The organism is Ottowia sp. oral taxon 894, from assembly GCF_001262075.1.
Lineage (GTDB): Bacteria > Pseudomonadota > Gammaproteobacteria > Burkholderiales > Burkholderiaceae_C > Ottowia > Ottowia massiliensis.
In genome coordinates this window covers 508983-621801 of the sequence record NZ_CP012073.1, presented here as the reverse complement: position 1 = coordinate 621801, position 112819 = coordinate 508983, and the positions used below count along the sequence as shown (strand labels likewise).

Annotated in this window: 104 protein-coding genes (2 of these 104 only partly in view); 62 read left to right on the top strand and 42 right to left on the bottom strand. The window is 64.1% G+C overall.

Annotation, left to right across the window (positions count from 1 at the left end):
• Both guaA and pmbA read right to left on the bottom strand, forming a co-directional pair.
• Positions 1-469: the 5' end (the start) of a glutamine-hydrolyzing GMP synthase gene (guaA, locus tag ADJ79_RS02635; RefSeq protein WP_050714666.1), read on the bottom strand. 1151 nt of this gene lie to the left of the window's left edge; the window shows 469 of its 1620 coding nt (coding positions 1-469); it begins with the start codon at positions 467-469; the stop codon falls past the left edge of the window.
• Between the two features lie 458 nt (positions 470-927).
• Positions 928-2361, bottom strand: a complete 1434-nt coding sequence (gene pmbA / locus ADJ79_RS02630) for a metalloprotease PmbA (RefSeq protein WP_050716355.1) — start codon at positions 2359-2361, stop codon at positions 928-930.
• A gap of 305 nt (positions 2362-2666) precedes the next feature.
• Between pmbA and yjgA the strand changes: the two genes are divergently transcribed.
• The 5 genes from yjgA (at position 2667) to ADJ79_RS02605 (ending at position 7797) form a co-directional block, all read left to right on the top strand.
• Complete coding sequence (gene yjgA / locus ADJ79_RS02625; RefSeq protein WP_050714665.1) at positions 2667-3305, top strand: ribosome biogenesis factor YjgA; 639 nt, start codon at positions 2667-2669, stop codon at positions 3303-3305.
• A complete protein-coding gene (locus tag ADJ79_RS02620) occupies positions 3305-4225 on the top strand; it encodes an NAD kinase (protein ID WP_050714664.1) in 921 nt (306 codons plus the stop codon). The genes yjgA and ADJ79_RS02620 overlap by 1 nt, the downstream gene beginning before the upstream one ends.
• A 3-nt stretch (positions 4226-4228) precedes the next feature.
• The gene (gene recN, locus ADJ79_RS02615) at positions 4229-6013 is read left to right on the top strand and encodes a DNA repair protein RecN (RefSeq protein ID WP_082202838.1); all 1785 of its coding nucleotides are present in this window, start codon (positions 4229-4231) and stop codon (positions 6011-6013) included.
• 101 nt (positions 6014-6114) lie between these two features.
• Positions 6115-6996, top strand: a complete 882-nt coding sequence (rapZ, locus tag ADJ79_RS02610) for an RNase adapter RapZ (RefSeq protein ID WP_050714663.1) — start codon at positions 6115-6117, stop codon at positions 6994-6996.
• 42 nt (positions 6997-7038) lie between these two features.
• Positions 7039-7797: a YggS family pyridoxal phosphate-dependent enzyme gene (locus tag ADJ79_RS02605; protein ID WP_050714662.1), complete on the top strand. Its 759-nt coding sequence runs from the start codon at positions 7039-7041 to the stop codon at positions 7795-7797.
• Between the two features lie 400 nt (positions 7798-8197).
• On the opposite strand, the gene ADJ79_RS02600 is transcribed toward ADJ79_RS02605, so the two are convergent.
• From ADJ79_RS02600 to ADJ79_RS02560, 9 genes are all read right to left on the bottom strand, one after another.
• Complete coding sequence (locus tag ADJ79_RS02600; protein ID WP_050714661.1) at positions 8198-10312, bottom strand: hypothetical protein; 2115 nt, start codon at positions 10310-10312, stop codon at positions 8198-8200.
• Positions 10313-10531: 219 nt separating this feature from the next.
• On the bottom strand, positions 10532-12763 hold the full coding sequence (locus ADJ79_RS02595) for a heavy metal translocating P-type ATPase (RefSeq protein WP_050714660.1): 2232 nt from the start codon (positions 12761-12763) through the stop codon (positions 10532-10534).
• A 334-nt stretch (positions 12764-13097) separates the two neighbouring features.
• Entirely contained in the window at positions 13098-13646 is a 549-nt protein-coding gene (locus ADJ79_RS13880; RefSeq protein ID WP_050714659.1) for a hypothetical protein, read from the bottom strand.
• Complete coding sequence (locus ADJ79_RS15110; RefSeq protein WP_216597145.1) at positions 13627-14112, bottom strand: hypothetical protein; 486 nt, start codon at positions 14110-14112, stop codon at positions 13627-13629. Before ADJ79_RS15110 ends, ADJ79_RS13880 begins: the two co-directional genes overlap by 20 nt.
• Positions 14109-14615: a hypothetical protein gene (locus ADJ79_RS02580; protein WP_156303981.1), complete on the bottom strand. Its 507-nt coding sequence runs from the start codon at positions 14613-14615 to the stop codon at positions 14109-14111. The genes ADJ79_RS15110 and ADJ79_RS02580 overlap by 4 nt, the downstream gene beginning before the upstream one ends.
• A 3-nt stretch (positions 14616-14618) precedes the next feature.
• A complete protein-coding gene (locus ADJ79_RS02575; RefSeq protein WP_050714657.1) occupies positions 14619-15326 on the bottom strand; it encodes a hypothetical protein in 708 nt (235 codons plus the stop codon).
• Complete coding sequence (locus ADJ79_RS02570; protein ID WP_216597144.1) at positions 15295-15678, bottom strand: hypothetical protein; 384 nt, start codon at positions 15676-15678, stop codon at positions 15295-15297. The genes ADJ79_RS02575 and ADJ79_RS02570 overlap by 32 nt, the downstream gene beginning before the upstream one ends.
• A gap of 23 nt (positions 15679-15701) precedes the next feature.
• On the bottom strand, positions 15702-16631 hold the full coding sequence (gene argF, locus ADJ79_RS02565) for an ornithine carbamoyltransferase (protein WP_050714656.1): 930 nt from the start codon (positions 16629-16631) through the stop codon (positions 15702-15704).
• Positions 16628-17836 (bottom strand): aspartate aminotransferase family protein, encoded by a 1209-nt coding sequence (locus ADJ79_RS02560; protein WP_050714655.1) that lies wholly within the window; start codon positions 17834-17836, stop codon positions 16628-16630. The genes argF and ADJ79_RS02560 overlap by 4 nt, the downstream gene beginning before the upstream one ends.
• Before the next feature lie 195 nt (positions 17837-18031).
• On the opposite strand from ADJ79_RS02560, the gene ADJ79_RS02555 reads away from it, so the two are divergent.
• Together ADJ79_RS02555 and ADJ79_RS02550 are read left to right on the top strand one after the other, a co-directional pair.
• On the top strand, positions 18032-18349 hold the full coding sequence (locus tag ADJ79_RS02555) for a DUF3579 domain-containing protein (RefSeq protein WP_050714654.1): 318 nt from the start codon (positions 18032-18034) through the stop codon (positions 18347-18349).
• A 107-nt stretch (positions 18350-18456) separates the two neighbouring features.
• Positions 18457-19128, top strand: coding sequence for a CoA pyrophosphatase (locus ADJ79_RS02550; protein ID WP_050714653.1), 672 nt, complete (start codon positions 18457-18459; stop codon positions 19126-19128).
• A gap of 704 nt (positions 19129-19832) precedes the next feature.
• On the opposite strand, the gene ADJ79_RS02545 is transcribed toward ADJ79_RS02550, so the two are convergent.
• From ADJ79_RS02545 to xth, 3 genes are all read right to left on the bottom strand, one after another.
• Positions 19833-20207 carry a hypothetical protein gene (locus ADJ79_RS02545; RefSeq protein WP_050714652.1) on the bottom strand — a complete coding sequence of 125 codons (375 nt, stop codon included), beginning with the start codon at positions 20205-20207 and terminating at the stop codon, positions 19833-19835.
• 64 nt (positions 20208-20271) lie between these two features.
• Entirely contained in the window at positions 20272-20793 is a 522-nt protein-coding gene (locus ADJ79_RS02540) for a hypothetical protein (RefSeq protein ID WP_050714651.1), read from the bottom strand.
• Positions 20794-20888: 95 nt separating this feature from the next.
• Entirely contained in the window at positions 20889-21671 is a 783-nt protein-coding gene (gene xth / locus ADJ79_RS02535; RefSeq protein ID WP_050716353.1) for an exodeoxyribonuclease III, read from the bottom strand.
• Positions 21672-21906: 235 nt separating this feature from the next.
• Here xth and ADJ79_RS02530 point away from each other — a divergent pair, with 235 nt between their 5' ends.
• The 3 genes from ADJ79_RS02530 to ADJ79_RS02520 all read left to right on the top strand — a co-directional run bounded on the left by ADJ79_RS02530 (position 21907) and on the right by ADJ79_RS02520 (position 25647).
• A complete protein-coding gene (locus ADJ79_RS02530; RefSeq protein WP_050714650.1) occupies positions 21907-22932 on the top strand; it encodes an ABC transporter permease subunit in 1026 nt (341 codons plus the stop codon).
• A gap of 50 nt (positions 22933-22982) precedes the next feature.
• Complete coding sequence (locus ADJ79_RS02525; RefSeq protein WP_050714649.1) at positions 22983-24278, top strand: acetyl-CoA hydrolase/transferase family protein; 1296 nt, start codon at positions 22983-22985, stop codon at positions 24276-24278.
• Positions 24279-24609: 331 nt separating this feature from the next.
• Complete coding sequence (locus tag ADJ79_RS02520; RefSeq protein WP_050714648.1) at positions 24610-25647, top strand: ABC transporter permease; 1038 nt, start codon at positions 24610-24612, stop codon at positions 25645-25647.
• A 346-nt stretch (positions 25648-25993) separates the two neighbouring features.
• Here ADJ79_RS02520 and ADJ79_RS13875 read toward each other — a convergent pair whose 3' ends face one another.
• From ADJ79_RS13875 to ADJ79_RS02510, 3 genes are all read right to left on the bottom strand, one after another.
• On the bottom strand, positions 25994-26260 hold the full coding sequence (locus ADJ79_RS13875; protein ID WP_156303980.1) for a hypothetical protein: 267 nt from the start codon (positions 26258-26260) through the stop codon (positions 25994-25996).
• A 238-nt stretch (positions 26261-26498) separates the two neighbouring features.
• On the bottom strand, positions 26499-27317 hold the full coding sequence (gene pgeF, locus ADJ79_RS02515) for a peptidoglycan editing factor PgeF (RefSeq protein WP_050714647.1): 819 nt from the start codon (positions 27315-27317) through the stop codon (positions 26499-26501).
• 9 nt (positions 27318-27326) lie between these two features.
• Positions 27327-28061, bottom strand: a complete 735-nt coding sequence (locus tag ADJ79_RS02510; protein ID WP_050714646.1) for an OmpA family protein — start codon at positions 28059-28061, stop codon at positions 27327-27329.
• A gap of 311 nt (positions 28062-28372) precedes the next feature.
• On the opposite strand from ADJ79_RS02510, the gene ADJ79_RS02505 reads away from it, so the two are divergent.
• The 6 genes from ADJ79_RS02505 to ADJ79_RS13865 all read left to right on the top strand — a co-directional run bounded on the left by ADJ79_RS02505 (position 28373) and on the right by ADJ79_RS13865 (position 36259).
• Positions 28373-28825, top strand: a complete 453-nt coding sequence (locus ADJ79_RS02505; RefSeq protein WP_050714645.1) for a cytochrome c — start codon at positions 28373-28375, stop codon at positions 28823-28825.
• A gap of 26 nt (positions 28826-28851) precedes the next feature.
• A complete protein-coding gene (locus ADJ79_RS02500) occupies positions 28852-30312 on the top strand; it encodes a cbb3-type cytochrome c oxidase subunit I (protein WP_050714644.1) in 1461 nt (486 codons plus the stop codon).
• Positions 30313-30464: 152 nt separating this feature from the next.
• Complete coding sequence (locus ADJ79_RS02495; RefSeq protein WP_050714643.1) at positions 30465-31274, top strand: CbbQ/NirQ/NorQ/GpvN family protein; 810 nt, start codon at positions 30465-30467, stop codon at positions 31272-31274.
• Positions 31275-31311: 37 nt separating this feature from the next.
• Entirely contained in the window at positions 31312-33321 is a 2010-nt protein-coding gene (locus tag ADJ79_RS02490) for a nitric oxide reductase activation protein NorD (protein WP_050714642.1), read from the top strand.
• 1284 nt (positions 33322-34605) lie between these two features.
• Positions 34606-34797, top strand: a complete 192-nt coding sequence (locus tag ADJ79_RS13870; RefSeq protein WP_050714639.1) for a hypothetical protein — start codon at positions 34606-34608, stop codon at positions 34795-34797.
• A 130-nt stretch (positions 34798-34927) separates the two neighbouring features.
• A complete protein-coding gene (locus ADJ79_RS13865) occupies positions 34928-36259 on the top strand; it encodes a hypothetical protein (protein ID WP_156303979.1) in 1332 nt (443 codons plus the stop codon).
• A gap of 227 nt (positions 36260-36486) precedes the next feature.
• On the opposite strand, the gene ADJ79_RS14930 is transcribed toward ADJ79_RS13865, so the two are convergent.
• Entirely contained in the window at positions 36487-36864 is a 378-nt protein-coding gene (locus tag ADJ79_RS14930; protein ID WP_253273884.1) for a transposase, read from the bottom strand.
• Positions 36861-37235: a transposase gene (locus ADJ79_RS02465; protein ID WP_050714637.1), complete on the bottom strand. Its 375-nt coding sequence runs from the start codon at positions 37233-37235 to the stop codon at positions 36861-36863. Before ADJ79_RS02465 ends, ADJ79_RS14930 begins: the two co-directional genes overlap by 4 nt.
• Before the next feature lie 310 nt (positions 37236-37545).
• On the opposite strand from ADJ79_RS02465, the gene ADJ79_RS02460 reads away from it, so the two are divergent.
• Complete coding sequence (locus ADJ79_RS02460; protein WP_050714636.1) at positions 37546-38949, top strand: hypothetical protein; 1404 nt, start codon at positions 37546-37548, stop codon at positions 38947-38949.
• Positions 38950-38965: 16 nt separating this feature from the next.
• Complete coding sequence (locus ADJ79_RS13860; RefSeq protein WP_156303978.1) at positions 38966-39541, top strand: hypothetical protein; 576 nt, start codon at positions 38966-38968, stop codon at positions 39539-39541.
• Between the two features lie 428 nt (positions 39542-39969).
• Here ADJ79_RS13860 and ADJ79_RS02455 read toward each other — a convergent pair whose 3' ends face one another.
• Together ADJ79_RS02455 and ADJ79_RS02450 are read right to left on the bottom strand one after the other, a co-directional pair.
• Positions 39970-40437: a DUF1854 domain-containing protein gene (locus ADJ79_RS02455; RefSeq protein ID WP_050714635.1), complete on the bottom strand. Its 468-nt coding sequence runs from the start codon at positions 40435-40437 to the stop codon at positions 39970-39972.
• Positions 40434-42746 (bottom strand): ABC transporter ATP-binding protein, encoded by a 2313-nt coding sequence (locus tag ADJ79_RS02450; protein WP_082202836.1) that lies wholly within the window; start codon positions 42744-42746, stop codon positions 40434-40436. Before ADJ79_RS02450 ends, ADJ79_RS02455 begins: the two co-directional genes overlap by 4 nt.
• 103 nt (positions 42747-42849) lie before the next feature.
• Between ADJ79_RS02450 and ADJ79_RS02445 the strand changes: the two genes are divergently transcribed.
• The 3 genes from ADJ79_RS02445 to ADJ79_RS02435 all read left to right on the top strand — a co-directional run bounded on the left by ADJ79_RS02445 (position 42850) and on the right by ADJ79_RS02435 (position 48794).
• Positions 42850-45009, top strand: coding sequence for a hypothetical protein (locus ADJ79_RS02445; RefSeq protein ID WP_050714634.1), 2160 nt, complete (start codon positions 42850-42852; stop codon positions 45007-45009).
• A 256-nt stretch (positions 45010-45265) separates the two neighbouring features.
• Positions 45266-47968: a cyanophycin synthetase gene (cphA, locus tag ADJ79_RS02440; protein ID WP_082202833.1), complete on the top strand. Its 2703-nt coding sequence runs from the start codon at positions 45266-45268 to the stop codon at positions 47966-47968.
• 211 nt (positions 47969-48179) lie between these two features.
• On the top strand, positions 48180-48794 hold the full coding sequence (locus ADJ79_RS02435; protein WP_050714633.1) for a hypothetical protein: 615 nt from the start codon (positions 48180-48182) through the stop codon (positions 48792-48794).
• Positions 48795-49275: 481 nt separating this feature from the next.
• Here ADJ79_RS02435 and mnmC read toward each other — a convergent pair whose 3' ends face one another.
• Entirely contained in the window at positions 49276-51174 is a 1899-nt protein-coding gene (gene mnmC, locus ADJ79_RS02430; RefSeq protein WP_050714632.1) for an FAD-dependent 5-carboxymethylaminomethyl-2-thiouridine(34) oxidoreductase MnmC, read from the bottom strand.
• A gap of 305 nt (positions 51175-51479) precedes the next feature.
• Here mnmC and carA point away from each other — a divergent pair, with 305 nt between their 5' ends.
• The 17 genes from carA (at position 51480) to alaS (ending at position 69904) form a co-directional block, all read left to right on the top strand.
• Positions 51480-52658: a glutamine-hydrolyzing carbamoyl-phosphate synthase small subunit gene (gene carA, locus ADJ79_RS02425; protein WP_050714631.1), complete on the top strand. Its 1179-nt coding sequence runs from the start codon at positions 51480-51482 to the stop codon at positions 52656-52658.
• Between the two features lie 42 nt (positions 52659-52700).
• Positions 52701-53063, top strand: a complete 363-nt coding sequence (locus ADJ79_RS02420) for a hypothetical protein (RefSeq protein WP_050714630.1) — start codon at positions 52701-52703, stop codon at positions 53061-53063.
• Between the two features lie 103 nt (positions 53064-53166).
• The gene (gene carB, locus ADJ79_RS02415; RefSeq protein WP_050714629.1) at positions 53167-56457 is read left to right on the top strand and encodes a carbamoyl-phosphate synthase large subunit; all 3291 of its coding nucleotides are present in this window, start codon (positions 53167-53169) and stop codon (positions 56455-56457) included.
• Positions 56458-56706: 249 nt separating this feature from the next.
• Complete coding sequence (locus ADJ79_RS02410) at positions 56707-57912, top strand: histidinol-phosphate transaminase (RefSeq protein WP_050714628.1); 1206 nt, start codon at positions 56707-56709, stop codon at positions 57910-57912.
• Positions 57913-57953: 41 nt separating this feature from the next.
• Entirely contained in the window at positions 57954-58328 is a 375-nt protein-coding gene (locus ADJ79_RS02405) for a TfoX/Sxy family protein (protein WP_050714627.1), read from the top strand.
• 57 nt (positions 58329-58385) lie between these two features.
• Positions 58386-58982: an imidazoleglycerol-phosphate dehydratase HisB gene (hisB, locus tag ADJ79_RS02400; RefSeq protein WP_050714626.1), complete on the top strand. Its 597-nt coding sequence runs from the start codon at positions 58386-58388 to the stop codon at positions 58980-58982.
• Positions 58983-59293: 311 nt separating this feature from the next.
• Positions 59294-60280, top strand: coding sequence for an N-acetylmuramoyl-L-alanine amidase (locus tag ADJ79_RS02395; RefSeq protein WP_050714625.1), 987 nt, complete (start codon positions 59294-59296; stop codon positions 60278-60280).
• Positions 60281-60286: 6 nt separating this feature from the next.
• Complete coding sequence (locus ADJ79_RS02390) at positions 60287-60763, top strand: hypothetical protein (RefSeq protein WP_156303977.1); 477 nt, start codon at positions 60287-60289, stop codon at positions 60761-60763.
• Between the two features lie 203 nt (positions 60764-60966).
• Positions 60967-61440, top strand: a complete 474-nt coding sequence (locus ADJ79_RS13855; RefSeq protein WP_156303976.1) for a hypothetical protein — start codon at positions 60967-60969, stop codon at positions 61438-61440.
• A gap of 118 nt (positions 61441-61558) precedes the next feature.
• Positions 61559-62290: an imidazole glycerol phosphate synthase subunit HisH gene (locus ADJ79_RS02385; protein ID WP_050714623.1), complete on the top strand. Its 732-nt coding sequence runs from the start codon at positions 61559-61561 to the stop codon at positions 62288-62290.
• A 53-nt stretch (positions 62291-62343) separates the two neighbouring features.
• A complete protein-coding gene (locus ADJ79_RS13850; protein WP_156303975.1) occupies positions 62344-62571 on the top strand; it encodes a hypothetical protein in 228 nt (75 codons plus the stop codon).
• A gap of 294 nt (positions 62572-62865) precedes the next feature.
• Entirely contained in the window at positions 62866-63594 is a 729-nt protein-coding gene (locus ADJ79_RS02380; RefSeq protein WP_050714622.1) for a hypothetical protein, read from the top strand.
• 106 nt (positions 63595-63700) lie between these two features.
• Positions 63701-64477 carry a 1-(5-phosphoribosyl)-5-[(5-phosphoribosylamino)methylideneamino]imidazole-4-carboxamide isomerase gene (gene hisA, locus ADJ79_RS02375; protein WP_050714621.1) on the top strand — a complete coding sequence of 259 codons (777 nt, stop codon included), beginning with the start codon at positions 63701-63703 and terminating at the stop codon, positions 64475-64477.
• Between the two features lie 583 nt (positions 64478-65060).
• Positions 65061-65801: a 7-cyano-7-deazaguanine synthase QueC gene (gene queC, locus ADJ79_RS02370; RefSeq protein WP_050714620.1), complete on the top strand. Its 741-nt coding sequence runs from the start codon at positions 65061-65063 to the stop codon at positions 65799-65801.
• A 324-nt stretch (positions 65802-66125) separates the two neighbouring features.
• Positions 66126-66539, top strand: a complete 414-nt coding sequence (locus tag ADJ79_RS02365; RefSeq protein WP_050714619.1) for a type II toxin-antitoxin system Phd/YefM family antitoxin — start codon at positions 66126-66128, stop codon at positions 66537-66539.
• 9 nt (positions 66540-66548) lie between these two features.
• Positions 66549-66998 (top strand): TA system VapC family ribonuclease toxin, encoded by a 450-nt coding sequence (locus ADJ79_RS02360; protein ID WP_050714618.1) that lies wholly within the window; start codon positions 66549-66551, stop codon positions 66996-66998.
• A 20-nt stretch (positions 66999-67018) separates the two neighbouring features.
• Positions 67019-69904 carry an alanine--tRNA ligase gene (alaS, locus tag ADJ79_RS02355; RefSeq protein ID WP_050714617.1) on the top strand — a complete coding sequence of 962 codons (2886 nt, stop codon included), beginning with the start codon at positions 67019-67021 and terminating at the stop codon, positions 69902-69904.
• Positions 69905-70460: 556 nt separating this feature from the next.
• On the opposite strand, the gene ADJ79_RS15660 is transcribed toward alaS, so the two are convergent.
• The gene (locus ADJ79_RS15660; RefSeq protein WP_082202829.1) at positions 70461-70583 is read right to left on the bottom strand and encodes a transposase; all 123 of its coding nucleotides are present in this window, start codon (positions 70581-70583) and stop codon (positions 70461-70463) included.
• 308 nt (positions 70584-70891) lie between these two features.
• Between ADJ79_RS15660 and ADJ79_RS15105 the strand changes: the two genes are divergently transcribed.
• Together ADJ79_RS15105 and ADJ79_RS15100 are read left to right on the top strand one after the other, a co-directional pair.
• Complete coding sequence (locus ADJ79_RS15105; RefSeq protein WP_216597143.1) at positions 70892-71113, top strand: hypothetical protein; 222 nt, start codon at positions 70892-70894, stop codon at positions 71111-71113.
• A 60-nt stretch (positions 71114-71173) separates the two neighbouring features.
• The gene (locus tag ADJ79_RS15100) at positions 71174-71518 is read left to right on the top strand and encodes a hypothetical protein (protein WP_216597142.1); all 345 of its coding nucleotides are present in this window, start codon (positions 71174-71176) and stop codon (positions 71516-71518) included.
• Positions 71519-71709: 191 nt separating this feature from the next.
• Here the strand turns inward: ADJ79_RS15100 and ADJ79_RS02345 are convergent, their stop codons facing one another.
• The 3 genes from ADJ79_RS02345 to ADJ79_RS02335 form a co-directional block, all read right to left on the bottom strand.
• Positions 71710-72069, bottom strand: coding sequence for a hypothetical protein (locus tag ADJ79_RS02345; RefSeq protein ID WP_172674010.1), 360 nt, complete (start codon positions 72067-72069; stop codon positions 71710-71712).
• 287 nt (positions 72070-72356) lie between these two features.
• A complete protein-coding gene (locus ADJ79_RS02340) occupies positions 72357-72737 on the bottom strand; it encodes an RnfH family protein (protein WP_050714615.1) in 381 nt (126 codons plus the stop codon).
• Positions 72734-73186, bottom strand: a complete 453-nt coding sequence (locus tag ADJ79_RS02335) for a type II toxin-antitoxin system RatA family toxin (protein ID WP_050714614.1) — start codon at positions 73184-73186, stop codon at positions 72734-72736. Before ADJ79_RS02335 ends, ADJ79_RS02340 begins: the two co-directional genes overlap by 4 nt.
• Positions 73187-73318: 132 nt before the next feature.
• Between ADJ79_RS02335 and smpB the strand changes: the two genes are divergently transcribed.
• Positions 73319-73807, top strand: a complete 489-nt coding sequence (gene smpB / locus ADJ79_RS02330) for an SsrA-binding protein SmpB (protein ID WP_050714613.1) — start codon at positions 73319-73321, stop codon at positions 73805-73807.
• 603 nt (positions 73808-74410) lie between these two features.
• Here the strand turns inward: smpB and mutL are convergent.
• Entirely contained in the window at positions 74411-76336 is a 1926-nt protein-coding gene (gene mutL, locus ADJ79_RS02325) for a DNA mismatch repair endonuclease MutL (RefSeq protein WP_156303973.1), read from the bottom strand.
• Between the two features lie 90 nt (positions 76337-76426).
• Here mutL and ADJ79_RS02320 point away from each other — a divergent pair, with 90 nt between their 5' ends.
• Positions 76427-76876: a hypothetical protein gene (locus tag ADJ79_RS02320; RefSeq protein WP_050714611.1), complete on the top strand. Its 450-nt coding sequence runs from the start codon at positions 76427-76429 to the stop codon at positions 76874-76876.
• 153 nt (positions 76877-77029) lie between these two features.
• Here ADJ79_RS02320 and ADJ79_RS02315 read toward each other — a convergent pair whose 3' ends face one another.
• From ADJ79_RS02315 to ADJ79_RS02300, 4 genes are all read right to left on the bottom strand, one after another.
• Entirely contained in the window at positions 77030-77812 is a 783-nt protein-coding gene (locus ADJ79_RS02315) for a ChbG/HpnK family deacetylase (protein WP_050714610.1), read from the bottom strand.
• Positions 77784-78227 carry a GtrA family protein gene (locus ADJ79_RS02310; protein WP_050714609.1) on the bottom strand — a complete coding sequence of 148 codons (444 nt, stop codon included), beginning with the start codon at positions 78225-78227 and terminating at the stop codon, positions 77784-77786. The genes ADJ79_RS02315 and ADJ79_RS02310 overlap by 29 nt, the downstream gene beginning before the upstream one ends.
• The gene (locus tag ADJ79_RS02305; RefSeq protein WP_050714608.1) at positions 78224-79219 is read right to left on the bottom strand and encodes a glycosyltransferase family 2 protein; all 996 of its coding nucleotides are present in this window, start codon (positions 79217-79219) and stop codon (positions 78224-78226) included. Before ADJ79_RS02305 ends, ADJ79_RS02310 begins: the two co-directional genes overlap by 4 nt.
• A 255-nt stretch (positions 79220-79474) precedes the next feature.
• Positions 79475-80983: a glycosyltransferase family 39 protein gene (locus ADJ79_RS02300; protein WP_050714607.1), complete on the bottom strand. Its 1509-nt coding sequence runs from the start codon at positions 80981-80983 to the stop codon at positions 79475-79477.
• A gap of 149 nt (positions 80984-81132) precedes the next feature.
• Here ADJ79_RS02300 and ADJ79_RS13840 point away from each other — a divergent pair, with 149 nt between their 5' ends.
• From ADJ79_RS13840 to rnhB, 12 genes are all read left to right on the top strand, one after another.
• Positions 81133-81348, top strand: coding sequence for a hypothetical protein (locus ADJ79_RS13840; RefSeq protein WP_156303972.1), 216 nt, complete (start codon positions 81133-81135; stop codon positions 81346-81348).
• 354 nt (positions 81349-81702) lie between these two features.
• The gene (locus ADJ79_RS02295) at positions 81703-82350 is read left to right on the top strand and encodes a DedA family protein (RefSeq protein ID WP_050714606.1); all 648 of its coding nucleotides are present in this window, start codon (positions 81703-81705) and stop codon (positions 82348-82350) included.
• A gap of 444 nt (positions 82351-82794) precedes the next feature.
• Positions 82795-83127: a DUF1840 domain-containing protein gene (locus ADJ79_RS02285; RefSeq protein ID WP_050714604.1), complete on the top strand. Its 333-nt coding sequence runs from the start codon at positions 82795-82797 to the stop codon at positions 83125-83127.
• A gap of 308 nt (positions 83128-83435) precedes the next feature.
• Positions 83436-84380 (top strand): MoxR family ATPase, encoded by a 945-nt coding sequence (locus ADJ79_RS02280; protein ID WP_050716352.1) that lies wholly within the window; start codon positions 83436-83438, stop codon positions 84378-84380.
• A 12-nt stretch (positions 84381-84392) separates the two neighbouring features.
• Positions 84393-85364, top strand: a complete 972-nt coding sequence (locus tag ADJ79_RS02275; protein ID WP_082202827.1) for an NYN domain-containing protein — start codon at positions 84393-84395, stop codon at positions 85362-85364.
• The gene (locus ADJ79_RS02270) at positions 85361-85573 is read left to right on the top strand and encodes a hypothetical protein (protein ID WP_050714602.1); all 213 of its coding nucleotides are present in this window, start codon (positions 85361-85363) and stop codon (positions 85571-85573) included. Before ADJ79_RS02275 ends, ADJ79_RS02270 begins: the two co-directional genes overlap by 4 nt.
• A gap of 72 nt (positions 85574-85645) precedes the next feature.
• Positions 85646-86638 (top strand): DUF58 domain-containing protein, encoded by a 993-nt coding sequence (locus ADJ79_RS02265; RefSeq protein WP_050714601.1) that lies wholly within the window; start codon positions 85646-85648, stop codon positions 86636-86638.
• A 211-nt stretch (positions 86639-86849) separates the two neighbouring features.
• Positions 86850-88955, top strand: coding sequence for a DUF3488 and transglutaminase-like domain-containing protein (locus ADJ79_RS02260; RefSeq protein ID WP_050714600.1), 2106 nt, complete (start codon positions 86850-86852; stop codon positions 88953-88955).
• A 37-nt stretch (positions 88956-88992) separates the two neighbouring features.
• Positions 88993-89418 carry a thioesterase family protein gene (locus ADJ79_RS02255; protein WP_050714599.1) on the top strand — a complete coding sequence of 142 codons (426 nt, stop codon included), beginning with the start codon at positions 88993-88995 and terminating at the stop codon, positions 89416-89418.
• A 187-nt stretch (positions 89419-89605) separates the two neighbouring features.
• Positions 89606-89998, top strand: coding sequence for a DUF2059 domain-containing protein (locus tag ADJ79_RS02250; RefSeq protein WP_158241689.1), 393 nt, complete (start codon positions 89606-89608; stop codon positions 89996-89998).
• A 12-nt stretch (positions 89999-90010) separates the two neighbouring features.
• A complete protein-coding gene (lpxB, locus tag ADJ79_RS02245; RefSeq protein ID WP_050714597.1) occupies positions 90011-91255 on the top strand; it encodes a lipid-A-disaccharide synthase in 1245 nt (414 codons plus the stop codon).
• Positions 91227-91883, top strand: a complete 657-nt coding sequence (gene rnhB, locus ADJ79_RS02240; protein ID WP_050714596.1) for a ribonuclease HII — start codon at positions 91227-91229, stop codon at positions 91881-91883. The genes lpxB and rnhB overlap by 29 nt, the downstream gene beginning before the upstream one ends.
• Before the next feature lie 240 nt (positions 91884-92123).
• Here rnhB and ADJ79_RS02235 read toward each other — a convergent pair whose 3' ends face one another.
• Positions 92124-94322 (bottom strand): TonB-dependent siderophore receptor, encoded by a 2199-nt coding sequence (locus tag ADJ79_RS02235; RefSeq protein ID WP_050714595.1) that lies wholly within the window; start codon positions 94320-94322, stop codon positions 92124-92126.
• Positions 94323-94325: 3 nt separating this feature from the next.
• Here ADJ79_RS02235 and ADJ79_RS13835 point away from each other — a divergent pair, with 3 nt between their 5' ends.
• The 4 genes from ADJ79_RS13835 (at position 94326) to ADJ79_RS02220 (ending at position 96840) form a co-directional block, all read left to right on the top strand.
• Complete coding sequence (locus tag ADJ79_RS13835; protein WP_156303971.1) at positions 94326-94574, top strand: hypothetical protein; 249 nt, start codon at positions 94326-94328, stop codon at positions 94572-94574.
• Between the two features lie 462 nt (positions 94575-95036).
• A complete protein-coding gene (locus tag ADJ79_RS02230; RefSeq protein ID WP_216597141.1) occupies positions 95037-95657 on the top strand; it encodes an NAD(P)H-dependent oxidoreductase in 621 nt (206 codons plus the stop codon).
• A gap of 134 nt (positions 95658-95791) precedes the next feature.
• Complete coding sequence (locus ADJ79_RS02225; protein ID WP_050714594.1) at positions 95792-96226, top strand: MBL fold metallo-hydrolase; 435 nt, start codon at positions 95792-95794, stop codon at positions 96224-96226.
• A 212-nt stretch (positions 96227-96438) separates the two neighbouring features.
• Positions 96439-96840, top strand: a complete 402-nt coding sequence (locus ADJ79_RS02220; RefSeq protein WP_050714593.1) for a GNAT family N-acetyltransferase — start codon at positions 96439-96441, stop codon at positions 96838-96840.
• Between the two features lie 92 nt (positions 96841-96932).
• Here ADJ79_RS02220 and ADJ79_RS02215 read toward each other — a convergent pair whose 3' ends face one another.
• The 10 genes from ADJ79_RS02215 to ADJ79_RS02170 form a co-directional block, all read right to left on the bottom strand.
• On the bottom strand, positions 96933-98345 hold the full coding sequence (locus ADJ79_RS02215; RefSeq protein ID WP_050714592.1) for a pitrilysin family protein: 1413 nt from the start codon (positions 98343-98345) through the stop codon (positions 96933-96935).
• Positions 98346-98611: 266 nt separating this feature from the next.
• The gene (locus ADJ79_RS02210; protein ID WP_050714591.1) at positions 98612-99277 is read right to left on the bottom strand and encodes a bifunctional 2-polyprenyl-6-hydroxyphenol methylase/3-demethylubiquinol 3-O-methyltransferase UbiG; all 666 of its coding nucleotides are present in this window, start codon (positions 99275-99277) and stop codon (positions 98612-98614) included.
• Positions 99278-99327: 50 nt separating this feature from the next.
• Positions 99328-100827, bottom strand: a complete 1500-nt coding sequence (locus ADJ79_RS02205) for a pitrilysin family protein (RefSeq protein WP_082202816.1) — start codon at positions 100825-100827, stop codon at positions 99328-99330.
• Positions 100828-101474: 647 nt separating this feature from the next.
• Entirely contained in the window at positions 101475-102773 is a 1299-nt protein-coding gene (locus tag ADJ79_RS02200; protein WP_050716349.1) for a citrate synthase, read from the bottom strand.
• Positions 102774-102810: 37 nt separating this feature from the next.
• On the bottom strand, positions 102811-103080 hold the full coding sequence (locus ADJ79_RS02195; protein ID WP_050714590.1) for a succinate dehydrogenase assembly factor 2: 270 nt from the start codon (positions 103078-103080) through the stop codon (positions 102811-102813).
• A gap of 40 nt (positions 103081-103120) precedes the next feature.
• Positions 103121-103825, bottom strand: a complete 705-nt coding sequence (locus tag ADJ79_RS02190; RefSeq protein WP_050714589.1) for a succinate dehydrogenase iron-sulfur subunit — start codon at positions 103823-103825, stop codon at positions 103121-103123.
• A gap of 52 nt (positions 103826-103877) precedes the next feature.
• Complete coding sequence (gene sdhA / locus ADJ79_RS02185) at positions 103878-105683, bottom strand: succinate dehydrogenase flavoprotein subunit (RefSeq protein ID WP_050714588.1); 1806 nt, start codon at positions 105681-105683, stop codon at positions 103878-103880.
• A gap of 36 nt (positions 105684-105719) precedes the next feature.
• On the bottom strand, positions 105720-106088 hold the full coding sequence (gene sdhD / locus ADJ79_RS02180) for a succinate dehydrogenase, hydrophobic membrane anchor protein (protein ID WP_050714587.1): 369 nt from the start codon (positions 106086-106088) through the stop codon (positions 105720-105722).
• 18 nt (positions 106089-106106) lie between these two features.
• Positions 106107-106538 (bottom strand): succinate dehydrogenase, cytochrome b556 subunit, encoded by a 432-nt coding sequence (sdhC, locus tag ADJ79_RS02175; protein ID WP_050714586.1) that lies wholly within the window; start codon positions 106536-106538, stop codon positions 106107-106109.
• A gap of 165 nt (positions 106539-106703) precedes the next feature.
• Positions 106704-107489, bottom strand: coding sequence for a GntR family transcriptional regulator (locus ADJ79_RS02170; RefSeq protein ID WP_050716348.1), 786 nt, complete (start codon positions 107487-107489; stop codon positions 106704-106706).
• A gap of 125 nt (positions 107490-107614) precedes the next feature.
• Between ADJ79_RS02170 and ADJ79_RS02165 the strand changes: the two genes are divergently transcribed.
• From ADJ79_RS02165 to acnB, 4 genes are all read left to right on the top strand, one after another.
• The gene (locus ADJ79_RS02165) at positions 107615-108601 is read left to right on the top strand and encodes a malate dehydrogenase (protein WP_050714585.1); all 987 of its coding nucleotides are present in this window, start codon (positions 107615-107617) and stop codon (positions 108599-108601) included.
• 345 nt (positions 108602-108946) lie between these two features.
• Entirely contained in the window at positions 108947-109948 is a 1002-nt protein-coding gene (locus ADJ79_RS02160) for a CoA ester lyase (protein WP_050714584.1), read from the top strand.
• Positions 109949-109981: 33 nt separating this feature from the next.
• Positions 109982-110533 (top strand): hypothetical protein, encoded by a 552-nt coding sequence (locus ADJ79_RS02155; RefSeq protein WP_050714583.1) that lies wholly within the window; start codon positions 109982-109984, stop codon positions 110531-110533.
• A 59-nt stretch (positions 110534-110592) separates the two neighbouring features.
• Positions 110593-112819: the 5' portion of a bifunctional aconitate hydratase 2/2-methylisocitrate dehydratase gene (gene acnB / locus ADJ79_RS02150; RefSeq protein ID WP_050714582.1), read on the top strand. 401 nt of this gene lie beyond the right edge of the window; 2227 of the gene's 2628 nt are visible here — the first part of the coding sequence; its start codon is at positions 110593-110595; its stop codon lies off the right edge, out of view.

Here is a 112819-nt window from a genome sequence, read left to right as displayed (position 1 = left end):
TCAGCGCAAAGCCTGGCGGCAGTTCGGCCACTTTGTCGCCGTGGCTCATCCACACCTTGAGCATGCCGTGGCCTTCGGGGCTGGAGAAGTCTTGCAGGCCCTTCAAAAGCGCGGTGTGGCTGTGGGCGCGCACTTCGGCGTAGCCGAATTCGCGCTTGTGCCCGCCTTCCACCTTGCCGCCCAGTTGCTGGGCCATGGTTTGCATGCCGTAGCAAATGCCCAGCACGGGCACGCCCAGCGTGAAGATGGCTTGCGGCGCGTGGTCGGTGCTGTCTTCATAGGCGCTGGCGTGGCTGCCGGAGAGGATGACGCCCTTGAGCTGCCCGTCAGCCGCGTATTGGCGCACCCATTCGTCGCTGACGTCGCAGGGGTGGACTTCGCAATACACGTGCGCCTCGCGCACGCGGCGGGCAATGAGCTGGGTGACCTGAGAGCCGAAATCGAGGATGAGGATTTTGTGATGGGCCATTTTTTGAGAAAACGTGGAGCGCCGCAGCGCGCGGCGCGAAAAAAGGCAGGGGCGAATGGTACGGCTGGGGCGTACGGCTGGGGCGGCGCGCGCTTGCCGCGCGTCAGGCGGTGAAGTTGTGCGGTGAAGTCAGCGGTGAAGCCGGGCGGTGGAGTCAGGCAATGGAGCTGGAAGCTGGCGCGGTGTTTTGTGGGCGCAGGCCGGGTTTGTTTCCGCCGCCGCCAGCCGGGCGGCTTTTCAGCGTCTGTTCAAAGGCGGGCTGCGGGGAAGCGGATTGGAACGGGCAGGGCATGCGCCGCAGGCCTGCGGGCGGGCGGCTTTATTTCGCTCCTTCATTCATAGCATGATGTCCTAGTGCAGACTGCGCAGAGCGGCATTTTTACCTGCCTGAATTTGCTTCTGTTTTTGATGATGCCTGGCGGGTGCGGCGGATGGGTTCCCGGGCTTTGAGCAGCCTTTCAGGAGCCAGCCACCTTCATGCGGGCGATGAGCACGGAGCCGCTGGTTTTGGCGCCGTAGGTGTAGGCGTCGGCGCCGATGGCTTGCAGGTTCAGGAACATCTCGCGCAGGTTGCCGGCGATGGTGACTTCCTGCACGGGGTAGGCGATCTGGCCGTTTTCCACCCAGTAGCCGCTGGCGCCGCGCGAGTAGTCGCCGGTCACGTAGTTCACGCCGCTGCCCATGAGTTCGGTCACGAACAGGCCCGTGCCCAGCTTTTGCAGCATGGCGGGCAAATCGTCTTGCGCGCTGGTCTGGCGCGAGTACAGGCGCAGGTTGTGCGAGCCGCCCGCGTTGCCGGTGGTTTTCATGCCCAGCTTGCGCGCCGAGTAGCTGCCCAGAAAGTAGCCCGCCACGCGGCCGGCCTGCACCACCTGGCGCGGCGTCACGCGCACGCCTTCGCCGTCAAACGGGGCGCTGCCACGGCCGCCGGGAATGAAGGGGTTTTCGGTGATTTCCACGTGTCCGGCGAACACGGGCTGGCCCAGAGAGCCGGCCAGGAAGGTGTTTTTGCGGTAGAGCGCGCCGCCGCTGACGGCTTGCACGAAGTGGCCCAGCAGGCCCGCCGCCAGGGGCGCCTCGAAAAGCACGGGGCATTCGCGCGTGCTGATTTTTCGCGCGCCCACGCGGCTGAGCACGCGCTCGGCGGCGTAGCGGCCCACGGCTTCGGGGCTGGCCAGGCGGGCGGCGTTGCGTTCGGCGCTGAACCAGCCGTCGCGCTGCATGGCATCGCCCTGGCCCGCGATGACGGAGACGGAAAAGCTGTGGCGCGAGCTGGCGTAGCCGCCGCGAAAGCCGTGGCTGTGGGCGCTGAAAAAGTGGCTTTGCTGGGCCGAAACGCCGGCGCCTTCGCTGTTGCTGATGTGCGGGCTGGTTTGCAGCGCGGCCTGCTCGCAGGCCAGCGCCAGGGCCAGGGCCTGTTCCACGGAAGGGTTCCAGGGGTGGAACAGGTCGAGGTCCAGGCTGGCGGCCTGCGGGCCGGCCACGTCGGCTTCGTCGGGCAGGCCGCTGGCCGGGTCTTCGGTGATGTAGCGGGCGATGTCGTAGGCGGCCTGCACGGTTTGCCGCACGGCCTGGGGCGAGAAGTCGCAAGTGCTGGCCGAGCCGCTTTTGTGGCCGATGTACACCGTCACGGCCAGTGATTTGTCAAGGCTGTGTTCCACCGTTTCCAGCTCGCCCTGGCGCGCGCTGACCGACAGGCCCGCGCTTTCGGAAACGTCGGCGGCCACGTCGCTGGCGCCCAGCTTGCGGGCATGGCTCATGGCGGCGTCCGCCAGTTCTTCAAACTGGGCGCGGCTGTGGGTAAAGCCGGGCAGCGTTTGCGCGCTGGCGGCAGGCGCAAAAGAAGAAGCGGCGGAAGCGGTTTTTTCGGGTTTGTTCACGGGTTTGCGCATGGTGCGGCTATCATACTTGCGGTTTCTCATGGTTTCTTTTGGTGAAAGTATTGCCGCAGGCATTTATGCAATGGGTTTTTCCGGGGGCGGGCATCATTAACGGGCATACACGCTTTTCATGCGGAAGGCGGGCGCGCGCCCTGCCGGATTTCAGCCGTTGCGGGGTCTGTTGCAACAGCGCTGGCAAACATGATGTTTCTGGCCGGAGAGTGCATGCAAACAGGCTTTTCGGCATGGGTTTCATTCTGCCCCGGGAGATTATTTTGAATACCCTTTCAAAAATGAATGGAAACTGATTTTTAAAAATGGCGAGAAAACCGAAAAAAGGCTATTTTGTGCGCGGCCAGTTCGTGGCCGAAGGCAGCGAGCTGGACGAGCAATACCGGCGCGCCCTCAAAGGCGGCGACGCGCCCAGCAAAACCGAGCTGAAGGCGCAAAGCGCCCAGTTGCAGGCGCTGGGCGAGGCGCTGCTGACGCTGCGCCCGGCGCTGCGCGAAGCGCTGGCGCTGCCCGCGCGCCTGGAAGAGGCGCTGGCGGAGCTGGCGCGCATCACCGACTTTGAAGGCCGCCGCCGCCAGAGCCAATACGTGGGCAAGCTCATGCGCCAGCTGGATGAAGACGGCATTGCCGCCATTCACGCCGCGCTGGAGCAGCAGCGCCAGGGCGCGGCGCAAGACACGCTGCTGCTGCACGCCGCCGAAGACTGGCGCGAGCGCCTGGCCGCCCCGGATGCCGCCGCCAGCCAGGCCGCGCTGAACGAGTGGATGGCGCGCTTTGCGCAGACCGACGCGCAGCAGCTGCGCGCCCTCATCCGCCAGGCCCGCAAAGACCGCGCGCAGGCCGCCGCCGTGGCCAGCGCGCCCGGCCAGGGCGTGCGGCAGGGCCGCGCCTGGCGCGAGCTTTTCCAGCTCATTCGCGGCATGTTGAACGAAGAACGCGCGTGATGAGCACAGCGCCTGCTTTTGCGCCTTTTCGCTGCGCGGCCCTGGTGGGCAAGCACCATGAATCAATCAGCGGCAGCGCCCTGCACGCCTCGCGCGCGGCGCTGCTGGACGTGCACGCCTTTTTGCAGGAGCTGGGCCTGCACGTGCTGGTGGAAGCCGAATGCGCCCGCGCGCTGTGGCTGGAAGCCGTGGGCTGCGACGTGGCCCGCGTGGACGAGCTGGGCCGCCGCGCCGATGTGGGCGTGGCCGTGGGCGGCGACGGCACCATGCTGGGGCTGGCGCGGCAGATGGCGCCGTTTGGCATGCCGCTCATCGGCATCAACCAGGGGCGGCTGGGCTTTGTGACCGACATCGCGCTGGATCAATACCGCCACCTGCTGCCGCCCATGCTGCTGCAAGGGCGCTACGAAAGCGACGAGCGCGCGCTCATGCACGGCCGCGTGCTGCGCGAAGGCGCTTGCGTGTTCGAGGCGCTGGCCGCCAATGACGTGGTCGTGCACCGGGGCGCGGCCGCCAGCATGGTGGAGCTGGAAGCGCATGCCGATGGCCGCTTCATCGCCCGCTACCGGGCCGACGGGCTGATCGTGGCCACGCCCACGGGTTCCACCGCCTACTCGCTGGCGGCGGGCGGCCCCATCCTGCATCCGCAGCTGCCGGGCTGGGTGCTTGCGCCCATTGCGCCGCAGGCGCTCTCCAACCGGCCCGTGGTGCTGGCCGATCCGGCGGAAATCGTCATCCGCGTGGTCGGTGGCCCGCAAGCCAGCGCCAGTTTTGACACCCAGTCGGTCGCCGCCTTGCAGCATGGCGACAGCATCGTGGTGCGCCGCTCGCCGCACCAGGCCCGTTTTCTCCACCCCGCAGGCTGGAGCTATTTCGACACCCTGCGCCACAAACTCCACTGGAACCAAGGAGCCGTCTGACCTATGGCACTGCGACACCTGAGCCTGCGCGATTTCGTCATCGTCAAGCAGCTGGAGCTGGACTTTTCAGCGGGCTTTACGGCGCTCACCGGCGAAACCGGCGCGGGCAAATCCATCCTGCTCGATGCAGTGCAACTGGCCCTGGGCGCACGCGCCGACGCCCTGGCCGTGCGCGAAGGCGCCAGCCGCTGCGAAGTGGCTGCCGAATTCGACACCCCCGCGCCCCTGGCCGCCTGGCTGCAAGAAGCGGGCTTTGAGCCAGAAGCCACGCTGCTGCTGCGCCGCACCGTGGACGCAGGCGGCAAAAGCCGCGCGTGGATCAACGGCTCGGCCGCCACCGCCGCCCAGCTGCGCGAAGCCGCCGCGTGGCTAGTGGACATCCACGGCCAGCACGCCTGGCAAAGCCTCACCCGGCCCGCTGCCACCCGCGCCCTGCTGGACGCCTACGCGCGGCTGGACACCGCGCCGCTGGCTGCCGCCTGGCACGCCTGGCGCGCCGCCGCCCGCCAGCTGGACGAAGCCCGCGCCGCGCAAGAAACCCTGGCGCAAGAGCGCGAGCGCCTGCAATGGCAAATCGGCGAACTCGAAAAACTCGCCCCCGGCGAAGGCGAATGGGCCGAACTCAACCAGCGCCACGAACGCCTGGCCCACGCCCAGGCCCTCATCGACGCCGCGCAAACCGCCCGCGAAGCCCTGCAAGGCGACAGCGACAGCGGCGGCCGCAACGCCCTGGCCGCGCTGGAGCAGGCGCAAGCGGCCTTGCAGGCGCAAAGCCACATCGAGCCTGACTTCGCCCCCCTGGCCGAGCTGCTGGAAGCGGCCATCGCCCAGGCGGGCGACGTGGCCCACTCGCTCAGCGGCTGGCTGGCCCGCGCCGAAACCGACCCCGAAGCCCTGCGCGAAGTCGATGAGCGCCTGAGCCAATGGCTCTCGCTGGCCCGCCGCTGGCGCCGCCCGCCAGAAGAACTGCCCGCCACCTTGGCCGCCTGGCAGGCCGAACTGGCGCGGCTGGACAGCGCCGCCGACCTGGCCGCCCTGCAAGCGCGCGCCGAAGCCGCCCGCGCCGCCTGGCTGCAAGAAGCCCGCCGCGCCAGCGCCGCGCGCGCCGCCGCCGCCCCCCGGCTGGCCGAAGCCGTCACCCAGGCCATGCAGCGCCTGGGCATGCCCGGCGGGCGCTTCGTCATCGAACTGCCCCCCCTCGCGCCCGAAGAAGCCGCCGCGCACGGGCTGGAAAACGTGGCCTTTCTCGTGGCCGCCCACGCGGGCGTCAGCCCCCGGCCGCTCGAAAAAGTGGCCTCCGGCGGCGAACTCTCGCGCCTGGCGCTGGCCATCGCCGTCACCACCAGCCGCCTGGGCAGCGTGCCCACGCTGGTGTTTGACGAAGTGGACTCCGGCGTGGGCGGCGCCGTGGCCATCACCGTCGGCCAGCTGCTGCGCCAGCTGGGCGCAGACCGGCAAGTGCTGTGCGTCACCCACCTGGCGCAAGTGGCCGCCTGCGCCCACCAGCAGCTGGTCGTCAGCAAGCAAAGCAGCGCCGAAGGCGCCAGCAGCCGCGTGCAAGCCGCCGAAGGCGACGCGCGCGACGCCGAAATCGCCCGCATGCTCGGCGGCGACCCCCAATCAGCCGCCACCCTGGCTCACGCGCGCGAAATGCTGGCCGCCGGGCAGGCCCCGGCCGCTGCGGAGCTTGCAGCGCCTGAAGCGGGCGGCGCGCGGAAAACAGCCCGCGCCCGAAAGGGCAGGGCGGAAGGCGGTGCGGCGGATAGGGTGGCGGATGATGCAGCCTGAATTCGCTCCTTGTTCAATAGCATGATGTCCTAGTGGAAACTGCGCAGATGCCGTTTTCTGATGCCCTGAATTTGCTCCTTTTTTGATACGGAAAGGCTCCCATGTCCGCCGCTTCTGATGCTCCTGCCGCTGCGCTCGATCTGGTGCTCATCACCGGCATGTCCGGCTCCGGCAAATCCGTGGCCCTGCGCGCGCTGGAAGACGCGGGCTACTACTGCGTGGACAACCTGCCGCCCGAGCTGCTTCAGGCTTTTCTGGCCCTGCCCGCCATGCAGGGCACGGGGCGCGTGGCCGTGGCCATTGACGCGCGCAGCCGCACCTCGCTGCCGCAGCTGCCCGCGCTGCTGAAAACGCTGGGCGGGCAGGCGCGCGTCATCTTTCTGGACGCCAATGACGAAACGCTGACGCGGCGCTTTTCCGAAACGCGCCGCCGCCACCCGCTCTCGGCCATCCACCCTGCCGACGCCGACGCCCTGCCCGCCCTGGCGCAAGCCATCACCCGCGAGCGCGAAATGCTGGACGGCCTGCGCAGCCGCGCCCATGTGATTGACACCAGCCACATCCGCCCCGCGCAGCTGGCCTCGGCGGTCAAAAGCGTGATCGCCGCGCCCGCCGCGCACCTCACGCTGGTGTTCGAGTCTTTCGGCTTCAAGCGCGGCGCGCCGCTGGATGCCGACTACCTGTTTGACGTGCGCATGCTGCCCAACCCCTACTACGAACCGGCCCTGCGCCCGCTCACGGGCCGCGACGCGCCCGTGGCCGGTTACCTGGCGCGCCAGCCCGAAGTGGCGCAGATGCAAGAGCACATCGCCAGCTTCTTGCAAACCTGGCTGCCGCGCCTGGCCGCAGACCACCGCAGCTACGTCACCGTGGCCATTGGCTGCACGGGCGGGCAGCACCGCTCCGTCTATCTGGCCGAGCAGCTGGCCCGCCAGTTCGCCCCCCGCTGGAGCACGCTGGCGCGCCACCGCGAGCTGGGCTGAAACCCGGCCCCTTCCCCCCTTCAAAAAACACCCACGAAAGCCATGAACTACACCACCGCCCTGACCGAAGAAGACCTGCGCCGCAACATCGCCGCCATACGCGCCCGCATGGACGCCGCCTGCCAGCGCAGCGGCCGCAGTCCGCAAGACGTGCGCCTGCTGCCCGTGAGCAAAACCGTGCCCGAGGAGCGCCTGCGCCTGGCCTGGGCCGCCGGCGTGCGCGAAATGGGCGAAAACAAAGTGCAGGAGGCCTACGGCAAATGGCAGGCCATGCGCCAGGACATGCCCGGTTTGCGCTGGTGTCTGATTGGCCACCTGCAAACCAACAAGGCCCGGCTGGTGGCCGAATTCGCCAGCGAATTTCACGCGCTCGACAGCCTGCGCGTGGCCCGGGCGCTGGACGCGCGCCTGCAAGCGCTGGGCCGCAGCCTGGACGTGCTGGTGCAAATCAACACTTCCGGCGAAGCCAGCAAATTCGGCCTGGCGCCGCAAGAGGCGCTGGCCTTCATGCGCGAGCTGCCCGCCTTCGCCAGCCTGAACGTGCGCGGCCTGATGACGCTGGCCATGCACACCACCGACGAGCCGCAAGTGCGCCAGTGCTTTGCGCTGCTGCGCGATCTGCGCGACCGCCTGCGGCAAGACGCCCCGCAAGGCGCGGCCCTGGCCGAGCTGTCCATGGGCATGTCGGGCGACTTTGAATGGGCCATTGAAGAAGGCGCGACCACCGTGCGCGTGGGCCAGGCCATCTTCGGCGCGCGCAGCCTGCCTGACTCGCACTACTGGCCCGAAGGCAAGGCGTGAGAAACCCTTCTGTTCGCAGCGTCCGCCCGTGAGCGCGAAAAAAGCGGCTCCGGGCAGCTCCTGCGGCCTTGCCAGTCCTCGCCGGGCGGCCAGCTCCCGGGCGGCCAGCTCCCGGGCGGCCAGCTCCGCCCGGCAGGCTGCTGAAACGCCGTCTCCCGTGGGAGAGCAGGGCGGGCATGACAGCCCGGCGCCAGGCATCCGCCCGCAAGCCATTTCCCCCTTGCTGACCCCTTATTCCGCTCCTTGTTTCATAGCATGAGGTCCTAGTGGAAAGGGCGCGAGCGGCGTTTTAGATCGCCTGAATTTGCTCCTTTTTCTGATGCCTTCCGGCAGCCCTCGCGGCCAGGCCTGGGGCGTGCGCCCGGGGCCGCGCACTCACGGAAAGGCTTTGAACGGGTTTTCAGGAAGCGCTCGCGTCATACGCCCAGCGGCAGCGTGCGCCGCCGCCAGCGGTTTCGTGGCGGGCCATGTCGTAGGTGAATTCGCCCTCGCAGAACTGGCCGCGCGCAAGCGCGTCGCGCAACTCGGGCCAGCGAGCCTGCAAATCGCTGCGCTGCGCCCAGTCGGGCGGGTGGGGGTAGGTGCGCAGCAGGCGGTAGCGAAAGCGCGGCAGCAGGCCGTAAGAGGCGCTGGGGGGCGCGATGTCAAGGTCGATGATGTCCAGTTTGGGTTCGCCCAGGGGCAGGCACCAGGCGTAGTCGCGGTGCTGGGCGGGCTGCATGGCGGGGGTAAGTTCGTACACGTCGGCTTCCACCATCTGGCCGGCCTGCGGGCCGCGCCGGGCGCTGATGCTGCGGCGCTCGCTGTGCAGCACGCCCAGCTCCTTGAGGCGTTGCAGGTAGGGCAGGGTGCGCGTGACGACGCGGCTTTCGGGCGCGCGCTCGGCCTGGGCGTAGAGGGCAACGCTGTAGCGCGCGGGCTGGGCGCTGAGTTCTTCATCCACCGGCCAGTCAGGGTGGCCGGGCAGGTGCAGGCAGCTCTGGGCGTCAGCGCTGGCGGCGGCCGCGCCGTGGATTTTTTCGATGGCCTGGCGCGCCTCGGTCTGGCTGGGCGCGCCGCCGCCGCGCAGGGCGATCCAGGCCAGCAGGAGCTGGCGCTGCGCCTTGCCGTAGAGGATTTCCAGCTCGCGCTGCCAGTATTTCCAGCCGCTTTCGGAGCGGGCGGCGCGCCCGCGCGTTTGCTGGCCGGCCCAGCCGCTGGCTTCGCGCACGAGGACGATTTGCCGGATTTCGGGCCGCAGCGCCCGGCCCAAGGTGTCGGCAAAGGCGCGCTGCACGGCGGGGTGGCTGGCCCAGTAGGGCGTCTGGCTGGCGTTGGGGCCGGTGAGCACGCGCACGGCGTAGTAGCTGCGCTCCAGGTTGCTGTCGGGCGTTTCGCTGTGCCAGCCGGTCAGGCCCAGGTAGTGGCGCCAGCCGAGTTCAAAGCAGTGCGGCTGGCTGTCCCAGCCGCTGCTGGCCCAGCCCTGGCGGCTGAGGCGAAAGCGCGTGGCGGGGTAGAGCGCGCCATTGAGCGGGATGTTGATGCGGGTGCGCTCCAGCACGCCCGCGTCGGCCAGCGCGCGCAGCTGCTGGAGGCGGCGGCCCGGGGCGGCGGCGCTATCAGGCAGGGCCGCGCCGCCGTCGCCAGCGGCGCTGGCCGCGCCGGCTGCGCCGGTCTGGCCGGCTTGCCGGGCCTGGGCCTGGGCTTGCGGGCGGGCGGCTTCGTCAATGAAGTCTTCATGCCAGGCCATGCCGCCTGGGCTGGCGGAGCGGCCATCGGGCCGGGGTTCGTCATCCAGCGCCAGACAGACCGGCCCCAGGCCGGCATCCAGCGACTGCGGCCCGAAGGGCGAGGCCTGGCGGGACTGCTGGGCCAGCGTCTCGCGCACGGCGTTGTCAAAGCTGGGCGCGGTGGGCAGCCAGGCCAGCGCCACCCACCACAGCAGGGCCGTGAGGGCCAGCCAGGCGTTCAGCCACAGCAGCAGGCGCGCGCGCCGGGGCGGCGTGGTGGAGGCGGGAGCGGGCAGGTTGTCTTCGACTTCCACGAAGGAATCGGTGGCCTGCATGAGCGTGCTCTGCCGCGTGAGCCGGGCCATGTGCCGCAGGCCGCGGCGCAGCTTGTCGAAAGCCTTGCCGGTGGGCAGCATGGCGTGCGGCAGCCGCACGATGCCGCCCTCGTATTCCACGCGCAGCCACTGGTAGCCCGCGCGGCGCAGCAAGTTGATGGAGCGGATCCAGGCGTAAGGCACCACCAGCGTCTGACCGGCGTGCTGCACGGTGAGCGCGTTTTCATCCAGGATGACGCGGCCCTTGCGGCAAAAGCGCAGCACCCACAGCAGCCACAGCAGGGCCGCAGCCGCCCCCAGCGCCCATAGCGGCAGGCTCCAGGGCGACACGGCAACAGGCGCCTCGCCTTCCTGCGGCGCTTGCAGCAGCTGCCACAGCTGCCGCCCGGCCAGCGCCAGCGGCAGCGCAGCGGCCAGGAAAGCGCGATGCCAGGGCAGGCGAAAGGGAAAGGCCAGGCGGCGGGAGGACATGGGCGGCGGTTGTCGGGCGTTTTTGGCAGACGGCGATGGCGCGTCAAGCCGGTGAAGCATGCAATTTTCATGCTTGGCGCCGATTCTGCGGCCATTTCCGGCGCCTCAAAGACACGTTGCCAAGCGCCTGAGCGGCTTCAACGCGGGCGGCTCTGGCGGCTCTGGCGGAGGCGGGCATGAAAAAGGCCGCTGCCGGAGGAGGCAGCGGCCTTGCGGCGTTCAGCCAGCGGCCGGGGCTGCTGGCTTTGCGCGTCTGGCGCGGGCTGCGTTTTTGGCTTCCTGGGCGTTTTTGGCCTGGCTGGCCAGTCCGCCGCGCAGGGCGTTGAGCAAGATGGCGATGGTGCTGCCGTTGTGCAGCACGGAGGAGGCCACGGGGGTGAGCCAGCCAGCGGCGGCGGCGGCGAGGATGCTGGTGTTGGCGGCGACGGTGAATTTGAAGTTGCCGTCGATGCGGCGCATGGTGGCGGCGGCCAGCGCCTTGGCGTCGGCCACGCGGCCTACGTCGTCTTCGAGCAGGGCGATGTCGGAGGTCAGGCGCGCCAGGTCGGCGCCGCGCTGCATGGCAATGCCCACATGCGCGCCGGCCAGGGCGGGGGCGTCGTTCATGCCGTCGCCGATGAAGGCGATTTTTGCGCCCTGCGCTTTCATTTGCGAGAGCAGGGTGGCCTTGCCTTCGGGCAGGAGCTGGGCGTGGTATTCGTCAAGCCGCAGGTGGCGGGCGAGTTCGGCGGCGCGGTCTTCGTGGTCGCCGGTGAGCATGACGATGCGCCTGGCGCCCAGCGCGCGCAGGCGCGCGACGGTTTCGGCGGCGTTGTCGCGCACGGTGTCTTTCAGGCCGATGATGCCCAGCAGCTTGCCGCCAAAGCCGATGTAAAGGGGCGTTTTGCCTTCTTGCATGAGGCGGCCGATGTCGTCCAGATAGGCGCTCATGTCGATGCCTTCGTCTTCTTCGACGAAGTGGCGCGAGCCGACGACGATGCGCTTGCCCTGCACCACGCTGGCCACGCCGTGGGCGGCGATGAAGCGCACTTCTTCATGGTCGAAATGGCGGCCGCTTTGGCGGCGGGCGGCTTCCACCACGGCTTGCGCCAGGGGGTGAAAGTAGTGTTCTTCAACGGAGGCGGCCAGGTCGATCAGGTCGGCCGGGCCGAAGTTGGGGTCATACGCGAAGGTGTCGGTCACAGCCAGGCGGCCCGTGGTGAGGGTGCCGGTTTTGTCGAAGACGAAGGTGTCGGCTTCGGCCAGGCGCTCCAGCGCGTCGGCGCCCTTGAAGAGCAGGCCCTGGCGGCCGGCGGCGTACATGGCGGATTTGAAGGCCACGGGCGTGGCGAGCTTGAGGGCGCAGGCGTAGTCGGCCTGGAGCACGGCGGCGGCGCGCCGCCAGTCGCCCGAGAAAAGCCAGGCCGCGCCCGCCAGGCCCAGCACGCCGGGCACGAGCTTGTCGGCCAGGCGGCTGGCGGCCAGTTGCGTGCCGCTTTTGACTTGCAGGGCGTGCTGCACGTAGTTGGCGATGCGCGCGCTGGCGGTGCCTGCGCCCACGCGCTCGGCGTACACGCGCACGCGGCCTTCTTCGACCACGGTGCCGGAGAGCACGGTGTCGCCCCGGCGGCGCACGACGGGCACGCTTTCGCCGGTCATGCTGGCTTCGTTCACGGTGGCTTCGCCGCCGAGCACGGTGCCGTCCACGGGGATGAGGTTGCCGGCGGCGCAGATGACGGTGTCGCCCACTTGCACGTCGGTGGCGCTCACTTGCACTTCGTTGCCTTCGCGCTCGACCCAGACGCTGCCCGCGTCAGGGTGCAACAGGTGCTTGAGCAAATCATCAGAGCGGCGGGCGATGGAGTGCTCCAGGTATTCGCCCAGCGCCAGCATGAACAGGGTGGTGTTGGCGGCGAGCTGATCGCCGCTGGCGGTGGAGATGGCCACGGCCAGGGCTTCGAGCACGTGGGAGTTCAGCCCTTCGGTGAACAGGTCTTTGAGCGCGTCGGCATACAGCGGCAGGGAGACGGCCAGGGTGGCGGGGCGGCCCAGCGACTGGGGCATCTTGCGCGTGGTCAGCAGCAGGGCGGCGCTGGCGAGCACTTCGCCGCCCGCGCCCATCAGGCCCCCGCTTTCGCCGTGGCTGCAATCGGCGGCCAGCGCCGTGCCGCAAGCGCCGGTGGCAGCCAGCGCGGGCAGGCGCAGCAGGGCCTGGGCGATGGCTTCGGGGCCGGTGCGCCCCGGCTCATAGTGCAGGGCGATGGAGCGGGCCGCCGTGTTCAGGCGCACGCGGGTGACGCCCGGTATTTCTTGCGCCATGCGCTGTAGCGCGTGCGGCGCGAGCGCGGGCAGGCCGGGCGTGAGGCGGTAGCGGTAGCGCACGCGGCCGCGCCTCTGGTGCGCGGGCGTGAGCGAGGCGAACAGGCGCGCGGCTTGCGCGGGCAGGTTTCGGGAGGCGGGGCTGGAAGGCATGGCGGGGGCGGGTCGGCAGGGGGTGGGTGAGGGCCGCGCAGGCGGAGTGGCAGAAGGCGGAAGGCGCGGGCCAGCGGCGGCGGTCTTTCAGGCGGGCGAAACGGACACCAAAAAAAGGAGCAAATTCAGGGGCGCCCAAAAGGCCGTTGTCGCTTTATTGGCGGCGAGGTCATGCTATCAATCAAGGAGCGAAAACAGCCTTTGCCTTGCCTTTGCAGGCCTTGCCAGGACCAGCGATGCGCCTGCGTGGAACAGCGGCGCGCGCGGGGGCGGGCTGGAGCCGGGCCGCAGGCAGCGGGCCAGATGCGGCAGGCCGCCTGCGGGGCGGGCAGGATCAGTCTTCGTCGGCAAAGCCGCCATGTTCGGCGGCCACTTCGGCCTTGAGGTCGGCGATTTGCTCCTTGAACTCTTCCACGCTGCCGGCCACGCCGGCATAGAGCTTCATCACCATGCGCAGCAGGCGCGCGCGCTTGTCCGCGTCGCCCAGCACGTAGGCGGCCGCGCCGCCGAGCACGAGGCCGATGATGAATTGCTCCATCTGGCGGTTGCTGAGCCAGCCCAGCCAGCCCGTGCCGTGCGTCTGGGCGGCCGCGCCAGCGGGGAAAGCGCCCGGATAAGCGCCCGGATAAGCGCCGGGGAAAGCACCCGGGGCGTAGCCGGGCGCGCCTTGCGCCCAGGCGGCGTCCCAGGGCTGCTGGCCCCACGGCTGCTGGGGCTGGCCCCAGGGCATCTGGCCTTGCTGGGCGGCCCAGTAAGCGGCCTGTTGGGCGGCTTGCTGTGCAGCGGCTTGCTGCGCGGCGCTCCACTGGTTCCAGTCGCCCTGCTGGGCGTTGTTCTGGAAGGTTTGCTGGGTGTTGTCGCGGTTAGTCTGGTTCTTGGCCATGAGCGGTTTCCTGGTTGGAAGGGTGAGGTGTTTGCAAAAAGTATTCGGCAGCGGCCACGGCGGCAGCGCCTGCGGCGACGCTGAGCAGCGCCTGGGCATATTGCGCGCCGCGCAGGGCGCGCATGGCGGCCACGCCGCTGGCCAGCGCCGCGCCGCCTTGCACGGCCAAGCGCAGCGTGCGGCGGTCCAGCCGGGGCTGGCAGCCTTGGCTTTGCAAGGCGGCGAGCAGGCCGCTGGTGACGAAACCGCGCACGAATTCATCGGCAAGGGTGCGCTGCTCGACGGCGACGGGCGCGCCGCTTGTCTGCGCAGGCGGGGCCTGCCACGGCGCGGGCCATGCGGGTGCAGGCCACGCGGATGCGGGCCATGCCGCTAAGGCAGACGCGGGCCAGGGCGCGCCTGCGGCGGCATCCGCAGCGGGCCAGGGCGTGGCGAAGGCGGGGGCAAACGGGGCGGCGGCCATCATTCAGCAGCAGAGTCCGGGGCGGCAGCCTTTTTGCGCGGCGGGCGGCGGCGGGCGGGCTTGGCGGCGCGCGCCGGTTCGCTGGCGGCTTCAGGCGCGCTGGCTTCGGCGGCGCTCGTTGCGGGCTTGGCGGCGCGCTTGCCAGCCGCCCTGGGTTTGCGGGCGCTGGGCTGCGCCGCCTTGTCCGCTTTGGCGGGCTGGCGGGCCTGGTCTTCGGGCGCGGGCAGGGCGGGTATGGCAGCGGGCTGGGCCGGGTCGGCCTGGCCGGCCTGCTCCTGGCCGTGCTTGCCGCCGCGCAGGGCCTGCCATTTGTCGTGCAGGGCGTCGGCCACGGTTTCGCGCAGGTTGGCGCTGCTCTGGCGCACGCTTTCAAGGCCGCTGGCGGCGCTGGCGCGCAGCTTGCCGCTGGCGGCCTGAACGGCGCTTTGCACTTTGCCGCGCCGCCACAGCTCGGTGGCCGCGACGCCGGCGGCTGCGCCTGCGATGAAGGGAATCAAAGGCAACATGAGTCAGTTCTCCTGGTTGTGGGGTTGCGGTGGGTGGGCTGGGGTGCGCGCGTGTCGCATCCCCTGGACGGCGGCGCTGCCGGTGAACGCCCCCGCCAGCAGCGCCGGATGGGCGGCGCGCAACAAGGCGCCCGCCAGGCCGAACAGGCCGCCCTGGCGGGAAAGCAGGGCCAGCAGCTGCTCCACGGTGTCGCCAATGAGGCCGTGGCGGGTGTGGGCCTGGGCGGGCGCAATGCCTTGCAGGGCGTGGTAGCGCTCCAGGTCGGCGGCGGCCTGCCAGGCGCGCTGCAAGGCGGGCAGGTGGCGCGTGAGCAGATCAGACTGCGCGCGCTGGAACAGGCGGGCGGCTGCGCTGCTGACGGGAGCCGTTTGCAGGCGCTGGTAAAGGCCGGCGCTGGCAATGCAGCCGTTCATGGCGCGCTCGATGCTGGCGCGCCAGCCCGCGCCCAGCCGGGGCGGGGCGATGGGCGCAGTCATGGGCGCGATGCCCGCAGGCTGGCCCAGCGCGGCAAGAGCCGCCGCAAGCGACTGGATGCGCTGCCCGCACGCCTGGTGCAGCGCGGGCCAGGGCGCGTAGCTGCCAAAGGCGGCCAGGGCGGCGCTGTAGTAGGCGTAGGCGGCCTGCTCGTCTTGCAGCGCGGCGCGCAGCGCGGCGGCGGTGGCCGGCCAGGCTGCTGCATCAGGCATGGGCGGCGCTGCGGAGGCTGGCATGGGTTTCTTCAAGAATGGCGTGCAGGGCCTGGGCGGCGGCGCTGTCCGCGCCTGCGAGCAGGTCGGGCCAGGCTGCATCAGGGATGATGGCCGTGTCGTATTCCACGGTGCAGGAGCGCGCCAGCAGGTTCCATTTGATGGCGCGCACGCCGCGAATTTGCCCCAGCACGGCGGAGAAAGCGTCGGCGCTGCTTTCCAGCGCGCTGAAATTGATGCCGTCCAATGCTTTCATGCTCAGTTTCAGGCGCACGCGCCCGGGAAGCTGGTGGGCGATTTTCAGATGCGGCGCGAAGTGCGCCAGCAGCGCGGCCGGCGGGGTGTCGGCGGTGATTTCGAGGGCGGCGGAACTCATGAGAGCGGGGAAGGGCAGAGAAATTACTGGCGGCCCAGCAGCAGGTATTCCAGCAGGGCCTTTTGCACGTGCATGCGGTTTTCGGCTTCGTCCCACACCACGGATTGCGGGCCGTCGATGACTTCGGCGGTGACTTCTTCGCCACGGTGCGCGGGCAGGCAGTGCATGAACAGGGCGTCGGGCTTGGCCATGCGCATCAGGCTTTCGTCCACGCGCCAGTTGGCGAAGGCTTTGCGGCGCGCCTCGTTTTCGGCTTCGTAGCCCATGCTGGTCCACACGTCGGTGGTGACGAGATCAGCGCCCGCGCAGGCCTGGCGGGGGTCGGCGAAGTTCTGCCAGCCCTTGCCGCCGCCGTCCAGCGCGGCCAGCGCGGTGTCCACTTCATAGCCGCGCGGGGTGGACACGCGCAGCTCGAAGCCCAGCAGCGCGGCGGCCTGCGCCCAGGTGTTGGCCATGTTGTTGCCGTCGCCTATCCAGGCCACGGTCTTGCCGCGGATGGAGCCGCGATGCTCGGTGTAGGTGAAGATGTCGGCCAGGATCTGGCAGGGGTGGTATTCGTTGGTCAGGCCATTGATGACGGGCACGCGCGAGTGCGCGGCAAAGCGCTGCAGGCGCTCTTGCTCGAAGGTGCGGATCATCACGGCGTCCACCATGCGGCTGATGACGCGCGCGGTGTCTTCAACCGGCTCGCTGCGGCCCAGCTGGCTGTCGCCCGAGGTCAGATGCACCACGCTGCCGCCCAGCTGGTACATGCCCGCCTCAAAGCTCACGCGCGTGCGGGTGCTGGCTTTTTCAAAGATGAGCGCCAGCGTGCGGTCGGTGAGCGTGTGGTGTTTTTCGTAGGCCTTGAATTTGCGCTTGATGAGCGCGGCGCGCTCCAGCAGGTAGGCGTATTCGTCCGCCGTGAAATCGGAAAACTGAAGGTAGTGCCTGATGGGGGCGGGTGCGGTCATGGCGCGGCTTTTTCTTTCAGAAAGGTTTTGATCAGCGGAACGAGGATGGAGACGATTTCGTCCGCCTCGGCCTGCGTGAGGATGAGCGGCGGCGCCAGGCGCACCACGCGCTCGGCGGTCACGCTGATGAGCAGGCCCGCCTGCAAGGCGCGCAGCGCCAGCGCGCCGCAGGGGCGGTCCAGTTCGATGCCGATCAGCAAGCCCTGGCCGCGCACTTCTTTCACGCCCGCCGTGCCGCCCAGCGCCGTTTGCAGCGCCTCTTTCAGATGTGCGCCCACCTCGCCGGCATGCGCCACCAGGCCCTCTTCTTCCATGATGCGGATGGTTTCCACGCCCGCGCGCATGGCCAGCGGGTTGCCGCCGAAAGTGGTGCCGTGGTTGCCGGGCTGGAAGATGTGGGCGGCCTTGGGGCCAGCCACCACCGCGCCGACGGGCACGCCCGAGGCCAGGCCCTTGGCCAGCGGCATCACGTCAGGCGTGATGCCCGCCCACTGGTGCGCGAACCACTTGCCGGTGCGGCCCATGCCGCACTGCACTTCGTCAATCATCATCAGCCAGCCGCGCTCGTCGCAAAGCTGGCGCAGCTGGCGCAGGTATTCGGCGCGCGCGGGGTTCACGCCGCCTTCGCCCTGAATCGTTTCAAAGAACACGGCCACCACATCCGGATGGCCGTCAGTGGCTTTTTTCAGCGCCTCAATGTCATTGAGCGGCACGCGGATGAAGCCGGGCAGCAGCGGCTCGAAGCCCTTTTGCACTTTCGGGTTGGCCGTGGCGCTGAGCGTGGCGATGCTGCGGCCATGAAAGGCTTTTTCGCACACCACGATCTGCGGATTGGCAATGCCCTTGTCGTGGCCGTATTTGCGCGCCAGCTTGAGGGCGGCCTCGTTGGCTTCCAGCCCGCTGTTGCAGAAAAAGACGTTGGTCATGCCCGAAAGCGCGGCCAGCTTCGCCGCCAGCCGCTCGGCATCGGGCACGTGGTAGTAATTGCAGCAGTGAATGAGCTTGCCCACCTGCTCCTGCAAGGCGGGCACCAGCTTCGGATGGGCGTGGCCCAGCGTGTTCACGGCAATGCCGGCCAGCGCGTCCAGATAGCGGTTGCCGTTCACGTCCCACAGGCGGCAGCCTGCGCCGCGCTCCATGGCCACCGGCAGGCGGGCGTAGGTGTTCATGGTGTGAGGCGAGGCCGCTTCGGCAGGGGCAGACATGGCAACGATTCCTTGCAAAAAAGACGCCGGGCCGCTTGCAGCGCGGCCCGGCGCGTGAATTCTAGGGCAGGCCCGATTCCTTGGCTTGCCGCGTAAAATCCGCCAGTTTTGCACCCCTGCTACACCCATCGCCACATCAAACAACAGGCGAACAACAGGCGGCAGCGCCCGTTTGCCGCCGCAACCGCATACGCAATGGCACCCCCCCGCTCACCCGACAGCCAGGTTTTCATTCAGGGCATCACCAGCTCGGGCCGCGCTTTCAGGCCCAGCGACTGGGCCGAACGCCTGGCTGGCGTGATGAGCCAGTTCCGCCCCAAGGGCAGCGCGCCGTCTGACGCGCGCCTTTGCTACTCGCCCTGGTGCGTGCCGACCACCATGAACAACATCAAATGCGTGGTTCTGAGCGTCGCCCTGCGCCAGCATGAACCTATGGCCTGGGATTTCGTGATGAATTTCGCCAGGGACAATGACTTGCAGGTGGTGCAAGCCTGCCTGGTGCCTGAAGACTGAGGCGCGCGCCAGCCAGCCATTGCCGCAGCGCCTTGCCATGTGCTTGAGCGGGGCGGCGCCCGCGCTCCGCACACCCTTTGTGCCGCGCTCCTATCACACAGCCCGTCATGCATGCATTGTTTGATCCGCGCCAGATTCCGGTGTGCGGGGTGGACACGCACCTGCCCGCCGTGGCAGCCGCCCGGCTGACGCCGCAGGCGCTGCGCCAGCGCTTTGCCGCGCCGCCCGCCTGGCAGCCGGAAGTGCGGCGCGAACCTGACCTGCCCGGCGCCAGCCGCCCGCTGGCTGCAGCGGCGGTGCTGATGCCTCTGGTACAGCGCCCGCAAGGGGTGACAGTGCTGCTGACGCAGCGCACGGCGCACCTGTCCAGCCACGCCGGACAAGTGGCTTTTCCGGGCGGCAAGGCGGATGCGGAAGATGCCAGCGCGGCGGCCACGGCGCTGCGCGAGGCCGAGGAAGAAGTGGGCCTGGCGCGCCGCCACGTACAGGTGCTGGGCGAGCTGGCGGCGTACGTGACGGGCACGCGCTACGCCGTCACGCCCGTGGTGGGGCTGGTGCAGCCAGGCTTTGCGCTGCGGCCCAACCCGGATGAAGTGGCGCAGGTGTTTGAAGCGCCGCTGGCCTTTTTGATGAACCCGTCCCACCACCGCCGCCACCAGATGGCCGATGGCCGCCAGTGGTTTTCAATGCCGTACACGGACGAAGCGGGGCGCGAGCACTACATCTGGGGCGCAACGGCAGGCATGCTGCGCAACCTGTATCGCTTTTTGATGGCTTGAGAGCCTGTTCAGAGTCCGTCCGTGGGCGCGCAAGGCATGGAACAGGCAGCGTTATTTCGCTATTTTCTTGATAGCATGAAGTCCCGATGGAATGTGCGAGGTATGGCATTTCAGACCCCCTGAATTTGCTTCTTTTTCAGGTGTAGCCGGACATGCGGAGCGGCTTGCAGGCTGCGCCTTGTTCATCGGGCGCGCGCATTTGGGAGGGCAGCGCCGCGCGGGCATTTGGCATGAGGCGGATCAGATTGGCGCGTTTGCCAGACAGGGCCTGCGCATCAGGGCGGAGGCTTCATCCAGAAAGAGCAGGGCAGGGCGGCGCAGAGCGCGAGCCAGGATCAGGCGCTGCTGTCTGCCGCCGCAGAGCTGGCGATGCCATTCGCGCGCCGTTCACGCTCTTTTGCCCCTCACGGCCAGACGCTGAACAGGTTCCCGGGTGAGCGCGCCAGCGCGCATGCGGCGGCGTTTGCCTGGATTTTGCTTCTGTTTGAATAGCGAAAAATCAGCCTCGAAAATGACGATGGTCCTAGTGGAACGTGCGCGGGCAGCTATCGGAAAAGGAGCGAATGAGCCGCAACTGGAAGGTGCTGGTGCGCAGGTTTCTGAGGAAGCGGCGAAGAGCAGGCGAAGGCGGGGCCGGAAAGAAAGAAGCCAGCGCCTTCGCGATGAAAGGCGCTGGCTTGCGTGCTTGGGCGATGAGGCGAGGGTCAGTTCTGGACAACTTCCACGGGGCCGTGGTCATCGCAGTGGTCGCCGTGCGGGTGGTGCAGGCGGCCATTGACGAGAAAGTCGATGTGGTTGCCGTGCGGCACGGCTTCGTGGCCGCAGCCGGGGCCGTGCACGTGGCCCGGCTCGTGGCCGGCGCAGGGGGGCGTGCAGCCTTCGGGGTTGGTGTCGGAGACGGCGATGGAGTGCTCTTGCACGCGGCCTTCATGCGGGTGGTGCAGGTGGCCTTCTTGCAGGTAGTCCACGTGGCCGTTGTGGCGGATGGCGGTGTGGCCGCAGCCGGGGCCGTGCTGGTGGGGCGGCTGGTTGGCGGCAGCGGCGGCGGCCGCAGCGGCGGCGCAGGCGCAGGTGCTCATGGCGTTTCTCCTTTGATGTTTGAGGCGGGAAAATGAAGGTTTTTGGCGCCCGGTTTTCTGGCGCTTAATTCAGGGGAATGTCTTCTTCGTACAGCCGCAGGGTTTTCGCGGCTGAAACAAGGGCGCTGGAGGGAAAATAAAAGGTGTATTTGATGGCGGCGCTTTTGGGTACCGTGATGTCATTGTCCACGGAGCCGGAATAAGCCACGTATTTGTCTTGGTCCAGCAATTGCAGGTTTTTCTGTTCCATCAGATTGGTGAGGCGGACGATGCGGTCGGTTTTATTCTTGATGCCGATATTCACGGCGTACACGCCGGCGTCAAGATTGACGGAGAAAATCCTGATTTCCACGTAATCCTTGAATTTGCGGTCGTGGATGATGACGGCGTCGTCCAGGCTGGTGCCGCCCTGGCGGCCTTCGTCCCAGCCTTGCTTGACGCCCTTGATGATGTCTTTGCCGCTTTGCACTGCGCCAGAGACGGCGCCGGATACGCTTTTGATGAGGCCGCTGTTTTTCTCGTCATCCTGCGCCTGCCCCAGCATGGGCAGCGAAAGCAGCAGGGCGAGCGCCAGTGTTTTTTTCATGGTGTTTTCCGAAAGGCAATAGTGAATGGGGGCGGATTTTAGCGGGGCCGAATGCCGGGCGGGCAATAAGCGGAAAAAGGGGAGAAAACCGTTTTTCATTCCAGCGTGAGCACCACGGGCGTGTGGTCGCTGGGGCGCTGCCATTTGCGCGGGGCGCGGTCAATGGCGCAGGCGCGCGCTTGCGGCACAAGCGCCGCGCTGATGAGAATGTGGTCAATGCGCAGGCCACGGTTTTTCTGAAAGCTCAATTGGCGGTAATCCCACCATGAAAAGCTTTGCGGCGGCTGCTCGAACAGGCGGAAGGCGTCTTGCAGGCCCAGATTCAGCAGACTGCGAAAGTGCGCGCGTTCTTCCGGGGTGTGCAGGATGGCGCCCGCCAGGCCCACGGGGTCATGGCTGTCGCGGTCTTCGGACACGATGTTGAAGTCGCCCACCAGCGCCAGGCGCGGGTGGCGCGCCAGCTCCGCTTGCAGCCAGCCGTGCAGGGCGGTGAGCCAGCGCATTTTGTAATCAAACTTGTCGCAGCCTGGCTCTTGCCCATTGACGAAATAACCATTGACCAGGCGCAGCGGCCCGCCAGGCGCGGGCACGGTGGCGGCAATGAGGCGGGCGTTGTCGTCGGCAAAGCCGCTGATGCCGCGCGTCACGTCTTCAGCCGCCAGCGGCTGGCGCAGCAGCAGCGCCACGCCGTTGTAGGTTTTTTGCCCGTAAACGGCGGCGCTGTAGCCGGCGGCGGCCAGCGCATCGTGCGGAAATTTTTCGTCGGCCATCTTCAGCTCTTGCAGCGCCAGCACCTGCACGGGGTTGGCGGCCAGCCAGTCGAGCACGTGGGGCAGGCGGGCGGTGAGTGAATTGACGTTCCAGGTGGCGATTCGCATGGCGCGGGCGGGGCGGGGCAAAACGGCGTTTTTAACGGATGCGGCGTGCAGGCGGAGCAGGGCGGATGGGCCGCGCTGGCGGCAAGGCTGGCTCTGGCGCTGGGTTTCAAGGCCAAACCGGCCGCAAGTCCCCGTGGAATCAGCGCGGGCAGCTATCAAAAATGAAGTGAAATGGAGTAGGCTAGGGGCGTGATGGATTCAGGGCCTGCCGCTGCGGCGGGCCGCCAGCCTTGCCATGCCTGCCTACATTGCCAAACGCCTGCTGCTGATGCTGCCCACGCTGCTGGGCGTGCTGCTGCTGACTTTCATCGTTTTGCAGTTCGTGCCGGGCGGGCCGGTGGAGCAGTACCTGGCCGAGGCCAAGGCGGCGGGCGGCGCGGCCGAAGGCGGCGCGCTCACTTACCGGGGCGGCCAGGGCGTGGATGAGGCGCGGCTGGCGCAGATCAAAAAGCTCTATGGCTTTGACAAGCCCGCGCACGAGCGCTTTTTCATCATGCTGCGGCAGTTCGCGCGCTTTGATCTGGGCACGAGTTTTTTTCAGAACAAGGATGTGTGGCAGCTCATCCGCGAGAAGCTGCCGGTTTCGGCCAGCCTGGGGCTGTGGACGTTTTTCATCTCTTACCTGGTGAGCGTGCCGCTGGGCGTGGCCAAGGCGGTGCGCGCGGGTTCGCGCTTTGACTTGGCGACCACCGTGCTGTTGCTGGCTGGCTACGCCATTCCGGGCTTTGTGCTGGGCGTGGCGCTGCTGGTGGTGTTTGGCGGGCAGTTGCAGTGGTTTCCGCTGCGGGGGCTGACGTCGGCCTACTTCGACGAGCTGCCTCTTTGGGGCAAGGTGGCCGATTACCTCTGGCACGTGACCCTGCCCGTGACGGCCATGGTGCTGGGCAGCTTTGCCACCACGGCCATGCTCACGCGCAACAGCTTTCTGGAAGAAATCCGCAAGCAATACGTGCTCACGGCGCGCGCCAAAGGGCTGGGCGAGCGGCAGGTGCTCTATGGACACGTGCTGCGCAATGCGCTCATTCCCATCGTCACGGGCTTTCCGGCGGCGTTCATCGGCGCGTTTTTCACGGGGGCGCTGCTGATTGAAACGCTGTTTTCGCTCGACGGCCTGGGGCTGCTGAGCTATGAAAGCGTGATCCGCCGCGACTACCCGGTGGTGCTGGGCACGCTGTATCTGTTTACCCTCATCAGCTTGGTGACGCGGCTGGTGTCTGACCTGTGTTACGTTTGGGTGGATCCGCGCGTCAAATTCGACTGAGTTGATGAAGGCAAGGATTGTTTTTTCCATAACCTTTCAAGGAGACAACCATGAGCTTTGAAGCTTTGTATGCCCAAAAACGCCTTTCCGCCCATGACGCCGTGCGCGTCGTGAAAAACGGCGATGCCATCGTCGTGCCCACGGGCGTGGCCGAGCCGCCCACGCTGCTCAAAGCGCTGAGCGATCAGCGCCGCGAGTTTGAAGGTGTGACGGTGGGCCAGATCCTGCCCATCCAGAAATACGACTACTTCGATCCCGAAACGAGCCGCAACGTGCGCCACCTGGCTTACTTTGTGGGCGGCCCTTCGCGCGCAGGCGCGCAAGCGGGCTGGATTGACTACGTGCCGGCCTACTTCTCCGAGCTGCCCGCGCTGATCGAGCAGGGCCTGGTCAAGTCCGACGTGGTGTTCAGCATGGCCTCGCCCATGGACAAGCACGGCTGGTTCTCTTTGAGCCTGGGGCCTGACTACACGATGGCCGCCATCAAGAAAGCGCGCGCGGTGGTGCTGGAAGTCAATCCCAACGTGCCCTTCGCCGCTGGCAACTGCCACATCCACATCTCGCAAGTCACGGCCCTGACCGAAAGCGAAGACCCGGTGCTGGAAGTGGGCCTGCCCAAGATCGGCCCCGTGCAGGAAGCCATTGGCAAATACGTGGCCGACATGATCGAAGACGGCGCCACCTTGCAAATCGGCTACGGCGCCATTCCTGACGCCGTGGTGATGCAGCTCACCCACAAGAAAGACCTGGGCGTGCACACCGAAATGATCGGCGACGGCATCATGACCCTGGTGGAAGCGGGCGTCATCACCAACCGCCGCAAGAACTACCTGCCCGGCAAGATGATCGCCACCTTCGGCCTGGGCAGCAAAAAGCTCTACCAGTTCATGGACCGTAACCCCGCCGTGGAAATGCACCCCGTGGACTTCACCAACGACCCCTACCTGGCCGGGCAAAACGACAAGCTCATTGCCATCAACGCCACCATGCAGATTGACTTTCTGGGCCAGTGCGGCTCTGAATCGCAAGGCATCAAGCCCTATTCGGGCACCGGCGGCCAGGCCGACTTCGTGCGCGCGGCCAACCGCAGCCGTGGCGGCAAGGCCTTCATCGTGCTGCCCTCCACCGCCAAGGACGACACCATCTCCCGCATCGCCCCCACGCTCACGCCCGGCACGCACGTGACCACCAGCAAAAACGACATCGACTACGTCGTCACCGAATACGGCGTCGCCCAGCTGCGCGGCCAGAGCGCCCAGCACCGCGCCAAGGCGCTCATCAGCATCGCCCACCCCAAATTCCGCGATGAACTGACCGAAGCGGCCAAGAAGATGAATCTGCTGTAAACCGCTCCACCCAAAAGGCAGGAAGCCAGCCCTTGCAGGGCGGTTTCCTGCCTTTTTATTAAAAGACGCAAAAGCTGCCAGCGCTCAACAATGGAACAACGCCACGGTCAGAAAATGGCAGTTTGAAAACATGATGTAAACGACAGGCGCCTTCAAAACCTCTGAAATTATCAGTGCCAATTTGAGCAAGCTATTTGATGGACTTGGAAGGCTTCGTGAGCAATCATGGCATCTTCACAATTAAATAAAACAGCCTGAAAATAAACCTTGAGTCTGTTCCGGATAATTCGAATAAGAATGTCTTGAGGAATAAGCGGCCCGCATTTGACTCATGCCTGATTTCGCCTCGCTTTCCCCTGCCCGCCGCGCATGGCTGCGCTTCAAGCGCCACCGGCTGGGGTATTGGAGCCTGATGGCTTTTGCCGTGCTGGTGGCCCTCAGCCTGCTGGCGGAGCTGCTTTCCAACGACAAGCCGCTGATATTGCGCTACGAAGGCGCTTATTACTTTCCAATATTCAAAAGCTATCCGGAAACGGTTTTTGGCGGCGATTTCCACACGGAAACCGATTATCTTGATCCCTATATTCGCCAGCAATTTGAAAAACCCGGAAATTGGGCCATTTATCCGCCCAATCCGTATGGCGCGCAGACCATCAACTACTTTTCAGACGCGCCCGCGCCCGCCGCGCCTTCGCGCGAAAACTGGCTGGGCACCGATGATCGCGGACGCGATTTGCTGGCGCAGCTGCTGTACGGCTTTCGCGTCAGCGCGCTCTTTGGCCTGGCGCTTACCGCCCTGGGCGTGGCCCTGGGCGTGGCGGCAGGCGCTGCGCAGGGCTTTTTTGGCGGCAAGGTGGATTTGGCGGGCCAGCGCTTCATTGAAATCTGGAGCGCCATGCCGGAGCTGTATCTGCTCATCATCTTCAGCGCCGTGCTCTCGCCCAGCGTGAGCTTGCTGATCGTGCTGCTGGGCCTGTTCGGCTGGATGGGCCTGTCGGACTACGTGCGCGCCGAATTCCTGCGCAACCGCCAGCTGGACTACGTGCGCGCCGCCCGCGCGCTGGGCGTGTCGCGCTGGCGGCTGGTGTGGCGGCACCTGCTGCCCAACAGCCTGACGCCCGTAGTCACCTTCCTGCCCTTTCGCATGAGCGCGGCCATTCTGGCATTGACTTCGCTCGACTTCCTGGGCCTGGGCGTGCCGCCCGGCACCCCTTCGCTGGGCGAGCTGCTCAGCCAGGGCAAAAACAACATCGATGCCTGGTGGATCTCCCTCTCCACCTTCGGCGTGCTGGTTGTCACCCTGCTGCTGCTCACCTTCACGGGCGACGCCCTGCGCGACGCGCTGGACCCGCGCAAGGCGCAGGCGTGAACCAAGGAAACACTGATCTTGCTTTAGTTTCTGAAGCGAGTTTGAGGAGTCTGACGACTGAGACGTCCAGGTACGGGCTGGATAGCTTGGCAAATCTGTGCTTTGGGATTTGCGTAATGCTTGGACGAAGCTCTTTTATTGTCTTGCAGATTTCTGAATCGCTGAATTTATTCACTGCTTTCGCAGTCTGGCGCAATCCCGGAAATGCTTCTTGTAACGTTTGGCCGGCAGATGAATCTGGCTTGTCTAAAACCAGTTTCTGATAAGCTTTGAGGTAATTCTCTCGAATGCGATGGAATGGTGCAGAAAGTGCTGCAAACATTCGATGCAATCAAAAATAAGAATCTCAATGCTGCCAGTTTTCGTAAAACGTTGCGGTGTATTCAGTCACCATAGGGTTGATTGCATCCGTGGTGACAAACAGGCGGTTGTGAATTCTGATTGGCGTTCTGGTTATTTTGGCTACAGCCGCGCCAATGTCGTCTTGCGTGACGCACTTCATTTTGATTTCGTAGGTTGTAATGACTGGATTCTCGCCTACAAAACAGATTGCTGTGTCACCTAATGAGCTAGTCTGGATGCTGGCTGCATGATGCGAATTCAGAGGCAGCATGCTTTCAAACGATTGAGTCTCTGCGATCTTGTAGGCAGCAACAACCCAAACTGGTAAACGGCGGGCGTTATTGCAGGCGGCGGGCGCTGAAAGAAGCCTGAATCAGCTATCAAATACATAGCTGCTGGTCCTAGTGGAACGGGCGCAAACGGGATTTTTATACCCGCTAGATTTGCTCCGGTTTTTAATACGCCTGAGCGACACTGGGCCGCACGGTTGTTACCTGAGCGGGATGAATTCAGGGGCGCCCGGCTTGCAGCCAGACGCAGGCGGCCATGCGGCCCGTGACGGGACGGGCGCGATAGGAGTGAAAAAGCTGCGGCTGGCTGAAGGTGCACCAGGCGGGGCTGCCGTCGTTGCCCCAGGTGGGAATGCCCAGCGCGGCCAGCCGTTGGCGGGCGAGGGCGGGCAGATGGGCCAGCCATTTGCCGCCGGGGCGGGGGGAAAAGCAGGCGGCGGCTTCAGGGCGGGCGGCGGTGAAGGCAGCGCGCACTTCGGGGCCGACTTCAAAGGCGTCAGGGCCGATGCAGGGGCCTAGCCAGGCCACGACTTCAACGGCGGATGTGGCGGACGCTGCAGATGCAGGCGGGTGCGGCCCCAAGCGACGCACGGCCTGCGCCGCAGCCTCAATCACGCCGCCCGCCAGCCCGCGCCAGCCCGCATGGGCGGCAGCCACTGCCGCGCCATCCGCGCGGGCCAGCAGCACGGGCAGGCAGTCGGCCACCATGACGGTGCAGGCTACGCCGGAGCTGGCGGTGACGGCGGCATCAGCAGGCTGGCCGTCAGGCGCATACGCATCAAGTTCCGCTACGTGGCAGCCATGCACCTGCTCCAGAAAAACAGGCCGCGCGCCCGTGCAGGCGGCCAGCGCGGCGCGGTGTGAGGCCACGGCCTGCGGTGCGTCGCCGACGTGATCCGCCAGATTGAAGCCGCCCCAGGGCGCGGCCGACGGCGCGTCACCTGCTGGGCAAGCGCGTGTGGTGCAGACGGCTCGCACGCCGGGCGGGGCGGGCCAGTCCGGCACGAGCCAGTCTGCGGGCAGCGGGAGGCGGCTCATGAGGCCTCATCAATTCATGGGAGTGCCGACAGGAGTGGAGTAGCCGGGCTGCTGCTGATACGCGGGTTGCTGATGTGTTGGATGCTGGTAGGCGGGTTGCTGCTGGGCGCGTTCGGCCAGGAAGATTTCCACGCGGCGGTTGCGCGCACGGCCCTCGGCGGTGGCGTTGCTGGCGATGGGTTCGCGCGAGCCGCGCCCTTCGGTCTGGATGCGGGCGCTGCTGACGCCGCGCGAGACGAGGTAGTCGCGTACGCTGGCGGCGCGGTTGCGGGCCAGGGGGTCGTTGATGGCGTCGTTGCCGCTGCTGTCGGCATGACCGACGATGACGATTTCCAGGCCCGGCTGCTGGCTCAGGCCGTTGGCAAAGGTGTCCAGCACAGGGCGCAGGCCGGAGACGATTTGCGCGCTGTTGGTGGCAAAGGAAATGTCACTGGGCACGCTGAGCTTGAGCTGGTTGTCGGCCGTCTGCTCCACCCTGACGCCGGTGCCTGCGGTCACGCGCTCCATGTCGCGGCGCTTGTTTTCCATGTACTGCGTCCAGGCGTAGGTGCCCAGCGCGCCTACGGCCGCGCCAATGGCCGCACCCCGGCCATCGCCAATGAGGCCGCCCGCCGCCGCGCCCACGCCTGTGCCGATCATGACGTTGCGCTGCCCTTCAGTGACGTTGGCGCAGCCAGCCAGCACGGCGGCGGTGCAGGCGGCGGCCAGCAGGCGGGCGGCGCAGGGGCTTGGGGATGAGGTCATGGCAAATCTCCTTTGCGAGTGAAACAGGGGCGGGCATGCTAGCAGGGCAGGGCGCTGGCGTATCGGCCCGGCGCATGCTGCTCAGGAAGGCCAGGCGCATGGCCTTTCGCGGAAAAAGCGCCACAAATGCGTATATCGCGGCGGGAGGAATTCATCTCTTTATTCACAAATGAGAATTGTTATTATCAATATAAATTTCCCCTTCAGAGACCGAACCGATGGAAATCCGGCGTATTTGACTTGTTTCAAGGATGGGTTTTTGAGATTCGCTATGCTCCACCGTCGTTTTTCAACCTCGGAGAAATTGAACCATGAGTTCAGGAGCATCAAGCGGGTTCACCAAGCAGATGGCCCGCAACATCTTCTACGGTGGGTCGCTGTTTTTCATTTTCATCTTCATCGGGCTGGTGTTTGATTCCGAACGCCGCATTCCTGAGCGCAGCAACCAGTCGCAAATGAGCGAAGCGGTGGTGCGCGGCAAGAAAATCTGGGAAACGCGCAACTGCGTGGGCTGCCACTCGCTGCTGGGCGAAGGCGCGTATTTCGCGCCGGAGCTGGGCAACGTTTACAAGCGCCGTGGCGGCGACGATGGCGGCGCCGAGTTCATCAAAGGCTGGATGCAGGCGCAGCCGCTGGGCGCAAAGGGCCGCCGCCAGATGCCGCAGTTCAACCTGACGGATGAGCAGCTCGACGACCTCGTCGAGTTCCTGAAATGGACCGGCGAAATCGATACTGAAAGCTGGCCGCCCAATATCGAAGGCTGATCGCCGCACGAGAGGATTCATCCATCATGAGCAATACCACCTTTACCCTCAAATACAAGTCGCAGGCGGTTGCCAAGCCGTATTTCATTGCGGCGCTGGGCCTGTTCGTGGGCCAGATCATTTTTGGTCTGGTCATGGGCGTGCAGTACATCTACGGCGACTTTCTGTTTCCGCACATTCCGTTCAACGTGGCCCGCATGGTGCACACGAACTTGCTGATCGTGTGGCTGCTGTTCGGCTTCATGGGCGCAGCCTATTACATGGTGCCCGAAGAAGCGGAAACCGAGCTTTACAGCCCGGGGCTTGCGCTGCTGATGTTCTGGATTTTCCTGGCGGCGGGCGCAGCCACCATCCTGGGCTATCTGCTGGTGCCCTACGCCCGGCTGGCAGAGCTGACCGGCAATGACCTGCTCATGACCATGGGCCGCGAGTTTCTGGAGCAGCCGCTGCCGACCAAGGTGGGCATCGTCATCGTGGCGCTGGCCATGCTGTTCAACCTGAGCATGACCTATCTGAAAGGCCGCAAGACCACTGTCACCACCATCTTGATGATTGGGCTGTGGGGCCTGGCGCTGATGTTCCTGTTCTCGTTCTACAACCCGCACGATCTGGTGCGCGACAAGATGTACTGGTGGTTCGTGGTTCACCTCTGGGTGGAAGGCGTGTGGGAGCTGATTCTGGCTTCGCTGCTGGCCTACGTGCTCATCAAGACCACTGGTGCTGACCGCGAAGTGGTGGACAAGTGGATTTACGTGATCATGGCCACGGCCCTGTTCTCGGGCATTCTGGGCACGGCTCACCACTATTACTTCATCGGCCTGCCGGGCTACTGGCACCTGGTCGGCAACATCTTCTCCTCGCTGGAGCCGATTCCCTTCTTCCTGCTGACGCTGTTTGCCTACCGCATGGTTCAGCGCCGCCGCCGTGACCACGCCAACCAGGCTGCCGTGGTGTGGGCGCTGGGCTGCACGGTGCTGGGCTTTTTGGGCGCTGGCATCTGGGGCTTCCTGCACACGCTCTCGTGGGTGAACTACTACTCGCACGGCACGCAGCTGACGGCTTCGCATGGCCACCTGGCTTTCTATGGCGCTTATGCGCTGGTGGTGATTTGCCTGATCAGCTACGCCATGCCCACCCTGCGCGGCCGCGTGGCCAACAGCCGCGCTTCGCAGACGGTGGAAATCTGGTCGTTCTGGATCATGAGCGTCGGCATGGGCGTGATTACCCTGGCGCTGACGCTGGCCGGCGCGGTGCAGATCTACCTGCAACGCTTCCCGACCGATGGCGCCATGGCCTTCATGGCCGCGCAAGACCAGATCGTCTTCTTCTACTGGGTGCGCCTGTTTGGCGGCGTGGCCTTCCTGATCGGTCTGGTGCTGTATCTCGCCAGCTTCTTCATCGGCGGCGAGCCGGTGGAAGGCAACTGGTATGGCCGCCGTGGCGGCGTGATGCCCGGCGTGGCCCAGCGCGTGCGCCACGGTGAATAAAACCGCAGTGCGCCAGCAATGACAGATGCGCGGAGCGTTGAAAAACCCGTGATGCGCCCCCCATCTGTCTAACGATCCCGATCGCCGCAACCTGCAAGAGGGAGCGGCGATTTTTTTTCAGCCTTTTGTCGTTTCACCAAGAGAGAAAGCCGATGTCCGCAACCGATCAGGCCCAGGCCGCCATTCCGTTTTATGCCGAACAGGCCGATGAATGCCGCGTGTTTGAACACGCATTCCGGCAGCGCCTGCCAGTGCTGCTCAAAGGCCCCACGGGCTGCGGCAAAACGCGTTTTGTGGAACACATGGCCGCCCGCTTGGGCCGCCCGCTGATCACCGTGAGCTGCCATGACGACCTGACGGCCGCCGACCTCGTTGGGCGCTTTCTCATCGGCGACGGCAACACCGTCTGGTCTGACGGCCCGCTGGCGCGCGCCGTGCGCCAGGGCGCCATCTGCTATCTGGATGAAGTGGTGGAAGCCCGCAAAGACACCACCGTCGTGCTCCACCCGCTGACCGACGACCGCCGCATCCTGCCCATCGAGCGCACGGGCGAGCAGCTGCAAGCGCCGCCCGGCTTCATGCTGGTCGTCTCCTACAACCCCGGCTATCAGAACCTGCTCAAAAACCTCAAGCCCAGCACGCGCCAGCGCTTCGTAGCCCTGGGCTTTGACTACCCCGTGGCTGATGTGGAGCAGCGCATCATCGAAAAAGAAGCCCATGCCAGCCCTGAGCTGGCCGCGCGCCTGGTGCGGCTGGCCACGGCCTTGCGCCGCCTGACGGATCAAGACCTTGAAGAAACCGTCAGCACGCGCTTGCTGGTGGTGGCAGGCCGCCTGATCGTGGCCGGGCTGGATGAGCGCACCGCCTGCCGCGCCGCCATCGTCGATGCCCTCACCGACGACCACGACACCGCCGCCGCCCTTGACGAAGTGGTGCAGGCCGTGTGGGCGCCGCAAGACTGAACGCGTTCAAAAAAGCCGCAACAACGGAGCAAGCATCATGGAAGAGTGGGTGGGCGAACGCTGGCACCGCCTCATCATGCGCGTGGCGGACCCTTCCTTCATGGAAGCGGCCGTGCCGCTGGAGGACGTGACCCGTGCCGTTGAATTGCTGTTTCGCGCAGCCGGGGGCGACGCTGCCGTGCGCGTGGCGACCGCTTCGGCACAAAAAATCGGCGGGCGGCGCAGCTGGGTTCAGAAAATCGCGGGTTATGGCGAGCGCGCCGCCGTTACTTCGTTGGACGGCGAAACCCTGGCCTTGCCGCCAACTATTGCCGTCTTCGACAGCCGCGAACTCAACCGTGCCCTTTATCTGTGGCTGGCCGCTCTTGCCGCCAGTCATGAAACCACGTCTGCGGGCTGGCTGGCCGACAACGTGGCCGCTGCCCGCCGCGCCCTGCGCACCTACCCCGGCCTGCGCGAGCGCTTTTGCCGCCTAGTGAATGCCCACCTGGCCCAGCGCACCCCGCCCGAAAAAGTAAAAAGCACGGCAGGCCAGCGGGCCGAGCGCGCCATCGTGCAAACGCTCAAGGCCCTGCGCGACTTCGCCGCCGCCGGCCCCCAATCGCCAGCCTGGAGCGACCCGGCCCAGCCGCTGCCCGGCGTGCCGGAAAACACGGCCATCGTCCACGCCGTCGATACCGCGCCCGTCTGGCTCTGGCTGCTTCATGCTGCCCCCCCGCCCGCCGGCCCCGCGCGCGACGACGACCCCGACGCCGCCCGTCCGCGCAACAACAAACACACCCAGCAAGACAACAAGCGCCGCCGCGCCAGCCGCACGCAAGATACCAGCAACCGCAACGGGCTGATGATGTTCTTCCGCGCCGAATCCATCTTGAGCTGGGGCGAATTCGTGCGCGTCAATCGTGCGGGCGACGACCAGGACGACCACGACGCCACCAAAGTGGCCGACGACATGGACGAACTCGCCATCGCCAAAGGCGGCGAAACGCTGGCCGCGCGCGTCAAGTTCGACCTCGACCTGCCCAGCGCCGCCTGGGACGATCTGCCCGTGGGCGAAGGTGAACCCCTGCCCGAATGGGACTTCAAAGCCCACACCCTGCGCCCCGACGTATGCCGCGCCCAGCGCCTGCGCCCCCGCACCGAAGACAAAACCGCAGAAGCCAGCGCAGAAAAAGCCAGCGGCACAACGGCCGACACCGCCCAGCAGGCGGCGCAAGCGCAATCCGGCGACGACCCCAAAAAACGCGAGCCGAGCGCCATCGACCGCTACAAACTCCGCGCCACCGAACGCCAGGTGCGCCGCCGCTTTGAAGCCCTGCGCGCCGGCCCCCGCTGGCTGCACGGCCTGCTGCAAGGCGAAGAACTGGACCTGGATGCCTGGGTGCGCTTCCGCGTAGACCACCACGGCAGCCGCCACAGCGAATCGCCCCCCATCTTCTCGCAGCGCATGCGCACCGAGCGCAGCCTGGCCAGCGTCGTGCTGGCCGACATCTCGCTCTCCACCGACGCCTACGCCACACAAGACGACCGCGTCATCGACCTCATCCGCGACAGCCTGCTGGTCTTCGGCGGCGCGCTCGACAGCGTGGGCGACCCCTTTGAAATGCTCGGCTTCTCGTCCGTGCGCCGCAACGTGCGTATCCACGAACTCAAACGCTTTGGCGAAAGCTGGGACACCGCCGCGCAAGAGCGCGTGGCCGCCATCAAACCCGGCTACTACACCCGCATGGGCGCGGCCATCCGCCACGGAACCAAGCGCCTCAGCCAGCGGCCCGAACGCCAGCGCCTGCTGCTCATCCTCTCCGACGGCAAACCCAACGACCTGGACCAATACGAAGGCCGCTACGGTCTGGAAGACACCCGCCACGCCGTGCACGAAGCCCGCCAGGCCGGCCTCGTGCCTTTCTGCGTCACCATCGACCAGCAAGCGCACGACTACCTGCCGCACCTCTTCGGCTCACGCGGCTTTGCCCTCATCCACCGCCCCGAGCAACTCGCCCGCGCGCTCACACAGGTGTATGTAAAGCTCACTGCCGCCGCCCGGTAGCGCCGCCATCAAATCCTGGGCATGCTTCTTCATCAAGACGTGGCACCTCTTTAGAGGCTGTCCTCAAAAATGGAGTTTGCGGCAAACGATTGTCATGTGCCTAAGCGACATGAGCGATGAACAGTTGGAGATTGTGCAAAAGTACTTTCCGGCAGGTAAACGCGCAGGCAGGCTGCTGGTGCGCAGCGCCCGAGACATGATTAACGCCATCTTCTCATCTTCTACATGCAAGCCACTGGCTGTCAGTAGCGCGCGCTGCCCAAGAACTATCCGCTCTGGAAACGGGTCTACAACACCTTTGCTCGCTGGTGCCAGCGCAGCGTGTGGGACGTGCTACTGGCGCTGCTGCGCCAGTAGGTGCGCGCCAAGACGAGCAGGCGGACCAGACCCAGCGTGGTCATCATCGACTCCCAATCCGTCAAGATCGTCTCAAAAAGGCACAAGCGCCATATTGCTGTAGACACAATGGGACTGCTGCTGGCCGTGGCGGCGCCTTTAGCAGGCATTCAGGACCGGGTGGGAGCCAAGGCTTTGCTGATCAGGCTGTTTATGTACTTTTGGCGTCTCAAGATAAGTCAATTGGGAAAGCAGTACAAGGATTACGAAATCAGCGTGGTATCAGCTGAAACCTTCGTCAAGATCGCTTGCATTCGGCATATGCAGGCTTCTGGAATGGCTTTGAGGACAGTCTTTAAACGTCAAACGTCACATTGTGGTAGCTATCCAAGGCTTGCCCCACGTCGAGGCATTGAAAAGTTAAGGCAAGCAATTGTTAGAATGTATCAAGCTTTGCGAACCTATTTTGAACCAAAAGCAAAACCTGCTGTGCGATGTCGCTACGCTGAACCGACCTTTGCGCTTGGGATTGGAGGACGTCTTGGGCGAGCACGTAACAGCTTATCAAGAGACACGGACTTCGCGCCTTTAGGCTCATGCAAAATGTTGAACACAGCTTCATCTAGCTGGAGAAGAGCTGGAAGGTGTGGGGAAACTGCGAACGCTCGCTCAGCATCAGCCTCCAGTCCATGCATCTCACATTCTCGGTACCAGCTGCGCAGGAGATCATGTGCAGGATTGTAGTCACTCAATCGGTGACATGTAGACAAAAATGCTATTATCGATAGCAGATTGATGAGAGAGCATGTTAATTTTGCTTTTAAATTCAGTTTGCGCTAAGTTAGCGACTCTATTGTATTGCATATTGTGAAGGAGAAAAATGTTGATTCAGTCTATTCCTGGTACTAAGCATTTATTAATGCTTGCTGCGATTGCAGCTTTAGCTGCTTGTGGCGGTGGCGGAGATTCTGTTCCAGCGCCAACGGCTACGCCAACGCCAACGCCAACGCCAACGCCAACGCCAACGCCAACGGCTACGCCAACGCCAACGGCTACGCCAACGCCAACGGCTACGCCAACACCAACGGCTACGCCAACACCAACGGCTACGCCAACACCAACGGCTACGCCAACACCTGAACCTCAAGCGCCCGTTATTGCTGAAAAGTGGCGGAGCAGCCGATTATTAGTTGCGGCTACTGCAGAGACAGCTCAAAACACGCCAACAATAGGGAGTGGCGTTGTATTGGATGACGCTGGAAATGCTACTATGCTTTATGCCACTAGATCAAATACGCAAGGAATGGCATCGTCTGTTTATGTGATACGCGGCAAGGTAAATGCTGATGGCGTAGCTACGTGGAGCACCCCTCTGTTATTAGGAGAGAGTACGAGTAGTCATTCGCGATTCATTGTTGGAAGTATCGCGGGATCTCCAAATGGGAATGTTATTGTTACTTGGCTTGGAAAAAATAACTGTTTATCAGATAGCTATGAGAAACCTCCTGCTTTATGTACATTTCTTATGTTTTCACGGTATGAAAATACGACAGGCACTTGGTCTGCTCCAGAACCGTTAACAGACTTTCCTGATCTATTAGGATTTTCTCAAGTGCATGAGCCTGCTATAGATGATGCGGGAAATATTGCTATTCATCATCTTTATTGGGAACCCAAGGAGGGTAGTGATAAAGGTGAAATCGTAGAGCGCCGTGCGATTAGCTATCGGCCTGCGGGACATACACAGTGGCAACGACATATTTTCAAGAATATTAATGTTGCAGACCGATCAGTTTTTAGTATGGATAGTTCCGGAAATATGATTTGGGCTTCTTCTGCTAAGCAAAAAACTGGTAGAGTCAATGTCATGGTTTCTCGAGGAACATTTGATGGTGGGTTTGAAGATGTACGAATTATGGACTCGCGCCAAAGTGGAGGTAGTTTAAGCGCTGCACATATTAACAAAGGATATGCTGCTGTACAATGGGTGCAAACTATTGGTTCATCGGATATTAGATTCGTTGCGGTTGCTGATGTAGGAAATGACTGGCAAGTTAGCGATATTGGACGCGCGTGGTTTGATGGAAGCGCCAATAATACAGCAGGTTTTATTGCGAATACAGCCAAAGTCTTTCCCTTGGTCGTAGGGGATGGCGGGCGCGTTTATGCATACAACTTGATGCCAGGGGGTGAGTTTGCGGATGCTAATAGTGACAAATGTTATGTTTATGTAAAAGATGGGGTTGGTGGCCAATGGAGCCAACAAGAATTGCCTAAGGGCGTTCCTTGCTTGGGAAAATGGTCGGGTTTTTTTGTTAATACATTTAATCGGAATGGAGATTTGCTTACGATCAGTGGTGAGGGGCGTTGGAGTGTGTACAGTGCAGCAACAAATAAGATAATTCGATCTTTTTCGGGTCCCTCTCTTAATGGCCGTAATGGATTCGATCCTGTTCAAGTTCTACCTAGAATGGTTGCTGCATACAACAATAATGGTGAAGCAGCATTAGTTGTTTCTTCTGCATATGAGCAGTTGCCTACTGAAACATCAGGAGGAATTCTAAGGAATGGTTACTATAATTTATGGGGATTTATTCGTTAGGCTTTCTTATATTTAGGGCGTGTCTCAAATCCTGATCATGTAACATGATCAGGAGCGTGACACGCCTTGACAGATGTCCAATGGGCACACGTCCAAGACCTTTTGTCCGGCAGGGCTGGCCATATGGGATGCCCTGCAGTCAATCTCGCCTGTTTGTCGATGCTGCACTCTATCGCTGCCGTGCTGAGATACCTTGGCGTGATCCGCCTGAGAGGCTGTCCCCAAAATCATCTCAAGGGCCTGACCATGCGCCGAATGCAAGCAATCTTGATAAATGCTTCGGCTGAAGCCACGCTGACCTCGTAGTCCTTGCTCATTCTTCTAGATTGACTCAGCCAGGCAAAAGTCCTCTGCACAACCCAGCGCTTGGGCAATACCCTGAAGACGCGCTGCTGGCAGCGCTTGATCACCTGCATGTTCCAACCCAACATGCTCAGTGCCCAATTGATCAGGCTGCACGAGTAGCTGCCATCGACAAAGATGGTCTTCAGACTCTCAAAGTACAAGAACAGCCTGATCTGCAAAGCCCTGACTCCTGCCCGGTCTTGAATGCCAGCCGAGTGCACCACTACGGCCAGCAACAACCCCATTGTGTCTGAGGCTATGTGGCGCTTGCGCCCTTTGACTCTTTTGCCTGTGTCATATCCGCGCTGCCTCCTTTTGAGACGGTCTTGACCGATTGAGAGTCGATGATGGCTGTGCTGGGCATGGCCTGCCTTCCTGCCTTGGCGCGCACTTGCTGGCGCAGCAGCGCCAGCAGAACGTCCCACACGCCGCGCTGACGCCAGCGGGCAAAGGTGTTGCAGACCTGTTTGCAGGGCGGGTAGTCCTTGGGTAGTGCGTGCCACTGGCAACCCGTGGCTTGTACATGGAAGATGGCGTTAATCATGTTTCGGGCGCTGTGCTCCCGAGGACGTCCTCTCTTGTTCATTTCAGCAAAGTGTTTGGCCAGCACTTGCCACTGCTTATCGCTCATGCCACTTGAATGAACATGACGATTGTTTGCCGCATATTCCCTCTTTGAGGACGGCTTCTCAGGTCTTTTGAGGGCGTGTTGCCCGTCAATTGATGCGAATTAGCGCGAAAGCAAGGCAATTCGCATTAAATTGTTACATGATAGCCGCCCCTTTCTCCTCGGCCGCTCCTCGGGCGCTGCGCCAAAACCCAGGGTATCCACTTATGTCCGCACCTCCATTTCGGGGCATCTGCATAGTTACCCCGGCTATCGCAAACCTACGTGAAATGTTTGAATAGCCATGTTTTCAACCCAAGCAGGGAGCAACGCTATGGCAACCCTGACCAGGGCAACCTTTCAGACCGCTTACAACATTCAAAGCCGCAGCCTGGATGACGGCATTTTGGGCGTATCACGCAATGGCAATCTGCACAAGACGCTGGATGAACTCCGGCAGCTTCCGCCCGGCGAGCGTGAAGGCGTGCTGACCAATCTGTCGGATACCGCCCTCAATGAATTGGCCAGTGACGTCAATGCCGCAGGCATCTTGGGCGCTGGCGGCCTGTCGCATGACGAAAAGCGCACCCTGTTCGACACACTGGCCGAAAGCAGCACAGGCAAAGACCTGGCCCGCCTGGCCAGCGCCTTTGACAGCCGCGACGACACGCAGCTGCTGGCCGAGTCGGTTGCCAATAAGGGTTCGCTGCAAAGCCGCAGTGCCTATATCGAAGCCATGTCGCCCCGCACGGCTGACAATGATTACGGACGCTCCTTTGCCCTTGGCGTAGCCATAACGGAACACGTGGACAAAGATGCCAAAGCCATCCTGACCGTGCTCAACAGCTTTGACACGGGCACATCCGAAGGCCGCGCTTCATTCGATCAGGCTATTAACAGCCTGCCCCAGTCCGTGCTGAACAATGTGCTCAAGGCAGGAGTGGACAAGACCGCTTACTCCGGCACAGGCTTCTATACCGTGTCTTACCGGACCGAAACCGCCAACAAGCTGCTGGAGCGGGCTGCAAAAAGCGAAGATGCTTACGTCAAAGGAAAGATATTTTCATCTGCGGCAAATGTCGTATCCGGCATGCGTGCCGTTCAAAATAACATTCTCCTAGCCACCAAGACAACCGACTCCAATATCCGGGGCATCACGGAGCGCATGACGGTTTTGATGAATACGGATGCGCGAGGAATTATTAGAAAACTCAATAATTCAGATGATGCTGGGGTCGCCACTGAATTAGGTGCTTATATTTCAGAAATTTTGCGTAATGATTTGGAGGGTGGTTCAAAAATTCTGGGCCAACAGCTGGCCCTGTTGCAAGGCGCTGGCACGGGCCAATCCCCTACTGATTTTTTCGAGCAGCAGGTTCGAAACAGGAGCGATAAGCTTTACTACCGTAATGCCCAAGATTTAGGCTATTACGTTGGGGGCATGTGCAAAGGCGTTGATCAGCTTAATGCTGACAGCACAGAAACGGGATCCATCGTCAAATCCATTTTGAGCGCCGGCATCAGCGCCGCCAACAGCCTTGGCCGCGCTTCTGGCATTGTTTCTGGCCTAACTAGTTTTATGGTGGATGATGTAGTGAAACAAGCCAACGACGACCGCTCCAAGATTTTGCATGGATTACAGGGACTGGCCATGCCCGTATATGCCGATGGCGAACGCTATCAAGGCCCGGCTGAAGGCCCTTTCAATGCCAAAGCAGGCTACATGTGTCGGCACTAGAACGGAAATGGTGAAATTGGCAGCCAACCTTGCTCTAGCGAGGATGGTTGCCTGCAAACAATCGTTTTATTTGCATGCTATATTTGGTGTTGTCGTGTTTATTTCATTATGTCGCCTGCTTGCTTTTATTTTAATTACAGTCGCTCTGTCCGCATGTTCACCACCTGACAAAACCGACTTATTATCATTGCCTATTCCGAGTGTAGAGTTTTATCCCCACGAGGGCGAAACCTCGGTTCGGATCTTGGAAGCGGTGAATGAGCTGGCTGAAAATTTCATTGACAGAGGAGCCAAGCGCGGCATCAATGGGCAGTCGCTGATTACCGATGCCACAACCACCGACGAAGACATTGCCCGCTCCGTGGATGAATGGCTGGGGCCAGGCTGGAAACGCAGCGAGGGATTCCATTCCAGCAGGCCGCATATTCACGTCATGGTCTGGGAAACCACGGGATGGTATAAACGTTTTTATGCTATTGCAACCTGGGATGAAGTTTATTCTGATATAGAAGGCCGCCGGTACCGTCCAATACGATCGGTATTTTCACGCCATTCAGCAGGCAAAATATTTTCATGGTTGTCAAAACAATGAGCACAAAAAATCCGCTGCAAATGGCGTGTGAAGCGGACTAACGCTGAACGCCACCAAGCGCTTTTATGCCATTGCAGCTTGGGACAAGGTGAGCGTCAGCACGAAGGGGTGTGCATATCGGCCACTGGAAACGGTGTTTTCGCGCCATTGAACGCGCGCCGGTCTGGCGCTGGCAGATGCGCAAGGAAGCTGGCCCCATCTCATGAGGGCGCGGTGAAGCAGGGCAGGCCCGTGGTTGGCTGCTGCAAGGCTTGCCTAGCGCCCGGCCGCAAGGGGAAAGAGGGCATGGAGCAGGCGGCAGATATGCCCTGAATTTGCTCCTTTATTCAGAGCATGATGTCCTAGTGGACTGTGCGCGAGATGCCTTTTTAGCCCCTTTGAATTTGCTCCTGCTTTTGGGGCATCTCGTCAGGCGGTTCGGGGCGCGCTCAGAGGAAGCGGTCGAGCAGCTTGCGGCTTTGCCGGTCCATGTCTTGCAGCTTGCGGATGAGGTATTGCACGCCGTGGGCGTCGCTGATGATGAGCAGGTCGGCTCCCAGGCGGCGGATGTCTTCTTCGCCTTTGAGGGTGAGCCAGGTTTCGCCCCGGTCGGTTTGCACGTGCCAGTGGCTGGGGGTGGCAAAGCTGCTGACGGCCAGCACGCGCTGGATGGTTGGCATGAATTCGCGCTGTTCCAGCGCTTCGGTCACGAGGGCGCGCGCGGCCGGGGGCAGATCGGCCAGGCGGGCGATCCAGGCGCATTCGTGGCCGTCGGCGTCCAGCAGGCTGATGCCTTCTTCGGGGGCGTGGATGGGAAAGGCGCGCACGGCGGCCACGCCCGTGTGGGCGCGGCCTGCCGCGTCGGTGAGGATGAGGCGGCCAAAGGCGTCGCGCTCCAGGGTGAAGTCAGCGCTCATTGCGCGGCCTCTTGGGGTGGGTTGGGGAATGTGTCGGGGGGCGCGTCTGCGGCCAAAACGGCGGCCAGATGGGCGTGATCGGCGCCCGCCAGCATGCGTTCGCGCTCGGCTTTTTCCTGCCGCGCCTGGGCCTGGTAGAGGCGCCAGTAGTGGCCGCGCCGGGCCATGAGTTCGTCGTGGGCGCCTTCTTCCACTTTCTGGCCTTTGTCCATGACGATGAGGCGGTCGGCCTTGTTGAGGGTGGAGAGGCGGTGGGCGATGGCGATGGTGGTGCGGCCTTTGACGAGGTTGTCCAGCGCTTTCTGGATTTCGCGCTCGGTTTCGGTATCGACCGAGGCGGTGGCTTCGTCAAGGATGAGGATGCGCGGGTTGATGAGCAGCGCGCGGGCGATGCTCAGGCGCTGGCGCTCGCCGCCCGACAGGCCCTGGCCGCGCTCGCCCACGAGCGAGTCGTAGCCTTGCGGCAGGCGCAGGATGAATTCGTGGGCATGGGCGGCGCGGGCGGCGGCCACGATTTCCTCGCGCGTGGCTTCAGGCTTGCCGTAGGCGATGTTTTCGGCCACGGTGCCGAAAAAGAGAAATGGCTCTTGCAGCACCAGGCCGATGTGGCGGCGGTAGTCGGCCACGCGCACCTGGCGCAAGTCCACGCCATCGACCAGGATGGCGCCTTCGGTCACGTCATAAAAGCGGCAGATGAGATTGACGAGCGTGCTTTTGCCGGAGCCGCTGTGGCCAACCAGGCCCACCATTTCGCCCGGTTCGATGGTGAGGCTGAGGTCGCGGATGACGGAGCGGTTGCCGTAGCGCATGGCGGCGTGGCGCACTTCAATGCGGCCTTGCACGTTGTCGAGCGGCACGGGGTTTTTCGCTTCGGGCACGCTGGAGACGTGGTCCAGGATTTCAAAAATGCGCCGCGTGCCCGTGGCCGCCTTTTGCGTGACGGAGACGATGCGGCTCATGGAGTCCAGCCGCGTGTAAAAGCGCCCGATGTAGGCCACAAAGGCCGTGAGCACGCCCACGGTGATGGCGTGGCGGCTGACTTGCCAGATGCCAAAGGCCCAGACGATGAGCAGCCCGATTTCAGTGAGCAGCGTGACGGTGGGCGTGAACAGCGACCACAGGCGGTTGAGCCGGTCGTTGGCAATGAAGTTGTGGCGGTTGGCGGTACGGAAGCGCTCGCTTTCGCGCCCTTCCTGCGCAAACGCCTTGACAACGCGGATGCCCGGAATGGTGTCGGCCAGCACGTTGGTCACTTCGGCCCAGACGCGGGCCATTTTTTCAAAGCCGGTGCGCAGGCGGTCGCGCACGGTGTGGATGAGCCAGGCAATGACGGGCAGCGGCGCAAGGGTGACGAGCGCCAGCTTCGGGTCGATGGAAAAGAGGATGGCGGCGGTCATCAGCATCATCAGCACGTCGGTGGCGAAGTCCAGCAGGTGCAGCGACAAGAAGGTGTTGATGCGGTCGGTGTCGGAGCCGATGCGCGCCATGAGGTCGCCCGTGCGGCGGCTGCCGAAGTATTCGAGCGACAGGCGCAGCAGGTGGTCGTAGGTGGTGGTGCGCAAGTCGGCGCCCATGCGCTCGGAGACGACGGAGAGGATGTAGGTGCGGCTCCAGCCCAGTGCCCAGGCCAGCAGGGCCGATCCCAGCAGCCCGGTCAGCAGCATGGCGACGTAGCCCGCGTCGATGGCCTGCCCGTTCTGGAAGGGGATGAGCACCTTGTCCATCAGCGGCATGGTCAGGTAAGGCGGCACCAGCGTGGCCGCCGTGGCCGCCAGCGTCAGCACAAAGCCCGCCAGCAGACGGCTCTTGTAGGGGCGGGCAAAGCGCCACAGGCGAAACAGCGTCCAGGTGGAAGGCGGTTTTTCGTCTTCGGCCTCCGGCGCGTCTTCCTGCGGCTCGGCGGGCAGGGGCTGGCGCTTTTGCGGCGGCAAGTCCAGCTGCTGCATCAGGTGCTCGAACTGCGCCAGCAGCGCCAGCGCGGCCGGGTTGCGGCCCAGCGTGAAGCGCCAGACGGCCAGGCGCTCGCTGGCATCGCGCAATTGCAGCGTGCCTACGCCCGCGTGGTCGGTGTGCTGAAGCGCCAGACCGGGCAATAAGTCACGGCTTTGCCATTTTTTTTCATCGCCCTGAAAAGCCAGAATCCGCTCATTTGTAAGCAAAACAGCGCCTTTGCCAAAGCGCAGGCGCTCATCCAGATCGGTTTCAAGGGCGGCCCAGACGCTCTCTCCGGGCCGCAGGGAAGCGCCCTGCGCCAGCGCCGTCAGGCTGATGCTGGCGCCGGGGCGTGCTTCGTGCTGGTGTGCAGACATATTCGTGACAAAAGAAACAAAAGCCGCCAAGGGCACGGCCGCGGCAAATAGAGACAATCCGTGCCCTTGCACACAACCACACCTCAGGCAAAGGACGAACGAAATGCGTTTTCTCCCCCAGCGCGGCGAACGGCATGCAGACCAGGGCCGCCCGCAAGAAAGCGGCGCATTTTATGGCCCGGTTTTTGGCCCCGTTTTGCAGATCAAGGCCCAAACCGCCGGTCTTCCCGCCGCTGCGCGCAAATCAGAAAATGGCGCGCAAATGGCTGCGCCGCAACGGAAATTCGCCGACATGAAGATTCTGCGCATGAACTGGGTACGCGGCCCCGGCGTGTGGACTTACCGCTCCATCATCGAGGCGGTGCTCGATATCGGCGAGCTGGAAGACTTCCCCTCCAACACCATCCCCGGCTACTACGAGCGCCTGACGGCCTGGCTGCCGGGGCTGGTGGAACACAAGTGCGGCGTGGGCGAGCGCGGCGGCTTCCTGCAGCGCCTGCGCGAAGGCACCTGGCCCGGCCACGTGATGGAGCACGTGGCGCTGGAGCTGCAAATGCAGGCGGGCATGAACACCGCCTTCGGCAAAACCCGCATGACGGGCGAGCACGCGGTTTACAAAGTGGTGATCCGCGCGTTTGACGAAGCCGTGGGCCGCCTGGCGCTGGAATCGGCGCGCGATCTGGTCATGGCCGCCATCAACGGCACGCCGTATGACGTGCCCGCCGCCATCGCCCGGCTGAAGGCGCTGGGCGAGCAGCGCTGCTTTTCCGCCGGTACCGCCTGCATCGTGGACGCGGCGCTGGCGCGCGGCATTCCCTGCATCCGCCTGAACGAGAGCAATCTGGTGCAGCTCGGGCACGGCGCGGCGCAGCGCCGCATCTGGGCCACCACCACGGACCGCACCAGCGCCATTGCAGCGGGCATCTCGCGCGACAAAGACCTGCTGCGCGGCCTGCTCAAAGGCGCGGGCATTCCCGTGCCCGAAGGCCGCGTAGCCAACAGCGCCGAAGACGCCTGGGAAGCCGCCGAAGACATCGGCCTGCCCGTCACCGTCAAATCCGCCATTGGCGGACGCGAGCGCGGACTGGCGCTGAACCTTTCCACGCGCGAGCAGGTCATGGCCGCCTGGCAGGCCGCCGACGCGCTGGGCGATGACGTGATCGTCGAGAAATTCATTCCCGGCCACGCCTGCCGCCTGCTGGTGGCCGGCGGCAGGGTGGTGGCCGCCACGCGCTACGCCGAAGCCCACAGCACGCAAAACGGCAGCGACGCCACGTCGCAAATTCACCCCGGCACCGCCGCGCTGGCCGCGCTGGCCGTGCGCGTGACGGGGCTGGACATTGCAGGCGTGGACCTGGTGGCGCAAGACCTGGCCGCGCCCCTGCCCGGCCAGGGCGTGATCGTGGGCGTGCACGCCGGGCCGGATCTGCGGATGCACCTGCGCCCCAGCGTCTATAACCCGCCGCCCGTGGGTGAGGCCATCGTGGAGCACCTGTTTCCGCTGGGCGAAAGCGGCCGCATCCCCATCGTGGGCATGCTGGGCGGCGGCGCGTCGTCGTTCGCGCCGCGCCTGGTGTCTTCCTGGCTGCACCTGCACGGGCTGCGCACCGCGCTGGCCTGCCAGGAGGGGCTGTTTCTGGGCGCGCGCCAGCTCTCCAAAAGCGACTCGCGCGGTTACGACGCCGGCGAGCGCATGCTCATCAACCGCACCGTGCAGGCCGCCGTGTTTGAAACCACGCCCCGCCACATCCTGGCCGAAGGGCTGCCGTATGACCGCTGCCAGGTGGGCGTGGTGCTGGCCATGCCCTCGCACGAAGGCTTGCAGGAGCACTACGTGAGCGAGGCGCAGCAAATGCCCGGCGTGGCGCGCACGCAAGTCGATGTGGTGCTGCCCACGGGCGCGGCCGTGCTCAATGCCGATGACCCCGCCGTGCTGGCGCTGGCCGAATACAGCGACGGCGAAGTGCTGCTCTTCAGCCTGGACGAGCAAAACCCCGCGCTCACCGCCCACCGCGCGCGCGGCGGCCGCGTGGTCTTCGCCCGTCCGCAAGGCGTGGTGCTGGCGCAAGGCAGCGGGCCGGAGCAAATGCTTTCCGTGCCGCCTTCCACGCGCACGCGCATCGGCTGCGACGCGCCTGACGACGTGCGCCGCCACATCCTGGCCGCCGTGGCCGCCGCCTGGGCACTGAACCTGCCCATCGAGCTGGTGCACGCGGGCCTGCTGCACATGCGCAAGAGCGTGGCCATGTCGGCCTATCACTGACAAACCGGAAAGCAGGAACCCGAAAGGTCAAAGCGAAAGGTCAAAACGAAGAATCAAAGGCGCACGCCGGACAAGCTAGAAGAGCCGTATTCGCTCCTTAATCCATAGCATGATGTCCTAGTGGAAACAGCGCAAGGCCGCTTTTTAGCCCCTTAAATTTGCTCCTCTTTCTGATGCTTTTCTGACCCGCCCCGGCCTGATCGTTTCTGCCCCGCGTCCATTCCGCCCCGCCCCCGTTTTTTTCGAGGAACCCCTCATGGAAGTCACCCGCATCCGCGCCCTGCGCGGGCCGAACCTGTGGAGCCGCCACACCGCCATTGAAGCCGTGGTGTCATGCGACGAATCCGAACGCAGCCTGGACAAGGCGTTTGAAAAACGCCTGCGCGAGCGCTTTCCCCGCGTGGGCGCGCTGCACGTGCCCCGCTCCAGCAAGCCCGTATCCATGGCGCATGTGCTGGAGCAAGCCACCCTGGCGCTGCAAACGCAAGCGGGCTGCCAGGTCACCTTCAGCCGCACCACGCCAACCGAAGAGCCGGGCGTGTTCCAGGTGGTGGTGCAATACACCGAAGAAGCCGTGGGGCGCCTGGCCTTCGCCCGCGCGCAAGAGCTGTGCCGCGCCGCCTACGCGGGCGAAGCCTTTGACATCGCCGCCACGCTGGCCGAGCTGCGCGATCTGGACGAAGACGAACGCCTGGGGCCTTCCACCGGCGCCATCGTCGAAGCGGCCCTCAAGCGCGGCATTCCCTGCCGGCGGCTCACGCGCGGCAGCCTCGTGCAACTGGGCTGGGGCGCGCGGCAAAGGCGCATCCAGGCCGCTGAAGAAGACGGCACCAGCGCCATCGCCGAAACCATCGCGCAAGACAAGGACCTGACCAAAAAAGTGCTGCACTCCGCTGGCGTGCCCGTGCCCCTGGGCCGCCCCGCCGCCGATCTGGAAGACGGCTGGGCCGTGGCGCAGGAAGTAGGCCTGCCCGTCGTCGTCAAGCCGCAAGGCGGCAACCAGGGCAAAGGCGTCACCGTCGGCATCAGCAGCCGCGCCCACTTCGAGCTGGCCTGGCAGGAAGCGGCCCAGTACGGCGACGTCATGGTCGAAAAATACCTCTCCGGCAACGACTACCGCCTGCTCGTGGTGGGCAACAAGCTCGTGGCCGCCGCCCGCCGCGAGCCGCCGCTGGTCATCGGCGACGGCAAGCACACCGTGCGCGAACTGGTGGCCGAAGTGAACAAAGACCCGCGCCGGGGCAAAGGCCACGGCACCTCGCTCACGCAAATCCGCATCGACGCCATCGCCGCCGCCTGCCTCAAGGGGCAAGACCTCACGCCCGAAAGCGTGCCGCCCCGGGGCCAGCGCGTCATCTTGCGCCACAACGCCAACCTCTCCACCGGCGGCACCGCCACCGACGTCACCGACAACGTGCACCCCGACGTCGCCGCCCGCGCCATTGAAGCCGCGCTCACCGTGGGGCTGGACATCTGCGGCGTGGACGTCATCTGCGAAAGCGTGCTGCGCCCGCTGGAAGAGCAAGGCGGCGGCATCGTCGAAGTCAATGCCGCCCCCGGCCTGCGCATGCACGTCAGCCCCTCCTTCGGCAAGGGGCGCGACGTGGGCAAAGCCGTCATCGAGCACATGTTCCCCAGCGGCAGCGACGGCGCCAATGGCCGCATCCCGCTCGTGGCCGTCACCGGCACCAACGGCAAAACCACCACCGTGCGCCTGACGGCCCACCTGCTGGCCACCCACGGCCTGCGCGTGGGCATGACCAACACCGACGGCGTCTATGCCAACGGCCGCCAGATCGACTCCGGTGACTGCTCCGGCCCGCGCAGCGCCCGCAACGTGCTCGCCCACCCCGACGTGGACGCCGCCGTGCTCGAAACCGCGCGCGGCGGCCTGCTGCGCGAAGGACTGGCCTTTGACAAATGCGACGTCGCCATCGTCACCAACCTCGGCGCGGGCGACCACCTGGGCCTGAACTACATCACCACGCTCGAAGACTTGATGGTGCTCAAGCGCGTCATCGTGCTCAACGTCGCACCCACCGGCAGCGCCGTGCTCAACGCCGCCGACCCCAACGTCGTCGCCATGGCCGCCCGCTGCCCCGGCAGCGTCGTCTTCTTCGCGCAAGACGGCCAGCACCCCGTCATCAAAACCCACCTCGCGCAAGGCAAGCGCGTGGTCTATGTGCAAGACGGCGACATCGTTTGCGCCGAACGCGGCTTTGAAAAACGCCTGCCCCTCTCGCGCGTGCCCATCACCCACAAGGGCCTCATCGGCTTTCAGGTGGAAAACGCGCTGGCCTCCGTCGGCGCGGCCTGGAGCCTGGGCCTGCCCTGGAACGCCATCCGGCGCGGCCTGGCCTCCTTCACCAGCGACCAAAGCGCCGTGCCCGGCCGCTTCAACATCTTCGACTACGCCGGCGCCACCGTCATCGCCGACTACGGGCACAACCCCGACGCCATCAACGCCCTGGTCAGCGGCATCCGCAACATGCCCGCGCGCCGCCGCAGCGTCGTCATCAGCGGCGCGGGCGACCGGCGCGATGAAGACATCCGCGAGCAAACCCGCATCCTCGGCGCAGCCTTCGACGACGTCATCCTCTACCAGGACGCCTGCCAGCGCGGCCGCGCCGACGGCGAAGTGCTCGCCCTGCTGCGCCAGGGCCTGCAAGGCGCCGAACGCGCCAGCCACGTGGAAGAAATCCACGGCGAATTCATCGCCATCGACCACGCCCTCGACCGCCTGCAAGCGGGCGATCTGTGCCTCATCCTCATCGACCAGGTGCAAGAAGCGCTCGCCCACATCCAGCAGCGCGCAGCCAAAGCCAAACGCTCGCGCAAGCCGCGCGCCGCCAAGGCCGCCGCGCCCAAAAAACCCGCTGCGAAAACCGCTGCAAAAACTGCCGGGAAAGCCGCCGTGAAAAAAACCGCCGCGAAAACCGGCAAAAAAGCCGCGCCGTAAGCGGCGCGCGGCCAGCCGCATGAATTTGCAAGGGCGCTTTCAGGCGCCCTTTTTCATTTTTGGCGCGCCACGGACGATTCAACAAAAATAAATGTGCATTTAATATTTTTATCCATAGAATCCGCCGCCGCAGGTTGAAGCCATTTCGCCCACGAATGGAAAAACCTGTTCATTATCCATTTAATCATTTCAATGCAGCAAAGGTTGCGCCATGAACAAAAAAGTCTTTTTCCTCGCCCCGCTCGTCATCGCCGCGCTGATGGCAGGCTGCGGCGGCAGCGATTCGTCCGATGCGCCCACTCCAGCGCCTACATCCACGCCTACGCCTACACCCACGCCTACGCCCAGGCCCACGCCCGCGCCTACGCCTACGCCTTCAACGCCCTCTGCCAGTTTTGCCTATGAAGGCCGGTGGCAAATGGCCTGCCATATTTCATCCTCCCGCGTGCAGGCGGGCCAGGTCGCCTACAAATCCTCCATTTCCGACGTCACCATTACCCGCCGCCCCGACGGCCTTTATGCGTGGACGGAAACCGAGCGTGAATATCTGGGGCAAGCCTGTCAGGGCCAGCCCGTGAAAACCGAAACGGAAACCGGCTACATGCAAATTGCCGACCGCGTTACCCTGTCCGACGGCACGCAGGCCGACCGCCTCTATATATGGGAAACCACGGATAACGATCGCGACAAAGATTTGGCCCGCATTGAGGGCGACCGCCTCTACATCACCGGCTTTGGCGACAACGTGGACGACCGCCTGCCCCGCGACGCCCAAGGCTGGCCCACTGCCCTGAACCGCACCGTCTGGCACCAGCGCCAGCCATAAGAGCCTGCTTGCGACCTGGCCGCAAGGGGCCTCAGACTGGAATGGGCCGCAAGCCGCAAACGGGAGTCTTGCGGCCCATTGAGAATTTGCAGCGCCAAAGGCCTCGCTTTTCGCACCCACGGACGGGCTTTGAACAGACTCCCAAAGCGCCGCAAGCCATAGTCCGCTGAACTTCAGGCAGCCAGCCTGGGCAAAAACAGCGCTTTGACTGCCCTGTCCACTCAGCGTCAGCCCTCCCAATTCAAGCCGCGCACAAGCCGTGCGCAAGCTGCACGCGAATGGCCGCGAAAACCCCTGACCGGACCGGGGGCAGGCAATGAATGGGGGAAACAGGGCGGGCAGGTTTGGGTGTGCTTCTTTTCGCTCTTTTATTCGTAGCATTAGGTCCTAGTGAAAACTGCGCATGCCCCACTTTTCTGCACCCTGAATTTGCTTCTGTTTTTGATGCTTCCAGCCCAGTCCGAAAGCGCGGCTCCATTCATCAGGCCGCGCAATCCGTCTGCCGCTTTGAAGCCTTGAGCCGCTCCGCCAGTAAATGGCGCGCCAGGCTTTTTTCAATGGGCAGCGGCTCGCCATGAAGCCAGCAGGCGGCCACCTCGGCGCCGAGAACCGAGAGGGCAATGCCGCGCGCGCCCAGGCCCGCATAGACCCAGGGCGCTTCAAAGGCGGGAGCGGGCGCTTCGGGCGCTTCAAACGCTTCGGACGTCTGCCAGAAGGCGGGAGCCAGCGGGCCGATGAAAGGCAGGCGGTCGGGCGCGGCGCAGCGCACGGCGGCAAAGCGCCTGGCCTGGGGCCACTGCGCCTGCAAGCGGGCGGCGGCAGCGGGCAGCAGTTCGGCAAGGCGCTGCCAGTTGGCGGCGTGGCCCTCGTCGGTCGGGGTGGCGCTGGCACTGCCACGCTCGAAGGTGCTGCCCGTGACCCAGATGCCTGCGGCATCGGGAATGAAGTTGCCGTGGCCATTGACGGGAAAAGGCGGCAGCGCGCCTTCGGCCGCGCCCACCGCCAGGTCTGCGGCATGCCCCCAGGCCGCCTGCCCGCGCAGGGCCGTCAGGGGCACGGCGGCGGCTTGCGGAAAAGAGGCGGCCAGCAGGGCGCGGGTGTCAAAGCCTGCGGCGATGACGGCCAGATCAGCTTCGGCCAGCAGTTCGCCCTGCTCGTTCAGCGCCTGCCAGCCATGCGGCGCGCGGCGGATGCGGGCCACGCGCTGGCCGCCGCGCCATTCAATGCCCGGCGCGGCCAGCTGCGCGGCGATGAGCGCGGGCGGGCGAATCCAGCCCGCATGGGTGTGCCAGAGGGCTTCAGAAAGGTCTTGGGCGGGCGCTCCGGCAGGCGCGCCGGCCAGGCCCGCCTGCGCCAGCTGCGCGGCGCTGGCGGGAGCCGCGCCGGGGTTGGCCGGATCGTCTGGGCCAAGGAAAGCGGCCCAGCTTTCGGGCAGGCGGCGGTCTTGCGCGGCGTGGCGCTCCAGCACGCCGCTGACGGCCCAGCTCGCGCCTTCACCATCGGGCAGCAGGCAGGCGGTGCGGGCCAGGGTGGCGCGCACGCCCGCGCGCGTGAGGCGCGAGAGGAGACAGTCATCCGGCGACACATGCGCTGCGGCCACGCCCGCTGGCAGGCCGCTTGCGCCATCGGCAGGCTGCGCGCCCGCGCCCAGAACGGCCACTTGCCAGCCCCGCGCGGCCAGGCTGCCCGCCAGGCTGGCGGCGGCCAGCCCCGCGCCCACGATGAAGCAGCGCGCGGGCACAGCGGCATGCGGCATGGGAGCGGCCATGCGGTCCGCCACGCGCGGGCGCGGCCGCCATTGCGGGGCGTAGTGGCAAAAGCCATCAGCGGCCTCTTGCATGCCGCAGGCGCGCAGGGCTTGTTGCAGCCCTGGTTGAGCGGCGTTTTCCAGCCAGAGGCCCGCTTGCGGCTGGCACAGCGGCGGCAGCTTGGGCAGCAGGGCGGGCCAGCCGTGGCCCAGCAGCGCCAGGCCATGCGCCGCGCCGTGCAGCTCGGCCAGCGCATCCGCCGCCGCGCCCAGCGCCAGCAGCAGGCGGTCGCCGCCGCCCAGATCCAGCGCATGCAGGCCCGGCAGCAGGCCATGCCATTGCGGCGCCAGGCGGTGCAGCAGCGGGGCGATGGCCGCGCCGCCTGCCTCCCGCACCTGCGCCAGCGCCGGAGCGGCAGGCAGCACGGCGGTTAGCGTCAGGCGCGAAGGACATTCCGGCAGGCGGCGCGCGGCGGGCAGCAAGGCCAGCAGGCGGGCCAGAGCGCGCGCGCCGCCGGCGGCATCGCCTGCGGGCAGGGCCGCCAGCAAATGCCAGTGCGGCGCCTGCCCAAAGAAGCGGGCCGCGTGGGCCGGCAGGGCGGACAAGGAAACTTCGGAAGCGGATTCGGACATGGAGCGGCGGAGAAGGCAGAGAAGGCGGAAATGAACGCGGTCACTTCAAAAAAGAGAGCTGCCCGCGCTGGCTGCGCCAAGGCTTGCGGGCGATTCTGGTAGCAGCCCGCAGGCCGGCGCTTGATGAAGCGCAAGGCCTTCACGCATATACCCCACGCATATAATCGGCGGCTGTTTCAGCACACTTGGCCGCCCAGCGCAATTTTCCCGTTGTCGATCCCCGCCGCATCATCCGAAAGCCCGTCAAGGGCTTTTTTTGAATCTGGCCTGGGCGTCTGCTGTGCCCATTCAACGGAGAAAACCCAGTGCTAGCCTCCCTTCAGGCGAAATTCCCCCCAGCCCTTCTTGCGCTTGCCGACGGCACGGTGTTCACCGGCCAGGCCATTGGCGCAGCCGGCATGACCGTGGGCGAAGTGGTGTTCAACACCGCCATGACCGGTTATCAGGAAATCCTCACCGACCCCAGCTACTGCCAGCAGATCGTCACCCTGACGTATCCGCACATTGGCAATTACGGCGTGAACGCCGAAGACGTGGAAGGCGCCCGCGTGCAGGCCGCCGGTCTGGTGATCAAAGACTTGCCGCTGCTGGCCAGCAATTTCCGCAGCAGCGAAACGCTGCCGCAATACCTGGCGCGCCAGGGCACGGTTGCCATTGCAGGCCTTGACACGCGCAAGCTCACCCGCCTGCTGCGCACCCAGGGCGCGCAAAACGGCGCCGTGCTGGCGCTGGCCCCCGGCGAAAGCCTGAGCGCCGAACATGCGCAAAAGGCGCTGGCCGCCGCCCGCAGCGCCCCCAGCATGGCCGGGCTGGATTTGGCCCAAAAAGTCAGCGCCGCCAAGCCTTACGGCTGGACGCAAACCGAATGGCAGCCCGGCAGCGGCTACGGCACGCAGCAGGAGCCGCAGTTCAGCGTGGTGGCCTATGACTTCGGCGTGAAATACAACATCTTGCGCATGCTGGCCGCGCGCGGCTGCAAGGTGACGGTGGTGCCCGCGCAAACGCCCGCCGCCGAAGTGCTGGCCATGAAGCCGGATGGCGTTTTCCTCTCCAACGGCCCGGGCGACCCGCAGCCGTGCGACTACGCCATTGCCGCCACGCGCGAAATCGTTGAAGCGGGCGTGCCCGCCTTTGGCATTTGCCTGGGGCACCAGCTCATGGCGCTGGCTTTTGGCGCGCGCACCTTCAAGATGAAATTCGGCCATCACGGCGCAAATCACCCCGTGAAAGACCTGCAAACGGGCCGCGTGATCATCACCAGCCAAAACCACGGCTTCGCAGTGGATGCCGCCACGCTGCCCGCCAATTTGCGCGCCACCCATATCAGCCTGTTTGACGGCACTTTGCAGGGGCTGGAGCGCACCGACCGGCCCGCTTTCTGCTTTCAGGGCCACCCCGAAGCCTCACCCGGCCCGCACGACTGCGCCTATTTGTTTGACCGCTTCACGGCCAGCATGCGGCAGGCGCGCCAGGCGGCGGCCTGAACGCCCGGTTTTCATCCACCATCCCAAGGGAGTCACAACAACATGAAGCTCTACCCCTTCCCTCAGGCCCCGCTTGAAAAAGCCATTGCCAAGCGCATGCTCACGCTGCCTTCACCCTACAAGGAATGGTTTTCCGAACGCTGGGCGCAAAAGCCCTACAAAAAGTCCTTCATCGAGCACAAGGCCATGCCCCTGATCACCTTGCTGGCCAAAGGCAAGAGCTGGACAGACGAGGAATTCAACGCCGAGCTGGCCGCCTGGACGGTGAAGTTCTACGAAGCCGAAGCCCAGGTGCTGCGCCCGCTGGTGGAAGGCGACGGCCTGCTGCAACTGATGCAGAAAAACATGCCCGCCGAACGCGCCAAGGCGCTGCTGGAAAAGCTCACGCGCGATTTGCACGAGTAACGCGGACAAGCGCAAAGGGCGCTGCGGCGCCCTTTGCTTTGCCTGCCACGGATGCGCGGCCCCGCTGCCGGAAACCCAACACGACCCAGCCCACTTCTATCAAATGCCCAAAAGAACCGACCTCAAAAGCATCCTCATCATCGGCGCAGGCCCCATCGTCATCGGGCAGGCGTGCGAGTTCGACTACTCCGGCGTGCAGGCGTGCAAGGCGCTGCGCGAGGAGGGCTACCGCGTCATCCTCATCAACAGCAACCCCGCCACCATCATGACCGACCCGGCCACGGCCGATGTGACCTACATCGAGCCGATTACCTGGCAGACGGTGGAAAAAATCATCGACAAGGAGCGCCCCGACGCCATCCTGCCCACGATGGGCGGGCAAACGGCGCTCAACTGCGCGCTGGATTTGTGGCGCAACGGCGTGCTGCACAAATACAAGTGCGAGCTGATCGGCGCCACGCCCGAGGCCATCGACAAGGCCGAAGACCGCCTGAAGTTCAAGGACGCCATGACGCGCATCGGCCTTGAATCGGCGCGCAGCGGCATCGCCCACAGCATGGCCGAAGCGTGGGAAGTGCAAAAAAGCGTAGGCTTTCCCACCATCATCCGCCCCAGCTTCACGCTGGGCGGCACGGGCGGCGGCGTGGCCTACAACCCCGAAGAGTTTGAAACCATCGCCAAACGCGGGCTGGAAGCCTCGCCCACCAGCGAGCTGCTCATTGAAGAGTCGCTGCTGGGCTGGAAAGAGTTCGAGATGGAAGTGGTGCGCGACAAGGCGGACAACTGCATCATCATCTGCTCCATCGAAAACCTCGATCCGATGGGCGTGCACACCGGCGACAGCATCACCGTCGCCCCCGCGCAAACGCTCACCGACAAGGAATACCAGCGCATGCGCGACGCCAGCATTGCCGTGCTGCGCGAAATCGGTGTGGACACGGGCGGCTCCAACGTGCAGTTCGCCCTCAATCCCAAAGACGGCCGCATGATCGTCATCGAGATGAACCCGCGCGTCTCGCGCTCTTCGGCGCTGGCCTCCAAAGCCACGGGCTTTCCCATCGCCAAAGTCGCCGCCAAGCTGGCCGTGGGCTACACGCTCGACGAGCTGAAAAACGAAATCACCGGCGGCGCCACGCCCGCCAGCTTCGAGCCGGCGATCGACTACGTCGTCACCAAAATCCCGCGCTTTGCCTTCGAGAAATTCCCGCAGGCCGACCGCCACCTGACCACGCAAATGAAAAGCGTGGGCGAAGTCATGGCCATTGGCCGCACCTTCCAGGAGTCTTTCCAGAAAGCCCTGCGCGGCCTGGAAGTGGGCGTGGACGGCATGAACGAAAAAACCAAAGACCGCGAAACGCTGGAAAAAGAGCTGGGCGAACCCGGCCCGGAGCGCATCTGGTTCGTGGGCGACGCCTTCGCCGCCGGCTGGACGCTGGATGAAGTGCACCAGCTCACCAAAATCGACAAATGGTTCCTCGTGCAAATCGAGCAAATCGTGCGCATCGAGCTGGACATCGACCGCCTCGTGGCCGAAAAAGGCCAGGCCGCCCTCGCCTCGCTGGACGCCGCCGCCATGCGCGCCCTCAAGCAAAAAGGCTTTTCCGACCGGCGCCTGGCCAAGCTCCTGCACTCGGATGAGCACGCCGTGCGCGCGCGCCGCCACGCGCTGGGCGTGCGCCCTGTTTACAAGCGCGTGGACACCTGCGCCGCCGAATTCGCCACCCACACGGCCTACCTGTATTCCACCTACGAAGAAGAATGCGAGGCCGAACCCACCAGCCGCAAAAAAATCATGGTTCTCGGCGGCGGCCCCAACCGCATCGGCCAGGGCATTGAATTCGACTACTGCTGCGTGCACGCCGCGCTGGCCATGCGCGAAGACGGCTACGAGACCATCATGGTCAATTGCAACCCCGAAACCGTCTCCACCGACTACGACACCTCCGACCGCCTCTACTTCGAGCCGCTCACGCTCGAAGACGTGCTGGAAATCGTGGACAAGGAAAAACCCGCCGGCGTCATCGTGCAATACGGCGGACAAACCCCGCTCAAACTGGCGCTGGGCCTGGAAAAAGCGGGCGTGCCCATCATCGGCACCACGCCCGACATGATCGACGCCGCCGAAGACCGCGAGCGCTTCCAGCAGCTGCTCCAGCAGCTCGGCCTGCGCCAGCCCTCCAACGCCACCGCCCGCACCGAAAGCGAAGCGCTGGAAAAAGCCGACGCCCTGGGCTACCCGCTCGTCGTGCGCCCCAGCTACGTGCTGGGCGGCCGCGCCATGGAAATCGTCTATGAACAGCGCGACCTGGAGCGCTACATGCGCGAAGCCGTCAAAGTCAGCAACGACTCGCCCGTGCTGCTCGACCGCTTCCTCTCCGACGCCATCGAATGCGACGTGGACGCCGTGCGCGACGCCGCCGGCCAGGTGCTCATCGGCGGCGTCATGGAACACATCGAACAGGCCGGCGTGCACTCCGGCGACTCCGCCTGCTCGCTGCCGCCCTACTACCTGAGCGCCGCCACCGTGGAAGAACTCAAGCGCCAGACCCGCGCCATGGCCCAGGCCCTGCATGTGGTTGGCCTGATGAACGTGCAATTTGCCATCCAGCAGCAAAAAACCGAAGACGGCAGCCTGCGCGACGTCATCTACGTGCTCGAAGTCAACCCCCGCGCCAGCCGCACCGTGCCCTTTGTCAGCAAAGCCACCGGCGTCTCCCTGGCCAAAGTGGCCGCACGCTGCATGGCCGGACAAAGCCTGGCGCAGCAGGGCCTGACGCGCGAAATCACGCCGCCCTACTTCAGCGTCAAGGAAGCCGTCTTCCCCTTCGCCAAATTCCCCGGCGTCGATCCCATCCTCGGCCCCGAAATGAAATCCACCGGCGAAGTCATGGGCGTGGGCAAAACCTTCGGCGAAGCCTACGTCAAGGCCCAAATCGGCGCGGGCGAGCGCCTGCCGCGCGCGCACGGCGAACAGGGCGCGCCAGCAAGCGCCCCCGGCAAAGTCTTCCTCACCGTCAAAAACCACGACAAACCGCAAGCCGTACAAATCGCCCGCGCCCTGCACGAAATGGGCTTTGCCCTCATCGCCACGCGCGGCACCGCCGCCGCCATTGAAGCCGCTGGCCTGCCCTGCGAAACCGTGAACAAGGTGACCGAAGGCCGCCCGCACGTCGTCGATGCCATCAAAAACGGCGAAATCGTCATGGTCATCAACACCGTGGAAGAGCGCCGCAACGCCATTGCCGACAGCCGCGCCATCCGCACCAGCGCCTTGCAGGCGCGCCTGACCACCTTCACCACCATCGCCGGCGCCGAAGCCGTGGTCGAAGGCATGAAATTCATGGACAAGCTCGGCGTCATCTCCGTGCAGGAAATGCACGCGCAACTGGCCTGAGCCGCGCCATCTCCTCCCGCACACAAGGGCTGCTGGCCGCAAGGCCGCAGCCCTTTTTTGCTCTGTAATAAATAGCATGAGGTCCTAGTGAAACCTGCGCAGAACGGCTTTTTAACCCCATCAAATTTGCTCCTGTTTTTGCTTCGTTCTGGCTGACGGTGCGAACGCTGCTGACCCCGCCTTTGGGCGGCTGGCGCCTGCTGCCTCTGTAACATTCGTTTCTTTGACTGCCGTCTCGCGCGCCTTGCCATGACCTCGCCCACGCCTTCTTCTTCTGCCGCCCTTTCCGCCCCTTTGCCCGCGCTGGAGCGCATCCGCGCCGATGTGCAGGCCATGCACGCCTACCTGGTTCAGTCTTCCGAAGGGCTGCTGAAGCTGGACGCCATGGAAAACCCCTACGGCTTGCCGCCTGAATTGCAGCAGGCGCTGGGCGAGCGGCTGGGGCGCGTGGCCATCAACCGTTATCCGGGCACGCGCTTCAATGACCTGAAAGCGGCCCTGGCCCGCCACGCACGCCTGCCCGAGGGCTGGGCGCTGATGCTGGGCAATGGTTCGGATGAGCTGATCACCCTGCTGGCGCTGTGCTGCTCGCGGCAGGACGGCGAGCAGCCCGCCGCCATGCTGGCGCCCATGCCCAGCTTCGTGATGTACCCGCTGGCGGCGCACCTGCATCACATGGACTTTCACGCCGTGCCGCTGCGGCCCGACTTTCAGCTGGATGAAGCGGCCATGCTCGCCGCCATTGAATCGCTGCGCCCCGCGCTGCTGTGGCTGTCGCACCCCAACAACCCCACGGGCACGCTGTGGGACGAGGCAGCGATGGCCCGCCTGATCGAGGCGCAGGGCCGCGCAGGCGGCATTGCGGTCATTGACGAGGCGTACCAGCCCTTTGCCGCGCGCACCTGGCTGGACGCCGCGCGCCAGCGCCCCGCCGAGCACGCGCATGTGCTGGTGATGCGCACCTTGAGCAAATTCGGCCTGGCCGGCGTTCGCGTGGGCTATCTGATGGGCGATGAGCGCCTGATCAGCCAGATTGACAAAGCCCGCCCGCCCTACAACCTGGGCAGCCTGAACATTGAGTGCGCGCTGTTTGCGCTGGAGCATGCCGGCGTGTTTGACGAGCAGGCGCGGCTGATTCGCCAGGAGCGCGAGCGCCTGCAAGCCAGCCTGCACCGGCTGCCCGGCACGCGCCCTTACTCCAGCGAGGGCAACATGGTGCTGCTGCGCGTGGCCCCTGAGGGCGCGCCCGCCAGCGAGGCCGCCGCCTTCGCCCGCTGCGTGTTCGAGGGCATGAAGGCGCGCGGCGTGCTGGTGCGCGATGTGTCTGCCATGCACCCCATGCTGGCGGGCTGCCTGCGCCTGACAGTGGGCAGCGCCAGCGACAACGCGCGGATGCTCGCTGCCCTCACGGCCGCGCTGGCTGACGCCCTGAATGCGGCCATTCAGCCTGCCTGAATGAATGCAAAACTGAATGAAAGCGCGGCAGGATCGTCAACATGCCATCAAGCAGGCAATATCTCGATTTTGTGCTGGACCAATTATCGGAAGCCGAAGGCATCAGCCACCGGGCCATGATGGGAGAGTACATTATTTACTGCCGGGGAAAGGTTATCGGCGGCATTTACGATAACCGGTTTCTCGTCAAGCCGGCGAAATCGGCGCAATCGCTCATGCCCAATGCGCCGCGTGAAAAACCTTACCCGGGCGCAAAAGCCATGCTGCTGGTGCAGGAGCTTGAAAACCGGCCCTTTCTGGCCCGGCTGGCAGCCGCCCTGCATGATGAATTGCCTGCGCCCAAGGCAAAATCCAAAAAAGAAAACCACCTGCCGCTGAAAACGCAAGCCCGTCAAAATGGAGCGCCGTCAAAATAAATTTCTGCCTGAATATTTTGACCGGCATTTTTCAATAATCTGAATCACGATGAGATCATGAATACTGCCCGCACCGCCGAAATTACCCGCCACACCGCCGAAACCCGCATTGCCGTGCGCCTGAATCTGGACGGCACGGGCCGCGCCAGGCTGGCCACCGGCATCGGCTTTTTTGACCACATGCTTGATCAAATCGCCCGCCACGGCCTGATTGATCTGGACGTGGACTGCGTGGGTGATTTGCACATTGACGGTCACCACACCGTGGAAGACGTGGGCATCGCCATCGGCCAGGCGCTCAAGGCCGCCGTGGGCGACAAGCGCGGCATTGCCCGCTACGGCCATGCCTACGTGCCGCTGGACGAAGCCTTGAGCCGCGTAGTCATCGACCTTTCAGGCCGCCCTGGTCTTTTCGCCCACCTGCCGCTCACCAGTGCAATGGTGGGCCAGTTCGACACGCAGCTGGTGCGCGAGTTTTTCCAGGCCCTGGCCAATCACGCCTTCATCACCCTGCACATCGACAACCTGCGCGGCGACAACGCCCACCACCAGATCGAAACCGTGTTCAAGGCTTTTGGCCGCGCCCTGCGCATGGCCGTGGCCCCTGACCCTCGCGCGGCAGGCAGCGTGCCTTCCACCAAGGGCAGCCTGTGAGGCCAGCCTTGCGCGCGGCTATCCGGCGCTCCTTGCGTCATTGATGCAGGGCACCCGACATGGAGCCAGACAGCGCGCGTTCCGTCCGGCTTCCGCCTTGCCATTCAAGTCCTTCGCCTTTTCTCCTTGAAATCGAATTCCACAAAAGCGGTGGCAAAGAAGCTGAATGCCAGAATGGTTTGCAAAAAATGACGGCCAACAAACTTCACAAACAAAACAGCCATAAACGAAACATATATATTGCAAGGAATAAATATTACGTATAACCTTCGGCCTGCCCGAATGTCAGGGTTTTCATCAAGGAGCAGGCCATGAACGGAATATCCAGCACTGCCTCCCGCAGCAGCCTTCAATCCCTGCCCGATGCGCCCCAGCCGCAACCCACCGGCGCAGCCAGCCCGCAGCCAGCCTCCAGCCCCTCCACGCCCGGCAACAGCCAAACGCTCACGCGAATGGCGCGCGATGCCCGCCCGCCCCTGGCAGGCCAGCAGCAAGCCGCAGCGGCAAACGCCAAAGGCGCGGCAATCGGCGCCTCCCAGCTCAACATTGACGACAAAGGCCACGTCCAGCATGAAAGAGTGCTGCTGAAAACGGCGGCAGGGCGCGAAACCATCAGCCCGAAGATTGAGCGCGGAGAAATGCCAGAGGTGAATGGGCTGATCGTCCACCAGACCCAGTCTTCTTCTGTCAATTCCACCTTGAACAGCTACGCACAGGACGGGGCCAATGGCGCGCACTTTCTGATTGACAAGGACGGAACCATTTATCAGACGGCTTCGCTGAAGCGGAAAACAAACCATGTGGGGCCACTTAGAAGCCGCTGCGCACAAGAAAAGAGTTGCTCGCCTGAAGAAACGAAGCTGAATGAAAAACACAACCCTACAAAAGAAAACCAGCGGGAAAGCAAGAAACCAGCGGGGGAGCGCTTCCCCTCCAATAGCGACTCCATTGGAATTGAACTGGTAGGCATGGCTTACAAGGCCAAAAGTCATCAGGAAACCCGTAATCCGGATGGCAGTTTCAACTTCCTGATTACCACCACCACAGACGGGAAGACGCTGAAATATGAAAATCTGTCGGCTGATGTTGCAAGTCAAATGCGGAAAGAAATCAAGGAAAGTAAGAATGGGGACGATTATTCCGTGTTTGAGCAAGTCACAAACCAGCAGAATGAGTCCCTCCAATGGCTGACGCAGCAGCTACGCAGAGAATATTCAATACCAGAGTCGGAAGTTTTTGCTCATCCAACGGTTTCCCGTAAAACAGGTTCGGAAGCGCTGACGGCTCGATGGAGATAAATCATCATGAATTTCAAATGGCTAGTCTGCCTGCCTTTCATTCTGACGCCTAGCGCTTTGTCCTTGGCCCAAGAAATGCCTGTTCATGATGCCTGCGTAGATATATTGGAAGAGGACTTTGCAGACGACACGATCACGCTATGCCCCTCGTCACTGCCGCCCATCAAGACCATTCAGGTGGAACGTTATAGTGAGAGCAAAAAGGGAATAGGGGAGCCGGATTGCAATACATTTCATCCGGACGCCGCTACGGTGCGGCGCTATTTTTCAAAAGCGTGGCAAATCAACGGCCAGGACTGGATGCATAAGCTAACCATGATTTCATGCAGCGCTTCTGGCTCCATGACGCTGGAAGATGGGCGCAAAGCGCGCTGGGGAATTAGACCCAGCCGCGCGGCTCTCATCAGAATTGATGGAGGAGACTACCAGGAATACTTCTTCTTTTGCTCGAAAGCGGATTGCGGTTTCTCACCATTCTGGTGAGAGGCGGCCATTTCAACAATTGCCTTCATGCGCAGTGCATGAAGGCAATTTGTTTTGGAGACGATGACACGCATAAGCCCCAATACCCCGCCAGAAATCCGCGCAATGAATATTCAATACCAGAATCGGAAGTCTTCGCTCATCCAACAGTTTCCCGCAAAACAGGTTCGGAAGCGCTGACAGCTCAATGGAGATAAACCGTCATGAATTTCAAATGGCTAGTCTGCCTGCCTTTCATTCTGACGTCTGGCGTCATGTCTTTGGCCCAAGAGATGCCTGTTCATGATGCCTGCGTGGATATATTGGAAGAGGATTTCGCAGACGATACGATCACGCTATGCCCCTCGTCAATGTCGCCTATCAAGACCATTCATGTGGAAGGCAGCCGTGGTGATGCAAAAGCGCAAGAGCCAGACTGCAATACATTCAGGCCAGATGCCGCCACAGTGCGGCGCTATTTCTCAAAAGCGCAGCAAATCAGCAAACGAGACTGGATGCATAAGCTCACTTGGATTACATGCGAGGCTTCTGGCTCAATGACGCTGCAAGATGGACGCAAAGCGCGCTGGGGCCTTAGCCCCAACCGCTCGGCACTCGTCAGTATTGAAGAAAAACCATACCAGAAATTCTTCTTCTTTTGCTCGAAAGCGGATTGCGGTTTCCCGCCATTCTGGTAACAAGCGGCCATTTCAACAATCGCCTTCATGTGGCGCGTGAAGGCGATTTTTATTGGGATAATGGGGCCCAAATTTGCATATACAGACCATGCAGATTGACTTCTCTTTTTGATGTGCCATGACCTCTACTTCCGTCGCTATTGTTGATTACGGCATGGGCAATCTGCGCTCCGTGGCGCAAGCCGTGCTGCATGCTGCACAGGGCCTGCCCGTGAGCGTGGCCGTTACCAGCCAGCCGCAGGCCGTGCGCGATGCCGCGCGCGTCATCCTCCCCGGCCAGGGAGCCATGGGCGACTGCATGGCCGCCCTGCGAGCCAGCGGCTTGCAGGAAGCCGTGCTGCAAGCTGCTGCCAGCAAACCGCTTCTGGGCATTTGCGTGGGCATGCAAATGCTGTTGGAGCACAGTGCCGAAGGCCACACCGCTGCTGGCACGCCAGGGCTGGCGCTGTTGCCGGGTGAAGTGCTGAAATTCGACTTCGCGGGCCGCCGCGCGCCTGACGGCAGCGCCTACAAAGTGCCGCAGATGGGCTGGAACCGCGTGCGCCCCTGCACGCATTCAGGCGTCCGGCACCCGCTCTGGGAAGGCGTGCGCAACCCGCCCGCGCCGGGCGAGGGCAGGGCCGCCGGGGCCGAAGAAGCGGATGGCGGCGACCCGTGGTTCTACTTCGTTCACAGCTACTACGCCTGCTGTGCCCGCGCCGAAGACGTAGCGGGCCAGACCGAATATGGCGGCCTGCGCTTTGCCAGCGCCATCGCGCGCGGCAACCTGTTCGCCACGCAGTTCCACCCCGAAAAAAGCGCGGAACAGGGCTTGCGCCTGTTTCGCAATTTCCTGCGCTGGAATCCGTGAAGGCCGCGAGGGCGGCGCTCATTCAGCAGCGCGCCCGGAAAACGGGCGAGTAAATGACTACGCCTGCCCGCATTGCGCAGGGCATCTCGCGCCTTTCAGCATCCACATCCAGCGGGCCTCTGGAGCCGGGACTGCCAAGAATAAACACTGGTTTTTCAGGTATTTTCTATCAGGTTTGCGGCGATGCTTCCTTGATTTTTTTTGAATGGACTGCGGATTTTCGGGTCATAGGCATGTCTTTGCAGGATTCTCCAAATAAGCAGACAAACTTTCCGGCCTGAAATCCGCAGCAATATTCTGAAAATATCCATGAAGTATTCCGGCTTGGTATTTCATGGGGCGGCAACGCCCGCCGCACCCATGACTGGGCAAGCCCTGAACGGCCAGAAGCCCCCCCAGTGCCAGCTGCGATAAAGTCAGTCGCCGCCGCCATTGGAGGCCAAGACGGCCGCGCCAATGGCAGGCCAAACCGGTGGCGGCGGCCGGCGCCGAAATCCGTGAAAGTGCAGACGCCCATTCAACGCCTTATTCGCTTTCATTCACCCCGTTCATTCAACCCGCTCAGGAGATTCAACATGGAAAACAATGCGCTCATTCAATACGGCTCCACGCAAGACAGCCGCACTTTTCACGCCGTGCGCCAAACCGAGCAAATCTGCGCATGGACGGTGCTGGGCATTGGCGGCTTTTTGCTGCTCGTGCTCATTGCCAATGTGCTCAGCTCGTTTTTCAAACATGGCATAGGCGAGGCCATTTTGGCGCTGCTGCTTGTGGGCGTGGTGCTGTGCCTGGTCTTTGTGGGCGTCACCAAGCTGCTGGAGCTGCTGGTTTTCAAGCCCTGGAAGGCCGTGCGCTACAGCGCCTGCGCCAAGCGCATGGCCGCCGAGGCGCAGCAAAACGGCCTGCGCCCTGTCGCCGCCCATCAGTGGACGTGGCCGCAGCCCGGCGTGCTGGCGCTGGACAGGCAGAACAACGCGCTGTTCGCCTGTGTCTGGGGCAACGGCTACGAGCGCTTGCTGCTTTCGCCGCGCGAAGTCATTGGCGTGAAGGTGGAGCGAGAGTCTGAAATCCATACCGATACGAAGCATGGCGGCAGCTTCGCCATCTTTTCCTCCGGCGGCTGGGGCTACCAGTTCGGCAGCCGCTCCAAGTCCAAGTCCGTCACCATCGAGCGCGCTTTTTTGGAGATTCACTACCAGCGCGAAGGCGCGGCCGCACCCGGGTGGGTGGCCGTTCCTTATGGCGAGGAGCGCCGCGAGGCCGATTCAATGGCCGTGGCCATCCAGCAATGGCAGCGGCAATAAGCCAGGCTGCCGGCCATTGGCGCGTTTCTTGCAGGAAAACACTCATTGCGCCCGCTGACGCGCGCGCCAGAATGCACCGGTTTTCTCTTCTTTCCCAGCAGCATCCATGCTTCTCATCCCCGCAATTGATCTGAAAGACGGCCACTGCGTGCGCCTCAAGCAAGGCGACATGGCCCAGGCCACCACCTTCAGCGAAGCGCCCGCCGACATGGCCGCGCACTGGCTGGAGCAAGGCGCGCGCCGCCTGCATCTGGTTGATTTGAATGGCGCCTTTGCCGGCAAGCCGCAGAACATGGCGGCCATTCGCGCCATCTTGCGGCAAGTGGCGGGCCAGGCGCCCGTGCAGCTGGGCGGCGGCATCCGCGATCTGGACACCATTGAAAAGTACCTGGACGCGGGCATCAGCCACGTCATCATCGGCACCGCCGCCGTCAAAAACCCCGGTTTTCTGAAAGACGCCTGCGCCGCGTTTGACAGCCACATCATCGTGGGCCTGGACGCGCGCGAGGGCAAAGTGGCCACCGACGGCTGGAGCCGCGCCACGCACCACGAAGTGACCGATCTGGCGCGCAAGTTCCAGGACTGGGGTGTGCAAAGCATCATCTACACCGACATAGGCCGCGACGGCATGCTCACCGGCATCAACATCGAGGCCACCGTGCGCCTGGCGCAGGCGCTTTCCATTCCCGTCATCGCCTCCGGCGGCCTGTCTTCAATGAGCGACATCGAACAGCTCTGCGCTGTGCAGGGCGAAGGCATTGAAGGCGTGATTTGCGGCCGCGCCATCTACAGCGGCGCGCTGGACTTTGCCGCCGCGCAGGCCCGCGCCGACGCGCTGTGCGCCAGCGCGGACAAGCCAGCGAGCGGCGCGGCCCGCGCGTGAGAGCCTGCTCGCAGCCCAGCCTTCATGCGCCGGGTTTAGGTTCAGCGCCTCATTTAGCTCCGCTTTTCATAGCGTGAGGTCCTAGTGAAACCAGCGCAGGGCAGCTTTTCGATACCCCTGAATTTGCTCCTGTTTCTGCTGTTTCATGGTGCTTGCCAGAAGCTGGCTGCCGCCTGCCGCCAAGGGTAAAACGCCCGTGCGGGCCAAGTTGTCCGCTTCTTGATCCTCCAGATAACCTGTTCACACCCCGTTCGCAGACGCCAGAAGCGCAAACTCGGGCGATCTGCGGCCTTGCAAGCCCTCGCCGGGCTGCAAATTGAATGCAAGTGAGCTGTGCGTGAAGCACAAGCCCGTTTACACCTTGCTGCTCCATCCTGATGCGCCGCCTCTGGCGGTCAGACTTTGCGGCCAGATGCTGAACAGGTTCCGGTTAAGGCGGGCTGTCAGTCCGCGCGGCCATGGCGGGCAAGAAGGCCGTGTCCGCTTCAGGCCCGAGGCCGCAAGCCCAGCCAGCGCCAGACCTCCAGCATGGCCAAAGCCAGCGATCTGGCCGCCCTTCATCTTTGTTGTCCCTTTCACCGCCATGTCTGAAGCACACCGCAATGCCCTCGTTTTGTTTTCCGGCGGGCAGGACTCCGCCACCTGCCTGGCCTACGCCCTCACGCGCTACGAGCGCGTGGAAACCATCGGCTTTGACTACGGCCAGCGCCATCGCGTGGAGCTGACGCAGCGGCTGGCCGTGCTTGCTGCGCTGCGCCAGCGCTTTGCGGCCTGGAGCGGGCGGCTGGGAGAGGACCACGTGCTCGATTTGCCCGTGCTCGGCCAGATCAGCGACACCGCCATGACGCGCGACATCGCCATCGAAACACAAGCCGGCGGCATGCTCAACACCTTTGTGCCTGGCCGCAATTTGCTGTTTCTCACCCTGGCGGCGGCGCTGGCCTGGCGGCGCGGCCTGAGCGTCATCGTCACCGGCGTGTGCGAAACCGATTTTTCCGGCTACCCCGATTGCCGCGACGACACCATGAAAGCCCTGCAAGTGGCGCTCACCCTCGGCATGGACCGCCGCTACGTCATCGACACCCCGCTCATGTGGCTGGACAAGGCCGCAACCTGGCAGCTCGCACACGATTTGGGCCAGCAGGCCGACCCCGCAGGCGGCGGCGCAGACCTGGTGCGTCTGATTACCGAGCACACCCACACCTGCTACCTGGGCGACCGCACCCATCGCCACCCCTGGGGCTGGGGCTGCGGCCACTGCCCCGCCTGCGAGCTGCGCGCCCGGGGCTGGGCGAAATACAGCCAGCCGCGCTCAAGCAGCTGATCGCACCTGGCTCGTAGTCGGACTATGAACAGCTTCCAGGGCCATCTTTAGCTCCTGAAAGCAAAGCTGGACGTGTCTTGACTGATGGCCTGCCCCAAGGTTCAGGCACCAGGAAAGCAGAAAAAGGCTTTTTCCGCTTCTTTATCAATAGCATGGTGTCTTGGCGGAATGTGCGCCAATGCCGTTTCAATGCGCCTTGAATCCGCTCCTCTTTTTAATGCGCTGGTTTGCGGCGGACTGTCTCGATGCCGCCTAGAATCTGGCTGATTCAACCAGTTGGGCCAGGCCGTGCGCTTGGCCTGTTTTTTCGCAAGGAGACCCCACATGACTGCCGCCATGCCGGCCGCGAGCGCGGCCACTGTGGGCTTGTTTGAGGCCAAGACCCGTTTGTCCGAATACGTCGCCCGCGCCGAGCGGGGCGAAGAAGTCATCATCACCCGGCACAACAAGCCCGTGGCCCGCATCGTGCCCATGACGGCTGAAGCGCCCGCGCGGCCCGTGCCGCGTTTTGTGCAGCGCACGTTCCATATGGGACTGCCACAGCAGCCAGACGCCGGGCAGCCAGGCAAGCTGGCAGGCGAGCTGGACGTGCAGGCATTTTTGGCGCTGGACGCCCGGCTCAATGCCGAGTGGCAAGCGCAGCAAAAACAGCCGCCGCGCCGTTCTGGCCGCTCCAGGCATGCGGCGCAGCAGCCCGCCGCCAGCGCAGATGCCGCAAGCAAAGCCGCCGCAGATTGAGACCGCGCCGTGAAGCTGCCTGATACCAATGTGCTGGTTTACAGCGTCAATGCCAGCAGCCCCCAGCATGCGGCGGCCACGGTCTGGCTGGAGCAGGCGTTTGCCAGCCAGGCCGTGGCCTTTGCCTGGAATGCGCTGATTGGCTTTGTGCGCATTGCCACGCATCCGCGCGTGATGCCTGCGCCTTTGTCGGTGGCCGAGGCCACAGGCGTGGTGGACGAGTGGCTGGCGCATCCGCATGCCGTGCTGGCGCAGCCCGGCGCCCGCCATGCCGATTTGTTTTTCAAGCTCTTGCTGCAATGCGGCGCGGGCGGCAACCTGACCAATGACGCCCACCTGGCCGCGCTGGCCATCGAGCACGAAGCCGCCGTGGGCACGTTTGACGCCGATTTCCTCCAGTTCAGGGGCGTGCAAGTGGATTTGCTGCGCCCTGATTCTTTTCCTTCACAACAACCATGACGACCCATTCAGTCCCCCACATGTCCGTGGCGCAAATCCGCCAGACTTTTCTCGACTTTTTCGCCGCGCGCGGGCACACCATCGTGCCTTCTTCGCCGCTGGTGCCCGCCAATGACCCCACGCTCATGTTCACCAACAGCGGCATGGTGCAGTTCAAGGATGTGTTTCTGGGCGCCGACAAGCGCCCCTACAACCGCGCCACCAGCGTGCAAGCCTGCCTGCGCGCGGGCGGCAAGCACAACGATCTGGAAAACGTGGGCTACACCGCGCGCCACCACACTTTTTTCGAGATGCTGGGCAACTGGAGCTTTGGCGACTATTTCAAGAAAGAAAGCCTGCAATGGGGCTGGGAGCTGCTCACGCAGGTTTACAAGCTGCCGCCCGAGCGCCTGCTGGCCACCGTCTATCACGAAGACGACGAGGCGTATGACATCTGGACGAAAGTCATCGGCCTGCCGTCCGAGCGCGTGATTCGCATCGGCGACAACAAGGGCGGCAAATACAAGAGCGACAACTTCTGGATGATGGCCGACACCGGCCCTTGCGGCCCCAGCAGCGAAATCTTCTACGACCACGGCCCTGACGTGCCCGGCGGCCCTCCCGGCAGCCCCGATGAAGACGGCGACCGCTTCATTGAAATCTGGAACCACGTGTTCATGCAGTTTGAAATGCATGAAGACGGCAGCGTCACCCGCCTGCCCGCGCCCTGCGTGGATACCGGCATGGGGCTGGAGCGCCTGGCCGCCATCTTGCAAGGCGTGCACAGCAATTACGAGATTGATTTGTTTCAGGCGCTCATCCGCGCCGCCGCGCGCGAAGTGGGCGTGCCCTTCAGCATGGACGTGCCCAGCCTGAAGGTGATTGCCGACCACATCCGCGCCTGCTCTTTTCTCATTGCCGACGGCGTCATTCCCGGCAACGAAGGGCGCGGTTATGTGCTGCGCCGCATCATCCGCCGCGCCATCCGCCACGGCTACAAGCTGGGGCAAAAGCAGCCGTTTTTCTACAAGCTCGTGCCTGATCTGGCGCGCGAAATGGGCAGCGCCTATCCCCAAATCAAAGAGCAGCAAACCCGCATCATGCAAACCCTGCGCGACGAAGAAACGCGCTTTGGGCAAACGCTGGAAACGGGCCTGGCGCTGTTTGATGACGTGCTCTCGGGCATGAAATTCCTCAAGCTCGCCAGCTTGCTGCCGCTGGAAGGACAAGGCCAGCCGCTGATGTTGAAAACCGCCGAAGGCGTGGAGTTCTCCGCCGCCGTGCGCCCTGACGGGCACAAAAAGCAGGTGGTGTTGCGTCCCAGGCAGCCCGGCCGCCTGAACGAAGTCATCTCCTTCGATCTGGAAGACGTGCTCACCCGCCAGCCGCCCGAAGAAGGCAAGCCCTACGGCCTGGCGCTGGAGGATTACCTGCAAGCCAATCTGGCGGGCAGCAAGCTCATCATCCCCGGCGAGCACATCTTCAAGCTCTACGACACCTACGGCTTCCCGTATGACCTGACGGCTGACATGGCCCGCGAGCTGGGCATCGAGCTGGACGCTGACGGCTTTGAGCGCGAAATGCAGGCCCAGCGCGCCCGCGCACGCGCCGCCGGCAAGTTCAAGATGGACAAGCTGCTCGACTATGAAGGCCCAGCGGGCCTGTTCACCGGCTACGACGAAATGGCCCATGCCGCCTGCCGCGTCACCGCCCTGTATGCCGACGGGCAAAGCGTGGGCGAACTCAAGGCGGGCCAGGCTGGCGTGGTCGTGCTGGACGCCACGCCCTTTTACGCCGAAAGCGGCGGCCAGGTGGGCGATGCCGGCCTGCTCACCGCCCCCGGCGTGGTGTTTGAAGTGGCCGACACGCAAAAAATCAAGGCTGGCGTGCACGGCCACCACGGCGCGCTCACGCAAGGCGCGCTCAAGGTGGGCGACGCCGTGCAGGCGCAAGTGGACACGCAGCGCCGCCAGGCCACCATGCGCAACCACAGCGTCACCCACCTCATGCACAAGGCCCTGCGCGAAGTGCTCGGCAGCCATGTGCAGCAAAAAGGCTCGCTCGTCGATGCCGACAAAACCCGCTTTGACTTCACGCACGGCGCGCCCGTCACGCCCGAAGAAATCGCCGAAATCGAACGCCGCGTGAACGCCGAAATCCTGGCCAACACCGCCACGCAAGCGTGCGTGATGGACATCGACAGCGCCCGCGAAACCGGCGCCATGATGCTTTTTGGCGAGAAATACGGCGACACCGTGCGCGTGCTCGACATCGGCGCCAGCCGCGAGCTGTGCGGCGGCACCCACGTGGCCCGCACCGGCGACATTGGCCTGTTCAAAATCGTCATGGAAAGCGGCGTGGCCGCCGGCATCCGCCGCGTGGAAGCCATCACGGGCCTGAACGCCCTGAACTGGGCGCAAGCCACCGAAAACGCCGTGCAATCGGCCGCCGCCGCCCTGCACGCCCCCGCTGCCGACCTGCAAGGCCGCCTGCGCCAGACGCTCGATCACATCAAAACGCTGGAAAAAGAAGTGGCCCAGCTCAAAGGGCGCCTGGCCAGCGCCCAGGGCGGCGAACTGGCCAGCCAGGCCGTCAGCGTTCATGGCGTGCAGGTGCTCGCCGCCCGCCTTGATGGCGCAGACGCCCAAACCCTGCGCGAGACGATGGACAAGCTCAAAGACAAGCTCAAAACCGCCGCCATCGTGCTGGCCGCCACATCCGAAGGCAAAGTGCAGCTGGCCGCAGGCGTCACGCCCGACACCGTGGGCCGCATCAAGGCGGGTGAACTCGTGAACTTCGTCGCCCAGCAAGTAGGCGGCAAAGGCGGCGGCAAGCCCGACATGGCCATGGCCGGCGGCACGAACGCCGCCGCGCTGCCCCAGGCTCTGCAAAGCGTGCAAGGCTGGGTGGCTGCCAAACTGGCCTGAGAGCCTGCTCGCATCGTGGGAGCGAAAAGCGCGGCCTCGGGCGCGGCTTGCGGCGTTGCGGCTCATCCCAATCCGCTCTTTCGCCCCTCACGTTCAAATCATGAACAGGTTTTGAAAGCCAGCGCCCGGGGCTGCCAGGCCCGGGCGGCAAGAGAACGGCCAGAAAGGGAAGCCAAAAGAAAAAGCCCAAAAGGAGCCAAAACAATGAGCAAAGGCCGGCGTCGATCGGGTTTTTGCGAGATCACGATTGACACGCCTTGCGCTTGCAATGGCTCTATCAGCCATTGAACATCAAACGCTTTGTCTGCCAGCGCCAGCAGCGCCCCAAACTTTTGGTTCCGGATCAGTTCTTGGTCTCCTTTGCTGGCATGGCATCAGAGCGAACTTGAGCAGATTGCCGGCGCATCGCACAAGGCCCGTATCCTGCCGGGTGAGTGGCCTATGGCCTGGCTTTGAGTTCCGCGCCCGGGCCGTGACGGTGCACTTTCACGGTCGTGGCATCGGCCATGGCGCATTGCATATGGCGTATTGCATATCCGGCTGGTCGCTGACGGCATCAAAGAGTTTTTGCCAGATATGGCCTTGCCCCGTCGCGAAAGCGCTTGAAGACGGAGTTGCATTTGCCAAATTCTTCAGGCCAATCGCGCCAGGGTCTGCCTGTGCACACGATCCACGGCACGGCCTCTGCAAATCAAGCGCTTATTCGCGCCTCTTGGCCCTGCATCGCCAGGCGTGCCCAGGCAGTTCGGGGTCATTAGCGCTCACTGCTTGTCGCTTGATACTCATCTTTCCATGGCGGGATTGCAGCCATAAGAGGTGATTTTCAACAATCCCTAGTGGAAAGTGCGCAAAACGGCATTTCATACCCCCTGAATTTGCTCCTGCTCTGCCGAAGCCATTACCCGCCCTTGCTCGGGCTTACAACGGAGCCATCACCCTGCTGCCCCCGTGTTGCCTAACGATCAATTCTGGTTTGAAAACTTCCGCATGGGCATCTTCCCGAATCTGTTTGCAGACGGTCAGTTTCCCAAAGATGCTGCCATTCTGAACCATTTTTTGCGCCAAATCACGCCCAACACCGGCGCGTATGATTTGGGCGTGGTATCTGATGCCGTTGCCGCCGTGTTTGACCGCATTGGCGAAGACGTGTTGATTATCCACTCACAAGGCGGCGGCCCAGGTTGGCAGACCGTGCTGAAAAAATCCTGAAAAGAGAAAACCGTAGTTTCCTACGAAACCGGCACCGAGTTTATTTTCCTCGAAAACGAAATGCCGAGCGTTGCCACACCCGCTAACGACGCTGCCAACATTTCACTCTCGCAGCCTATCAGTACCGAACGTTTCGCCCTGCTGACCCAAATGCCCATCATCATCTATTACGGTGATTACATTTCGGCAGAGAACCCGCATTGGGCATCGCAGCGGTGGATTGAACGCATCCGTATGGCGCAAGCCTTTGCCGACTGCGTAAATCGCCACGGCGGCGACGCGAGCGTTGTGCAGTTGCCTGACATCGGCATACGCGGCAACAGTCATTTCGCCTTTATCGAAGCAAACAACGTGGAAATCGCTGATGTGTTGGAAAGCTGGTTGGAAGAAAAAGGTCTGAAATAAGCAGCCCGCACACGATAAAGCTAGCCTTCCCTTATTTCCAACAGTCTTCAAGAAGTTCCATGAACCTAGCCATCACCGCAAGAAAAAAGCTTTTTCCTTGCGGAAATCCCGTTGGATTGCTTGAGGTGCCACCGCAGACAGCATTCGCTGGTGCGGCGGGTTTGGGAAGAATTCGAAATAACCCGAGATGACTATTGGCAGCGATAGCCGTCTCTTTTTTTATACGCTGCCACTTTCGGATAGGCGCAGAGCGGCATTTTTAATAATGTTTGCGCAAGGTTTGCCGCCTCGTCCTTCTTCTCCGCTTGATAGGCGGATGGCGGCGGGCCGCCAGTGGCAAAAGGTGCTGAAAAACGAGGCACGGCGGCCATTTCCTTGTCCGTCAGGCACTTGCGCGCGGCATACACGTTTGCCCCCGGCTTTTCCACAGCTTTGCGCCCGCAGGGTGTGAAAAAGCCGGTTTGCTCTGAACAGGTTCTCGCGCCAGGGGCCGCGAGCGCGGCGCTGCCAAAAAAGAAGGCAGCGGCGGCGAATCCTTGGCTTTCAGTCACTTGCGCGCGCCGTACCGGCTTGTCCACGGCTTGCCCACAGCTTTGCGCCCGGCGCGTGTGCAAAACCGCCGCGCCTGGCTGGTGCGCCCCGCCCATTTTTCAGGCAAATCATGCGCTGCCTTGCCGCGCAGGCACTTGCGCGCGCCATACCGGTTTGCCCACGGCTTTTCCACAGGCTTGGGCCTGGGCGATGGGGACAAATGGAGCAAGTGGAACGAGCCGGGCTAAATCGTGCGAAATCGTGCGGGGATAAGCGGCGCGGCGGACGCCGGATTGCCAACAGGCTCTCAATACCCGGCTTTGCCGCCGGGTCTGCGGCGGGCGAACAGGCCTGCCGCGCGCGCGCCCTGGCTGGCAAAGCGCTCGCGGCGCGCCCGTTTGGGATCGACGCGCAGGGGGCGCCAGATTTCCACGCGATCGCCGTCTTGCAAGGCCGCGCCGGGCGCGCAGGGGCGGCCCCAGATGCCGTAGGTCAGCGCGGCGCGCGCGTTTTCAGGCAGCCCTTGCAGCAGGCCGCTGGCCTGCACGGCCTGCGCCAGGGTGGCGTCTGCGGGCAGTTGCAGGCGGGCCAGCTGCACCTGGCGCGCGGCGCTGGCCCAGGCGACGGTGACGCCAATGAGGCCGCTGGCGGCGGGTGAGGCGGATGAGGGCGGCGCGGCGTTCGTCATGGCTGGCCGTACACCTGCTCGGCGCGCTGGATGAAGGCGTCCACCATCGTGGCGGCGATCTTGTCGAACACGGGGCCGACCAGCGCTGACAGCGCCTTGCTGTCAAAGCCGTAGTCCAGCGCCAGCGTCACGCGGCAGGCGCGCTCGCCCGCCTGCCCCACGGGGGTGAAAGTCCACAGGCCATTGAGCGTGGAAAAGGGGCCTTTGACCAGCTGGATGCGCAGCTCGCGGTCCGCAATGTGCGTGTTGTAGGTGACAAAGCTTTGCTTCAGGCCCTTGAAGGCGATGCCGACTTCGGCGGTCATGCCCTTGCCGTCCGCGTCTTGTCCGATGACGCGGCCCAGGCTGCACCAGGGCAGAAATTCGGGGTAGCGGGCCACGTCCCGCACCAGCTCGAACATCTCGTGGGCGCTATACCAGATAAGAACGGATTTGCGGACGGTTTTCATGGAAAATCTTGCGTTTTTCGCGCGCCTGGCCTTCGGCTGGCCTGGGCGTCAAGCCGCAAATTCTAGAAACCCGCAGGGTTTCAGCCTTTTTCCTGCCTCCCCTCCCGCTTTTCATTCAGCCTTTCTTCACGCATGGCCGCCAAGAAAAAAACCGCTTCCAAAACGCCCAACCCCGTCATTGCCAGCAATAAAAAGGCCGCCTTCAATTACTTTTTTGAAGAGCGCCACGAAGCGGGCATGGTGCTGCAAGGCTGGGAAGTGAAGGCGCTGCGCGCGGGCAAGGCGCAGCTGACCGACGGCTACGTGGTCATTCGCGGCGGGGAGCTGTTTGTCATTGGCTGCCAGATCAACCCGCTGGGCACCGCCAGCACGCATGTGCGCCCCGAGGCGGCGCGCACCAAAAAGCTGCTCATGCACCGCGACGAAATCCGCCGCCTGATCGGCAAGGTGGAGCAAAGGGGCTACACGCTCATTCCGCTGAACCTGCACTGGAAAAATGGCCGCGTGAAGTGCGAAATCGCCCTGGCCAAGGGCAAGGCCGAACACGACAAGCGCGACACCATCAAGGAGCGCGAAGGCAAGCGCGAAGCGCAGCGCGCCATGAAGTCGCTCAGCCGCTGACGGCCCGCCCGCCGCCCGCGCCTGCAAGCGGGCCGCAAGGGGATGCGAGCCGGAATGCAGGCATTTGGAATGCGCAAGGCATGAGCAGAAGACAAGGCGCAAGGGCGTTATTTCGCTTCTGTTTTCATAGCGCATGGTCTTAGTGGAATCTGCGCCGGGCGGCATTTTCAGCCCTTGAATCCGCTCCTGATTTTGATACCGCTCTGCCTTCTCATGGCGGATCCGCAAGGCGCGCGAAGGCATGGCGGCGGAGCCAGCCAGGGCCGCCCGGCTTTCGCTTCGCGCCGTTTTCTCTGCGCAAGAGGGCAGGGCGGCGGCAAGGCGCGAACGGGCCAGCCTGTTCGTCGATCCCGCCGTTTCTGAGGATTCCCGCGCCCGCGCAGGCAGGGGGAATGCGAATGGCCCGCACGGCGTAGAAGAGAAGGAAAGGAGAGCTTGGATTTGCTCCTTGATCCATAGCAAGACGTCCTAGTGAAACGGGCGCAGGGCGGCATTTCAGACCCTTAAATCCGCTCTTGTTTCTGATGCGGCTGGGCGCGAAGTCTGCCGCTTTGCGGCTCATCCCAATTCGCCACCCTTCACGGCCAGGCGGCGAACAGCTTTCTAGCGCCCGCGCAGAAAGAGCGCGTCCAGCTCTTTCATGGAGAGTTGCCGCCAGGTGGGGCGGCCGTGGTTGCATTGGTCGGCGCGGTCGGTGGCTTCCATCTGGCGCAGCAGGGCGTTCATTTCCGGCAGGGTGAGGCGGCGGTTGGCGCGGATGGCGCCGTGGCAGGCCATGGTGGCCAGGATTTCGTGGTGGGCGCGTTGCAGCACGGCGCTGCCTTCGGGCAGGGGGCCTTGCTGGATGAGTTCGGCCAGCACGGCGCGCGCCAGCGCCACGGGGTTGCCTGCGGCCAGCGGGGCGGGCACGGCGCGCACGGCCAGGGTTTTGGGCGAGAAGGGCGTGATTTCCATGCCCAGCAGGGCGAGCGTGGCGGCGTGCTCTTCCGCAGCGGCGGCTTCTTGCAAGGTGGCGGCGAAGGTGGCGGGAATCAGCAGCGGCTGGCTTTGCACGCGCGAGGCGGCCAGTTGCGCTTTCATGCGCTCGTAAACGATGCGTTCGTGCGCGGCGTGCATGTCCACGATGACCATGCCAGCGGCGTTTTCGGCCAGCACGTAGACGCCGTGGATTTGCGCGACGGCGCGGCCTAATGGGCCGTCTGCTTCGAGGCCGTCTGCTTCGGGGCCTGCCTCGCCCGGTTGTTGCGGCGCTGCGGCGGCTGGCGGGAAGGCGGGCGGCTCGTTCACTTCGTGCCGGGGGCCAGCGCTCATGGCAACCCAGGCTTCGGCCATGCGCTGCGGCGGCACGCGCGGTTCGTGCGGCCAGGCGGCTGGCCGTGCGGCATGCGGGGCCGCGTGCAGCGTCAAGGGGCGTTGTTCGCCCGCGTGGGCGCTGGCGGGGGCGGCATCGGGGGTGTCGCGCTCAACGCTGGCCGTGCCGCCCGCCGCTGCGCCGCCCGCTTGCGCGGCGCGGCTGGCGGCCAGCGCGTTTTCCACGGCGTGGCGCACGGCCTGGTGCACTTGGCGGCTGTCGCGAAAGCGCACTTCGATTTTGGTGGGGTGCACGTTCACGTCCACGCGGGCGGCATCGACTTGCACGTGCAGCAGCCATACGGGCTGGCGGTGGCCGTGCAGCACGTCTTCATAGGCGCTGCGGGCGGCGTGGCTGATGACTTTGTCGCGCACGTAGCGGCCATTGACCCAGGCGTATTGCTGGTCGGCGCGGCTGCGGGCGGCATCGGGCAGGCCTGCGCGGCCCGTCACGCGCACGCCGCCTTCTTCATGCGCCACGGGCAGGCTGCGGGCCAGAAAGTCTTCGCCCAGCACGTCGGCCATGCGCCGCGCCAGCGCCTGCTGCGGCGGCAAGCTGGCGGGCTGCGCGCGCCATTGCTCCAGCAGCTTGCCTTCGTGCCACAGGGCAAAGCCCACGTCGGGCCGCGCCAGCGCGTGGCGGCGCAAAGCTTCCACGCAGTGCGCCAGTTCGGTGGCGTCGGCCTTGAGGAATTTGCGCCGCGCGGGCACGCTGAAGAAAAGTTCTTTGACTTGCACGGTGGTGCCGCGCGCGCGTGCGGCCTGCTGCAATTCGCCCGTGCGCGCCTGGAGCTGCCAGGCGCTGCCGGCCCCTTCGGTGCGCGAGAGCAGCGTTGTCTCGGCCACGGAGGCAATGGCCGCCAGCGCTTCGCCGCGAAAGCCCATCGTGCCGACCGATTCCAGATCGTCCAGGCTGGCGATCTTGCTGGTGGCGTGGCGCTTGAGCGCCGTGGGCAGCTGCGCGGCTTCAATGCCGCTGCCGTCGTCTTCCACGGCAATGAGCCGCACGCCGCCGGCCAGCAGGCGCACGGCAATTTGCGTGGCCCCGGCGTCCAGCGCGTTGTCCAGCAGCTCGCGCACGACCGAGGCGGGGCGCTCGATGACTTCGCCGGCCGCAATCTGGCTGATGAGTTCGTCGGGCAGTTCGCGGATGGGGCGGGCAGGCTGGGTGGCGGGCATGGGTGATTTGGGAAAAGCAGCTTTGAACGCGCCTAGCATAAGCAGGCGGAGCCTGTATCCGGGTAAAACGGGCTGGATAGAAAGCAGGAAATGGCAAAAATGGAAAAAACGGCATTTGCTCCCATCGCCTCCCTGCGTGAACGCTTGATGCTGATTGTCAAGGCGCTCATGCCATTGGCGCTGGCTGTGCTATGGCTAAAACGCGTGGCAAAAGATTCCCAATTTGTGCTTTGCCACCCTTATGGCGCTGAAATCGTTTTGTATGGTTTTCTGGCGCTGACGCCATTGAGCATGACGGCCATCGCGGTCATGATTCACGGCAGGTTTGCAAGCAGCATTTTGCGGCATCGTCAATTTCCGCCGCACCCGCTGCCGCCGTGCTGGCAGGCAGCGGCGCTGGGACGGTTGATGGCGGTTTTAATAAGCTGTGTATTTGCAGTTTCTCTTTATGGCGCCTGGCTGGCGCATGAATGGATGGGCCGCCTGAATCACGATGCCATGCGAATGGAGCAGAAAGAGGCATATCCAAAGCGCGGCTGAAGCTACGCGCCCATTGAACAGGAATGCCAGTTTTCCTATTCAATTCTTTCCGCCAGCAAAATCCTGCGTGAATTCAGAAACAAAATATCGGCCACTATTGGCTTTCAGCAGAAAGTCATGGCGGCGTATTCAAAGCGGGCGGCATGTGTTCAATCAGGCCGCCCGCTCCGGCATTTCCCCCCACGCCTGCCCCTGGCAGCCGTGCTGCTGCCAAAGTTCGGCGAAGGCGTCGCTGGCGAGCCAGTGCCATTCGCGTTCGCGGGCGGGGCGGATTTCGTCCTGCCAGCCGGCGTCGGGCACGGCAGGGTGGCACATGATGAGCGCGCCTTGCGCGGGGGCGGCGGCCAGCCAGGTTTGCCAGCGGCGGGCCAGGGCGGCGGCGTCGCCGTCGAAGGCATAGACGCCGCCCAGGCAGGCGTTTTGCCGCCAGTGCATGCAGTGGCGGTCCATCCAGCGGCCGCCCAGGGCGTGGATGAGGCGCGATTTGGCGTCGGCCAGCAGCGGGCGCGTGCTGCGCAGGGCCACGGACGGGCCGTAGCGGCGGCGCGCTTCGGCCAGCAGGCGCTCGCGCACTTGCGGAAACTGGTGCACGTGCTGGTGGCCGTCGATGAAGGCGGGGGGCTGGCCGATCTGGTCTTCAAAGGCATCCATCTGCCGCGCGATGGTTTCTTGCAGCGCGGCGGCGGGCCAGGCGCGCAGCCAGCTGCGGGCCATCACCTGCCCGAGCGTGCCTTGCCGCGCCAGGCCCGTGAGGTCAAAGTGCAGGCCGATGTCGATGCCCGCCTGCCGCAAGGCGGCCAGCTCATCGGGCGCGATGCGGCCCAGGCTCATGAAGCTGGCCGCGTGCACGCGCCCCAGCGCGGCCAGGCGGCATACGGCCTGATTGACGGCGGGCGACAGGCCCAGGTCATCCACGTTGAGGGTGATGTGTTTCATGCCTGAAGGCCCAGAACTTGCCGAGCGCAAAGGTGGCGAGCGTGACCAGCGCGGTGGCGGCCAGCCACGCCGCTTGATAGGCCGCCGGCCCCAGCAGGCGCAGGCCCGCCAGAAACAGCGCGTGATTGAGCGCAAAGCCGCACAGCGAGCTGGCCAGCCAGCGCCACAGGCTGGCGAGCCAGCGCCCGCGCGCGCCCGCATTTGCATCCGCGCGGGCCTGCCGGAAGGTGAACCGGTAATGCCCCGCAAAGCTGACGGCAAAGGCCACGGCAAACGCGCCCACGTTGCCCCACTGCGGCGCCAGCCCGGCGCGCACCAGCAGCACCAGCGCCGCAAAGTGCGTGGCCGCCGCCGCTGCGCCCACCAGCGCGAAGCAGCCCGCCTGCCGGGCGGCGGCGTTCAAGGCGGCGCTCATGGCAGCGGCTCCGGCGGCGGCGCGTCTGGCGCACGGCCTGGCGCGTTGTCCGGCCCGCCGCTTTGCCATTCGTAGTCAATCACGTAGATGGGGCGCTGCTTCACTTCTTCATAAATGCGGCCCACGTATTCGCCCATCACACCCAGGCAGATGAGCTGCACGCCAGCGGAAAACATGATGCCCGCCACCACCGTGGCCCAGCCGGGCACGTCGCGCCCGAACAGCAGCGTGTCGGCCACGATGAACAGGCCGTAGAGCATGGAAGCGAGCGACACCAGCAGCCCCGTGCGCGAAATCCAGCGCAGCGGCTTTTGCGAAAAAGAGGTGATGCCCACCAGCGCCAGCTCCATCAGGCTGGCGTAGTTGAACTTGCTGCGCCCCTGCGCGCGCGGCGGGGCGGCAAAGGGCAGATACACGGTGTTGAAACCCACCCAGGCATACAGCCCCTTCATGAAGCGCTGGCGCTCGGGCAGCGCCAGCAGGGCATTGACCACCTTGCGGCGCATCAGGCGGAAGTCGCCCGCGCTGGGCCTGATTTCATAGCGCGCGTTGTCCTGCATGAAGCGGTAAAAGCCGCGCTTGAGCAGGCGCATCAGCCCGCCTTCGTGCGGGCGCTCGGCCTGAATGGCGGCCACCATGTCCGCGCCGCCCTCGCCCAGCTGGAGCATTTGCGCCAGCACGGGCACGGGGTGCTGGCCGTCGGCGTCCATCATGGCCACCCAATCGCCTTGCGCGGCGGCCAGCCCCGCGCTCAAGGCCGCTTCCTTGCCGAAATTGCGCGAAAAGGCAATAAAGCGCAGCGCCACATGGGCGGGCAGGCGCGCCTGCTGGGCGCGGCAGGCGGCATCCACCGCGTCACGGCTGCCGTCATTGACCACAACGATCTCTTGCCGCCCCGGCCGCTGCCCCAGCCACTCGCACAAAACGGGCAAAAACGCAGCCAGCGCCTGGGCATCGTTATAGACGGGCAGGATGACGGAAAGGGCAATCATGGCGGGGCAGGGCGGCGAAAGCTCCGGAGGCTGCAAGGGCGCAATGCAATGACTCGGCGCAGCGACTCAATGGCAGGCGCCGGCCTGCCAGGCGAAGCGGCAAAGAAAGGCCAGAGCGGGAGCTTGGCAGCATCAGAAACAGGAGCAAATTAAAGGGTCTGAAAATGGCGTTTGCGCAGATTCCACTAGGACATCATGCTATGGAAGAAGGAGCGAATAAAGGCCGCGCTCACAGCCTGCCCCTGGAACAAGCGCTCAGTCCTGCTTCAGGCAGGCAGGCGGAATATAGGCGCGCCAGCGCACCCGCAGCGGCTCGCGGCCCGGCAGCTTGCCCCACGGCAGCTGCCACTGGCCCTCGCGCACGGCCAGGCCGCGCGCCTCCTCCAGCAGCGGCGCCGAAGGCGTCTTGCCGCCGCCGGGCCACAGCATCAGGCTGCCGCAGCGCTGCACGCGCCGCGCGTTCATCCACGGAGAGTAGGCCGGGTCGTCTTCCACCATCACCGAAGGCGGGCCGGGCAGGGCCGAAGCCGCCAGGCCCGACAGCCAGCCGTCGCCGCTCACGCTGTCCAGCGGGCAGCGGCTCAGGGCCTGCCACTGGGCCTGCACGGCCTGCGCCAGCGCGGCCTGCGGCCAGTCCATGCGCGAAGGCTTGCCGCGCCACTGCGCGCCCCAGGCCAGCAGGGCCGCCATCGCCGCCGTCAGCGCCGCCAGCCACACGGCCAGCCCCGCCAGCAAGCGGCGGCCCTGCCGCGCCAGAGCCTGCGGATCGCGCGGCAGCAGGCTGGCCAGCATCAGGCCCGACAGGCCCCACATCGGCATGCCCCACTGGTCATGCAGCCCCACGCCCAGCGCCAGCCCCGCCAGCGTCAGCAGCAAGGCCGGAGCCAGCCCCATGAACCACACGAACAGCAAATCCTCGCGTGCGCGCCGTGGCCGTGAATCAGCCCCGCCCGCCGCAGGCCAGCGCAAACGCGCCCGCGCCAGCAAGGCCAGCAGCGCCAGCGGCGCATGGCTGGCGGCCTGCGCGCCCAGGAAATTCAGCGCGCTGCCGCGCCCGCCGCCGTGCCCCGCCTCCAAGGCGCGCTCATGCGCATAAACAAAAGGCAGCCAGTCATGCTGCGCCAGCCACAGCGCATGGGGCGAAAAAACCAGCGCCGCCGCTGCCAGCGCCAGCCACGGCCCCGGCGTGCGCAACAGGCGGCGCGCGGGCGTGGCCAGCATGAACAGCCCGGCGGCGGCCAGCAGCACCGCCACCGAATACTTCACCATCAGCCCCAGCCCCGCCAGCGCGCCCAGCAGCAGCCAGAAAGCCGGGTTTCTCTCCGTCAGCGCCACATGAAAGGCCCACAGAAAACCCGCCCACACGGGCAGCTGCGCCAGGTTGTGGTTGAACTCCAGCGAGGGCAGCGTGTAATAGAACACCGCCAGCAGCAGCGCGCTGCCCAGCGCCGCCTGCGGCGGCTCAAGCACCCGCCGCCCCAGCCGCCATGTCAGCCACAGCGCCAGCGCCACGCACAACTGCCCCAGCAAATACGGCCCCAGCGCGCCAAAACAGCGGAAAAACACGTACAGCAGCCAGGAAGAAAGCGGCGGGTGCTTGTAATAGCCCCACTGCCATTCATGCCCCCAGTAAATGCCCTCCACCACATCCAGCGGAAAACTGGCCGCCAGCGCGGCGGGCAAAGCCGCCCACAATGAAAAATACGCCAGCAACCCCGCCAGCCCGGCGAGCGCCTGGCGGCGCGTCAAAATACTTTCCGTCATTGTCCTGCCTGCCCTGATTTTCTTGATGAAAATCAAGACATATTCACTCCATTCAATTTGGCGTCAAGGGCCTTATTCGCCAGAACGCCGGATGGCGCGCGATGCTAGCGTATAACTGCGTATGGCACGGCGCGGCCCGGCGCAATAGCTTGATTTTTGTCAAGCGCAAAGACGGGCGGGCTTTCCAGGCGAATGCCATTGAACCGCTCCCGAACCGCTCTCGAAACGCTATTGAAGCGCCGCCGCGCCGCGCTTTTGACCGGCTTTCCGTGAGAAACAGCTGCGGGCCGCGCGGCCTTGCCTGCCTGAAACGCAATGGCGCATGGAAAAATGATTCCGTGAAATCGCGCCGGAAGAAAACCTGATTAATCTTGTGGATTCAAAAAGTCCTGCCGGGAGGCAAGGCATCATTCGGCGCAGGGCGCGGCGGGCCTGGCCGAAGCTGAAAAAAGCAAAAAAGAGCGTCCCGCATCCGCTTGATCCGGGGCGTGTTTTCGGCGCGCCTGCCGCAGGGTATTGCATCAAATGAATGTGAGCGCGGATATTTGAATATTCAGAAAATGCCTGGCAGGCAAATCATGAATCGCGCTGGCGCGTTTCGCGCGCAGAAAGCCTGAAAATCGCTTTCATATTGCCGCAAAAGCCCGCTCCAGCCCGCGCGCGAATTTGCGCCGGGGGCGGCGGCAGGCCGCGCTGCGCCGCCCCATAATCGCCGCCCCATGGATCTGATTGCGCAACTTCTTGACTTCGTTTTGCATGTGGACAGGCACCTGGGCGCCTTCGTGGCCGATTACGGCGCGTGGGTGTATGCGCTGCTGTTTCTCATCGTGTTCGTGGAAACGGGCGTGGTGGTGATGCCGTTTTTACCGGGCGATTCGCTGCTGTTCATCACCGGCGCGCTGGCCGGCGCGGGGCTGGTGGATCTGCCGCTGGCCTGCCTGGCGCTGCTGGCGGCGGCCATTGCGGGCGACCAGTGCAACTACGCCATTGGCCGCTACGTTGGCCCCAAGGTTTTTCACTGGGAAAACTCGCGTCTGTTCAACCGCCGGGCGTTTGACGCGGCGCACGCTTTCTACGAACGCCACGGCGGCGTGACGGTGATCGTGGCGCGCTTCATGCCCTTCATCCGCACCTTCGCGCCCTTTGTGGCGGGCGTGGCGGCCATGAGCCGCAGGCGCTTCACGCTGTTCAACGTGGCGGGGGCGTTCGTCTGGGTGATTGGCCTGTGCCTGGCGGGCTACTGGTTTGGCAACCTGCCGTGGGTGCAGGCGCATTTGAGCAAGATCATCTGGGCCATGATCATCCTGCCGGGCCTGGCCGCGCTGCTGGGCGGCTGGCGCGCGCGGCGCAGGCCCTCAGCGGCCTGAGCGCCTGTCCAGAAAGCCTGCCCGGCACCTGAACAAGCCCTGAAGCCGGGGCAGCCGGACGGCCCCGCCCGCTGGAGAAACATCAAAAACAAGAGCGGATTCAATGGGGTGAAAATGCCGCTTTGCGCAATCTCCACCTGGACATCTTGCTATGAATGCAGGAGCGAAACAAAGCCGCGCATTCAGCCTTGCCCGCGCCCTGAAGCCGCTTTGAGTTTGCGGCGCGAGCCAAAAATGGCCGCGCAAAACCGCGCGCGGAAATAAACAGGGTTAAGCCGGCCGGGGCCTGAAAGCCTGTTTGCCATCTGGCCGTGGGCGCGAAAAGCGCGAAAATCCGTTTTGCCGTGATTTTCACGGTATTCAAATGAGAAAACCGCGCGGGTTTGCGGCATTTGGCCGCCTGCCCGCCCGGCATAAACACTGTTTTGGGAAAGGAGAGAGACCATGCTCTACAAATTCAAATCGCAGGCGGCGGCTGAAGTCATCATGCTGCAATCGAGCGCCGAGGAACTGCTCAAAATCATCGGCAAGGCGCCGGGCGCCACGGGCATCATCACGGTGGAGCAGATTCCGGCGGCCATTGCCGCGCTGCGGCAGGCGGTGGCCGAAAGCGAAGCGGCGGAAAAAAGCCGGGCCGAGGCAAACGCCGCGCCAGACGGCGAGGGCGATGACGAAGAAGCCGATGAGCCGGTGCTGCCCCATCAGCTGGTGGCCCCCTTCGTGCGCCTGCTGGAAGCCAGCGCGGCCGAAGGCAAGGCCGTGGTGTGGGGCGTGTGAAAACCGCCGCGCGGCCTGCCCGCGCCGGGCGGCTTGCGGCGTGGCAAATCCCCGCCGGGCCGTGTGGCCCGGCTGCGCCTGACAGTCCAGCTTGCCGCGTCTTCTTGCCCCTGCCTTTTCGTCTCGGCCTTTCGCCTCTTGCGGGCAGGCCGTGAAGGGTCCGGGGCGCTGGGCCATCCGGAAAACCGCCGCGCCTGGTTGCAGGCTGCGGCGGTTTTTTTGCGTGGCGGCGGCAGTAATTGTCAATCGGGCTATTTTTTTTGAGTCTTTCGTGAAATTTTGTTGCCCAATCCGCTAACTTCATGGGCATGACGACTGCAACCTCCGTTTCTCCTCAAATCACCGAAAAAATCCGGGCCGTGCTGCGCCAGCTCAATGGCGTGATCGCCGGCAAGCCCGCGCAAGTGCAGGGCAGCGTGGTGTGCCTGCTGGCGGGCGGCCATTTGCTGATTGAAGACGTGCCCGGCGTGGGCAAAACCACGCTGGCGCAGGCGCTGGCGCGTACCTTCGGGCTGGCGTTCTCGCGCGTGCAGTTCACGGCCGATCTGATGCCCAGCGATCTTTCCGGCGTGTCGGTGTATGACCGCGCGAGCGAGCGCTTTACCTTTCACCCCGGCCCCGTGTTTTCGCAAGTGCTGCTGGCCGACGAAATCAACCGCGCCAGCCCCAAGACGCAAAGCGCGCTGCTGGAAGCGATGGAAGAAAAGCAGGTGAGCGTGGAAGGCGAAACGCGCCCGCTGCCTTCGCCCTTTTTCGTGATCGCCACGCAAAACCCGCTGGAGCAGCTGGGCACCTACGCGCTGCCCGAATCGCAGCTGGACCGCTTCCTGATGCGCATCAGCCTGGGCTACCCCGACCGCGCCGCCGAGCGCGCCCTGCTGGCGGGCCAAAGCCGCCGCGAGATGCTGGAGACGCTGCCGCCCGTGCTCTCGGCCGCCGATCTGGCCGCGCTGCAAGCGGCTGTCGATCAGGTGCATGTGGCCGATCCGCTGCTGGACTACGTGCAGGAGCTGATCGCCGCCACGCGCTCGGGCCAGTGGTTCGCGCAGGGGCTGTCGCCGCGCGCGGGCATCGCCCTCATGCGCGCCGCGCGCGCGCAGGCGCTGATCGAGGGGCGCAACTACGTGGCCCCGGACGATGTGCAGGCCATCTTCCCGCAGTGCGCCGCCCACCGCATGACGCCCGCCAGCACGGCTGGACGCGGCGCGCTGGAGCAAGTGCGGGCCATGATGGAGGCTGTGCCTCTGCCATAAGCAAAAACATCTATGTCTATGATGCCAAATGAAAAGAAACTGGCCGTCCTGATTGATGGCGATAACGCCCCGGCCAGCCGCGCGGCGGCCTTGTTTGCCGAAGTGGCCAAATATGGCCTTGCCAGCGTCAAGCGTGTTTATGGCGACTGGAGCAGCCCCACGCTCAATAGCTGGCAGAAAATCCTGCTGAAACATGCCCTGGTTCCGGTGCAGCAGTTTGCCTATACCAAAAACAAGGATGCCACGGATATGGGGCTGGTGATTGAAGCCATGGATTTGCTCTACAGCGCCAAATTCGATGGCTTTTGCCTGGTTTCGAGCGATAGCGATTTCACGCCGCTGGCCTCCCGCATCCGCGCACAGGGGCTGGCCGTATATGGCTTTGGCGAAAAGAAAACGCCGGAGGCCTTTCGCAATTCATGCGACAAATTCATTTATGTGGAAAACCTGGAAACGCTGGATGACGTTTCCGGCGAGGCGCTGGCCGTCGGGGCTGGCACGGGCGGAGCCGGGGGCAGGCCTGTGGCTCGCCAGCCTATTGAAGGGGCGCTCAAGGCCATGCTGTACAAGGCCATCAAGGATGTGGCGGCTGAAGGTGGCTGGGCTTCCGTTGCGCAAATTGGCAGTTATTTGAGCCAGACGAATGCTGATTTCGACCCGCGTTCTTACGGATACAGCAAGTTGTCCTCCATGTTGAAAGAGCTGAAAGGCGTGCATTACGGTTATGCCACTGGCGACCGTTCGCAAATGTATTTCAGGAAAACACCCTGGTCGGATTTGGTGGTCGCAGTGCGTGAAGCCCACCAGAATTTGCAAGATGATACCGGCAGCGCCAGCATTGCCGAAATGGAAGAATATCTGCAATCTCGGCTGGATTGCGCTGAATATGGTTTTCCCGATTTGACCGCTCTGCTGGAAGAAATGCATGGCGCCAGTATTGAAGATGGACGTCTCAGCCTGAAAGCCAAACCACCCACGCCATGAATGCCGCTGCCATTGTTTCCACACGCGAAACGGCGGCCAAAGCCTTGCTGCATGGCCTGCTGGATGAAACCACTTATTGCCTCGTTCGCCGCCATGCCATATTGCACGATTGCCGGCGGCCGCAACCTTATATTGCCGCCATGCGCCAAAATGATCCGGGTTATGCCGAAGGTTTCTGCAATCTGGCTGACAAATGGGAAAATCGCTGAATCACCCGATAGGCATATTTGCCGATTTTCAGAAAATACCCGCCTTGATTTGAAAACCGAACCGCCCACGCCATGAATGCCGCAACTTCTCCAACCGCCCCCCGCTGGTGGCAGTGGCGCGCGCGCCTGCGCCAGTGGTGGCAGGGCCGCCTGACGGCGGCCGACGCCGTGCTGCTCACGCAGCGCAACGTGTACATCCTGCCCACGCGGGCGGGGCTGATGCTGGCCCTCACGCTGGGCGTGCTGCTGATTGCCTCCATCAACTACCAGCTCAATCTGGGCTACCTCTTTACCTTTTTGCTGGCCGGGTGCGCGGCGGCGGGCGTATGGGTGGGGCACGGCACTTTGCGCGGGCTGGGGCTGAAGCTCTTGCCGCCGCAGCCGGTGTTTGCGGGGCAGCCGGCGTTTCTGGACGTGCGCCTGTCCAGCGCGCGCGCCGCGCCGCGCCATGCCATTGGCCTGGCGGTGATGGGCGCAGGCCGCGAAGACGCGCGCTGGGCCTGGGCCGACGTGCCCGCGCGCGGCGAGGCGGCGCTGCAAACGAGCTTTTGCCCCGCGCGGCGCGGCCTGCACGCCGCGCCCTTGCTGGTGGTGCAGACGCTTTTTCCGCTGGGCGCTTTCCGCATCTGGACGGTGTGGAAGCCCGCCGCCCAGGTGCTGGCCTGGCCCGCGCCGGAGGTGAACGCGCCGCCGCTGCCCGTGGGCGAGGCGCGCGCGGGCGCGGGGCAGGCCGCCAGCCGCGAGCGCGCGCCGGGCGAGTTTGACGGCGTGCGCCCCTGGCAGCGCGGCGACACGCTGCGGCAGGTGGTGTGGAAGAAGTTCGCCAAATCCGGCGAGCTGGTCAGCCGCGACGCGCAGCACTTGCAGCGCCAGCAGCTGTGGCTGGACTTTGCCCGCACGGGCGCGCCTGATGCGGAATCGCGCCTGTCGCGCCTGGCGGCCTGGGTGCTGGCGGCTGACGCGCGCCAGCTGGAATACGGCCTGCGCCTGCCGGGGCTGGAAATCGAGCCTGACAGCGGCGCAGCGCACAAGCTGCGCTGCCTGCGGGCGCTGGCGCTGTGCTGAGAGACTGCCGCCCGTTCCGGTTTTCAGGCTTTCGCCTCGCAGGGCCAGACTCTGAACAGGCTCCCAAAAACCGCAGGCGAACACCCCGTTATTTCGCTCCTTGATTCATAGCATGATGTCCTAGCGGAAACTGCGCAGAAGCCGTTTTTATGCCGCTTTATTTGCTCCTCTTTCTGATGCTGCCGGGCCACGGCCTGCCGCCGCTGACCACATGAACGCTTTCAGACAACGCCTTGCCAGCCTGCCGCGCGACGCGCGCGACACCTTGTTTCTGCTGCTCGTGATCGCCTGGGTGGTGCTGCCGCACACGGGCAGCCTGCCCGTCTGGTGCAGCGCGCTGGCCGCTGGCGTGCTGCTGTGGCGCGGCCGCCTGGCTGTGGCGCAGCGGCCCCTGCCGGGGCGCTGGGCGCTGCTGGCGGCGCTGGGGCTGGCGCTGGCGGGCACGCTGTTTTCCTACCGCACGCTGCTGGGGCGCGAGGCGGGCGTGGCGCTGCTGGCGGCGCTGCTGGCGCTCAAGACGCTGGAGCTGCGCGCGCGGCGCGATGCCTTCGTGGTGTTCTTCCTGGGCTTTTTCCTGCTGCTGGCGGGTTTTTTCAACTCGCAGTCCATGCTGGCGGCCGCCGCCGCGCTGCTGGGGCTGCTGGGGCTGCTGACGGCGCTGGTCAATGCCCACCGGCCCGTGGGGCGGCCCAGCCTGCTGGAATCGGCCCGCATGGCCGGCTGGCTGGCGCTGACGGGCGCGCCGCTGATGCTGGCGCTGTTTCTGCTTTTTCCGCGCTTTGCGCCGCTGTGGGGCCTGCCCAGTGACGCGCTGCAAGGCAAGACGGGCCTGTCTTCCAGCATGGAAGTGGGCAGCGTGGCCAAGCTGGCGCTGGACGAAGGCATCGCCATGCGCATCAAGTTCGACGGCAGCCCGCCGCCGCAAAGCGCGCTGTACTTTCGCGGCCCCGTGCTCTCGCACTTTGACGGACGGCGCTGGACGGCCGCCGCGCCAGGCCCTGGCAGCCGCGCAGACGGCAGCCAGAGCGGGCGCGGCCCCGAAGGCCCCGAAGACGCGGCCACCCTCATGCCCGGCCCCGGCGACTTGCAGGTGGCGGGCAGCCCCGTGCGCTACGAAGTCACGCTGGAGCCTAGCCAGCGCCTGTGGCTGCTGCCGCTGGACGTGGCCAGCCAGCCGCTTGAGCTGCCTGCGGGCATGCGCGCGCGCATGACGGCCGACATGCAATGGATGAGCTGGCGGCCCATCACCGACTTGCTGCGCTACCGCGCCGTGAGCCATCCGCAGTTCCGCTACGGCCTCAAAAACCCTTTTCGCAAAGACCGCCCGCCCGATCTGCGCCCCTGGCTGCAACTGCCCGCCGGCAGCAACCCGCGCACGCAGGCGCTGGCCGGGCAAATGCGCCAGCAAACCGGCGGCGACGCGCGCGCGCTGATGCAAGCCGCCCTGCAACGCCTGCGCACGGGCGGCTACACCTACACGCTGGAGCCGGGCGTCAGCGGCCAGCACAGCGCCGACACGTTCTGGTTTGACTCCAAAGAGGGCTTTTGCGAGCACATTGCCTCGGCCTTTGTGCTGCTCATGCGCGGCGCGGGCGTGCCTGCGCGCATCGTCACCGGCTTTCAGGGCGGCGAACTCAACAGCGTGGACGGCTACTGGGCCGTGCGCAACGCCGACGCCCACGCCTGGGCCGAAGTGTGGCTGCCAGATGAAGGCTGGACGCGGGTGGACCCCACCGGCGCCGTCATGCCCGGCCGCATCGGCCAGTACCAGCGCCTGCGCGCGCCCGACGGGCTGATGGCCGGCGCCATCAACACCCTCAGCCCCGGCCTGCTGGCGCAGCTGCGCGCCTTGTGGGAAGCGGCGGACAACTCCTGGAAGCAGTGGGTCATCAACTACACGCAAACCCGCCAGTTCGACCTGATGAAAAGCCTGGGCATGCGCAACCCCGACTGGATGAGCCTGCTGCGCCTGAGCGGCATCCTGCTGGCGCTGGCGGGCCTGGCCGCCGCTGGCTGGGCCTTGTGGGAGCGCCGCCAGCGCGACCCCTGGCTGCGCGCCCTGGCCCATGCCCGCCAGCGGCTGGCGCAAGCGGGCCTGCCCCTGCCCGCCAGCGCCACGCCGCGCGCGCTGGCCGCCGCCGTGCAGGCCGCCCCCTGGCCCCAAGAGCTGCGCCAGCCGTGGCGGCAAAGCCTGCTGGCGCTGGAAGCCTGGCGCTATGCGCCGCCTGCCAGCGGCCACGGCCACAGCGCATCGGCGCTGGCCGCCCTGCGCCGCCAGTTGCAGCGCCTGCCGCTGCCCGCGCCGCCGAAAAGATAATGCGCCGCTTTGCCCTTTTCACTCTTTCCGACTTTTTATGCGAATCGAACTGCCCGATCTTTCCCAGCGCCAGCCCATGCACGAAAGCCTGATTGCCATCCGCTGGGGCGACATGGACGCGCTCGGCCACGTGAACAACAGCGTGTATCTGCAATACATGGACGTGGCGCGCGTGGACTGGCTGCACAAAATCGGCTGCCCGGTGGACCCGCGCGGCTTCGGGCCGGTGGTGATTAACGCCTTCTGCAATTTTCACCGCCAGTTTGAATATCCGGGCCAGGTGCTTTTGAAAATGTACGCGGGCGAATCAGGCCGCAGCTCGTTTGAAACCTGGGTGACCATGGAAAAAGCCGAAAAGCCCGGCGAAATCTGCGCCAGCGGCGGCGCCACCATCATCTGGGTCGATCGACAGGCGCAAAAATCGGCGCCATTGCCGGACTGGTTGCGCGCGCTGCTGAGCTGACGTTTTTCTTTTTTCAATCAATCGGACTTTCATCATGAAACTCAAATCCGCTTTGGCGCTCGCCGCCTTTTGCCTGTCCTTCAACCTTTGCGCCGCGCCTGCCACGGACGCATCGATCGAGGAGCTGCTCAATCTCACGCAAGCCCAATCAACGCTGGATGCCGCCCACGCCCAGTTGGAGCAGGTGATGAAAGACGGCATGAACCAGGCGCTGCAAGGCCAGCGCATGAACCCGAAGCAGCAGGCCGCTGTCGACAAATTGCCGGCGCGCATGGCCAAAATCATACGCGAAGAAGTGACGTGGGAGAAAATGAAACCGCAATTGATGGTGGTTTATCGCGACATTTTCACGCAGGAAGAAATCAACGGGCTGATCGATTTTTACAAAACGCCCACCGGCCAGACCATGACGCGCAAAATGCCGCAGGTTCTGCAAAAATCGGTGCAGATTTCGCAAAACATGATGATGCAGGTGATACCGAAAATGCAGCAACTCATGCAGGAAACGGTGGATGAAATCAGGGCCGCCGGTGAAAATGAAAATGCCGGCAAGGAAAAATCAGGCAAGAATCGCAAATAATATTTTGCCGGAATGACCGCCACGCCTGCGCCTTCGCCTTTTTTCGCCCTTGCCGCCGCCGAGCCATCGGGCGATTTATTGGGCGCGCATCTGCTGGCGGCCTTGCGCGCTGCCTGGCCCGGCTTGCGCTCGGCGGGCATTGGCGGCGAGCGCATGGCCGAGCAAGGCTTTGACGCCTGGTGGCCCGTGGAAAAACTCTCGGTGCGCGGCTATCTGGAAGTGCTGCCGCGCCTGCCCGCGCTTTTGCGCCTGCGCGGCAGCCTGGGCACGCGGCTGCTGGCGCAGCGGCCCGACGCGTTCATCGGCATCGACGCGCCTGATTTCAACTTCGCGCTGGAAGCGCGCCTGAAAGCCGCCGGCGTGAAAACCGTGCACTTCGTCAGCCCCTCGTTCTGGGCCTGGCGCGCGGGCAAGCTGCCGCGCCTGAAAGCGGCGGCTGATCTCGTGCTGTGCCTGTTTCCTTTCGAGCCTGACTGGCTGCGCGAACACGGCATCGCCGCCACTTACGTGGGCCACCCGCTGGCGCAGCACATTCCCATGCAGCCAGACGCCGATGCCGCCCGCGCCAGCCTGGACCTGCCCGCGCGCGCAGACGCTGTCAGTTCAGAAAGCCCGCCCGTCATTGCCCTGCTGCCCGGCAGCCGCAGCGCCGAAATTGCGCACCTGGCCCCGCGCTTTTTCCGCGCCGCCGCGCTCATTGGGCAGGCGCGCCCTGGCGCGCGCTTTCTCGTGCCCGCCGTGCCGCACCTGCTGGAGCGCGTGCGCGCGCTGGCCGCCGCCAGCGGGCTGGGCGAAGCCGTGCATGTGCTGCCCGGTCAGTCTCACCAGGCCCTGGCCGCGTGCGATGTGGCGCTGGTGGCCAGCGGCACCGCCACGCTGGAAGCGGCCCTGTTCAAGCGCCCGATGGTCATCGCCTACGCCATGCCCGCCTTCAGCTACTGGCTCATGCGCCGCCAGCGCCAGCTGCCCTGGGTGGGCCTGCCCAACATCCTGTGCGCTCCTGCCCAATGGCTGCGCCGTCCGCCCGGCGTGGCCGCCCGCGCGCATGCTGATGCGGCTGACGCGCCTTTCGTCGTGCCCGAACTCATCCAGCACGCCGCCACCCCGCAGGCGCTGGCCGCCGCCACGCTGGCCTGGCTGGAAGACCCCGTTCGCGTTCTCGCCACGCAAGAGCGCTTCGCCCAGCTGCACCGCGACCTGCTGCGCGACACCCCCCAGCTCGCCTGCCATGCCATCCAGAACCTTCTTGCGCGCTGAACAAGTCCCGCTCAATTGGGCTGCGCCGGGCCTGGCCGCCGGCGTGGACGAAGCCGGGCGCGGCCCGCTGGCCGGCCCCGTGGTGGCCGCCGCCGTCATCCTGGACCCGCGCCAGGGCATCGCCGGCCTGGCCGACTCCAAAAAACTCACCGCCCGCCGCCGCGAGCAGCTGTTTGACCAAATCCAGGACAAAGCCCTGTGCTGCGCCATCGGCCAGGCCAGCGTGGAAGAAATCGACCGCCTCAACATCCTGCAAGCCACCTTGCTGGCCATGCAGCGCGCCGTGGCCGGCCTGCGCCTGGTGCCCGCCCGCGTGCTGGTGGACGGCAACCGCCTGCCGCGCCTGCCCATGCTGGCCGAAGCCATCATCGGCGGCGACGCCAAAGTGCCCGCCATCAGCGCCGCCTCCATCCTCGCCAAAGTCCACCGCGACCGCTGGTGCGAGCAAATCGACGCCGAATACCCCCAATACGGCTTCGCCGCCCACAAAGGCTACGGCACGGCCGCCCACCTGGCCGCCCTGCGCCAGCACGGCCCCACCCCGTGGCACCGCCGCAGCTTCGCCCCCGTGGCCCAGGCGCTGCGGCAGGCCGGGCAAGAGGCCGCTGGCGCGATGCAAGCCGCCTGACGCCCGGCAACAGGGCGGCGGGCGGCCTCGCGCAAAGAGCAGGGCAGGGCGGCGCGCCACATCAAAAACAGGAGCGAATTTGAGGGCGCTTTGAAAGGCGTCTGCGCTTATTCCACTAGGACGTAATGCTCTTTTTCAAGGAGCATTTTTGGCGGGCCGCGTCAGCATCAGTCAGCATCAAGGAGTGGCTTCTGAAAAGGCCGGCCCGGCTGGGCCTTGCGGCCAGGCTCATGGCCAGGTTCAGAAATCCACGCTCACGCTGAGCGTGTAGCGGCGCGGCGAGGCGACCACGAGGTAGCCGTTTCCGGGGTAGCCGCCCACGGAGGCCCAGTGGCGGCGGTTCGTGGCGTTGTCCACGCGCAGCCGCCAGGTGACGACGCGGCCAGCCACTTCCATCAGGTAGCGCGCGCCCACGTCCAGCCGCGTCCAGCCGGGGGCGCGCAAGGTGTTGGCGGCGTCGGCGTAGCTGGCGCCGGTGTGGATGAGGCGGGCGTCCAGCGCCAGGCCGGTTGCGCCGGGCACGTCCCATTCGGCGCCCAGATTGGCTTGCAGGCGGGGCACGCCAATCACGCGCTTGCCTTCGGTGCGGGCTTCGCCCGTGCGGGTTTGCTTGGCGTCCAGCCAGGTGGCGCCGCCCAGCAGGCGCAGGCCGCGCACGGCTTCGCCAAAGACGGTGAATTCCAGCCCCTGGTGGCGGTCGCGCCCTTGCGCGGTAAACACCTTGTCGGCTGTCAGCAGCGAACGCGGCTTGGTGGTGGAGAAAAAGGCCAGCCCCAGCCCCAGGCGGCCCGCGTCGTATTTCAGGCCGATTTCCTTTTGCTTGGAGACGTAGGGCGGCAGCATCTGGCCCACGTTCACGGCGGTGCCGGGCGCGGTCTGGCCCTGGCTCAAACCTTCGATGTAGTTGGCGTAAAGCGACAGGCCCTGCACGGGCTTGTAGACCACGCCCACGGCGGGGCTGGTGCGCTTTTTGTCGTAGCGCGCGGTTTGCTGCGCGCTGCCGTAGGCGTAGTCGCGTATGTCCATGCGCTGGTGGCGCAAGCCCAGGGTGATGCGCAAGCGCTCATCCAGCAGCGAGAGGGTGTCGCCCAAGGCAAAGCTGCTCAGGCGCGTGCGGCCCGTGCGCTTCGGGCTGGCCAGATCGCCGCCGCGCAAGGCGCTGGGGCCGAAGGCGGGCTGCGCGTGATAGATGGGCCGGTAGAGGTTGGCTGCGAGGGTGTTGCGCCAGTCCATCGCGTAGGCGTTGTCCTTGCTGAAATCGAAAACGGCGGCCGAGGCCACCCATTCATGGCCCACGCCGCCGGTGCGCGCCTGCCCGCGCACGCCGATTTCGCCGGTGCGCACGTGGTCTTCTCGCGTGTTGTCAAAGCGGTAGACCGTGCCCGCGCCCGTGGCGGCGTTGTGCAAGGTGAGGTTGGCCAGCGAGTTGGCCTCTTGCCCGTGGCGCCAGCCCAGGGCGGCCCAGGCGGTGACGGCGTCGCTTGCGTCGTGCTCGGCGCGCAAGGTGGCGTAAACGTCGCGCTCGTCAGAATACGTCCAGGGCTGGGCGAAGTTGGACTGCACATCAGGCGGCGCGGGCACGTGCGTCACGCCCGAGAGCGTGACGTTGGTGCGCGTCTGGTTCAGGCGGTGGTCTTGCCAGCCGATGTCGGCGGAGACGCGCGTGCGGCTGCCGCGCCAGTCCAGCCCCAGCGCGGCCAGCGAGAGTTTGGCTTTCTCATGGTCAATGGCCGTGCCGCCCTGGCGGCGCGCCAGGTTCAGGCGGATGCCGCTGGACTGCTCCGGTCCGAAGCGGCGCGCCACATCCAGCGCGGCCTGCTTTTCGCCGCCGCTGCCCGCGCGCAGCTCCACGCGCGAAAGCGGCTCGTTGGGCGCGCGCTTGGGCAGCAAATTGAGCGTGCCGCCCAAGCCCCCGCCGCCGGGCGCCGCGCCATTGAGAAAGGCCGATGCGCCGCGCAGCACTTCCACGCGCTCGAACAGCTCGGCGGCAATGTATTGGCGCGGCAGCAGGCCATACAGGCCGTTGTAGGCCGTGTCGTCCGAGCTGACGATGAAGCCGCGCATGAAATACGCCTCCTGAAAATTGCCAAAGCCGCGCGCCACGCGCACGCCGGGGTCGTTTTGCAGCACATCGCCCACGCTGCGCGCCTGCCGGTCGGCAATCAGCTCGCTGGTGTAGCTGGTGATGGAAAAAGGCGTGTCCATCGCATCTTGCGTGCCCAGCAGCCCCACGCGCGCGCCGCGCGCCACCTGCCCGCCGGCATAAGCGCGCGACAAGCCTTTGGCCGAGGCATCGGCGCTGGCGCTCACCGTCACGGTTTGCAGCGTGGCGTCATCAGGGGCATCGTCCGCTTCGGGGCGAGTTTGGGCATGGGCGGCCAGACAGGCCGTCAAGGCGGCCAGGGCCAGCGCGCGGCGGCGCAGGGCAGGGGAGTTCATGGCATGAAGGAGGAAAAAACGGCTTCAGATGCGAACATTTCTGAAAAGCATTACAGCCGCCGGGTTGAAAAAGCGCGTGCAAGAAAGTCTCACGCGCCGGACGGCGGATTATCTGCGGGGCGGCAAAGCTTGTTGCATGTGTCGTCAAATGTGACGGACTGGCAGGGCTGGCCGCACCCCGGCGGCTTTGCTGCCCTGCCCCAGCCTTTTCCAGCGAAGCAGGCGCCCACGCGAGCCAGGCCGGGCAGCTGACGGTTTGCGTGGGCATGACGGAGCGCGGAAGCAAGCTGGATTTGCTCCTGGATCCATAGCGTGATGTCCTAGTGGAATGGGCGCAGCAGCCGTTTTCATGGGTTTAAATTTGCTCCTCTTTTTGTGTAATCACACAGGTCCATCAGGAGCAAAGGCGCGGCCGCGTTCTGGGCAGCCGCCTGCCGTCCCGGCGCAGAAAATTCAAAACGTGCAAAAAATCATCTGGCTGAAAATCACCCAATGTCTGAAGCGGTAAAAGCAAAATCTCTCAAATAAAACTTTCCCGATCCGCTGGCGGTTTATCAGGCGCGCAATCTTGCGCCCGGTATGGAAAAAAATGATGGCCATTCTGAAAGCCATGTGACTTCATGAAAGCGCAAGCAGGTATTTGAATGAGGCCGTGCTTAAAATCAGAATTCCCGTGCCCAGGCCATTTTGTCAAAACGGCCGGAGCGGGGCGAAATGCTGGCCAGCCTGATGAAAGCGCTGGCCCGGCGCTTTCATTTCACCTTATTCAAGGAGATTGCCATGCCTAAAACCCTGATCATTCTCGCCCACCCCAATCTTGCGCAATCCACCGTCAATAAACATTGGGCGGCTGCGCTGCGGCGGCATGCCGATCGCTTCACGGTTCACGAACTCTACGCTGCCTATCCCCAGGGCAAGATTGACGTGACCGCTGAACAGAAATTGGTAGAAAGCCACGATGCGCTGGTGTGGCAGTTTCCCGTGTACTGGTTCAACTGCCCGCCGCTGCTGAAGCAGTGGATTGATGAAGTGCTGACCTATGGCTGGGCATACGGCTCGAAGGGCAAGGCGCTGGCAGGCAGAAAAATCGCGCTCGCCGTTTCGCTCGGCGCGCCTGCCAAAGACTACCGCGCAGACGGCGCTGTCGGCTGCACCGTTGCCGAAGCGCTGCGCCCATTTGAACTCACGGCGAAATACTGCGGCGCAGACTACCGCCCGCCGTTTGCCTTCCATACGATAGACAGCAACGCCGGGTACAGCGAAGCCGCGCAACAGGCGGCAGCGCAGAGCGCGGCGGACTATTTGGCCTGGCTGACAGCGCTGCAACAGGCGTGATGCCGCCTGCAAGCGGATCAGGCCAGGCTGCTGCAAGCATAGGCATATTCCCACGGCGCGGCCCAAAACCGCTGGTTTCCCCACATTTCCATTATCCGGAACCCACGCCATTCTTCACAGGCCGGCCTTTTGCCATGACCCACGCGCCCGCCGTGGCCGAATTGCGGGCAATCGGCGCCGTGCTGATTTCGCACGGTCATTGTGACCATCTCGATTACTGCGCCATTCAGGAAATCGACTCCGGAGCCAAACGCTTTTTCGTGCCGCTGGGCGTGAAGGCGCATTTGCAACGCTGGGGCGTGCAGCGCAATACCACGCTTTGGGGCGGCTATGCCATCAAATCACCCGGCATGCCGCTTTATTTCAGCGCCGACAGCGGCTTTGGGAAGCATTTTTCAGACATTATTTCAAAATATGCCACATTCGATTTTGTCATGATTGAAAACGGCGCCTGCCCAGGCGAAAGTGGCGGGAAAGCGTGCAGTAGCTTGCGCAGCGCATGCCCCACGCTGGGAACGCATGTTAAAAAAAAGAGAAAATCAAAAGGCGGAAATAATCCAATGTCCTGATGCAGAGTGGAAAATCTGTTATCAATGCGGAAGCGAATATGATTTTTATGGCCCCGAATCAAGTGCAACGCACGCGGCGCGAAAGCCTTGACGGCATGAAAACTTCCATTTATCTTTGACGGCGGTTGCGGCAGCCATTGGGCGACAGGCAACGGCAGTGCCGCCATGAAAGCCGCAACCGTTGCGTCATGATCTTTTACTGGAGATGAAAGATGGAAATCATCAGGAATGGCGCCGATTTATCGGCATATTTGAGAAATATCAATGATATCTATGAATCCAATGGCTGGGGTCGCGGCTATTCGGACGAGAAGCTCAGGAAAATGTTTTTCGCCTCGATCTACAGGCTGGCGGTGGCCGATGGCGCTGCCGTGGGCCTGCTGCGGGCTTACGGCGACAATGTGGTGGAAACACACGTGACGGAGCTGGCCGTTCACAAAAATCATCAGGGCAAGGGATATGGCAGCCTGCTGATGAAGGATTTACTGGACGCCTTTTCGCATACGGCTGTTTACGTGATGGCCTTTGCTGAAAACAGAGGATTTTTTGAACGGTTCAACCTGAAGGACCAATCATCGAAATTCACGGTATATGCCGTGGCGGCCAGGCAATAACATGCAATCCAATAACGCGCGGGCAATAATGCATCGCCGCGTTGAAAAAAAGCAGCGCCCGGGCGCTGCTTTTTTTCTGGGCTGAAAGGGCCTCAATGCGCGGGCGCGGCGCGGGCGGCGTCTGCCGTATCTGCCGCCTTTGTCTTGGGGCCGACGATGACGGTGACCATGCGCTCAGGCTGGAGCACGCGGGCGAAGGCGGCTTTGACGTCGCTGGCGCTGACTTGCTCGACCTGGCGTGTCCAGGTGTCCAGGTAGTCGCCCGGCAGGCCGTTCCAGGCGATGTTGGAAACCTGGGCCAAAAGGCTGGCGTTGCTGTCCATGCGCAGGGCGAAGCCGCCGATGAGGTTGTCTTTGGCGGCTTTGAGCTGGGCCTCGGTGGGGCCTTGCCGCACAAAGGCTTGCAGCACTTGCCGGGCTACTTGCACAGCCTGGGCGGCCTGGTCGGGGCGGGTTTGCAGGCCGATGGAGAAGGCGCCGGCGTGCAGGGCGGGCTGGAAGTGGCTGTAGGCGCCGTAGCTCAGGCCGCGTTTTTCGCGCACTTCGTTCATGAGCAGCGATGAAAAGCCGTTGCCGCCCAGCACGTGGTTGCCCACAAGCAGGGCGAAGTAATCCGGGTCGCTGCGCTTGTGGCCGGGCTGGCCGATGAGCACGTGGGTTTGCGCGGATTGGAAGGGAATGTCGATGTGCTCGGCTTTTTTGAGCGGCGGCACTTCGGGCACGGCGGGCAGGGGGGCGCATTCGCCGTTTTTGCCGCTTTGGGGCAGGCGGGCCAGCAGGCGGGCGGCGATGTCGCCAGCTTGCTCGCGGGTGATGCTGCCGACCAGGCTGACTTTGGCGCGGCAGGCGGCCAGGGCTTGCTGGTGCAGCGCTTTCATGTCCGCCACGGTGATGGCGGCCAGGCTTTGGGGCGTGGCGTCGCGCCCGTAGGGGTGGCCGCCGTACACGGCGGCGCCAAACGCGCGCTGGGCGACGGGGCCGGGGCGGGTGAGCGATTCGGCAATGGCGGCCGACATGCGCTCGCGCTCGCGCGCCCACACGGCGGGGGCAAAGGCCGGTTCGGCGATTTCGCGCGCGGCCAGGGCCACGGCGCGGGGCAGCAGGGCCTCGTCGGTCAGGCTGCGCAGGCGGATGCTCAGGCGGTCGCTGCTGGCGCTGGCGGCAAAGCGCGCGCCCAAATCGGCCCAGGCTTCGCCCAGGCGGTTTTCGTCCAGCGCCAGCTGGCGGCCTTCGGCGCGCACGCCTTTGGTGAGCATGAGCGCAGTGGCGTCGGCCAGGCCCGCCTTGGCGGCGGGGTCGCGGCGGCTGCCGGCGTCAAAGTCGATTTGCACGTCCAGCATGGGGATGGAAGGGCTGGCGGCGAACCAGACTTGCGCGCCGCTGGGCAGGGTGAAGTGCTCAATGGGCGCGGCGGCCTGGGCGCGGCCGGGCCAGGCCAGCAGGGCGGCAAAAGCGCAAGCGCCTGCAAGCAGGGCGCGGCGCGCGGCGGGGGCAAAAGAAGTCATGGTGTGTTTCCCGGATGCAGAAGATTTCAGGATGGGGTTTTGGGCCTGGCTTGCGAGCCTGTTCAATGCCCGGAGTCTGTTTGTGCGCCAGCGCTGCTCTGGCGTGTTTTGCTCCGTTTTCAAGAGCGAATCAAGGGCTTCAAAAACGCCCCTGCCGCAATGTTTCGTAGGACTGCTCACTATTGAACCGATAGCAAAATGAACGGTGGATTTCAGGGCGTGGGCGGTTGCGAAAAACGGTTGAAGGCCAGGCTCTGAACAAGTTCTCAGGGCTTGCGGCCCACAAAGCGGATGACGCTGGCTGCGCCGTTGTGAAACTGCCCTTCGTGCAGCTGCACCACGGTCTCTTGCAGCACCAGCGGCTCCAGGCCCGCGCCGTCGATGAAGTCGGCGCGGATTTCGTCCAGCGAAAAAAGCGCCTGCTCGTCTTGCGGGCCGCCAATGGCGGGGTTGGCCCGCACGCGCGGCAGATTGCTTTTGGCGTAGCCCTCAAAGATGAGGTGGCCGCCAGCGGCCAGCGCCTGCGCCACTTTGCGGTGGCTGGCGCTTTTGATGGCGGGCGCAAAGTGGGCAAAAACCAGGGCAGCGGCGTCAAACTGGCCGGGCGGCAGCGGCATGTCTTGCACGCTGCCCACCTGATAGGACAGCCGATCGGCCACGCCAAAGGCGGCGGCCAGGGCCAGCGCCTTGCGGCGGCCTTGTTCGCTCAAGTCAAAGGCCGCCACTTGCCAGCCCATGCGCGCCGCGTGCGCGGCGTTGCGCCCTTCGCCTTCGGCAGGCAGCAGCAGGCGGCCTGCGGGCAGATCGGCCAGCTGCTGGCTGAAAAAGGCGTTGGGCGCAGTGCCATAGGCATAGGCGGGCGCGGCGTAGCGGCGGTTCCAGAAGGCCGCCGGGTCTTGGGAAGCGGCTGGAGCGGCTGGATGAGCGGACATGGCTGCAACGGGCAATGGCAAAAAGCGGCGGCTGGTCGGCAACGCGCCCTTCAGTGCCGCAGCCCGGCGGGGGCCGGGCGCGGGCGCGGGCGGTTTTTCAGGCTTTGGGGCGCCAGCGTGGCGGCGGTCATCTGCTCGTCGCCAAAGTATTGGCGGGCCACGGCCTGCACTTGCGCGGGGGTGACGGCGCGCAGGCGTTCGATGAGTTTTTCATCGGCATCCAGCGGCAGGCCCAGCGCCCAGTAGCTGCCCAGCTCCTGCGCTTGCGCCATGACGGAATCGCGCTTGTAAACCTGGCCGGCAATCCACTGCGTTTTCACGCGCTCCAGCTCGGCCTGGCCCACGCCTTCGCGGGCGATACGGGCCACTTCGGCGCGCAGCGCCGCTTCGGCCTGCGCGGGCGTGCGGCCTTTGGCGGGCACGGCCAGCAGGCTGAAAAGCTGCGGGCCACGGCCCATCAGGCCGTTGTCGGCATTCACGCTGTCGGCCACGCGGTCTTTGCCTTGCACGAGGGCGCGCTCCAGGCGCGCGCCCTGGTAGCCGTCCAGCACGGCGGCCAGCACCGTCAGGGCCAACGCGTCGTCGTTTTCAGGTGTGGCTGCCAGCCCTTGCAGGCCGGGCACTTTGAACACCAGCGACACCACGGCCTGCTCGGCCGGGGCGCGCAGCTCCAGGCGGCGCGGGCCGTGCTGCTGCGGCTCGGGGCGGGGCTTGCGCCCGGGCACGGCGCGGGCGGGGATGCGGCCATAGGTTTTTTGCGCCAGCGCCAGCACGGCGGCCGGGTCCACGTCGCCCGCCACCACCACGGCGGCGTTGGCGGGCACATACCAGCTCTGGCGGAAGGCGCGCACGTCATCGGCCGTCATGGAATCCAGATCGCCCATCCAGCCAATCACGGGCCGGTGATAGGGCGAGGCCACGAAGGCGGCGGCCATTTGCTGCTCATAAAGCCGCGCGCGGGGCTGGTCGTCGGTGCGCAGGCGGCGCTCTTCCTTGACCACGGCCATCTCGCGCGTGAATTCGTCGTCAGGCCACTGGTTGTTTTCAAAGCTGTCGGCTTGCAGCGCCATCACTTGCGGCAGCGCGGCGGCGGGCACTTGCTGGAAATACGCCGTGTAGTCGGAGGTGGTGAAGGCGTTGTCGCGCCCGCCCAGCAGCGCCACGCGGCGCGAGATTTCGCCGGGGCCCAGCTGCTTGGTGCCCTTGAACATCATGTGCTCCAGCATGTGGGCGATGCCGCTGGCGCCGTCCACTTCGTCGATGGAGCCGACGCGCACCCACAGCATTTGCACGGCCACGGGCGAGCGGCGGTCAGGCTTGACGATGAGCGTCAGCCCGTTGTCCAGCCGGGCCTGGTACACGCCGGCGGCCACTTGCGCCAGCACATTGGGCGGCTGCGGCGGCTGTTGCGCATCAGGCGCGGCCTGCGGCGCCTGGGCCGTCTGGGCCGTCTGGCTGGTTTCGGGATGGCTGGCGCAGCCGTGCAGCACGGCGCCGCCTGCCAGCAGCAGCGCCACGGCGGCGGCGCGGAAACTGGGAGTGAAGGTCATAGAAGAAAAAGCGGAAAGAGAGAAAAGAAACAGAAAGCCCATTCGTGGCAATGCCCAAGGCTCCGGTCACGGCCTGGCCGTGGGCGCTGAAAGGGCAAGGCGCGGGCAAGGCGAAGGACGGATGAACAGCCAATGGGCGGCAGGCTCATTTAGCTACTTTATTCATAGCGATATGTCCTAGTGGAAAGTGCGCGAGACGGCATTTTGACCCCTTCAATTTGCTCCTGTTTTTGATGTTGCCGGACAGATCAACCCATACGGGTCTTGGCCTGTACGCCCTGGAATCTGCGGCTGGGCGCTTTGGAGCCTGTGCAGAGTCTGGCCGTGAGAGGCGAAGCGCAGATCGGATGGGCAGCAAGAGGCAAACCGCAGATGGGTTTCGCGGCCCATTGAGGATTTGCCAGGCCGCAGGCGGGCGCATGATATCCATTCGCAAAAAGCGGAGGCTTCATGGGACGGGGCATCCGGAGTGCGCGCCGGATCAGGCTGTGCTGGCCGGGCTGGAAAGCCAGAAGCCTGGCGGCAGCATCGTGACGCCTTGAATCCGCCCTCGCCAGCCGGCTGAAAGGGCCGCCAGCGGGCAAAGCAAAGCCCGCCAGCGCGAAGCGCGCAGGGCGGGCTGAAAGCGTGTGCAGTCAAGAGGGAAATTACAGCTTCACGTCGCGGCGGGGCGCGCCCACGTAGAGCTGGCGGGGGCGGCCAATCTTGTATTCAGGGTCGCCGATCATTTCGTTGAGCTGGGCAATCCAGCCCACGGTGCGCGCCAGGGCAAAGATGCCGGTGAAGAGCTTGACGGGAATGCCGATGGCGCGCTGGACGATGCCGGAGTAGAAGTCCACGTTCGGATAGAGCTTGCGCTGCACGAAGTAGTCGTCTTCCAGGGCGATTTGCTCGACTTTCTTGGCCAGGGCGAACAGGGGGTCTTTTTCCAGGCCCAGTTCGGTCAGCACTTCATTGCAGGTTTGCTGCATGAGCTTGGCGCGGGGGTCGTAGTTCTTGTAGACGCGATGGCCAAAGCCCATGAGGCGCACGCCGGAGTTTTTGTCTTTGACTTTTTCCATGAACTCGCCGACTTTGGCCAAGCCCCCGGTTTTCTGGATGTCTTCCAGCATGTGCAGGCAGGCTTCGTTGGCGCCGCCGTGCGCCGGCCCCCACAGGCACGCCACGCCCGCAGCAATGGCCGCGAACGGGTTGGTGCCGGAGCTGCCGCACAGGCGCACGGTGGAGGTGGAGGCGTTCTGCTCGTGATCGGCATGGAGGATGAAGATGCGGTCCATCGCGCGTTCAATGACGGGATTGACCTGGTAATCCTCGCAAGGCGTGGCGAACATCATGTTCAGGAAGTTGCCCGCATAGCTGAGATGGTTCTTCGGATACATGTACGGCTCGCCCTTGCCGTATTTGTAGGCCATGGCCACCAGCGTGGGCATTTTGGCGATGAGCTGGATGGCCGCGCGGTCCCGGTGTTCGGCGTTATGGATGTCGGTGTTCTCGTGATAGAAGGCCGACATGGCGCCAACCAAGCCCGTGAGCACGGCCATGGGGTGCGCGTCACGGCGAAAGCCGCGCATGAAAAAGTGCATTTGCTCGTGCACCATGGTGTGCTTGAGCACGAGCTGGTGAAATTCATCGCGCTGGCTGGCGTTGGGCAGCTCGCCTTTGAGCAGCAGGTAGCAGGTGTCGAGGTAATCGCACTGTTCGGCCAGTTGCTCGATGGGGTGGCCACGGTAGAGGAGTTCGCCCTTGTCGCCATCAATGTAGGTAATGGTGGACTGGCATGAAGCCGTGGAGAGAAAACCGGGGTCGTACGTGAACATGCCGGTTTGACCGTAGAGCTTGCGGATGTCGATCACGTCCGGGCCAATCGCGCCTTCATAAACAGGCAGTTCAATGGGCTGCTTGCCGTTGGCAAACGAGAGGGTGGCTTTGTTTTCTGAAAGTTTCATGGTCATCTCCTCGGTGAATAGGTGGTAAAGCGTGCTTTCAGCCCCTGAGCAAGGCCAGCACCTGGCGCACTGGCTGCGAATCCAGATCGCCCGAAGGCTCCTTGCGGGCCAGCAGGAGATCCAGCAGGTCGTTGTCAGCCAGATTCATCAGTTGCAGCAGGGCGTCCGCCTGAACGCGGGTGATGGCCTGCCCGCTGCGCGTGAAGAATTTTTCAATGAGCAAGTCGTTTTCGAGCATGCCCCGGCGGCAGCGCCACTTGAGCTTGCCCAGTTCATGAGCATCCAGAAAGGCCTGGGTGTCTTTCATATCGCGCACAGTGCAGGATGGCCGTGATGGCAGCAGCCGTTTACAGCGCGCGGCGCGCCATGAGTTCCTTGATTTTGCTGATGGCCTTTGAGGGATTGAGGCCCTTGGGGCACACGTCCACGCAATTCATGATGGTGTGGCAGCGGAACAGGCGGTAGGGGTCTTCCAGGTTGTCCAGGCGCGCGTTGGTGGCCTGGTCACGGCTGTCGGCAATGAAACGGTAGGCCTGAAGCAGCCCGGCGGGGCCAACGAATTTGTCAGGGTTCCACCAGAAGCTGGGGCAGCTGGTAGAGCAGCTGGCGCACAGGATGCATTCGTACAGCCCATTGAGTTCTTCGCGCTCTTCCGGCGATTGGAGGCGCTCTTTTTCAGGCGGCGGCGTTTCGTTGATCAGATAGGGCTTGATGGATTCGTACTGGGCGAAAAACTGGGTCATGTCCACGATCAAGTCACGCACCACGGGCAGGCCCGGCAGGGGCTTGAGCACGATCGGATCTTTGAGCGTGCGCAAATTGGTCAGGCACGCCAGGCCATTTTTGCCGTTGATGTTCATCGCGTCAGAGCCGCAGACGCCCTCGCGGCAGGAGCGGCGGAAGGCCAGGCTGGGGTCATGCGCCTTGAGCTTGACAAGCGCATCCAGCAGCATGCGTTCATTGCCTTGCAATTCAAGCTCAACCGTTTCCATGCGGGGCTTGGCGTCTTTGTCCGGGTCGTAGCGGTAAATCTTGAAAGTACGTTTTTGCATCGTGTTCGCCTCTTTTTTGCGGGGCCTGGAGAGAAAGTTCGCGGAACTGCGCTTAGAACGTGCGGACTTTGGGAGGAATCGTCTCGGTGGTCAGCGGCTGCGTGCGGACAGGCTTGTAAGAGAGGCTGTTGGTCGCGCTGTGCCACAGCGTGTGCTTCATCCAGTGCACGTCATCACGCCCCAAAGGAGCTGGCTCGTAATCGGCGGGATGTTCGTAATCCAGCACGCTGTGGGCGCCACGGCATTCATGCCGGGCCGCAGCGGAAGTCATGGTGGCCTGGGCCACTTCGATCATGTTGTTGACTTCCAGCGCTTCAATGCGGGCGGTATTGAAAACCTTGGAGGTGTCTGCCAGCCCTACGGACAGGGCGCGTTCGCGCAAGGCGTTGATTTTTTCCACGCCTTCATCCATGAGCGCCTGCGTGCGGAAAACGCCCGCGTGCGCCTGCATGGTGCGGCGGATTTCGTTGGCCACATCCTGCGAGTACTCGCCATTGGGGTTGTTCTCGACACGGTTGAGGCGCTCCAGCGAGAAATCAGCAGCATCAGCTGGCAGCGGCTTGTGCGAGCCTTGTTCGTGATGCTTGATGATGTGATTGCCAGCTGCCTTGCCGAAAACCAGCAGGTCAAGCAGGGAATTCGTTCCCAGCCGGTTGGCGCCGTGCACGCTGACGCATGAGCATTCGCCCACGGCGTAAAGGCCATTGACGATTTCGTTGTCGCTGCGGCTGGTCTGGACGGCAACCTGGCCGTGAATATTGGTGGGGATGCCGCCCATCTGGTAGTGGATGGTGGGCACCACGGGAATCGGTTCCTTGGTGATGTCCACGTTGGCGAAATTGATGCCGATTTCAAACACCGAGGGCAGGCGCTTGTGGATGGTTTCCGCACCCAGGTGGTCAAGCTTGAGAACCACGTAATCCTTGTTGGGGCCGCAGCCCCGGCCTTCCTTGATTTCCTGGTCCATGGAGCGGGACACGAAATCACGCGGCGCCAGATCCTTCAGCGTTGGGGCGTAACGCTCCATGAAACGCTCGCCATTGCAGTTGAGCAAGATGGCGCCTTCGCCCCGGCAGCCTTCCGTCAGCAAAACACCAGCGCCCGCCACGCCCGTGGGGTGGAATTGCCAGAACTCCATGTCTTGCAGCGGAATGCCCGCGCGGGCGGCCATGCCCAGCCCATCGCCCGTGTTGATGAAAGCGTTGGTCGAGGCCGCGAAAATGCGGCCCGCGCCGCCCGTGGCCAGCAAGACGGTTTTGGCGTGCAGCACGTAGAAATCGCCTGTTTCCATTTCCAGCGCCGTCACGCCCACCACGTCGCCATCGGCATCTCGAATGAGATCAAGCGCCATCCATTCGACAAAGAAGGTGGTATGGGCCTTGACGTTTTGCTGATACAGCGTATGCAGCATGGCGTGCCCCGTGCGGTCGGCAGCGGCGCAGGCGCGTTGCACGGGTTTTTCGCCATAGTTGGCCGTGTGGCCGCCAAAGGGGCGCTGATAGATGGTGCCGTCGGCGTTGCGGTCAAACGGCATGCCGAAATGCTCCAGCTCGTAAACCACCTTGGGCGCTTCCTGGCACATGAATTCGATGGCGTCCTGATCGCCCAGCCAGTCACCGCCTTTGACGGTGTCGTAGAAGTGGTAATGCCAGTTGTCTTCGCTCATGTTGCCCAGGCTGGCGCCAACGCCGCCCTGGGCGGCCACGGTGTGGGAGCGGGTAGGAAAGACCTTGGAGAGCACAGCCACATTCAGGCCCGCCCGCGCCAGTTGCAGCGAGGCGCGCATGCCGGAGCCGCCTGCGCCGACGATGACCACGTCAAATTTGCGGACGGTGATTTTGTCTTTGGTGTATGTCATGTTCGTGGGGAAAAAACTTGCGGGAAAGACAGTCGCTTACAGGCGCCACAGAACCTGAACGGCCCAGCCTGCGCAGCTGATGAGCCAGACGATGGCCAACATATAGAAAACCATGCGCAGGCTGGTTGGCTTGGCGTAATCCATCAACACTTCACGGGCGCCGACCCAGGCGTGCCATGCCAGCGCCACAATGGCCGTGAAGGTCAGCGTCTTCATCCATTGCGAAGAAAAGATTGCCGCCCAGCGGGTGTAGTCCAGCGGGCCGCTGGTCAAAAGAATCTGCGCCACCAGCACAAGCGTGAAAGCCACGATAGCCAGGGCGGATACGCGCTGCGCCAGCCAATCGCGCAAGCCATAGTGCGCGCCTACCACGAGGCGTCGGGAACCGTAATTCACAGCAGCCATTTCTTTCTCCAGTTCAAATCAATACAGCCCGAACAGCTTGGCGCCCAGCAGCACGGTGAGGCTCAGGCTCACCGCCAACACCACCAATGCGGAACGCTTGCCAAACTCCTTGCTCAGTTTGTGCGTCAGCTCCATGTAGATATGGCGGATGCCTGCGCACAAGTGGTGCAGGAATGCCCAGATCAGCCCCAGCACCGCGAGCTTGACAATGAAGGCGGGAAATATCCAGATGCCGTGTTCGAACGCAGCCGTGAACTGCATGAAAGAGATTTCGGACGAAATCGACTTGTCGAACAGCCAGATGATGAAAGGCAGCATCAGAATCATCAGAACGCCGCTGATGCGATGCAGGATGGAAACCTTCGCGGCCCAAGGAAGGCGGTAAGTCGTCAAATCCTTGAAGACATTCAGGTTTCTGAATTCAGGCCGTTTGCGGGCTGCTTCTGTCATGAGTACTTCCTTTTCGTGGGAGGGATGCTTCGATAGTCATGTGTCTTTTATAAGACACCTTGAAGTGAAGCAATTTGCGGATTCTATTGCAACGACGTGTATATCTTCGCAAGCTTGCGAAATCTGGAGAGGCTTGACGGGAAATAGAAAAACATCTCTATTTCTTCAACTCAGACGGTTGTGATAGTGGCGTGAATCCGTGCGGTACAAGCCTTTGCGCAGCTCTATGGGGCGGTTGCCATAGGTGAAAGCAATGCGCTCCACGCTCAGCAGCGGCGTGGAAACCGGAATCTGCAAAAGAGCCGCCTGCTGCACGTCAGGCAAAACCGCGCGAATCTTTTCATCGGCGCGCACCATGCGCACACCGAATTCCGATTCAAAGAAGGCGTACAAGGAACCCGGATACGCCGACAGGCGATGCGCCGTCAGCCCCCTGAAAGGTTCGCCAGGCAGCCACAGGTCTTCCACGATGGTGGGAATGCCGCCAAATGAAAGCACGCGCCGCGCCTGGATGATGCTTTCGCCCGTTTTCAAGGCCAGCGCCCGCGCCACATCGGCAGTGGCCCGGGCGCGTTTGCATTCCACGATTTCCCGTTGCGCGGGCTGTTCCGCATCTGCTTGATCTATATCAGGCATCAAGCGCAAAAAACGGTACTGCACCTGCTGTTCGGCGTGCGTGGCCACAAAGGTGCCCCGCCCCTGGCGGCGCACCAGCAAATGCCCGGCGGCCAGTTCGTCAATCGCCTTGCGCACCGTTCCCTGGCTGACGCCAAACCGCGCCGCCAGCTCCATTTCGCTGGGAATCACCTCTGCGGGCTTCCATTCGCCTTGTTGCAGGCTGCGCAGGATCAGATCCCTGATTTGTTGATAAAGCGGCCGGAATGAAGGTGTTGCCGCTGGCTGCGCCGCCAGGCTGGCCGTGGGTGCTTCTGATGGGAGAACGCTGTTCATTGCCATCAATCATATCTTATATAAGACACAGGACAGAAACCGGCGAAACCGTTAAACTCACTGCGGATCTGGTTGTGGCAGCCGCCCTTCCTTGTTTCAAACCAACCCACTGGAGACTCCTGGATATGAGCAAAAAACCCGTCCGTGTTGCCGTGACTGGCGCAGCAGGCCAGATTGGCTATGCCCTTCTGTTTCGCATCGCTTCTGGCGAAATGCTGGGCAAAGATCAGCCTGTCATCCTGCAATTGCTTGAAATTCCCGATGAAAAAGCCCAAAAGGCCCTCAAGGGCGTGATGATGGAGCTGCAAGACTGCGCTTTCCCTTTGCTGGCAGGCATGCAGGCGCATTCTGATCCGATGACGGCCTTCAAGGATGCGGATTACGCCCTGCTGGTGGGCGCGCGCCCGCGCGGCCCCGGCATGGAACGCTCCGACTTGCTGGCCGCCAATGCACAAATCTTCACGGCCCAAGGCAAGGCGCTGAACGCCGTCGCCAGCCGCAACGTGAAAGTGCTCGTGGTCGGCAACCCCGCCAACACCAATGCCTACATCGCCATGAAATCGGCCCCTGATCTGCCGGCCAAGAACTTCACCGCCATGCTGCGGCTGGATCACAACCGCGCCGCCAGCCAGATTGCCGAAAAAACGGGCAAGCCGGTCAAGGACATCAAAAAGCTCACTGTCTGGGGCAACCACTCCCCCACCATGTATGCCGATTACCGCTTCGCCACCATTGACGGGCAGAGCGTGAAAGACATGATCAACGACCAGGAATGGAACGCCAATGTTTTCCTGCCCACCGTGGGCAAGCGCGGCGCGGCCATCATCGAAGCGCGCGGCCTGTCTTCGGCAGCCAGCGCTGCCAACGCGGCCATTGACCACATGCGCGACTGGGCGCTGGGCACGAATGGCGAATGGGTCACCATGGGCATTCCCTCGCAAGGCTGGTACGGCATTCCGCAAGGCGTGGTCTTCGGTTTTCCCGTGACCTGCGAAAACGGCGAATACAAAGTGGTCGAGGGGCTGGAAATCGACGCTTTCAGCCAGGAGCGCATCAACAAGACGCTGGCCGAACTACAAGGCGAGCAAGAAGGCGTCAAGCACTTGCTGTAAGAACCTGTTTCGAGTCTTGCCGCGAACCGGTTTGACCGCCGGTTCGGCCCCTGAAGTCATCCGCCATTTCGCTATTGATTTGATGGCATCAAAGTCAATGAAAGCGTGCGACAGAGGCATTTTCAGGGGCTGGAATTCGCTCTCAAAAACAGAGTAAACCGCACAAAACAAGACTCGCCTGTTTGCACTTTTGCACCCACGGACAAATCGAAAGCAGGCTCTGGCAACCAACACCCCGCACTGGCATGCCTGAATGTCAGTGCCGCCGGTTCAACCGTTTTGCAACCTTTCCCGTTCGCGCCAGAAGCCGGTTTCCATCTTGTTTTCAATAGCCGAAAGAGCCGCATGACAAACCTGAGCGCATTTGCCCTGCATCCCCGCAGCGTGCTGCTGGCCGCGCAGGCCAGCCGGGGCATGCTGCCCGTGTGCGACCACTACAGCGGCGTGGAAGCGCGCATGCGCAAGAGCCTGCAATTGCAGGCCGAAATGACGGAAGAATTTGGCGCCTGCGTGTTTGACGTCACGCTGGACTGCGAAGACGGCGCGCCCGCTGGCGGCGAAGCCGAACACGCCGCGCTGGTTGGCGAGCTGGCCTTGTCCGCGCCTGCAAAAGCCCGCGTGGGCGTGCGCGTTCATCCCGTGGATCACCCCGCATTCACGCAAGACCTGGCCGCCATCCTGCCCCGCGCCGGGCATCGCCTGGCCTACGTCATGCTGCCCAAGGTGGAATCGGTTCATGAAGTGACCCGGGCCGAAGAAGCCCTCTTGTCCATCTACCCCCAGGGCCTGCCGCTGCATGCGCTGATCGAATCGCCCGCCGCCGTGCACCGGGCGTTTGAAATTGCCGCCCATCCGCGCGTGGAATCCTTGAGCTTTGGCCTCATGGACTTTGTTTCGGCCCATGCAGGCGCCATACCGGCACAAGGCATGGGCGCGCAAGGCCAGTTCAGCCATCCGCTCGTGGTGCGCGCCAAGCTGGAAATCGCTTCTGCCGCCCATGCTTTCGGCAAAGTGCCCTCGCACTGCGTGGTGACTGAATTCAATGACGCCGCCGCGCTCAGGCAAGCCGCCTGCCGCGCCGCGCAGCAGCTGGGCTACACGCGCATGTGGAGCATTCACCCCGCGCAAATCCGTCCCATCCTCGAAGCCTTCGCGCCTGACGAGCGCCAGATCGACGAAGCCACGGCCATCCTCCTGGCCGCGCAGCAAGCCCACTGGGGGCCTATCAGCCATCAGGGCCGTCTGCATGACCGCGCCAGCTACCGCCACTACTGGCAGCTGCTGGAGCGCGCCCACACCACAGGCCGTGCGCTTCCCCGCGAAGCGCGCGCCTGGTTTTCCAACTGATCTTTCCGCAACCCTGAAGAGAAAGCACGCACCATGAAACCCGCTCTCATCGCCCTCGTCGCCGCCGCCTGCCTGATGTCCCTGGGCACGGCTCACGCCGCCGAAAACAAGCCCCAAAAGCCCGCCGCAGCGCAAAAAGCGGCCAAAAAGCCCGCAAAGCGCGCTGCCAAAAAACCCGCCAAATCCAAGGCCGCAGCGCCCAAACCCGTGCCTGCCGCCGCCGTTGATCAGCCTTTGACGGAAGCTGAAAAAAACATCGCCAAACTCGTGCACACCGGCACGATTTCCTGCGATCTGAACACCCAGGTTTCGCTGGAGCCTGACGCCGACAACCCGGGCCACTTCTTCCTGCACATGGGCAAGCTGCGCTACCACATGCGCCCCATGGAAAGCCGCACCGGCGCCGTGCGCCTGGAAGACACCCGCGCCCGCGCCCTGTGGCTGCAACTGGGCAACAAATCCATGCTGATGGACCAGAAACAAGGCAAGCGCATTGCCGACGGCTGCATGTCGCCCGAGCAGCGCGAGTTCTCCGCGCAAATGGACAAGATGCCCCGCCAGAGCCTGTTTGATCAAAAACCCTGAACCTGGCTCAACGCGAGCCAGCGTTTTTCGTTTTCATACCCATAAAAGGAGAATCCCACATGTTGAAAGCCTATCGTGAACACGTCGCCGAACGCGCGGCGCTGGGCATCCCGCCGCTGGCGCTCAATGCCAAGCAGACTGAAGAGCTGATCGAACTCATCAAGAACCCGCCCGCCGGCGAAGCCGAATTCCTGATGGATCTGCTCACCCACCGCGTGCCGCCCGGCGTGGACAACGCGGCCAAGGTCAAGGCTTCATTTCTGGCCGCCGTGGCGCATGGCGACATCCAGGTCGCCCTCATCAGCCGCGCCAAGGCCACCGAGCTGCTGGGCACCATGGTCGGCGGCTACAACGTGCACCCGCTCATCGAACTGCTGGACGACAAGGACGACGCCGTCGCCGACGCCGCCGCCAGCGCGCTCAAGAAAACGCTGCTGATGTTCGACTTCTTCAACGACGTGGCCGCCAAGGCCAAGGCGGGCAACGCGCGCGCCAAGGCCGTCATCCAGAGCTGGGCCGACGCCGAGTGGTTCACCAGCCGCCCCAAAGTGCCCGAAAAAATCACCGTCACCGTCTTCAAGGTGCCCGGCGAAACCAACACCGACGACCTCTCCCCCGCCCCCGACGCCTGGAGCCGCCCGGACATTCCGCTGCACTACCTGGCGATGCTGAAAAACACCCGCCCCGACGCCCCCTTCAAGCCAGAAGAAGACGGCAAGCGCGGCCCCATCCAGTTCATTGAAGACCTGAAGAAAAAAGGCCACGTCGTCGCCTACGTGGGTGACGTGGTCGGCACCGGCTCCAGCCGCAAATCGGCCACCAACAGCGTCATCTGGGCCACCGGGCAAGACATCCCCTTCGTGCCCAACAAGCGCTTTGGCGGCGTCACCCTGGGCGGCAAGATTGCCCCCATCTTCTTCAACACGCAGGAAGACTCCGGCTCGCTGCCCATCGAAGTGGATGTCAGCCAGATGAACATGGGCGATGTCATCGACATCTACCCCTACGAAGGCCGCATCGAAAAAGCCGGCCAGAAAATTGCCGACTTCGCGCTCAAAAGCGAAGTGCTGCTGGACGAAGTGCAAGCCGGCGGCCGCATCAACCTCATCATCGGCCGGGGCCTGACGGCCAAGGCGCGCGAATTCCTCGGCCTGCCCGCTTCCAGCGCCTTCCGCCTGCCCAAGGCCCCCGTGGACACCGGCAAGGGCTTCACCCTCGCGCAGAAAATGGTGGGCCGCGCCTGCGGCCTGCCCGTGGTCAATGGCGTTCAGCAAGGCGTGCGCCCCGGCACCTATTGCGAGCCGCGCATGACCACTGTCGGTAGCCAAGACACCACCGGCCCCATGACGCGCGACGAACTCAAAGACCTGGCCTGCCTGGGCTTTTCTGCCGACATGGTGATGCAGTCCTTCTGCCACACCGCCGCCTACCCCAAGCCGGTCGATGTCAAAACCCACCGCGAGCTGCCCGCCTTCATCAGCACGCGCGGCGGCGTCGCCCTGCGCCCGGGCGACGGCGTCATCCACTCCTGGCTCAACCGCCTGCTGCTGCCCGACACCGTGGGCACCGGCGGCGACAGCCACACGCGCTTTCCCATCGGCATCAGCTTCCCGGCAGGCTCCGGCCTGGTCGCCTTTGCCGCCGCCACCGGCGTCATGCCGCTGGACATGCCCGAAAGCGTGCTCGTGCGCTTCAAGGGCGAGCTGCAACCGGGCGTCACCCTGCGCGACCTCGTGCACGCCATCCCGCTCTACGCCATCAAGCAGGGCCTGCTCACCGTGGCCAAGGCGGGCAAGAAAAACATCTTCTCCGGCCGCATCCTGGAAATCGAGGGCCTGCCCAACCTGAAAGTGGAACAAGCCTTCGAGCTGTCCGACGCCTCCGCCGAACGCTCGGCCGCCGGCTGCACCATCAAGCTGGACAAGGCGCCCATCATCGAGTACCTCCAATCCAACGTCGTGCTCATGAAAAACATGATTGCCGACGGCTACCAGGACGCCAAAACCCTGGCGCGCCGCATTGAAAAAGTGCAGGAGTGGCTCGCCAACCCGCAATTGCTCGAAGCCGATGCCGACGCCGAATACGCCGCCGTCATCGAAATCGACATGAACGAAATCAAGGAGCCGATCGTCTGCTGCCCCAACGACCCGGACGACGCCAAAACCCTTTCCGACGTGGCCGGCACCAAGATCGACGAAGCCTTCATCGGCTCGTGCATGACCAACATCGGGCACTTCCGCGCCGCCGCCAAACTGCTGGGCGGCCAGCGCGACATCCCGGTGCAGC

Bases quoted from the DNA above. Each gene is read 5' to 3' on its own strand.
- pmbA (WP_050716355.1), bottom strand. From the start codon at position 2,361: ATGCGCAAACCCGTGAACAAACCCGAAAAAACCGCTTCCGCCGCTTCT.
- yjgA (WP_050714665.1), top strand. From the start codon at position 2,667: ATGGCGAGAAAACCGAAAAAAGGCTATTTTGTGCGCGGCCAGTTCGTG.
- ADJ79_RS02620 (WP_050714664.1), top strand. From the start codon at position 3,305: ATGAGCACAGCGCCTGCTTTTGCGCCTTTTCGCTGCGCGGCCCTGGTG.
- recN (WP_082202838.1), top strand. From the start codon at position 4,229: ATGGCACTGCGACACCTGAGCCTGCGCGATTTCGTCATCGTCAAGCAG.
- rapZ (WP_050714663.1), top strand. From the start codon at position 6,115: ATGTCCGCCGCTTCTGATGCTCCTGCCGCTGCGCTCGATCTGGTGCTC.
- ADJ79_RS02605 (WP_050714662.1), top strand. From the start codon at position 7,039: ATGAACTACACCACCGCCCTGACCGAAGAAGACCTGCGCCGCAACATC.
- ADJ79_RS02600 (WP_050714661.1), bottom strand. From the start codon at position 10,312: ATGTCCTCCCGCCGCCTGGCCTTTCCCTTTCGCCTGCCCTGGCATCGC.
- ADJ79_RS02595 (WP_050714660.1), bottom strand. From the start codon at position 12,763: ATGCCTTCCAGCCCCGCCTCCCGAAACCTGCCCGCGCAAGCCGCGCGC.
- ADJ79_RS13880 (WP_050714659.1), bottom strand. From the start codon at position 13,646: ATGGCCAAGAACCAGACTAACCGCGACAACACCCAGCAAACCTTCCAG.
- ADJ79_RS15110 (WP_216597145.1), bottom strand. From the start codon at position 14,112: ATGATGGCCGCCGCCCCGTTTGCCCCCGCCTTCGCCACGCCCTGGCCC.
- ADJ79_RS02580 (WP_156303981.1), bottom strand. From the start codon at position 14,615: ATGTTGCCTTTGATTCCCTTCATCGCAGGCGCAGCCGCCGGCGTCGCG.
- ADJ79_RS02575 (WP_050714657.1), bottom strand. From the start codon at position 15,326: ATGCCAGCCTCCGCAGCGCCGCCCATGCCTGATGCAGCAGCCTGGCCG.
- ADJ79_RS02570 (WP_216597144.1), bottom strand. From the start codon at position 15,678: ATGAGTTCCGCCGCCCTCGAAATCACCGCCGACACCCCGCCGGCCGCG.
- argF (WP_050714656.1), bottom strand. From the start codon at position 16,631: ATGACCGCACCCGCCCCCATCAGGCACTACCTTCAGTTTTCCGATTTC.
- ADJ79_RS02560 (WP_050714655.1), bottom strand. From the start codon at position 17,836: ATGTCTGCCCCTGCCGAAGCGGCCTCGCCTCACACCATGAACACCTAC.
- ADJ79_RS02555 (WP_050714654.1), top strand. From the start codon at position 18,032: ATGGCACCCCCCCGCTCACCCGACAGCCAGGTTTTCATTCAGGGCATC.
- ADJ79_RS02550 (WP_050714653.1), top strand. From the start codon at position 18,457: ATGCATGCATTGTTTGATCCGCGCCAGATTCCGGTGTGCGGGGTGGAC.
- ADJ79_RS02545 (WP_050714652.1), bottom strand. From the start codon at position 20,207: ATGAGCACCTGCGCCTGCGCCGCCGCTGCGGCCGCCGCCGCTGCCGCC.
- ADJ79_RS02540 (WP_050714651.1), bottom strand. From the start codon at position 20,793: ATGAAAAAAACACTGGCGCTCGCCCTGCTGCTTTCGCTGCCCATGCTG.
- xth (WP_050716353.1), bottom strand. From the start codon at position 21,671: ATGCGAATCGCCACCTGGAACGTCAATTCACTCACCGCCCGCCTGCCC.
- ADJ79_RS02530 (WP_050714650.1), top strand. From the start codon at position 21,907: ATGCCTGCCTACATTGCCAAACGCCTGCTGCTGATGCTGCCCACGCTG.
- ADJ79_RS02525 (WP_050714649.1), top strand. From the start codon at position 22,983: ATGAGCTTTGAAGCTTTGTATGCCCAAAAACGCCTTTCCGCCCATGAC.
- ADJ79_RS02520 (WP_050714648.1), top strand. From the start codon at position 24,610: ATGCCTGATTTCGCCTCGCTTTCCCCTGCCCGCCGCGCATGGCTGCGC.
- ADJ79_RS13875 (WP_156303980.1), bottom strand. From the start codon at position 26,260: ATGCTGCCTCTGAATTCGCATCATGCAGCCAGCATCCAGACTAGCTCA.
- pgeF (WP_050714647.1), bottom strand. From the start codon at position 27,317: ATGAGCCGCCTCCCGCTGCCCGCAGACTGGCTCGTGCCGGACTGGCCC.
- ADJ79_RS02510 (WP_050714646.1), bottom strand. From the start codon at position 28,061: ATGACCTCATCCCCAAGCCCCTGCGCCGCCCGCCTGCTGGCCGCCGCC.
- ADJ79_RS02505 (WP_050714645.1), top strand. From the start codon at position 28,373: ATGAGTTCAGGAGCATCAAGCGGGTTCACCAAGCAGATGGCCCGCAAC.
- ADJ79_RS02500 (WP_050714644.1), top strand. From the start codon at position 28,852: ATGAGCAATACCACCTTTACCCTCAAATACAAGTCGCAGGCGGTTGCC.
- ADJ79_RS02495 (WP_050714643.1), top strand. From the start codon at position 30,465: ATGTCCGCAACCGATCAGGCCCAGGCCGCCATTCCGTTTTATGCCGAA.
- ADJ79_RS02490 (WP_050714642.1), top strand. From the start codon at position 31,312: ATGGAAGAGTGGGTGGGCGAACGCTGGCACCGCCTCATCATGCGCGTG.
- ADJ79_RS13865 (WP_156303979.1), top strand. From the start codon at position 34,928: ATGCTTTATGCCACTAGATCAAATACGCAAGGAATGGCATCGTCTGTT.
- ADJ79_RS02465 (WP_050714637.1), bottom strand. From the start codon at position 37,235: ATGAGCGATAAGCAGTGGCAAGTGCTGGCCAAACACTTTGCTGAAATG.
- ADJ79_RS02460 (WP_050714636.1), top strand. From the start codon at position 37,546: ATGGCAACCCTGACCAGGGCAACCTTTCAGACCGCTTACAACATTCAA.
- ADJ79_RS02455 (WP_050714635.1), bottom strand. From the start codon at position 40,437: ATGAGCGCTGACTTCACCCTGGAGCGCGACGCCTTTGGCCGCCTCATC.
- ADJ79_RS02450 (WP_082202836.1), bottom strand. From the start codon at position 42,746: ATGTCTGCACACCAGCACGAAGCACGCCCCGGCGCCAGCATCAGCCTG.
- ADJ79_RS02445 (WP_050714634.1), top strand. From the start codon at position 42,850: ATGCGTTTTCTCCCCCAGCGCGGCGAACGGCATGCAGACCAGGGCCGC.
- cphA (WP_082202833.1), top strand. From the start codon at position 45,266: ATGGAAGTCACCCGCATCCGCGCCCTGCGCGGGCCGAACCTGTGGAGC.
- ADJ79_RS02435 (WP_050714633.1), top strand. From the start codon at position 48,180: ATGAACAAAAAAGTCTTTTTCCTCGCCCCGCTCGTCATCGCCGCGCTG.
- mnmC (WP_050714632.1), bottom strand. From the start codon at position 51,174: ATGTCCGAATCCGCTTCCGAAGTTTCCTTGTCCGCCCTGCCGGCCCAC.
- ADJ79_RS02420 (WP_050714630.1), top strand. From the start codon at position 52,701: ATGAAGCTCTACCCCTTCCCTCAGGCCCCGCTTGAAAAAGCCATTGCC.
- carB (WP_050714629.1), top strand. From the start codon at position 53,167: ATGCCCAAAAGAACCGACCTCAAAAGCATCCTCATCATCGGCGCAGGC.
- ADJ79_RS02410 (WP_050714628.1), top strand. From the start codon at position 56,707: ATGACCTCGCCCACGCCTTCTTCTTCTGCCGCCCTTTCCGCCCCTTTG.
- ADJ79_RS02405 (WP_050714627.1), top strand. From the start codon at position 57,954: ATGCCATCAAGCAGGCAATATCTCGATTTTGTGCTGGACCAATTATCG.
- hisB (WP_050714626.1), top strand. From the start codon at position 58,386: ATGAATACTGCCCGCACCGCCGAAATTACCCGCCACACCGCCGAAACC.
- ADJ79_RS02395 (WP_050714625.1), top strand. From the start codon at position 59,294: ATGAACGGAATATCCAGCACTGCCTCCCGCAGCAGCCTTCAATCCCTG.
- ADJ79_RS02390 (WP_156303977.1), top strand. From the start codon at position 60,287: ATGAATTTCAAATGGCTAGTCTGCCTGCCTTTCATTCTGACGCCTAGC.
- ADJ79_RS13855 (WP_156303976.1), top strand. From the start codon at position 60,967: ATGAATTTCAAATGGCTAGTCTGCCTGCCTTTCATTCTGACGTCTGGC.
- ADJ79_RS02385 (WP_050714623.1), top strand. From the start codon at position 61,559: ATGACCTCTACTTCCGTCGCTATTGTTGATTACGGCATGGGCAATCTG.
- ADJ79_RS13850 (WP_156303975.1), top strand. From the start codon at position 62,344: ATGACTACGCCTGCCCGCATTGCGCAGGGCATCTCGCGCCTTTCAGCA.
- ADJ79_RS02380 (WP_050714622.1), top strand. From the start codon at position 62,866: ATGGAAAACAATGCGCTCATTCAATACGGCTCCACGCAAGACAGCCGC.
- hisA (WP_050714621.1), top strand. From the start codon at position 63,701: ATGCTTCTCATCCCCGCAATTGATCTGAAAGACGGCCACTGCGTGCGC.
- queC (WP_050714620.1), top strand. From the start codon at position 65,061: ATGTCTGAAGCACACCGCAATGCCCTCGTTTTGTTTTCCGGCGGGCAG.
- ADJ79_RS02365 (WP_050714619.1), top strand. From the start codon at position 66,126: ATGACTGCCGCCATGCCGGCCGCGAGCGCGGCCACTGTGGGCTTGTTT.
- alaS (WP_050714617.1), top strand. From the start codon at position 67,019: ATGTCCGTGGCGCAAATCCGCCAGACTTTTCTCGACTTTTTCGCCGCG.
- ADJ79_RS15105 (WP_216597143.1), top strand. From the start codon at position 70,892: ATGGGCATCTTCCCGAATCTGTTTGCAGACGGTCAGTTTCCCAAAGAT.
- ADJ79_RS15100 (WP_216597142.1), top strand. From the start codon at position 71,174: ATGCCGAGCGTTGCCACACCCGCTAACGACGCTGCCAACATTTCACTC.
- ADJ79_RS02340 (WP_050714615.1), bottom strand. From the start codon at position 72,737: ATGACGAACGCCGCGCCGCCCTCATCCGCCTCACCCGCCGCCAGCGGC.
- ADJ79_RS02335 (WP_050714614.1), bottom strand. From the start codon at position 73,186: ATGAAAACCGTCCGCAAATCCGTTCTTATCTGGTATAGCGCCCACGAG.
- smpB (WP_050714613.1), top strand. From the start codon at position 73,319: ATGGCCGCCAAGAAAAAAACCGCTTCCAAAACGCCCAACCCCGTCATT.
- mutL (WP_156303973.1), bottom strand. From the start codon at position 76,336: ATGCCCGCCACCCAGCCTGCCCGCCCCATCCGCGAACTGCCCGACGAA.
- ADJ79_RS02320 (WP_050714611.1), top strand. From the start codon at position 76,427: ATGGCAAAAATGGAAAAAACGGCATTTGCTCCCATCGCCTCCCTGCGT.
- ADJ79_RS02315 (WP_050714610.1), bottom strand. From the start codon at position 77,812: ATGAAACACATCACCCTCAACGTGGATGACCTGGGCCTGTCGCCCGCC.
- ADJ79_RS02310 (WP_050714609.1), bottom strand. From the start codon at position 78,227: ATGAGCGCCGCCTTGAACGCCGCCGCCCGGCAGGCGGGCTGCTTCGCG.
- ADJ79_RS02305 (WP_050714608.1), bottom strand. From the start codon at position 79,219: ATGATTGCCCTTTCCGTCATCCTGCCCGTCTATAACGATGCCCAGGCG.
- ADJ79_RS02300 (WP_050714607.1), bottom strand. From the start codon at position 80,983: ATGACGGAAAGTATTTTGACGCGCCGCCAGGCGCTCGCCGGGCTGGCG.
- ADJ79_RS02295 (WP_050714606.1), top strand. From the start codon at position 81,703: ATGGATCTGATTGCGCAACTTCTTGACTTCGTTTTGCATGTGGACAGG.
- ADJ79_RS02285 (WP_050714604.1), top strand. From the start codon at position 82,795: ATGCTCTACAAATTCAAATCGCAGGCGGCGGCTGAAGTCATCATGCTG.
- ADJ79_RS02280 (WP_050716352.1), top strand. From the start codon at position 83,436: ATGACGACTGCAACCTCCGTTTCTCCTCAAATCACCGAAAAAATCCGG.
- ADJ79_RS02275 (WP_082202827.1), top strand. From the start codon at position 84,393: ATGTCTATGATGCCAAATGAAAAGAAACTGGCCGTCCTGATTGATGGC.
- ADJ79_RS02270 (WP_050714602.1), top strand. From the start codon at position 85,361: ATGAATGCCGCTGCCATTGTTTCCACACGCGAAACGGCGGCCAAAGCC.
- ADJ79_RS02265 (WP_050714601.1), top strand. From the start codon at position 85,646: ATGAATGCCGCAACTTCTCCAACCGCCCCCCGCTGGTGGCAGTGGCGC.
- ADJ79_RS02260 (WP_050714600.1), top strand. From the start codon at position 86,850: ATGAACGCTTTCAGACAACGCCTTGCCAGCCTGCCGCGCGACGCGCGC.
- ADJ79_RS02255 (WP_050714599.1), top strand. From the start codon at position 88,993: ATGCGAATCGAACTGCCCGATCTTTCCCAGCGCCAGCCCATGCACGAA.
- ADJ79_RS02250 (WP_158241689.1), top strand. From the start codon at position 89,606: ATGAAAGACGGCATGAACCAGGCGCTGCAAGGCCAGCGCATGAACCCG.
- lpxB (WP_050714597.1), top strand. From the start codon at position 90,011: ATGACCGCCACGCCTGCGCCTTCGCCTTTTTTCGCCCTTGCCGCCGCC.
- rnhB (WP_050714596.1), top strand. From the start codon at position 91,227: ATGCCATCCAGAACCTTCTTGCGCGCTGAACAAGTCCCGCTCAATTGG.
- ADJ79_RS02235 (WP_050714595.1), bottom strand. From the start codon at position 94,322: ATGAACTCCCCTGCCCTGCGCCGCCGCGCGCTGGCCCTGGCCGCCTTG.
- ADJ79_RS13835 (WP_156303971.1), top strand. From the start codon at position 94,326: ATGAAGGAGGAAAAAACGGCTTCAGATGCGAACATTTCTGAAAAGCAT.
- ADJ79_RS02230 (WP_216597141.1), top strand. From the start codon at position 95,037: ATGCTGGCCAGCCTGATGAAAGCGCTGGCCCGGCGCTTTCATTTCACC.
- ADJ79_RS02225 (WP_050714594.1), top strand. From the start codon at position 95,792: ATGACCCACGCGCCCGCCGTGGCCGAATTGCGGGCAATCGGCGCCGTG.
- ADJ79_RS02220 (WP_050714593.1), top strand. From the start codon at position 96,439: ATGGAAATCATCAGGAATGGCGCCGATTTATCGGCATATTTGAGAAAT.
- ADJ79_RS02215 (WP_050714592.1), bottom strand. From the start codon at position 98,345: ATGACTTCTTTTGCCCCCGCCGCGCGCCGCGCCCTGCTTGCAGGCGCT.
- ADJ79_RS02210 (WP_050714591.1), bottom strand. From the start codon at position 99,277: ATGTCCGCTCATCCAGCCGCTCCAGCCGCTTCCCAAGACCCGGCGGCC.
- ADJ79_RS02205 (WP_082202816.1), bottom strand. From the start codon at position 100,827: ATGACCTTCACTCCCAGTTTCCGCGCCGCCGCCGTGGCGCTGCTGCTG.
- ADJ79_RS02200 (WP_050716349.1), bottom strand. From the start codon at position 102,773: ATGAAACTTTCAGAAAACAAAGCCACCCTCTCGTTTGCCAACGGCAAG.
- ADJ79_RS02195 (WP_050714590.1), bottom strand. From the start codon at position 103,080: ATGAAAGACACCCAGGCCTTTCTGGATGCTCATGAACTGGGCAAGCTC.
- ADJ79_RS02190 (WP_050714589.1), bottom strand. From the start codon at position 103,825: ATGCAAAAACGTACTTTCAAGATTTACCGCTACGACCCGGACAAAGAC.
- sdhA (WP_050714588.1), bottom strand. From the start codon at position 105,683: ATGACATACACCAAAGACAAAATCACCGTCCGCAAATTTGACGTGGTC.
- sdhD (WP_050714587.1), bottom strand. From the start codon at position 106,088: ATGGCTGCTGTGAATTACGGTTCCCGACGCCTCGTGGTAGGCGCGCAC.
- sdhC (WP_050714586.1), bottom strand. From the start codon at position 106,538: ATGACAGAAGCAGCCCGCAAACGGCCTGAATTCAGAAACCTGAATGTC.
- ADJ79_RS02170 (WP_050716348.1), bottom strand. From the start codon at position 107,489: ATGAACAGCGTTCTCCCATCAGAAGCACCCACGGCCAGCCTGGCGGCG.
- ADJ79_RS02165 (WP_050714585.1), top strand. From the start codon at position 107,615: ATGAGCAAAAAACCCGTCCGTGTTGCCGTGACTGGCGCAGCAGGCCAG.
- ADJ79_RS02160 (WP_050714584.1), top strand. From the start codon at position 108,947: ATGACAAACCTGAGCGCATTTGCCCTGCATCCCCGCAGCGTGCTGCTG.
- ADJ79_RS02155 (WP_050714583.1), top strand. From the start codon at position 109,982: ATGAAACCCGCTCTCATCGCCCTCGTCGCCGCCGCCTGCCTGATGTCC.